This window comes from Marinomonas rhodophyticola, from assembly GCF_026113935.1.
GTDB lineage: Bacteria > Pseudomonadota > Gammaproteobacteria > Pseudomonadales > Marinomonadaceae > Marinomonas > Marinomonas rhodophyticola.
In genome coordinates, this window is sequence record NZ_JAPEUL010000006.1 from 57672 (window position 1) to 172632 (window position 114961).

116 protein-coding genes, 9 tRNA genes and 8 pseudogenes (1 of these 133 running past the window's edge) are annotated in these 114961 nt (G+C 43.7%); 54 read left to right on the forward strand and 79 right to left on the reverse strand.

Features of this window, described 5'->3' with window-relative positions; genetic code table 11:
- Positions 1–150: 150 nt before the first annotated feature.
- From ONZ52_RS06105 to ffh, 6 genes are all read right to left on the reverse strand, one after another.
- Entirely contained in the window at positions 151–870 is a 720-nt protein-coding gene (locus ONZ52_RS06105) for a thioredoxin fold domain-containing protein (RefSeq protein ID WP_265217815.1), read from the reverse strand.
- Between the two features lie 104 nt (positions 871–974).
- Positions 975–1337: a 50S ribosomal protein L19 gene (gene rplS, locus ONZ52_RS06110; protein WP_111608147.1), complete on the reverse strand. Its 363-nt coding sequence runs from the start codon at positions 1335–1337 to the stop codon at positions 975–977.
- Positions 1338–1406: 69 nt separating this feature from the next.
- Positions 1407–2159, reverse strand: coding sequence for a tRNA (guanosine(37)-N1)-methyltransferase TrmD (gene trmD, locus ONZ52_RS06115; protein WP_265217816.1), 753 nt, complete (start codon positions 2157–2159; stop codon positions 1407–1409).
- Between the two features lie 22 nt (positions 2160–2181).
- Positions 2182–2727 (reverse strand): ribosome maturation factor RimM, encoded by a 546-nt coding sequence (gene rimM / locus ONZ52_RS06120; RefSeq protein WP_265217817.1) that lies wholly within the window; start codon positions 2725–2727, stop codon positions 2182–2184.
- Positions 2728–2742: 15 nt separating this feature from the next.
- Positions 2743–2991, reverse strand: coding sequence for a 30S ribosomal protein S16 (gene rpsP / locus ONZ52_RS06125; RefSeq protein WP_111608144.1), 249 nt, complete (start codon positions 2989–2991; stop codon positions 2743–2745).
- Between the two features lie 182 nt (positions 2992–3173).
- Positions 3174–4550: a signal recognition particle protein gene (gene ffh / locus ONZ52_RS06130; protein WP_265217818.1), complete on the reverse strand. Its 1377-nt coding sequence runs from the start codon at positions 4548–4550 to the stop codon at positions 3174–3176.
- A 130-nt stretch (positions 4551–4680) separates the two neighbouring features.
- Here ffh and ONZ52_RS06135 point away from each other — a divergent pair, with 130 nt between their 5' ends.
- From ONZ52_RS06135 to ONZ52_RS06145, 3 genes are all read left to right on the forward strand, one after another.
- Positions 4681–5448, forward strand: a complete 768-nt coding sequence (locus tag ONZ52_RS06135) for a cytochrome C assembly family protein (RefSeq protein WP_265217819.1) — start codon at positions 4681–4683, stop codon at positions 5446–5448.
- An 82-nt stretch (positions 5449–5530) separates the two neighbouring features.
- A complete protein-coding gene (locus tag ONZ52_RS06140; protein WP_265217820.1) occupies positions 5531–6787 on the forward strand; it encodes an HlyC/CorC family transporter in 1257 nt (418 codons plus the stop codon).
- 10 nt (positions 6788–6797) lie between these two features.
- Positions 6798–7343 (forward strand): NUDIX hydrolase, encoded by a 546-nt coding sequence (locus tag ONZ52_RS06145; RefSeq protein WP_265217821.1) that lies wholly within the window; start codon positions 6798–6800, stop codon positions 7341–7343.
- On the opposite strand, the gene ONZ52_RS06150 is transcribed toward ONZ52_RS06145, so the two are convergent.
- From ONZ52_RS06150 to dinB, 10 genes and pseudogenes are all read right to left on the reverse strand, one after another.
- Positions 7324–7632: a YqfO family protein gene (locus tag ONZ52_RS06150; RefSeq protein WP_265217822.1), complete on the reverse strand. Its 309-nt coding sequence runs from the start codon at positions 7630–7632 to the stop codon at positions 7324–7326. The genes ONZ52_RS06145 and ONZ52_RS06150 overlap by 20 nt on opposite strands.
- Positions 7633–7679: 47 nt before the next feature.
- A complete protein-coding gene (locus ONZ52_RS06155; protein WP_265217823.1) occupies positions 7680–8543 on the reverse strand; it encodes a DUF72 domain-containing protein in 864 nt (287 codons plus the stop codon).
- Positions 8540–9047 (reverse strand): annotated as a pseudogene (gene greB, locus ONZ52_RS06160) (transcription elongation factor GreB). The gene ONZ52_RS06155 and the pseudogene greB overlap by 4 nt, the downstream one beginning before the upstream one ends.
- Positions 9048–9158: 111 nt before the next feature.
- Complete coding sequence (locus tag ONZ52_RS06165) at positions 9159–9989, reverse strand: mechanosensitive ion channel family protein (protein ID WP_265217824.1); 831 nt, start codon at positions 9987–9989, stop codon at positions 9159–9161.
- Between the two features lie 68 nt (positions 9990–10057).
- Positions 10058–10429, reverse strand: coding sequence for a hypothetical protein (locus ONZ52_RS06170; protein WP_265217825.1), 372 nt, complete (start codon positions 10427–10429; stop codon positions 10058–10060).
- A complete protein-coding gene (locus ONZ52_RS06175; protein WP_265217826.1) occupies positions 10429–10887 on the reverse strand; it encodes a DUF2489 domain-containing protein in 459 nt (152 codons plus the stop codon). Before ONZ52_RS06175 ends, ONZ52_RS06170 begins: the two co-directional genes overlap by 1 nt.
- 158 nt (positions 10888–11045) lie before the next feature.
- Positions 11046–11858, reverse strand: a complete 813-nt coding sequence (locus ONZ52_RS06180) for an inositol monophosphatase family protein (RefSeq protein WP_265217827.1) — start codon at positions 11856–11858, stop codon at positions 11046–11048.
- Between the two features lie 32 nt (positions 11859–11890).
- Complete coding sequence (locus ONZ52_RS06185; RefSeq protein ID WP_265217828.1) at positions 11891–12559, reverse strand: alpha/beta hydrolase; 669 nt, start codon at positions 12557–12559, stop codon at positions 11891–11893.
- Positions 12560–12661: 102 nt separating this feature from the next.
- Positions 12662–13642: a hypothetical protein gene (locus ONZ52_RS06190; RefSeq protein ID WP_265217829.1), complete on the reverse strand. Its 981-nt coding sequence runs from the start codon at positions 13640–13642 to the stop codon at positions 12662–12664.
- 74 nt (positions 13643–13716) lie between these two features.
- Positions 13717–14778: a DNA polymerase IV gene (dinB, locus tag ONZ52_RS06195; RefSeq protein ID WP_265217830.1), complete on the reverse strand. Its 1062-nt coding sequence runs from the start codon at positions 14776–14778 to the stop codon at positions 13717–13719.
- Between the two features lie 385 nt (positions 14779–15163).
- Here dinB and ONZ52_RS06200 point away from each other — a divergent pair, with 385 nt between their 5' ends.
- The 8 genes from ONZ52_RS06200 (at position 15164) to ONZ52_RS06235 (ending at position 19053) form a co-directional block, all read left to right on the forward strand.
- Entirely contained in the window at positions 15164–15790 is a 627-nt protein-coding gene (locus ONZ52_RS06200) for an LPP20 family lipoprotein (protein WP_265217831.1), read from the forward strand.
- Between the two features lie 3 nt (positions 15791–15793).
- Complete coding sequence (locus ONZ52_RS06205; RefSeq protein ID WP_265217832.1) at positions 15794–16000, forward strand: flagellar assembly protein T N-terminal domain-containing protein; 207 nt, start codon at positions 15794–15796, stop codon at positions 15998–16000.
- A gap of 112 nt (positions 16001–16112) precedes the next feature.
- Positions 16113–16937: a flagella assembly protein FlgT middle domain-containing protein gene (locus ONZ52_RS06210; RefSeq protein ID WP_265217833.1), complete on the forward strand. Its 825-nt coding sequence runs from the start codon at positions 16113–16115 to the stop codon at positions 16935–16937.
- A gap of 109 nt (positions 16938–17046) precedes the next feature.
- Positions 17047–17277 carry a cell division protein ZapB gene (locus ONZ52_RS06215; RefSeq protein ID WP_111608127.1) on the forward strand — a complete coding sequence of 77 codons (231 nt, stop codon included), beginning with the start codon at positions 17047–17049 and terminating at the stop codon, positions 17275–17277.
- Positions 17274–17747: a hypothetical protein gene (locus tag ONZ52_RS06220; protein WP_265217834.1), complete on the forward strand. Its 474-nt coding sequence runs from the start codon at positions 17274–17276 to the stop codon at positions 17745–17747. The genes ONZ52_RS06215 and ONZ52_RS06220 overlap by 4 nt, the downstream gene beginning before the upstream one ends.
- 28 nt (positions 17748–17775) lie before the next feature.
- Positions 17776–17943, forward strand: a complete 168-nt coding sequence (locus ONZ52_RS06225) for a hypothetical protein (RefSeq protein WP_265217835.1) — start codon at positions 17776–17778, stop codon at positions 17941–17943.
- Positions 17944–17956: 13 nt separating this feature from the next.
- On the forward strand, positions 17957–18916 hold the full coding sequence (locus ONZ52_RS06230) for a ProQ/FinO family protein (protein WP_265217836.1): 960 nt from the start codon (positions 17957–17959) through the stop codon (positions 18914–18916).
- 53 nt (positions 18917–18969) lie between these two features.
- A tRNA-Tyr gene (locus ONZ52_RS06235) sits at positions 18970–19053 on the forward strand.
- A gap of 503 nt (positions 19054–19556) precedes the next feature.
- Here ONZ52_RS06235 and ONZ52_RS06240 read toward each other — a convergent pair.
- The 9 genes from ONZ52_RS06240 to ONZ52_RS06280 all read right to left on the reverse strand — a co-directional run bounded on the left by ONZ52_RS06240 (position 19557) and on the right by ONZ52_RS06280 (position 21465).
- Positions 19557–19632: transfer RNA gene (locus ONZ52_RS06240), tRNA-Lys, on the reverse strand.
- 28 nt (positions 19633–19660) lie between these two features.
- A tRNA-Pro gene (locus tag ONZ52_RS06245) sits at positions 19661–19737 on the reverse strand.
- A gap of 1 nt (position 19738) precedes the next feature.
- Positions 19739–19814, reverse strand: a tRNA-Asn gene (locus ONZ52_RS06250).
- A 41-nt stretch (positions 19815–19855) separates the two neighbouring features.
- Positions 19856–19931 (reverse strand) — tRNA-Lys (locus tag ONZ52_RS06255).
- Positions 19932–19944: 13 nt separating this feature from the next.
- Positions 19945–20020 (reverse strand) — tRNA-His (locus ONZ52_RS06260).
- A gap of 27 nt (positions 20021–20047) precedes the next feature.
- Positions 20048–20124 (reverse strand) — tRNA-Pro (locus tag ONZ52_RS06265).
- Between the two features lies 1 nt (position 20125).
- Positions 20126–20201, reverse strand: a tRNA-Asn gene (locus ONZ52_RS06270).
- A 41-nt stretch (positions 20202–20242) separates the two neighbouring features.
- A tRNA-Ser gene (locus ONZ52_RS06275) sits at positions 20243–20333 on the reverse strand.
- Positions 20334–20394: 61 nt separating this feature from the next.
- On the reverse strand, positions 20395–21465 hold the full coding sequence (locus ONZ52_RS06280) for a polysaccharide deacetylase family protein (RefSeq protein WP_265217837.1): 1071 nt from the start codon (positions 21463–21465) through the stop codon (positions 20395–20397).
- 193 nt (positions 21466–21658) lie between these two features.
- On the opposite strand from ONZ52_RS06280, the gene ONZ52_RS06285 reads away from it, so the two are divergent.
- The 4 genes from ONZ52_RS06285 (at position 21659) to glsB (ending at position 25889) form a co-directional block, all read left to right on the forward strand.
- On the forward strand, positions 21659–22870 hold the full coding sequence (locus ONZ52_RS06285; RefSeq protein WP_265217838.1) for a glycine C-acetyltransferase: 1212 nt from the start codon (positions 21659–21661) through the stop codon (positions 22868–22870).
- The gene (tdh, locus tag ONZ52_RS06290; RefSeq protein ID WP_265217839.1) at positions 22867–23892 is read left to right on the forward strand and encodes an L-threonine 3-dehydrogenase; all 1026 of its coding nucleotides are present in this window, start codon (positions 22867–22869) and stop codon (positions 23890–23892) included. The genes ONZ52_RS06285 and tdh overlap by 4 nt, the downstream gene beginning before the upstream one ends.
- Positions 23893–23965: 73 nt before the next feature.
- The gene (gene nudC, locus ONZ52_RS06295; RefSeq protein ID WP_265217840.1) at positions 23966–24772 is read left to right on the forward strand and encodes an NAD(+) diphosphatase; all 807 of its coding nucleotides are present in this window, start codon (positions 23966–23968) and stop codon (positions 24770–24772) included.
- Positions 24773–24977: 205 nt separating this feature from the next.
- Positions 24978–25889, forward strand: coding sequence for a glutaminase B (gene glsB, locus ONZ52_RS06300; protein ID WP_265217841.1), 912 nt, complete (start codon positions 24978–24980; stop codon positions 25887–25889).
- Positions 25890–25968: 79 nt separating this feature from the next.
- Here glsB and ppnN read toward each other — a convergent pair whose 3' ends face one another.
- The 9 genes from ppnN to ONZ52_RS25310 all read right to left on the reverse strand — a co-directional run bounded on the left by ppnN (position 25969) and on the right by ONZ52_RS25310 (position 38094).
- Complete coding sequence (gene ppnN / locus ONZ52_RS06305; protein WP_265217842.1) at positions 25969–27342, reverse strand: nucleotide 5'-monophosphate nucleosidase PpnN; 1374 nt, start codon at positions 27340–27342, stop codon at positions 25969–25971.
- 130 nt (positions 27343–27472) lie between these two features.
- A complete protein-coding gene (gene zapE, locus ONZ52_RS06310; RefSeq protein ID WP_265217843.1) occupies positions 27473–28600 on the reverse strand; it encodes a cell division protein ZapE in 1128 nt (375 codons plus the stop codon).
- A 7-nt stretch (positions 28601–28607) separates the two neighbouring features.
- On the reverse strand, positions 28608–29828 hold the full coding sequence (locus tag ONZ52_RS06315; RefSeq protein WP_265217844.1) for an MFS transporter: 1221 nt from the start codon (positions 29826–29828) through the stop codon (positions 28608–28610).
- Between the two features lie 165 nt (positions 29829–29993).
- Positions 29994–32831, reverse strand: a complete 2838-nt coding sequence (locus tag ONZ52_RS06320) for a M16 family metallopeptidase (RefSeq protein WP_265217845.1) — start codon at positions 32829–32831, stop codon at positions 29994–29996.
- Positions 32832–32928: 97 nt separating this feature from the next.
- Positions 32929–35655: a TonB-dependent receptor gene (locus tag ONZ52_RS06325; RefSeq protein ID WP_265217846.1), complete on the reverse strand. Its 2727-nt coding sequence runs from the start codon at positions 35653–35655 to the stop codon at positions 32929–32931.
- Positions 35656–35769: 114 nt separating this feature from the next.
- Entirely contained in the window at positions 35770–36753 is a 984-nt protein-coding gene (locus tag ONZ52_RS06330) for a DUF4880 domain-containing protein (RefSeq protein WP_265217847.1), read from the reverse strand.
- A gap of 5 nt (positions 36754–36758) precedes the next feature.
- Positions 36759–37277: a sigma-70 family RNA polymerase sigma factor gene (locus ONZ52_RS06335; RefSeq protein WP_265217848.1), complete on the reverse strand. Its 519-nt coding sequence runs from the start codon at positions 37275–37277 to the stop codon at positions 36759–36761.
- A gap of 152 nt (positions 37278–37429) precedes the next feature.
- Positions 37430–37666: a glutathione binding-like protein gene (locus tag ONZ52_RS25305; protein WP_428981163.1), complete on the reverse strand. Its 237-nt coding sequence runs from the start codon at positions 37664–37666 to the stop codon at positions 37430–37432.
- A gap of 47 nt (positions 37667–37713) precedes the next feature.
- On the reverse strand, positions 37714–38094 hold the full coding sequence (locus ONZ52_RS25310) for a glutathione S-transferase N-terminal domain-containing protein (RefSeq protein WP_428981164.1): 381 nt from the start codon (positions 38092–38094) through the stop codon (positions 37714–37716).
- A gap of 169 nt (positions 38095–38263) precedes the next feature.
- Between ONZ52_RS25310 and ONZ52_RS06345 the strand changes: the two genes are divergently transcribed.
- Complete coding sequence (locus tag ONZ52_RS06345; RefSeq protein WP_265217849.1) at positions 38264–38815, forward strand: MSMEG_1061 family FMN-dependent PPOX-type flavoprotein; 552 nt, start codon at positions 38264–38266, stop codon at positions 38813–38815.
- A gap of 35 nt (positions 38816–38850) precedes the next feature.
- On the opposite strand, the gene ONZ52_RS06350 is transcribed toward ONZ52_RS06345, so the two are convergent.
- Complete coding sequence (locus tag ONZ52_RS06350; protein ID WP_265217850.1) at positions 38851–39792, reverse strand: LysR family transcriptional regulator; 942 nt, start codon at positions 39790–39792, stop codon at positions 38851–38853.
- A gap of 157 nt (positions 39793–39949) precedes the next feature.
- Here ONZ52_RS06350 and ONZ52_RS06355 point away from each other — a divergent pair, with 157 nt between their 5' ends.
- Positions 39950–40543, forward strand: coding sequence for an FMN-dependent NADH-azoreductase (locus ONZ52_RS06355; RefSeq protein WP_265217851.1), 594 nt, complete (start codon positions 39950–39952; stop codon positions 40541–40543).
- A gap of 86 nt (positions 40544–40629) precedes the next feature.
- Here the strand turns inward: ONZ52_RS06355 and ONZ52_RS06360 are convergent, their stop codons facing one another.
- Together ONZ52_RS06360 and ONZ52_RS06365 are read right to left on the reverse strand one after the other, a co-directional pair.
- On the reverse strand, positions 40630–42084 hold the full coding sequence (locus ONZ52_RS06360) for a helix-hairpin-helix domain-containing protein (RefSeq protein ID WP_265217852.1): 1455 nt from the start codon (positions 42082–42084) through the stop codon (positions 40630–40632).
- The gene (locus ONZ52_RS06365) at positions 42075–42791 is read right to left on the reverse strand and encodes a Tex-like N-terminal domain-containing protein (RefSeq protein WP_265217853.1); all 717 of its coding nucleotides are present in this window, start codon (positions 42789–42791) and stop codon (positions 42075–42077) included. Before ONZ52_RS06365 ends, ONZ52_RS06360 begins: the two co-directional genes overlap by 10 nt.
- 360 nt (positions 42792–43151) lie before the next feature.
- Between ONZ52_RS06365 and ONZ52_RS06370 the strand changes: the two genes are divergently transcribed.
- Positions 43152–43550 carry an H-NS histone family protein gene (locus ONZ52_RS06370; RefSeq protein WP_265217854.1) on the forward strand — a complete coding sequence of 133 codons (399 nt, stop codon included), beginning with the start codon at positions 43152–43154 and terminating at the stop codon, positions 43548–43550.
- Positions 43551–43632: 82 nt separating this feature from the next.
- On the opposite strand, the gene trmB is transcribed toward ONZ52_RS06370, so the two are convergent.
- The 5 genes from trmB to ONZ52_RS06395 form a co-directional block, all read right to left on the reverse strand.
- Positions 43633–44340 carry a tRNA (guanosine(46)-N7)-methyltransferase TrmB gene (gene trmB, locus ONZ52_RS06375; RefSeq protein ID WP_265217855.1) on the reverse strand — a complete coding sequence of 236 codons (708 nt, stop codon included), beginning with the start codon at positions 44338–44340 and terminating at the stop codon, positions 43633–43635.
- A 154-nt stretch (positions 44341–44494) separates the two neighbouring features.
- A complete protein-coding gene (locus ONZ52_RS06380) occupies positions 44495–44911 on the reverse strand; it encodes a DUF423 domain-containing protein (protein ID WP_265217856.1) in 417 nt (138 codons plus the stop codon).
- A 3-nt stretch (positions 44912–44914) separates the two neighbouring features.
- Entirely contained in the window at positions 44915–45898 is a 984-nt protein-coding gene (locus tag ONZ52_RS06385) for a WD40 repeat domain-containing protein (RefSeq protein ID WP_265217857.1), read from the reverse strand.
- On the reverse strand, positions 45870–46340 hold the full coding sequence (gene rsd, locus ONZ52_RS06390; RefSeq protein WP_111608103.1) for a sigma D regulator: 471 nt from the start codon (positions 46338–46340) through the stop codon (positions 45870–45872). Before rsd ends, ONZ52_RS06385 begins: the two co-directional genes overlap by 29 nt.
- A gap of 105 nt (positions 46341–46445) precedes the next feature.
- Positions 46446–46952 carry a disulfide bond formation protein B gene (locus ONZ52_RS06395; protein WP_265217858.1) on the reverse strand — a complete coding sequence of 169 codons (507 nt, stop codon included), beginning with the start codon at positions 46950–46952 and terminating at the stop codon, positions 46446–46448.
- A 153-nt stretch (positions 46953–47105) separates the two neighbouring features.
- Here ONZ52_RS06395 and ONZ52_RS06400 point away from each other — a divergent pair, with 153 nt between their 5' ends.
- A complete protein-coding gene (locus ONZ52_RS06400; RefSeq protein WP_265217859.1) occupies positions 47106–47528 on the forward strand; it encodes a flagellar basal body-associated FliL family protein in 423 nt (140 codons plus the stop codon).
- A gap of 127 nt (positions 47529–47655) precedes the next feature.
- On the opposite strand, the gene ONZ52_RS06405 is transcribed toward ONZ52_RS06400, so the two are convergent.
- From ONZ52_RS06405 to ONZ52_RS06425, 5 genes and pseudogenes are all read right to left on the reverse strand, one after another.
- Entirely contained in the window at positions 47656–47940 is a 285-nt protein-coding gene (locus ONZ52_RS06405; RefSeq protein ID WP_265217860.1) for an oxidative damage protection protein, read from the reverse strand.
- Between the two features lie 89 nt (positions 47941–48029).
- Positions 48030–48758, reverse strand: coding sequence for a chromate transporter (locus ONZ52_RS06410; RefSeq protein ID WP_265217861.1), 729 nt, complete (start codon positions 48756–48758; stop codon positions 48030–48032).
- An 80-nt stretch (positions 48759–48838) separates the two neighbouring features.
- The gene (locus ONZ52_RS06415) at positions 48839–49207 is read right to left on the reverse strand and encodes a chromate transporter (RefSeq protein ID WP_265217862.1); all 369 of its coding nucleotides are present in this window, start codon (positions 49205–49207) and stop codon (positions 48839–48841) included.
- A 16-nt stretch (positions 49208–49223) separates the two neighbouring features.
- Positions 49224–50273, reverse strand: coding sequence for an A/G-specific adenine glycosylase (gene mutY, locus ONZ52_RS06420; protein WP_265217863.1), 1050 nt, complete (start codon positions 50271–50273; stop codon positions 49224–49226).
- 34 nt (positions 50274–50307) lie between these two features.
- Positions 50308–52622 (reverse strand): annotated as a pseudogene (locus ONZ52_RS06425) (AsmA family protein).
- A 231-nt stretch (positions 52623–52853) separates the two neighbouring features.
- Between ONZ52_RS06425 and hisB the strand changes: the two are divergent.
- Genes hisB through hisF form a run of 3 tightly spaced genes read left to right on the forward strand, consistent with a single transcriptional unit; the run spans position 52854 to position 54954 of the window.
- Positions 52854–53447: an imidazoleglycerol-phosphate dehydratase HisB gene (gene hisB, locus ONZ52_RS06435; protein WP_265217866.1), complete on the forward strand. Its 594-nt coding sequence runs from the start codon at positions 52854–52856 to the stop codon at positions 53445–53447.
- 12 nt (positions 53448–53459) lie between these two features.
- Positions 53460–54122 carry an imidazole glycerol phosphate synthase subunit HisH gene (gene hisH / locus ONZ52_RS06440; protein ID WP_265217867.1) on the forward strand — a complete coding sequence of 221 codons (663 nt, stop codon included), beginning with the start codon at positions 53460–53462 and terminating at the stop codon, positions 54120–54122.
- A 58-nt stretch (positions 54123–54180) separates the two neighbouring features.
- Positions 54181–54954, forward strand: a complete 774-nt coding sequence (gene hisF / locus ONZ52_RS06445) for an imidazole glycerol phosphate synthase subunit HisF (RefSeq protein ID WP_265217868.1) — start codon at positions 54181–54183, stop codon at positions 54952–54954.
- A 69-nt stretch (positions 54955–55023) separates the two neighbouring features.
- Here the strand turns inward: hisF and ONZ52_RS06450 are convergent, their stop codons facing one another.
- The 6 genes and pseudogenes from ONZ52_RS06450 to cbiB form a co-directional block, all read right to left on the reverse strand.
- Positions 55024–55356, reverse strand: coding sequence for a DUF1904 domain-containing protein (locus ONZ52_RS06450; RefSeq protein ID WP_265217869.1), 333 nt, complete (start codon positions 55354–55356; stop codon positions 55024–55026).
- Positions 55357–55406: 50 nt separating this feature from the next.
- On the reverse strand, positions 55407–55814 hold the full coding sequence (locus ONZ52_RS06455) for a DUF2914 domain-containing protein (protein WP_265217870.1): 408 nt from the start codon (positions 55812–55814) through the stop codon (positions 55407–55409).
- 170 nt (positions 55815–55984) lie between these two features.
- Entirely contained in the window at positions 55985–56482 is a 498-nt protein-coding gene (gene gpt, locus ONZ52_RS06460) for a xanthine phosphoribosyltransferase (protein ID WP_111608092.1), read from the reverse strand.
- A gap of 109 nt (positions 56483–56591) precedes the next feature.
- Positions 56592–57103, reverse strand: a pseudogene (gene cobU, locus ONZ52_RS25315) (bifunctional adenosylcobinamide kinase/adenosylcobinamide-phosphate guanylyltransferase).
- Positions 57100–58224, reverse strand: coding sequence for an aminotransferase class I/II-fold pyridoxal phosphate-dependent enzyme (locus ONZ52_RS06475; RefSeq protein ID WP_265217873.1), 1125 nt, complete (start codon positions 58222–58224; stop codon positions 57100–57102). The pseudogene cobU and the gene ONZ52_RS06475 overlap by 4 nt, the downstream one beginning before the upstream one ends.
- Positions 58194–59174, reverse strand: a complete 981-nt coding sequence (gene cbiB, locus ONZ52_RS06480; RefSeq protein WP_265217874.1) for an adenosylcobinamide-phosphate synthase CbiB — start codon at positions 59172–59174, stop codon at positions 58194–58196. Before cbiB ends, ONZ52_RS06475 begins: the two co-directional genes overlap by 31 nt.
- Before the next feature lie 80 nt (positions 59175–59254).
- Here cbiB and ONZ52_RS06485 point away from each other — a divergent pair.
- From ONZ52_RS06485 to ONZ52_RS06495, 3 genes and pseudogenes are all read left to right on the forward strand, one after another.
- A pseudogene (locus tag ONZ52_RS06485) lies at positions 59255–60767 on the forward strand (cobyric acid synthase).
- A gap of 96 nt (positions 60768–60863) precedes the next feature.
- Positions 60864–62459 carry a YobI family P-loop NTPase gene (locus ONZ52_RS06490; protein ID WP_265217875.1) on the forward strand — a complete coding sequence of 532 codons (1596 nt, stop codon included), beginning with the start codon at positions 60864–60866 and terminating at the stop codon, positions 62457–62459.
- Between the two features lie 378 nt (positions 62460–62837).
- On the forward strand, positions 62838–64541 hold the full coding sequence (locus ONZ52_RS06495; protein WP_265217876.1) for a hypothetical protein: 1704 nt from the start codon (positions 62838–62840) through the stop codon (positions 64539–64541).
- A gap of 159 nt (positions 64542–64700) precedes the next feature.
- Here the strand turns inward: ONZ52_RS06495 and ONZ52_RS06500 are convergent, their stop codons facing one another.
- The 7 genes from ONZ52_RS06500 to hutU all read right to left on the reverse strand — a co-directional run bounded on the left by ONZ52_RS06500 (position 64701) and on the right by hutU (position 72443).
- Entirely contained in the window at positions 64701–65909 is a 1209-nt protein-coding gene (locus ONZ52_RS06500; protein ID WP_265217877.1) for a Fic family protein, read from the reverse strand.
- Between the two features lie 202 nt (positions 65910–66111).
- The gene (gene nadS, locus ONZ52_RS06505) at positions 66112–66402 is read right to left on the reverse strand and encodes a NadS family protein (RefSeq protein ID WP_265217878.1); all 291 of its coding nucleotides are present in this window, start codon (positions 66400–66402) and stop codon (positions 66112–66114) included.
- Positions 66399–66716, reverse strand: coding sequence for a type II toxin-antitoxin system RelE/ParE family toxin (locus ONZ52_RS06510; protein WP_265217879.1), 318 nt, complete (start codon positions 66714–66716; stop codon positions 66399–66401). The genes nadS and ONZ52_RS06510 overlap by 4 nt, the downstream gene beginning before the upstream one ends.
- Positions 66717–66964: 248 nt before the next feature.
- Positions 66965–67780 (reverse strand): N-formylglutamate deformylase, encoded by an 816-nt coding sequence (hutG, locus tag ONZ52_RS06515; protein WP_265217880.1) that lies wholly within the window; start codon positions 67778–67780, stop codon positions 66965–66967.
- On the reverse strand, positions 67777–69030 hold the full coding sequence (hutI, locus tag ONZ52_RS06520; RefSeq protein ID WP_265217881.1) for an imidazolonepropionase: 1254 nt from the start codon (positions 69028–69030) through the stop codon (positions 67777–67779). The genes hutG and hutI overlap by 4 nt, the downstream gene beginning before the upstream one ends.
- Before the next feature lie 36 nt (positions 69031–69066).
- Positions 69067–70599 (reverse strand): histidine ammonia-lyase, encoded by a 1533-nt coding sequence (gene hutH / locus ONZ52_RS06525; protein WP_265217882.1) that lies wholly within the window; start codon positions 70597–70599, stop codon positions 69067–69069.
- A gap of 155 nt (positions 70600–70754) precedes the next feature.
- Positions 70755–72443: a urocanate hydratase gene (gene hutU, locus ONZ52_RS06530; protein ID WP_265217883.1), complete on the reverse strand. Its 1689-nt coding sequence runs from the start codon at positions 72441–72443 to the stop codon at positions 70755–70757.
- A 289-nt stretch (positions 72444–72732) separates the two neighbouring features.
- Between hutU and hutF the strand changes: the two genes are divergently transcribed.
- Genes hutF through ONZ52_RS06545 form a run of 3 tightly spaced genes read left to right on the forward strand, consistent with a single transcriptional unit; the run spans position 72733 to position 74706 of the window.
- On the forward strand, positions 72733–73719 hold the full coding sequence (hutF, locus tag ONZ52_RS06535) for a formimidoylglutamate deiminase (protein ID WP_265217884.1): 987 nt from the start codon (positions 72733–72735) through the stop codon (positions 73717–73719).
- 14 nt (positions 73720–73733) lie between these two features.
- Positions 73734–74132, forward strand: a complete 399-nt coding sequence (locus tag ONZ52_RS06540; protein WP_265217885.1) for an amidohydrolase family protein — start codon at positions 73734–73736, stop codon at positions 74130–74132.
- Positions 74125–74706, forward strand: coding sequence for a HutD/Ves family protein (locus ONZ52_RS06545; RefSeq protein ID WP_265217886.1), 582 nt, complete (start codon positions 74125–74127; stop codon positions 74704–74706). The genes ONZ52_RS06540 and ONZ52_RS06545 overlap by 8 nt, the downstream gene beginning before the upstream one ends.
- Here ONZ52_RS06545 and hutC read toward each other — a convergent pair.
- Entirely contained in the window at positions 74693–75454 is a 762-nt protein-coding gene (hutC, locus tag ONZ52_RS06550; protein ID WP_265217887.1) for a histidine utilization transcriptional repressor HutC, read from the reverse strand. The two genes, ONZ52_RS06545 and hutC, sit on opposite strands and share 14 nt — an antisense overlap.
- Before the next feature lie 93 nt (positions 75455–75547).
- The gene (locus ONZ52_RS06555; RefSeq protein ID WP_265217888.1) at positions 75548–76207 is read right to left on the reverse strand and encodes a cytochrome b/b6 domain-containing protein; all 660 of its coding nucleotides are present in this window, start codon (positions 76205–76207) and stop codon (positions 75548–75550) included.
- Between the two features lie 166 nt (positions 76208–76373).
- Here ONZ52_RS06555 and ONZ52_RS06560 point away from each other — a divergent pair, with 166 nt between their 5' ends.
- The 11 genes from ONZ52_RS06560 to ONZ52_RS06610 all read left to right on the forward strand — a co-directional run bounded on the left by ONZ52_RS06560 (position 76374) and on the right by ONZ52_RS06610 (position 85078).
- Positions 76374–76580 carry a hypothetical protein gene (locus ONZ52_RS06560; protein ID WP_265217889.1) on the forward strand — a complete coding sequence of 69 codons (207 nt, stop codon included), beginning with the start codon at positions 76374–76376 and terminating at the stop codon, positions 76578–76580.
- Complete coding sequence (locus ONZ52_RS06565; protein ID WP_265217890.1) at positions 76552–77406, forward strand: GyrI-like domain-containing protein; 855 nt, start codon at positions 76552–76554, stop codon at positions 77404–77406. The genes ONZ52_RS06560 and ONZ52_RS06565 overlap by 29 nt, the downstream gene beginning before the upstream one ends.
- Before the next feature lie 60 nt (positions 77407–77466).
- Positions 77467–77667, forward strand: coding sequence for a hypothetical protein (locus ONZ52_RS06570; RefSeq protein ID WP_111607132.1), 201 nt, complete (start codon positions 77467–77469; stop codon positions 77665–77667).
- Positions 77668–77784: 117 nt separating this feature from the next.
- Complete coding sequence (pepQ, locus tag ONZ52_RS06575; protein ID WP_265217891.1) at positions 77785–79074, forward strand: Xaa-Pro dipeptidase; 1290 nt, start codon at positions 77785–77787, stop codon at positions 79072–79074.
- A gap of 350 nt (positions 79075–79424) precedes the next feature.
- On the forward strand, positions 79425–80417 hold the full coding sequence (locus ONZ52_RS06580; RefSeq protein ID WP_265217892.1) for a tripartite tricarboxylate transporter substrate binding protein: 993 nt from the start codon (positions 79425–79427) through the stop codon (positions 80415–80417).
- 84 nt (positions 80418–80501) lie between these two features.
- Positions 80502–81017: a tripartite tricarboxylate transporter TctB family protein gene (locus ONZ52_RS06585; RefSeq protein WP_265217893.1), complete on the forward strand. Its 516-nt coding sequence runs from the start codon at positions 80502–80504 to the stop codon at positions 81015–81017.
- A 7-nt stretch (positions 81018–81024) separates the two neighbouring features.
- On the forward strand, positions 81025–81393 hold the full coding sequence (locus ONZ52_RS06590; RefSeq protein WP_265217894.1) for a tripartite tricarboxylate transporter permease: 369 nt from the start codon (positions 81025–81027) through the stop codon (positions 81391–81393).
- Positions 81363–81701: a tripartite tricarboxylate transporter permease gene (locus ONZ52_RS06595; RefSeq protein WP_265217895.1), complete on the forward strand. Its 339-nt coding sequence runs from the start codon at positions 81363–81365 to the stop codon at positions 81699–81701. Before ONZ52_RS06590 ends, ONZ52_RS06595 begins: the two co-directional genes overlap by 31 nt.
- Positions 81655–82527 (forward strand): tripartite tricarboxylate transporter permease, encoded by an 873-nt coding sequence (locus ONZ52_RS06600; protein ID WP_265217896.1) that lies wholly within the window; start codon positions 81655–81657, stop codon positions 82525–82527. Before ONZ52_RS06595 ends, ONZ52_RS06600 begins: the two co-directional genes overlap by 47 nt.
- Positions 82528–82943: 416 nt before the next feature.
- A complete protein-coding gene (locus tag ONZ52_RS06605; protein ID WP_265217897.1) occupies positions 82944–83660 on the forward strand; it encodes a PDC sensor domain-containing protein in 717 nt (238 codons plus the stop codon).
- Complete coding sequence (locus ONZ52_RS06610) at positions 83657–85078, forward strand: methyl-accepting chemotaxis protein (RefSeq protein ID WP_265217898.1); 1422 nt, start codon at positions 83657–83659, stop codon at positions 85076–85078. The genes ONZ52_RS06605 and ONZ52_RS06610 overlap by 4 nt, the downstream gene beginning before the upstream one ends.
- A 122-nt stretch (positions 85079–85200) precedes the next feature.
- On the opposite strand, the gene ONZ52_RS06615 is transcribed toward ONZ52_RS06610, so the two are convergent.
- Entirely contained in the window at positions 85201–87054 is a 1854-nt protein-coding gene (locus ONZ52_RS06615) for a bifunctional sugar phosphate isomerase/epimerase/4-hydroxyphenylpyruvate dioxygenase family protein (RefSeq protein ID WP_265217899.1), read from the reverse strand.
- Between the two features lie 331 nt (positions 87055–87385).
- Between ONZ52_RS06615 and pcaQ the strand changes: the two genes are divergently transcribed.
- Together pcaQ and ONZ52_RS06625 are read left to right on the forward strand one after the other, a co-directional pair.
- Positions 87386–88351 carry a pca operon transcription factor PcaQ gene (pcaQ, locus tag ONZ52_RS06620; RefSeq protein ID WP_265217900.1) on the forward strand — a complete coding sequence of 322 codons (966 nt, stop codon included), beginning with the start codon at positions 87386–87388 and terminating at the stop codon, positions 88349–88351.
- A 35-nt stretch (positions 88352–88386) separates the two neighbouring features.
- Positions 88387–89328, forward strand: coding sequence for an AEC family transporter (locus tag ONZ52_RS06625; RefSeq protein ID WP_265217901.1), 942 nt, complete (start codon positions 88387–88389; stop codon positions 89326–89328).
- On the opposite strand, the gene aroQ is transcribed toward ONZ52_RS06625, so the two are convergent.
- From aroQ to ONZ52_RS06655, 6 genes are all read right to left on the reverse strand, one after another.
- Positions 89300–89770, reverse strand: a complete 471-nt coding sequence (gene aroQ / locus ONZ52_RS06630) for a type II 3-dehydroquinate dehydratase (RefSeq protein ID WP_265217902.1) — start codon at positions 89768–89770, stop codon at positions 89300–89302. The genes ONZ52_RS06625 and aroQ overlap by 29 nt on opposite strands.
- A 55-nt stretch (positions 89771–89825) precedes the next feature.
- Positions 89826–90701, reverse strand: a complete 876-nt coding sequence (locus ONZ52_RS06635) for an AEC family transporter (RefSeq protein WP_265217903.1) — start codon at positions 90699–90701, stop codon at positions 89826–89828.
- 132 nt (positions 90702–90833) lie between these two features.
- Entirely contained in the window at positions 90834–91535 is a 702-nt protein-coding gene (locus ONZ52_RS06640) for a GntR family transcriptional regulator (RefSeq protein WP_265217904.1), read from the reverse strand.
- 136 nt (positions 91536–91671) lie between these two features.
- A complete protein-coding gene (locus tag ONZ52_RS06645) occupies positions 91672–92526 on the reverse strand; it encodes a shikimate dehydrogenase family protein (RefSeq protein WP_265217905.1) in 855 nt (284 codons plus the stop codon).
- A 179-nt stretch (positions 92527–92705) separates the two neighbouring features.
- Positions 92706–93554, reverse strand: coding sequence for a class III extradiol dioxygenase family protein (locus tag ONZ52_RS06650; protein WP_265217906.1), 849 nt, complete (start codon positions 93552–93554; stop codon positions 92706–92708).
- Positions 93554–93892 (reverse strand): protocatechuate 4,5-dioxygenase subunit alpha, encoded by a 339-nt coding sequence (locus ONZ52_RS06655; protein WP_265217907.1) that lies wholly within the window; start codon positions 93890–93892, stop codon positions 93554–93556. The genes ONZ52_RS06650 and ONZ52_RS06655 overlap by 1 nt, the downstream gene beginning before the upstream one ends.
- Positions 93893–94140: 248 nt before the next feature.
- Here ONZ52_RS06655 and ONZ52_RS06660 point away from each other — a divergent pair, with 248 nt between their 5' ends.
- The 6 genes from ONZ52_RS06660 (at position 94141) to ONZ52_RS06685 (ending at position 99258) form a co-directional block, all read left to right on the forward strand.
- On the forward strand, positions 94141–95355 hold the full coding sequence (locus tag ONZ52_RS06660) for a LysR family transcriptional regulator (RefSeq protein WP_265217908.1): 1215 nt from the start codon (positions 94141–94143) through the stop codon (positions 95353–95355).
- 125 nt (positions 95356–95480) lie between these two features.
- Positions 95481–96428, forward strand: coding sequence for a Gfo/Idh/MocA family oxidoreductase (locus tag ONZ52_RS06665; RefSeq protein WP_265217909.1), 948 nt, complete (start codon positions 95481–95483; stop codon positions 96426–96428).
- A 75-nt stretch (positions 96429–96503) separates the two neighbouring features.
- Positions 96504–97487, forward strand: coding sequence for an aldo/keto reductase (locus tag ONZ52_RS06670; RefSeq protein ID WP_265217910.1), 984 nt, complete (start codon positions 96504–96506; stop codon positions 97485–97487).
- A 194-nt stretch (positions 97488–97681) separates the two neighbouring features.
- Positions 97682–98077, forward strand: coding sequence for a hypothetical protein (locus ONZ52_RS06675; RefSeq protein WP_265217911.1), 396 nt, complete (start codon positions 97682–97684; stop codon positions 98075–98077).
- Positions 98019–98435 carry a hypothetical protein gene (locus ONZ52_RS06680; protein WP_265217912.1) on the forward strand — a complete coding sequence of 139 codons (417 nt, stop codon included), beginning with the start codon at positions 98019–98021 and terminating at the stop codon, positions 98433–98435. The genes ONZ52_RS06675 and ONZ52_RS06680 overlap by 59 nt, the downstream gene beginning before the upstream one ends.
- A 1-nt stretch (position 98436) precedes the next feature.
- Positions 98437–99258 (forward strand): sugar phosphate isomerase/epimerase family protein, encoded by an 822-nt coding sequence (locus tag ONZ52_RS06685; protein WP_265217913.1) that lies wholly within the window; start codon positions 98437–98439, stop codon positions 99256–99258.
- A 94-nt stretch (positions 99259–99352) separates the two neighbouring features.
- Here the strand turns inward: ONZ52_RS06685 and oadA are convergent, their stop codons facing one another.
- A complete protein-coding gene (gene oadA / locus ONZ52_RS06690) occupies positions 99353–101161 on the reverse strand; it encodes a sodium-extruding oxaloacetate decarboxylase subunit alpha (RefSeq protein ID WP_265217914.1) in 1809 nt (602 codons plus the stop codon).
- 17 nt (positions 101162–101178) lie between these two features.
- A pseudogene (locus ONZ52_RS06695) lies at positions 101179–102595 on the reverse strand (acetyl-CoA carboxylase biotin carboxylase subunit).
- Positions 102596–102778: 183 nt separating this feature from the next.
- Here ONZ52_RS06695 and ONZ52_RS06700 point away from each other — a divergent pair.
- The 4 genes and pseudogenes from ONZ52_RS06700 to ONZ52_RS06715 all read left to right on the forward strand — a co-directional run bounded on the left by ONZ52_RS06700 (position 102779) and on the right by ONZ52_RS06715 (position 106751).
- Positions 102779–103729 carry a LysR family transcriptional regulator gene (locus ONZ52_RS06700; RefSeq protein WP_265217915.1) on the forward strand — a complete coding sequence of 317 codons (951 nt, stop codon included), beginning with the start codon at positions 102779–102781 and terminating at the stop codon, positions 103727–103729.
- 350 nt (positions 103730–104079) lie between these two features.
- A pseudogene (locus ONZ52_RS25320) lies at positions 104080–104766 on the forward strand (PAS domain-containing protein); the annotation flags it as partial.
- 195 nt (positions 104767–104961) lie between these two features.
- Positions 104962–105309, forward strand: a pseudogene (locus ONZ52_RS25325) (methyl-accepting chemotaxis protein); the annotation flags it as partial.
- Between the two features lie 143 nt (positions 105310–105452).
- The gene (locus ONZ52_RS06715) at positions 105453–106751 is read left to right on the forward strand and encodes a methyl-accepting chemotaxis protein (RefSeq protein ID WP_265217916.1); all 1299 of its coding nucleotides are present in this window, start codon (positions 105453–105455) and stop codon (positions 106749–106751) included.
- Between the two features lie 69 nt (positions 106752–106820).
- Here the strand turns inward: ONZ52_RS06715 and ONZ52_RS06720 are convergent.
- The 8 genes and pseudogenes from ONZ52_RS06720 to ONZ52_RS06755 all read right to left on the reverse strand — a co-directional run bounded on the left by ONZ52_RS06720 (position 106821) and on the right by ONZ52_RS06755 (position 111783).
- A pseudogene (locus tag ONZ52_RS06720) lies at positions 106821–107668 on the reverse strand (class III extradiol dioxygenase family protein).
- Positions 107668–108030, reverse strand: coding sequence for a protocatechuate 4,5-dioxygenase subunit alpha (locus ONZ52_RS06725; protein WP_265217917.1), 363 nt, complete (start codon positions 108028–108030; stop codon positions 107668–107670). Before ONZ52_RS06725 ends, ONZ52_RS06720 begins: the two are co-directional and overlap by 1 nt.
- A gap of 41 nt (positions 108031–108071) precedes the next feature.
- On the reverse strand, positions 108072–108944 hold the full coding sequence (locus ONZ52_RS06730) for an amidohydrolase family protein (protein WP_265217918.1): 873 nt from the start codon (positions 108942–108944) through the stop codon (positions 108072–108074).
- A 45-nt stretch (positions 108945–108989) separates the two neighbouring features.
- Positions 108990–109919 carry a 4-oxalomesaconate tautomerase gene (locus tag ONZ52_RS06735; protein ID WP_321160287.1) on the reverse strand — a complete coding sequence of 310 codons (930 nt, stop codon included), beginning with the start codon at positions 109917–109919 and terminating at the stop codon, positions 108990–108992.
- A 7-nt stretch (positions 109920–109926) separates the two neighbouring features.
- Entirely contained in the window at positions 109927–110079 is a 153-nt protein-coding gene (locus ONZ52_RS06740; RefSeq protein ID WP_265217919.1) for a PrpF domain-containing protein, read from the reverse strand.
- Positions 110072–110749, reverse strand: a complete 678-nt coding sequence (locus ONZ52_RS06745) for a 4-carboxy-4-hydroxy-2-oxoadipate aldolase/oxaloacetate decarboxylase (RefSeq protein WP_265217920.1) — start codon at positions 110747–110749, stop codon at positions 110072–110074. Before ONZ52_RS06745 ends, ONZ52_RS06740 begins: the two co-directional genes overlap by 8 nt.
- A 25-nt stretch (positions 110750–110774) precedes the next feature.
- Positions 110775–111161: an amidohydrolase family protein gene (locus tag ONZ52_RS06750; RefSeq protein ID WP_265217921.1), complete on the reverse strand. Its 387-nt coding sequence runs from the start codon at positions 111159–111161 to the stop codon at positions 110775–110777.
- Positions 111145–111783: an amidohydrolase family protein gene (locus ONZ52_RS06755; RefSeq protein WP_265217922.1), complete on the reverse strand. Its 639-nt coding sequence runs from the start codon at positions 111781–111783 to the stop codon at positions 111145–111147. Before ONZ52_RS06755 ends, ONZ52_RS06750 begins: the two co-directional genes overlap by 17 nt.
- A gap of 678 nt (positions 111784–112461) precedes the next feature.
- Between ONZ52_RS06755 and ONZ52_RS06760 the strand changes: the two genes are divergently transcribed.
- From ONZ52_RS06760 to ONZ52_RS06770, 3 genes are all read left to right on the forward strand, one after another.
- Complete coding sequence (locus ONZ52_RS06760) at positions 112462–113475, forward strand: DctP family TRAP transporter solute-binding subunit (protein ID WP_265217923.1); 1014 nt, start codon at positions 112462–112464, stop codon at positions 113473–113475.
- Positions 113476–113553: 78 nt separating this feature from the next.
- Complete coding sequence (locus ONZ52_RS06765) at positions 113554–114030, forward strand: TRAP transporter small permease (protein WP_265217924.1); 477 nt, start codon at positions 113554–113556, stop codon at positions 114028–114030.
- A gap of 2 nt (positions 114031–114032) precedes the next feature.
- Positions 114033–114961, forward strand: the 5' portion of a protein-coding gene (locus tag ONZ52_RS06770) for a TRAP transporter large permease (RefSeq protein ID WP_265217925.1). The gene runs 340 nt beyond the window's last position; the window shows 929 of its 1269 coding nt (coding positions 1–929); it begins with the start codon at positions 114033–114035; the stop codon falls past the right edge of the window.

The following is a 114961-nucleotide window of genomic DNA, read 5'->3' on the forward strand; positions in this document are numbered from 1 at the left end:
AATTTTTATAGGACACTTAGTTGACGCAAAAAAAGGTGTTCGTGCCTGCTTAAGTGACAAACTAGATTTATTATAACGCCTGTAATTTTCAAACCCAACGTAGAAACAGCTGAAGAACACTCATGTTTAGTGAAATATTTCGCGATAAGACTATAAACCAAGCTCTTTTACCAACTCGGCTGCAGGCAAATATCCTGGCAAAAAGGCGCCATTATCTAGCACTATACTTGGCGTACCTCGTACCCCCACTTCATTACCCAGTTTATACTGATCCGCAACAGGGTTAACACACTTGTTTTCAGGAATTTCAGCGCCCTGCTTAACCTTAGTAAGCCACCCTTCAGGGTCTGCTGAACACCAAATACTTACCATCTTACGATACGCCTCAGAACCGACTCCCGCTCTTGGGTAGGCCAAGTAACGAACCGTCACTCCTGCGTCATTTAACTTTGGCACTTCTTTATGCAACATTCGGCAGTAACCACAATCAACATCGGTAAAGACTGTGATATGCGCTTTTTCATTCTTAGCCTTATAAACAATCATTTGAGACTCAGGAAGCGCTTCAATCTTAGTTAACTTTGCTTTTTCTGTCACATTCTCAAGCTTGGTACCATCAATGCGATAAAGATCTCCCGCAACAAAATATTTTCCATCTTGAGTGACATGCAACGTAGGACCATTTTTTAAAACAACCACATACAAACCTGCACCTTGGTGCAGCTCCGTACTTTCAATCTCATATTGAGGTAAAGCTGCCTGTACTGAAGATAAAACCGCTGATTGATCTGCCAATACGGTATTTGATAATGAAAATAAAAATACACTCATTGCAGTAACGAGAAAAGACTTACGAGAAGACTTCGTCATGAAAAACCTCAAAGACATGATAAATAGTCTCTATTAGGCCATACCTAGGTGGGTTAGTTCCATAAAAAAAGGCGACTCTCGTCGCCTTTTTTAAATAAGAAAAATTAACGCTTAGCCAATTTTTCTTTGATACGTGCAGATTTACCAGAACGCTCGCGTAGGTAGTAGATCTTAGCTTGACGCACGTCACCGCGGCGTTTAACTTCGATGCTTTCAACCAAAGGGCTGTACGTTTGGAAAGCACGCTCAACACCAACACCGCTAGAAATTTTACGAACGGTAAATGCTGAGTTAAGACCACGGTTACGCTTAGAGATTACAATGCCTTCATAGGCCTGTAGACGCTCGCGTGAACCTTCTTTAACTTTAACTTGAACAACAATAGTGTCACCAGGACCGAAGGCTGGGACTTCTTTTGTCATTTGTTCAGCTTCTAACTGCTGAATCAGTTTAGTTTTATTACTCATGGATGTGACTCCTAATGATATGGTTTCTTATCAGCATGAAGGTTCTTCTTTCTGATAAGCTCGCAATCCCTACTCTGCCGAGGTTGAATCTTCAGTTTCGCGAATAAACTCTTCTAACAGCAACTGCTGTTCCTTGTCCAACTCAAGGTTCTGCAGAAGGTCTGGCCGGCGCTGAAAAGTTCTTCCGAGCTTTTGCTTTAAACGCCAGCGTCTAATCTCCTCGTGGTTGCCACTAAGCAGCACCGATGGCACAGGTTCACCATTAAGCACTTCTGGGCGAGTATAATGCGGACAGTCCAACAGACCATCAGAGAATGAATCTTCATCCGCAGACGCTTGTTTTCCTAACACTCCTGGTACCATACGAAATACAGCATCCATAAGCGCCATTGCCGGCAACTCACCACCACTTAGGACAAAGTCGCCAATGGACCATTCCTCATCAATCTCAGATTGAATCAAACGCTCATCAACGCCTTCATAACGACCTGCTACCAGAATAAATTCTGCTTGTTTAGCAAGTTGTTGCACGCCTTCTTGCGTTAGCGTACGCCCTTGAGGGGATAGATAAATAACTTTTGCATTGGGTACCGATAATTTGGCACTCGCAATCGCATCTTTGAGAGGCTGAACTTTCATCAGCATCCCTGGACCACCACCATAAGGTCGGTCATCAACAGTCTTATGTTTGTCATATGTAAAGTCACGGGGATTAAAAAAATCCACCTCAACTAACCCTGACTTAATGGCTCTGCCTGTTACTCCATACTGAGTAATGGCCTGAAACATCTCCGGAAAGAGCGATATAACGCTAACCTTCACGTTGTGACCTCAGCTTATCGGTTTAAAATTCTGGATCCCAATCCACCACCATTTCCTGCTGCTCTAAATCGATGTTTAGAACATAAGTGCCTGGGGCATAAGGAATCAGTCGCTCTTCACGATCAAAGCTACCTTCACACGCGCGGACAACGAGAACATCATTCGCACCAGTTTCCATAAGTTGAGAAACCTTCCCTAAGAGGATACCCTCTTTGGTAATAACCCTCAGTCCTTCCAGTTGGCTCCAGTAATAATCACCTTCTTCCAATTCTGGTAGTTCTGTTGCATCTATATAAATGTCCATACCACAGATATCTTTTACTTGATCTCTGTCGTTATAACCTTTTACTGATGCCACCAAGCCCCGTCCTTGCAAACGACCTTGGCTTAATTCTACAGTCTTCCACCCACTAGGAGTTTTCAACCACCAATGCTTGTAATCAAAGATCCCTTGCATTGGATCGGTGTGCGAATATAACTTCACCCACCCTTTAACACCATAAACTGATGTAATGCGTCCAACCACAAGGGCTTGCTCTGGAGCGGCCGCTTGTTTTAATTCAGACATAGCACTACCTCAGTATTAAGCGTTTTTACCAGCTTCTTTAACAAGCTGTGCTGCACGATCAGAAAGTTGAGCGCCTTGGCTAACCCAATGATTTACGCGTTCTAGATCAACACGTAAACGTTCTTCTTGACCACGAGCAACAGGGTTAAAGAAACCCAAACGCTCGATATAACGACCATCACGAGCACGACGGCTATCAGCCACGTTCAAATGATAGAATGGGCGCTTTTTAGAGCCACCACGAGAAAGACGAATAGTTACCATATGATTGGTTCCTTATTGCTTAACGAAACACCCCTTGCCGAGTCGAATTTTTGACTCATACTACAAGAAGGCGGCATATTCTAGTCGATAAACTAGAAAAACAAAAGGGCGATTTACTCGCCCCAACACTTTAATTGAAAGTTTTTTAACAACCTCCAATAAAAACAACGAAATAACATTGATTATTTCGGAAAACCACCGCCACCAGGGAAGCCGCCAGGCATCATTCCACCTAATCCGCGCATCATTTTTTGCATACCGCCCTTGGTACTAAACTTTTTCATCATCTTTTGCATCTGCTTATGCTGCTTCAACAAACGATTCAGGTCTTGTATTTGCAATCCAGCCCCCGTAGAAATACGCTTCTTACGAGAACCATTAATGACATCAGGGTTACGTCGTTCAGCGGGCGTCATAGAGTTAATAAGTGCCTCCATTTGAACAAACATCTTGTCATTCACCTTATCTTGGATATTTCCTAACTGCCCCATACCCGGCAGCTTATCCAACATGGAACTCATGCCACCCATGTTTTTCATCTGCTGAAGCTGCTCTTTGAAATCTTCCAGATCAAAGCCTTTGCCTTTTTTGAGCTTGCCAGCAAGTTTCTCAGCTTTTTCTTTATCAATCTTTTGCTCTGCTTCCTCTATTAAAGAAAGCATATCCCCCATACCAAGAATACGAGAGGCCAAACGGTCTGGGTGGAACGGCTCTAGAGCATCGGTTTTCTCACCTACACCCAAAAACTTAATCGGCTTGCCTGTAATGTGGCGAACAGATAATGCAGCACCGCCACGCGCATCACCGTCAGTCTTGGTTAATATCACCCCAGTCAGTGGTAACACATCACCAAATGCCTTTGCTGTGTTCGCCGCATCTTGACCTGTCATTGCATCGACGACGAATAGGGTTTCTATGGGGTTTACAGCCGCATGCAAGGCCTTAATTTCCGCCATCATCTCATCATCTATCGCGAGACGCCCGGCAGTATCGATGATCAAAACATCTTTATGGGCCTTCTTAGCATAATCGATCGCATTATTAACGATATCAATCGGCTTCTGCGATAAGTCACTGGGAATGAAATCAACACCCACTTCACCAGCCAGTGTTTCAAGTTGCTTAATAGCGGCTGGACGATAAATATCCGCACTCACCACCGAAACCGATTTTTTCTCACGCTCTTTTAAGTATTTTGCTAACTTTGCCGCAGACGTGGTTTTACCCGCCCCTTGCAAACCCGCTAGCAAAATAATAGCAGGGCGCGCCACACGAAGGTTAAGGCCATCGTTGGCCTGACCCATGACACTCTCAAGTTCCTGCTTAACAATTTTCAGAAAGACTTGACCAGGACTCAAGCTTTTTGAGACCTCCGTCCCTATCGCACGCTCTTTGACAGCCGCAATAAAGTCTTTAACTACAGGCAGTGCAACATCCGCTTCAAGTAATGCCATGCGTACTTCGCGCAACACGTCTTGTATGTTGTCTTCGGTTAATTTTGCTCGACCTCGAATACGATCAAGCGAGGAAGTTAAGCGATTCGATAAATTGTCGAACATATTTGCCCTCAAATTTTGGCTCTGAATGGAAAAAACCTACGGTTTCAGTTTATCCAAGGTGAAATTGTCTCTATTATAACGGATAAATGATTATCACCCTATACCTTTACCCTGCGGAACCTTTAGTTTCATGACTCAATTATCGCTTTGGCTTGCTTGTATCGCTTGTTTGATTGCTGGCACAGCGTATTACCTACGTCCAAGAAATCGTGCCACTCAATATATTGGAGCGATTGCAATCGCCCTGCACACCTTATCACTCACACAATTATTGCTTAGTAGAGACGGCTTTAATTTCTTGACCATTGGACTACTGATTGCATTAATCGGAAATAGCTTACTGTGGTTTAGTAATCGTGACAAAGATTTGTCTTTGCTGCTTGGCGCTGCCTTCCCTCTCGGTTCGGTCATTATTGCACTAAATGCCATCGAACCTTGGAACTTAACCCCCTTACACAGTAACTCCTGGGGTACAAGCGCTCACATTCTGATCGCATCCGTGGCTTACAGCTTATTTACGACAGCCTGCGGTGTCGGCATTTTACTTGCCATGCAAGAATATCAACTGAAGCATCACAAATTAAAGCAACTACTTAGAGTACCACCACTGCAAGTACTAGAACGTTTAATGTTTGAATTCATTTGGGCTGCTTTCATTTTATTGACCATTACTATAGCAACAGGTTTTTATTTTATTGAAGACATGTTTGCACAGCATCTTGTTCATAAAACGTTTTTCACTATCGCCTCTTGGTTTGTGTTTGCAGGGCTATTATTAGGAAGATACATAGCTGGCTGGCGTGGTCAACTAGCTGTCAAGCTAACGTTAAGCGGCTTTTTTCTATTGATGCTCGGCTATTTTGGCAGCCAAATAGTGCTGCAAATTTTATTGTCATGATAAACAAAGACACAAAGTCATTTGACACTAAGATCCTAAATACGAATAATCCTTTTATCTACATAACTGAGGCGATCCCTTTTTGAACGATATCCCCTTAAGTGTTCTTGGTGGAACACTTTTTTGTCTAATCATACTGTCCGCTTTCTTTTCGAGTTCCGAAACAGGGATGTTGTCGTTAAACAAATATCGACTGAAACATCTGGTGAAGAGCAAGAACCGTTCCGCAATGAAAGTAAGCACCTTATTAGAGCGCCCTGACAGACTCATTGGTGTTATATTAATTGGTAACAATTTTGTAAATATCCTCTCCTCTGCTATTGCCACTATCATTGCCGTTCGTCTTTGGGGTGATGCTGGTGTTGCCATAGCAACCGGCGCACTCACCATGGTGATTTTGATCTTCGCTGAAGTCACACCAAAAACACTAGCCGCTATACACCCAGAAAAAATCGCTTTCCCCGCATCATGGGTTTTGTCTGTTTTGCTAAAAGCCTTGTATCCACTCGTGTTTATAGTCAACACACTGTCAAATGGACTGTTACGCTTAATTGGCGTTCATGCCTCTCAAACCAATCATGACACTTTAGATTCTGAGGAACTAAGAACTGTTGTCAACGAGGCAAGCGGCTTAATACCTGCAGCCCACCAAGAAATGCTGCTGTCTATATTAGATTTAGAAAAAGTCTCTGTTGAAGACATCATGATTCCTAAAAACGAAGTCATCGGTATTGACCTTGAAGACTCGATAGAAGAAATCATTGAACAGATCTGCCAAAGCAGACACACACGCATGCCTGTCTACAATGGCGAAATAAACAAAATAATCGGTATCCTACACGCACGACATGCAGCCATGTTTTTACGCGACCCAATGCCATCCAAAGCGGCCTTGTTAAAAGCAACGGTTGAACCTTATTTCATTCCAGAAAGCACATCATTAAACACGGTGCTACTCAATTTCCAAAAGGATCACCAACAAATGGGAATCGTAGTGGATGAGTACGGAGACGTGCAAGGCATAGCAGCCTTAGAAGACGTGCTGGAGGAAATCGTTGGTGAATTTACACCACCAACACTAGACGAAGAAGAAGAGATACAAAGTCTCGATGATGGCTCTTTTAGAATAGAAGGATCAACGCACATCCGCGAAATCAATAAAACGCTTAATTGGCACTTGCCGACAAATGGACCAAAAACATTAAATGGCCTCATTATTGAAACACTGGAGTTTATCCCTGAGCACCCTATTAGCCTATGGGTCGGACATTACATGATTGAAATCCAAGAAATTGAAGACAAAGTCGTCAAATACGCAAAACTCCAATTAAAGCGTTAAGGAAAAACTCATGAGATACTGCCCGCAATGTGGTCATTCCGTCAACATGACCATTCCATCTGGTGATAATCGCATCAGAGCGGTGTGCCCAAATTGCGAGCATATCGATTACGACAATCCTAGGCTGATCACAGGAACAATACCCATATTTGACGGCAAAGTCTTATTATGTCGACGCAATATAGAGCCACGCCTTGGCTTCTGGACTTTACCTGCCGGGTTTATGGAAAACCAAGAAACCACCCGCGAAGGTGCTCTGCGTGAAACACTAGAAGAAAGTGGCTCCACGGCAATCTGTAAACAAGCCTTTAGCATGATCAGCATCCCTAGAATCAACCAAGTTCATCTTTTTTATATCGCAGAATTAGAAAAGGACGACTTTCATGCAACAGAAGAGAGCTCCGAAGTTGCACTGTTTGGGCTGGACGAAATACCTTGGGATGAACTGGCGTTCAGTAGTGTTTCTAAAACCATAGAATTTTTCATTGCTGACCACAAAAAAGGCCAGTACGGTTTTCATGAAGACACCATTCACTTTAACACTGTATCTGAATAAAATGGTAGGCCACCTCTTCATAGGGGTGCGCTAACAACAAAGCCGCCAAAACACTCGCCTTAACTTCCTCACTCAACACCATTTCCACCCGATATTCATCAACAAGCTCTAATTCATCGACCTTACCAAGAAAAGGTGCCGCTCCTTTTTTCGGCCTAAACTGCCCCTGCCCTTTTACTTGCCAACAACAAGAATCATAGTTTCCCATTGAACCTGCACCAGCCGAAAACACAGCTTGTTTGACAGATTCTAAATGAGACTCAGGTACATAAAACACTAACGAATACATACTATTTTCCAACAGCTCTACAAAAGCAAAAACTCAACTTATTAAGCTCACCAAAAGCTAGCCTGCTCCTGACTTTGCGGCAGAAGTAAAGCGCTCTGATAATTGGGTGTTAATAAACGGACCTTTTTATCCAATTGTGCCGCTAGAGTGGGCGCCGCGATATTATCCGATGAATGCACAAACACACTTGGCGTGAGTCCTTCAGATAGCCACTGAGACAATTTAGCCGCCCACTGATCTAACCACAATTCATTACGCGGCAAATCCGGATGACCAATAAAACGCACAACTGGATGACTCGCAGTCGCAACGGGATGACAAGGCACTCTCGGCTTTTTCTTCTGAGCATCAACCAGACTTTCACAATAAGCTTCCGTAGAAAAAACTGGCCTAGAATCCATCACCACACGATTTACATGACGATCGGACAAGCCAGCTAAAAAACGCGGCTCGATATGAGCCTTATCAAAATAAGCTAAGTTTCGCACCTCTACAGACAAAGGTGTAGAAAGCGTCCACATATCACACAACGCCAAAATAGCATCTAAAGCCCGCTCATCACATATTGCAGGAAATTGTAGCATAGTTGGGCCAAGCTTATTCTGTAGCGGTTGCAGCGAAAGCATAAAGGCCACCCAATCCTGCTGAACATCAAGCCATGGACGTTCCAATAATCGATGCGTTACTGTTTGCGGTGCTTTAAAGCTAAATTTAAACCCTTCGCCAACTGAGTTATACCAACGCAATAACTGAGTATCATCGACTTTAGTATAAAAAGTACTGCCAACTTCAACCGTTGAAAACACTTGCGAATATCGACCAATTCTATCTCCAGCGGATAAAGAAGCAGCATAGAGCCAATTCACCCAAGCTGGATGTTGCCATTGTGCCATACCGTAATAAATAGTCATGCTGTTACTTGTCGGTACTCAACAGCATCAATAAGGTAGGTTTTCTCTCCACCGGCAAGGCGAATAACCACCTCATCCCCTTCTTGCTTTTTGAGTAAAGCCCGGCCACCGGAGAATCAATACTGATATAATTTGGATTATGGTCCAGTTCATCTGGCCCAACAATTCGATACTCTTTTATGCTTCCCATTTCATCTTCTAGTGTCACCCAAGCACCAAAAACACTCGTTGTTGATCGCTAGGAAAGCGATCAACAACCGTACAAATGTCTAAACGCTTCTCTAAATAACGTACGCGACGGTCAATTTCACGCAGCTGTTTTTTGCCATAAATATACTCGGCATTCTCTGAACGGTCACCTTGTGCAGCAGCCTCCCGAACAGTTTCAGTCACGGCAGGACGCTTCTCTTTCCACAAATATTTTAGCTCTGCCAACAGAGCCTGAGCACCTTCTTGAGTAATATAAGCAGATTTTGGTGGTGAAGGGGGACGATATCGACTCATTAATAGCCACCTTTTCAATGATTAAAAACAACAGTAAAAACAAAAATGCCGCCAATGATTACTTGGCGGCATTATGAGCGTTATAGTGCTAAGAAATTACACCATATAAGCTTAAGATTCTTGCTTGTGCACGTGAACATCCATTTGAGGGTATGGAATACCGACACCACGCTCATCAAAAGCGTATTTAATTTTCTCTAAGAGATCGGCGCGCACAGCCCAATAATCTCCAGAAGCCACCCAAGGTCGCAAGAAGAAATTGACTGAACTGTCAGCCAATTCAGACACGGCAATTAAACAAGAAGGCTCTTTTAGAATACGCTCGTCAGCACTCACAATGTCTTCCATAATCTGTTTTGCCAAACGGATATCTGCGTCATAACTGATACCAATTACAAGGTCGAGACGACGAGTGGCTTCACGCGAAAAGTTCACAATAGAACCGTCCATGATCGACGAATTTGGCATGATAATAACGCGATTATCTGGTGTTTTAAGATATGTATGAAATAGCTCTATACGATTCACTGTGCCCATTTGGCCACCAGCATCAATAAAGTCACCCGACCGAAACGGGCGCAATAAAATAATAAGCACACCCGACGCAAAGTTAGACAAAGAACCTTGCAAAGCCAAACCAACGGCTAGGCCGGCCGCACCAAGAATGGCAATAAAAGAGGTCGTTTCAACACCGATTTGCCCCAGCGCCATTAAAGCCACACCAGCAAACATCAAAGCATATAAAATGCTCGATGCGAAGCCCGCCACCGCTTGATCAACAGACGCTTTGAGTAAGCGTTTTTCACACCAATGAGACACTTTGGCGGCAACAAATTTGCCCACAAAAAAAACAATGAGACCAATCGATAAATTAATCACTGTATCAACTAACCAAGGCATCCACTCAGATCCCTGCTCAAACAACGCCTCTAACTCATTCATAATGTTTAAACCCTATGCTCTTCCATTTTAAAATTTAGACCTTTTTCACGACAACCGTGCCAATGGCCTCAGACCAAATAGTGTAATTTATGCTGCCACTCATCAAGTAACAATTCCAGCTGTGATAACCCTTTTTTGTTAAAAGAGATACAAAACTGACCATTTATTAATTGCGTCCCTTTTATTCCAAACTCATCAATCAGCAAACACCGCTCTCTTAATTCATCCAGTGCATCATCGTCTCTCACCGTCATACCAAGAAAGGCATGCCATTCATATTCAGGCAAAACACCCTGTATCGCCCTTTTAAGCAAAGCAACACACTGCTCTTGTGTTAACCTATAATAAGGTACTTTCGATTGATGACGAATAAAAAACAACACCAACAAAATCAGCAATAAAAATAAGAAAACAATAGAAACCAGCAGTTGAATAAACATTATTTGAAATCATGAGCCATTAGCGATGCTTTCGCCCGCAGCAAATGCTCAGCGTATTCCGTTTCATATCCATCCATTTCTCGTCGAAATTTTATTTTCGCAGATTTTGGCAAACTCCCCCACTGCTCGTGGGTTGGAATGTGCTGTGTTTTTTCAGCCATAATGTAAAAAGCGGAAATATCGTCATGTTCCGACAAATCTTCACTCAACTGATCCAATAAATTTTTGATTCGAATGCTGGCTTCAATCCAATTAACCTCATCAGTCCCAGCCACACTCAACAACACCCTGATACTATCAATCCTTTTTTGACGCTCTTCAAGAAAGCGGTCTTCTCCTGCTTGAACCTTCTCTTCTCGTATTTTATTTAATTTAAGCTGATGCCGAATAAACCAAAGCGAAGCCACGATAACAAGCAATGAACACAGCAACATAATCAAAAAAGCAGTAAAAGACATAATCAATCCAATCAAAATAAATAGTAATCAAGCGAAGACTTAAGTATACCAAGTTGCGATTAATGCAACCCATCACCCACGCTGTTCAGATATAAATGCATATTGTTATGCTTGTTTTTACGGCATATTAATAAACATAAAACCCTCAAAGTCCCAGTCTATTTTTCACAACGTATCAAGACCAGAAGCTCTTTAAACAAGTGAGGCGTCGACACAATTAACCCTTCTCCATTAACCACTTCAGGCCAAATTGAAGTATGGGGTAAATAATATCCCACGACCGCCCCCGACTCTTCCGCAATTAACGCTCCAGCCACCATATCCCAAGGTTTCACACTTTCAAAATAAGCATCTAAACGTCCAGCCGCCACCCAACACAAATCCAGTGCAGCCGAGCCATTGCGACGAATATCCTGACAATGATGCAAAATACGTGATACACGATCTACAATCGGCAATAACGCTGTTTTTTGATAAGGAAACCCCGTTGCTACCAACGCATTCCTTAACTGTTTTGCACCAGAAACAGCCAAAGGTTTGCCATTACAAAAGGCACCTGAACCTTTTAACGCCCAGAAGCATTCCCCTAAAAATGGCGCGTTCACAACCCCTAAAATACGCTCTCTGCCGACATAAAGACCAATTGAAACCGCGACATGGTGATGCCCATGGGCAAAATTCACCGTACCATCAATTGGATCAATCACCCACACAGGCACATTGTCGGCAATAGCACTAAGGTCCATATGAGGAGATGACTCTTCTGATAAAATAGAATGCTTAGGATAATGCTCACGAATACGACCGCAAATAAACTGATCTACCGCAATGTCAGTCGAAGTCACTAACTCATGGTCCATTTTATAATCACGCACGAAACTTGAGTTCTTACGCGCTTCCGCAATCATATCGCCTGCTTTTATAGCAAGGTTTTTCGCAAACTCTAACCACTCGGTATAGTTGTTGGACACAAAGAACTCCTAACGTTTCCTACTTATTAACACTAAGCTAATACAGTATTTAGCCAGTGCGAAATATCTTGCGCCTGCTCAGGGCAAACTGAATGAGGCATATTATAAGTCTGATATGACACAGAATATCCCTTGGATAACAGGCAATCTTTTGCTTGCACCGCTAAAACTGGCGCAACCACTGGATCTTGCAAACCGTGATGAATGAGAATAGGAGTATGACCATTAGGACAAACATCCGCTTCAACCACCTCATTAGCATTAACCAAATAAGTCGATAATGCTAAAACACCTGCCAATACATGCTTAGATTGAAGTGCCGTCTGATAAGCAATAACGCCACCCTGAGAAAAGCCCGCTAATACAATACGATTTGGGGCGATACCTTGATTAATTTGATCCTGTATCAATTGCTCAATCTGACAACTGGATTCTGCAATATTAGCCAAATCCACTTTTCGCTCTAACGTCATTTCGTAAATGTCATACCAAGCTCGCATCATCATACCTCCGTTGACCGTTACAGGACGGCGCGGCGCATGAGGAAACACAAAACGGACCTTTAGCGTAGGCAACAAAGACAAGGCGGGAACCAAAGACTCAAAATCATGACCATCCGACCCAAGACCATGCAACCAAATAATGGCTGCATCAGGTTGATCGCTCGTTTCAACAAGAACAGATGGCAATAATTCAGTCATTTTTAACACTCCAAAAAAATAGGCTATAGCAGTTTGCCATAGCCTATCATATTTGCCATTTATCGCTCGACTGTCATCTGAACTTAATCATGACCGCCAAACCTAATGCTCTATAGGAAATCGCATTTCCACAACACCTTGCTCTCTATTTAATCGGAACAACACATCAGCTCGCTCAGGCATGACCGCTAACATATGTCGAGTCAGCCTTTCGTAATACTGCATAAACTCCTTCAACTCATCCGATGACATCACTTTTAAATCAATGGTATCCAATAAGACACCGTGTATATCATGAAGATGGCTTTCTAGAACTCGCTCTTGTTTGTTTCGCCAGCCATAAACCACATCATAACTAGGCGCTTGCATCCAAACCATGAGATCTATTTTCGCAAACAACTTTTTATAATCGTCTTTTAAAAGCTGATTAACCTTATTGCGCCACAAGCAATCTGCATCCATATCCGCTTCAAGTCCATTGATTGGGTGCTGTATATTGCCTCGCATGGGCGGCGCACCAACACACCACCCCTCAAACAACACAACATCAACAGGACCTTGAACTTCCTGCCATAAATGTACAGGCTTTCGGTCATCGACAGATTTATCAAAGCAAGGAAACTTCATCACTTCGCCATCTTTCAGGTTTTTCAACCTTTCAAAAAGCACTAGTGCCAAGCTCACATCGTGCGTTCCAGGTACACCTCGAACAGAAAACATCGGAGTCGTTTGACTGGCAAATTTAAGTCGTTCATGACGAGTGCTGTATAAGTCATCCAAACTGAGCACTATACAATTTAACTCAAAGCCTTTATTCATTATTCGACTTATCACATTGCAAAAAGTCGTTTTTCCACAGCCTTGAGCACCGCCAAGCCCCACAACCAATGGTCCATGCCCAACACGAGCCTTCTCACTTAGCCAGCTCGCAAAAGGCAAATACAGACGATCTAATTGATCGACCAACGATGGATCAGCATACAAACGCCCCAAAGTTTGTTCTACCTCAAATCGTAGCCGCTGAGATAAAGGCCCCGGCATATTCAAGTTTACTTCGTTAAACTTACGCTCTTGTTTAAACATAACGCCCCCTCCAAACTGTTCTTAACTTAAGTATAGTAAAGCAGTAAACAGTTGATCATAATTTACACAATCAATCAGAAGAAAGGCAAAATCAGTTGCTGAGGCTTTGGGGGAGATAAACGATACCCCACACCAATCAAGCGTACAGGGCGACGAAATCGAGCATAAGCCTGCTCTAAAAGAGTCAAAAAGATAGTATTGGATAATTTATTTTTAATAGGCAGTTCTATTGTAGTTTGCTTAAAGTTATCAAATTTTATCTTCAAATAATATTTACTTAACTGAGTTTCAAAATGTCGTCCTGCCATACGCCTTTCTAACTCCATCAAAAGCTTAGGGATAACAGCTTGGCATGCGGCTAAATCAAGCAGATCGGCCGAAAATGTATGCTCTACAGAGATACTCTTCCTTTCTCTTGATGTCATAACAGGTCGATTATCAATCCCTAAGGCGAATTGAGACAGTCGAAATGCCATGCTGCCAAAATGCTTTTGCAATACAACAAAATCCAGTTTCTGTAGATCAGCGCATGTAAACACATCTAATGACGCCAACTTATCTTGAGCAACACGGCCTATTCCAGAAATAAACTTAACCGGAATAGAGGAAACAAATTCGAACTGCTTTTCTGGCGTTACAATGGTTAAGCCGTCTGGCTTATCCCAATCACTGGCTACCTTTGCAATGAACTTATTTGTTGCCACCCCAGCAGACACAGTAATGCCTATCTCTTTTAATACTCTGCTGCGTATTTTCTCCGCTATTCGTGTTGCACTTCCTTGAAAGCATTCGGAATCGGTCACATCAAGATAGGCCTCATCTAACGACAACGGCTCAATAATAGAAGTAAACTCTCGAAAAATAGCCTGCATTTGAGAAGATGCTTCGCGATATTTATTCATATCACCAGGGAGAACCAGTAACGAAGGACACAATCGCGTAGCCACCGACGTTGGCATAGCAGAACGCACCCCATAACCACGGGCAATGTAATTCGCCGTTGACAATACACCGCGACCACTAGCCGCACCTCCTATCGCAATAGGAATATCACGCAACTTTGGGTTGTCCCGCATCTCTATTGCGGCGTAAAAACAATCGGCATCAATATGAATAATCTTGCGATTCGATGACATAACACTAATTTTTACTGTACAAAAAAACAGTATATTCTATCTTGGCTCATCATTCATCCATCAAATAAACATGTAAAGATTCTTCTCGAAAAAACATCCTCAACGTAAAATCCTTGATATGATCGAATCTGACACAAGAAAAAAACAAATTCGCCATTTAAAATCAATAAAAAACACTTTTTAGGCAAGCAAACATGGACGCTAGAGCGTAAAATGGTTTACATTTTGTTGATCAAACTAACAATATTGAAAAGCTGAAAAACCCTCTAGCACACTATTACTTGTGATAAGGCATTACCCAATAAGAGCTAGGCAATGAACTCTCAGCTTTTCAACAAAAGATAAAAGCCTCGTAAGGCTTACACTTAAAGGCAAAGGGCACACCATGATACGACCATTTAACATTATTTTAATCGCCATAGGTGCAGTAACGCTTGCGGGTTGTCAAAGTCTTAACCAACAGAGCGCCACAGGACAGCCTTGTACCACCGTTGCACCTTGTAATGGAAACGTTGTTGGAAGCCCATCTACCCCATACACGCAAAACAGCGCGCTTAACACCAACAATACGGTCGTCATTGTGAAACAAGAACCTATTATTGTGACCGCTACGGGTTATGCCGCCACGATGACAAGTAAGCGTCTAACACAATCCCAAGCTCGTATCATGACGATGCGTAGCTCAATGTTGGATGCCTACCGAAACCTATCGGAACGGGTTTATGGACTAAAAATCGATGGTTCAAGCTCTCTAAGCAATATGGTCATGCAAAATGACGAGCTAAGAACCTATGTGGATGCTTATTTAGTGGGGGCAAAGGTCGTTTCACAAAGAGAGCACGAAGACGGCACATTTGAAACCGTGGTAGAAATGGCACTGCAAGAAAACTTTCGTCAATGTGTAACCTCTAACAATGTGCAAGCAGACCCCAATTGCAAAGTCCAACCAGGCTATCGCGCCATTAATGTTCAAAACGCCACCCCAACAACTAATTTTTACAGCATTGAATAACCGATGGTTACTTTAAAACGCGCATTCATTACTGCCCTATTCCTCACCTTGCCAATTGCCACTTTTGCCAACAGCATTGATGCTGTTGGTGAAGCCATTATCTATAATAATGATATCGCCGATGCTCGTTACAGAGCCACTCAACAAGCCATCAAACAAGCCGTTTTGGAATCTGGTTCGAGAGTGAACGTTAAAGACGAGCCTCAATAATGGTGAAGTAGAATCAAACTTAGAAATACGTAGTTCTGGTTATGTTCAAAAAGCGCGTATCCTCTCAGAAGAACAAAACGGTGACTTTCTTAGAGTAATTGCCCGTGTTGACGTGACCGCCGACTCCCAATGCAGTACAGGACCAACGCGGTATTACAAAAAAACCGTGGGAGTCACTGGATTTGAGTTGCAAGTTCCACAACAAGCGGCATTGGGTGAGCTTAGCAACATCTCAAGAGAGCTGCCCAAAAACTTAGCCGATGAAATAAACAGACAAGGCTACTTAAAAGCCCTCACGGCTACTAACATTGCTATTTACCCCGATGTTATTAACGCCCCCTCTTCAACTAACGCTGATGGATCACTAACTAATCTCACCAGAATCAGTGAGCAGCTTGGTGTTCAATACATCATTAGTGGTGTCATTAGAGACATTAGCGAAGTTTACCTTAGACACCCTAATGACAAAAATGCAAAAGACGATTCTGAAGAAATCGATAAAGAAAGAAACTTCGTGGTCGATATATACATTTATGATGGTTTTAGTGGCGCGCTTTTGTTTGAACACAGATACAATGAAATCGGCAACTGGGACATATCTGACCACGCAAGAATTGGCTTTGGTAGTGCAAAATTTTGGTCAGTACATTATGGCAAAGTAGTCCAACAAGCGCTAAAAGAAAGCGCATTAGATGCAAGTGAACAGCTTAGATGCCAGCCTTTTATTGCTAATATTTTCCGCACAGAAGGCAACAGAATACACATATCTGCAGGGTCAATAGCGGGTATAAAACAAGGAGATAAATTCAATATTTATCGACGATACGAGGTATTTAATCAGTTACAGTCTACCCAAACACAGCTGAATAATGCCAATATCAGTGTTACAATCAAACAAGTCCAACCTAACTTCTCTGTTGGGGAGGCTCGTTGTTGACTCTCACATACTTAACGTGCAACAACGAGATGTCGTGATTGCTTGGTAATTTTCACAACTATACGCCTTTACACAAAATGGCGGTTTTTTTATTTTTAGGACAGATACAATGAACAACGAACTACTACACCATCTAGAACAACGCATCAACGAAGCCGTTGAAGAAATTGGTTCATTACGCAAACGTATTTCAGAATTAGAAATGCAGAACTATGAACTTAGCGAAGAAAAAAGTGAGATTCAAAACTCTCTAAACCAAACAAAAGAACAGCAATCGAACTGGGAGTCTTCTCTTTCTCAAATGCTGAATCGCCTCAACCAAATGGATAACAAACAATGAGACCACTTTTACTTGCAGCTTTAGTTCTTGTCAGTGCAAACGCATCAGCAGAAGGTCAAATTGCGAGTTTAATAAATTTTGAATCTGCCGCCGCGCGCCCAACCACACCGGATGGAGAAACAAACGTTACCTCCATCATTGGGGCCAATATGGAATACACTCTGCCAGAGAATATTTCTTTTTATGGCGGACTGTCCTTTGTCATTGGGGAAAAATTCGAAAACGCTCTCACAATAGGCTCTCGATACTACAGCGCAACACCAGCATTACAGATCTTACCTGGTATTCCTATGTGGTCGTTTATCGGTGGCGGTGTCTCATTCTTAGATGAAACGGTCTATTATCCAGAAGCAGGCTTTCGTATCGGCATATCAGATGTATCTCGACTAGACGTATTTGTAAAAGTACTTAACAGTAGCAGCGATACTTATGACAAGCACGTGATGATCGGTGCAGGCTTAACCTTTTAATTAAGTAAAAATAAGACCCAAAACAAAGATGAAGCTAACACCCATTTTCGTCGCAAGCTTTGTGATCGCAACAACTTACACTTGGTGGCAAAATGACAAAACTATTACCGTTACGCTACCAAGTGACGATCAGCGAAAAGAGATGATTGGCACAAGCAATACCCCCAGTATTCCGCTGACTCCAATACAAAACTGAGCCTTGTGTCTTTATGGAACAACTTATTGCCAAACTCGAAGCGAAAATTAACTGGCTGACAAAACAGCTAGAAAATGCAAACGAGGAAATAAAAAAACTAAAGGAAAAGAACGACCTTCCCATTGAGTACAGCGCCTCAATGGATTTATTGCAACATATGGCCGATCGCTCACCCGAAGATCAACTACAGCTCTATATAGAAGACTCTCTTGATCTCTTGGGTGCCCTATCGACCCCTGAGCAAGTAATAAAAACAAAGCCAGTTGAACAGCAACTTAACTTTGATTTATTGCACGAGCATGCTGACAACAGCAGCATCACAACCACGACAATAGAACAGATTGATTACATGACCACACAACAAACTGAGCTTAACGGCTTGCAAGACGACGACAAACTAGTCGATAGCGACACTAGCGTACAACAAGCAAGTGACAGCACTACAGAGACAGCAACTTTGACGTCTGAACAAAAAAAACGTCAAAAAAATCAAAAGAATAATCGCCGTCTAATAAAAATGCTTGAAGACCGTTATCCTAAAGCGTTCGACTGGAATCAACCTAAGCCACTAAAAGTTGGTATAGACAAAGACATGACATTGGACGACGACTTCAATGCCAGCAAACAAAAACGTGCTCTAGCCGCTTATACACGCTCTGATCGCTATAAGAAGTGTCTCCTATCAGGACAGCCTCGTGTTGATCTTGAAGGCATCGCTGTAAATGATGAAGCCGCTCTTCCTGAGTCCATGATACCCAAGAAAGAGAAAAAACCATTCAACCGCCCTAAAACAACCGATCGACCTAAAGTGGACCGCCCTGCCCACAATAAAAAACCTCAAAGCACCCCATCCCCAAAAGGCAAGCCGTCACAAAAATCACAGCCAATAAAAAGCCGTGAAGATGAAGCCTATGATAATTTATCGCCAGAAGAGCGCATGAAAGCAAAACTGGAAAAATTATTAAAAAAATAGAAAAAAGTGTTTACAGATAGAAGCGCGGCATATATTATTTGCCGCGCTGCTGTGGAGGGGTTCCCGAGTGGCCAAAGGGAGCAGATTGTAAATCTGCCACGAAAGTTTCGGTGGTTCGAATCCACCTCCCTCCACCATTAATTCTTTTCTTTATAGATCAATCTTTTATCTATAAAATCATACTGCAATAAAAATCCTCAAGACATCAAATTTTAAACACATCCAGACAGAACATAAACACCACATCAAAAATCAACACGCAAGCAAAAGACGACAAACAACTCCCACAAAACAAGACACCAACATACCATCTAAGCAAAACCACGCCTATAGCCCCCCCAAGAAGAATCCCGCCAAAGACAACAAGTTAATGATCCAACAAAGCCAACCACAATAGCGATCAAACGCTGCAGCAAACCACCTGAGCACGCTAGAAGCTACTAACAGCAGACTTACCTACTCTACAATCAGGGCAACACAAGAAGCCAGAGACGAGCTAGCACCCAACTCAAAACCACAAATACAAAGTTTGATATTTTAACGAGACACGACAAAAGCCGTAACAAAGAACAGCAAGGCAAGTTTCAAAATACAGAGAAAACGAGAAATGTAAAAGATGAAGAGAATAGACAAAATAGAATGGTGGGTCGTACTGGATTCGAACCAGTGACCAATTGATTAAAAGTCAACTGCTCTACCAACTGAGCTAACGACCCGCTCTATGAAGAATTCTTTATTAATTGATGGTCGGAGTAGAGGGATTCGAACCCCCGACATCCTGCTCCCAAAGCAGGCGCGCTACCAGACTGCGCTATACTCCGATGGCTCCTCGAACTGGACTCGAACCAGTGACCCAATGATTAACAGTCATTTGCTCTACCAACTGAGCTATCGAGGAATTAATCAGGCTAGTACAGAATAAAAGCTTTAAGAGATAGTTGGTGGGTCGTACTGGATTCGAACCAGTGACCAATTGATTAAAAGTCAACTGCTCTACCAACTGAGCTAACGACCCAACTATCAAGTAATGGGGTGGACGATGGGGCTCGAACCCACGACCGATGGAATCACAATCCATAGCTCTACCAACTGAGCTACGCCCACCATTACTAACGGTGATGATAAAATTAATGGTCGGAGTAGAGGGATTCGAACCCCCGACATCCTGCTCCCAAAGCAGGCGCGCTACCAGACTGCGCTATACTCCGATGGCTCCTCGAACTGGACTCGAACCAGTGACCCAATGATTAACAGTCATTTGCTCTACCAACTGAGCTATCGAGGAACTAATTTTATCTTTGCTGCAACACACTTACCTAAGTAAGATGGCGGAGGAGGAGAGATTCGAACTCTCGGTAGGCTACTAACCTACGCCGGTTTTCAAGACCGGTGCATTAAACCGCTCTGCCACCCCTCCGTTGCGAGCGAGGTGTATAATACTGATTTGAAATTTCAGTGCAACATTTTTTTAAAAAAGTTTAACTTTTTTCACTTACGTAGCCTTGTTCAGGGGAAGAACGTATCCAAACATTAGAATACCAGTAGTAATGCTGCCCTGATTCGTCCGGCATAGTGCAATTAATACGGCCTCGGCCCACGCCGAACGGCTTATCTGCAGTGGCAACCACTTCAAAATCCGAAACCCAATCTAATTTAGCTTTACCCTGTCCAGACACGTAACAGATTAAATCCTTAAAACGATATTTCCCTTCCTTGAAAGTTAACTGAATGGTAACAGGCTGATTGGTTGCATAATCCCCTCCCGTCTTCTCGGACAATAAAGGCATCGGCTTTGCGCCCAACTTCGTTTTTAACGTCGATAAATTAGCGTAGACACCTGACGCCGGAAAACGCGGCAAATTCTCAAAATCTGAATCGCTACTAACTACACCAGATTGCTGCCCAAAAGCGATAATGTCTTTTGCCTTCATCATGGCACGAATTTGACGATCTGATTCGCCATAAGGATAAGCCAACATTTTAGGGGAATGACCTAAATGCTTCGTCAATAGAGCTTCCACTGTATCGACCTCCTTTTCCATGCGCGCTAGCCAATCACGGTCGCTTTCACCGCTTTCCTTTCTCAACATATAAGGATGGTTAACAGTATGATTAGCAAACACTCCACCATAGGCTTGCATCTCTTTCATTTGCTCCCAGGTCAAAAAGCTTGAACTGTTACGCTCTACTGGCTCGGTATTGATAAAAACCGTAAAAGGGAAGTTTCTTTCTTTTAATATTGGAAAACCCGCTTGATAAATACTTTGATATGCATCATCAAAGGAAATAGCAACGGCTTTGTCCGGCAACGGCTTATTCGCCTTTAAATCATCCAATGCGGAGCGTAGATCAACAACCTGAAATCCTGAGCTTTTAAGATAATCCATATGTTCCGTAAACTGCTCGGGCGTCACTGACGTTGAAGCAGGCGAACTCACGCTAACATGATGGTATTGCAGAATGGGCAAATAATCTTGCGCCTGAACCGTTATACTGGCGCTGAGCGCCGTCCCTAACACAAGACCACTAAAGCGAACCGTTGATAACATATCTTTTCCTTTTTGTTTAATCTTTGCCCTCATTCTACGGACGAAGCAGCGACATGACCAGCATGCCACAACCCACAACTGTTATGCCCATTTCTCTATGTCACTGCATCTACTCACAATCCGTCTGTCCACCTACACTCATAAGATAAGGACTTCATAATAAAAAGGACACATCTCCACAAGAGGACAAAATATGAGCAAATCAGCTTTTTATCAAAACTTGGAAAATCAACTCCAATCCCTTAAACAAGAAGGTCTTTACAAAATAGAGCGCCCTCTTATCACACCACAAGCAAGTCAAATCAAAACCGCGGACAACGCCCCTTTAATCAACTTATGCGCCAATAATTACCTTGGGCTTGCTAATGACCATGATGTCACACAAGCCGCCCACAAGGCGCTAGACGAATATGGTTATGGCATGGCCTCTGTGCGCTTTATTTGTGGCACTCAAGACATACATACTGAGTTAGAAAAAAGTTTGAGTGACTTTTTACAAATGGAAGACACCATTTTGTATTCGTCTTGCTTTGATGCGAACGGAGGGTTGTTTGAAACCTTGTTAGGAGAAGAGGATGCTGTTATTAGTGATGCACTCAATCACGCCAGCATCATTGATGGTATTCGACTCTGCAAGGCTAAACGTTATCGCTATGCCAATAATGACATGACCGAATTGGAAGCCATGCTTCAACAAGCCGATCAAGACGGAGCAAAAACCAAACTCATCGTTACCGATGGGGTGTTCTCTATGGACGGCATTATCGCCGATTTAACATCCATCTGCGACCTTGCCGATCAATATGACGCCTTAGTTATGGTAGACGATTCCCATGCGGTGGGCTTTTTGGGCGACAATGGTCGTGGCAGCCACGAGTACTGCGATGTGCTAGGTCGAGTAGATATTCTCACCGGAACCTTAGGCAAAGCCCTTGGTGGTGCATCAGGAGGCTATACCAGCGCTTCCAAAAGCATTGTCGACTGGTTACGCCAGCGCTCTCGTCCTTACCTGTTTTCCAACTCGCTTGCACCTGTTATCACCGCCACCAGTTTAAGCATCATTAAATCACTGGAAAACAGCACAACCGCACGCCAACAATTAAAAGCAAACAGTCAATATTTTCGCACTCAAATGAGTGCCCTAGGCTTTCATCTTGTCGCTGGCGATCACCCTATCATTCCTGTTATTTTAGGCGACGCAAAGATCGCACAAGAAATGGCAAATGCGTTGTACCAAGAAGGCATTTTCGTAACAGGATTCGCGTACCCCGTTGTACCAATGGGAAAAGCAAGAATACGCACGCAAATGTCCGCATCATTGACCACGGAACAGCTCGATCGCGCCATTACTGCCTTTGCAAAAATCGGCCGCGAAATGGGCATTATTGAGGGAAATAAAGAATGAAAACACTTGCAAAACTTCATGCCGAAAAAGGCATTTGGATGACTGACGTTGCTCACCCAGAATGTGGTCATAACGATGTGGTTATCAAGGTACGCAAAACGGCTATTTGCGGAACCGACATGCATATTTATCACTGGGATGATTGGGCACAGAATACCATTCCAGTGCCAATGACGGTAGGACACGAATTTGTTGGCGAAATCGTAGAAATTGGCCCAGAAGTAACAGGCTTTAAAATCGGTGATCGCGTTTCAGGTGAAGGCCACATCACCTGCGGACATTGTCGAAATTGTCGTGCAGGACGACGCCACCTCTGCAGAAAAACCCTTGGGGTAGGAGTCAACCGCAACGGTGCATTTGCAGAATACTTGGTTATCCCCGCAAGCAATGCCTTCAAGATCCCTAACAATATCAGCGACGACATAGCGGCAATTTTAGACCCTTTCGGCAATGCGACACATACGGCTTTATCGTTTGATTTGATTGGTGAAGATGTGCTCATCACCGGTGCTGGCCCAATAGGCGCCATGGCCGCAGCGATTGCAAAGCATGTTGGCGCGCGTAATGTTGTTATAACGGATGTCAATGATTTCCGCTTGGACTTGGCGAAGAAAATGGGAGCCACGCGAACGGTCAACGTCAGTCGAGAATCGCTAAAAGACGTGATGAGTGAAATAGGCATGTCTGAAGGCTTTGATGTGGGTCTGGAAATGTCTGGCAACGATACCGCCTTTCGTGCCATGCTCGAATGCATGAATCATGGTGGAAAAATCGCTATGCTCGGCATCCCCAGCAAAGATACCTTGATTGACTGGAACCAAGTCATCTTTAAAGGCCTAATCATTAAAGGTATTTACGGACGAGAAATGTTCGAAACCTGGTACAAGATGATCGCTATGTTGCAATCTGGCTTAGACATCAGCACAATTATTACCCATCGTTTTAAAGTTGATGAGTTTCAGCAAGGATTCGACACCATGGGATCAGGAAAATCAGGCAAAGTGATCTTGGATTGGAATTAAATCCATCTTAGTTATTGCGTCTAAAGAGTGATCGCGTTAGCGTCATTCTTTTAGACGCAAACAGAGCAACAACATGTTAGAGATAGGCACTCAAGCTCATCCCCGCCCCCATCAAGACGCGCTTTATATTTTGCTATACCGCAATCAAGTTCTGACGGAAGAGGGAAACCAATTTCTTATTCCTTTTACCCATTTTCAGCCCAACGCCAATATGAGCGCAGTGTATTGTGGAAAATGGCATGGTCAGGATATCTTTGTTTGTCGCTTTGAGTCCATACCCAAAGGGTTTCGCGAAACTGGACTAAGAGAGCTGCTTTTTTTGCAAGATCAGGATCACTACATTTTATTAAGCCGTGCCCACCAGCTCGCGACTTGGGATAGAGACCATCAGTTCTGTGGTCGCTGTGGGACCGCAATGGAAGAAAAACACGCTGCAGAGCACACAAAAATCTGCCCATCTTGCAATTTACGCCATTATCCAAGAATTTCACCCTGTGTTATTGTATCGATCAGAAAAGAAGAGCAAATTTTATTAGCTCGCGGCCCCCTTGCCCCAAAAGACAGATACAGTAATATCGCAGGCTTTGTTGAAGCAGGTGAAACCCTAGAACAAGCCGTCGCTCGCGAGGTAAAAGAAGAAGTCGGCTTAGAAATAACCAATATACGTTATGTCGACAGCCAACCTTGGTCTTTTCCTCATCAGCTGATGGTCGGATTTTTTGCTGACTATAAGAGTGGTGATATCGCTCCAGCCCCAGGTGAAATTGAAGAGGCCAATTGGTATTCCATTGATGCCCTACCCAATATCCCGAACAATGCGACCATATCGGGACAACTGATCAACGCGCATGTGGCGAACATTAAAGCCCAACGCTCTTAATACCAGTGATGAAAGGACTGTAGGTAAACACTTACTGTCCTTTGTTTACGGTATTTCACCCAAAAAATAACCGTTTATTACGACACTGCCAGCCCCCTCTTTTGGGGGCTTTTTTATGATCGACAGCAAACCAAATTCCACTGGGGTTTCCTAACGACTTTCTCTATACTAGGCGCCCCCTTTAACCCTGTTTAATGAGAATGATGTGGAAGATTTACTGCATTCAATAGAACAAAAAGTAAAACCATTAATCGGTTTAGGCAAGGTCGCAAACTACATTCCCGCGTTAGCCAATGTCGATCCCAATCAATTTGGTATCGCCATCTACAGCAATAATGGTGAGCTTTACCATGCAGGCCAAGCGTATACAGACTTCTCTATACAAAGTATCTCTAAAGTCTTTAGCTTGACCCTTGCCATCAAACATTATGGTGAAGACATGTGGAAGCGCGTTGGTCGTGAGCCGTCGGGCAACCCTTTTAACTCCTTAGTGCAATTAGAATACGAAGCAGGCGTGCCCCGTAACCCCTTCATTAACGCAGGGGCGCTGGTGATCAGCGACATGAATCAGTCACGTTTTGCCTCTCCCCATTATGCGATGCGAGAATTTATACGTCGCCTAGCCGATAACCCAGAATTACGCTCAGATAAAATAGTATCCGATTCAGAGTACGAATTTCGCGCCCGTAATGCCTCAATGGCCTATCTTATGAAGGCATTCGGCAACTTTCATAATGATGTCGAGGCGGTGTTACACAGCTACTTTGATAATTGTGCTATGCGCATGAATTGTGTCGATCTGGCGAAAGCCTTTAGTTTCTTAGCAAATAAAGGCTACTGTCGGCATTCTGGTGAGCAAATGCTTAGCCCTAGAGAGACCACGCAGGTAAATGGATTACTTGCCACGAGTGGACTATATGACGAAGCAGGAAATTTTGCTTATCGTGTCGGCCTACCCGGTAAAAGCGGTGTTGGTGGCGGTATAATTGCTATTGTCCCTAATCGCTTTTCCGTTTGTGTATGGTCGCCTGAACTGAATAAATCTGGCAATTCGCTTGCCGGCATGGCCGCTCTCGAAGCCTTGTCCGAAAGTATTGGTTGGTCGGTTTTTGGGTGATTTACCTGCATATTTCTAGACATAAAAAAGGGCCAATCAAGGCCCTTTTACCAATATCAGTCAAACCCCTAATATTAAATTAATCTGTCACCACTTTATAACAAGGCACATACGCACTGCCGGGCAGCTTCATCCGTTGTTGACGAACAAAGGCTTGTAACAAAGCGTCTAATTTCGCCAACAAAGCTTTATCACCATGAATCTCAAATGGCCCAAACTCTTTGATATACGCCACGCCTTGGGCTTTTACGTTACCTGCGACGATAGATGAGAAGGCACGACGCAAATCCGCCGCCAACAAATGCGTTTCTTGATTGAAGTGCAGGTTTAAACCACGCACATTGTCATGAGTTGGCTCAAACGGGTGTTGAAACTCTTCTGGAATATGCAATTTCCAGTTGTAGTAAAACGCATCTTGATGGGCTTTACGATATTGACGCACATCTTCCATTCCTTGCTTAATAGTGCGCGCCACTTCCACTTCATCTTCAATGATAATGCGGTATTTATTTTGCGCTTCTACGCCCAATACATCACCAATAAAAGCGTGAATTTGCTCAAAGTAATCTGCGCTTTCTTTTGGACCTGTAAACACCAAAGGAAAAGGAACATCGGCATTTTTAGGGTGCAACAGGATACCTAAAATATACAAAATTTCTTCGGCCGTACCCGCACCGCCTGGAAACACCACAATACCATGGCCAGCACGAACAAAAGCCTCAAGCCGCTTCTCGATATCTGGCATAATGACCAGCTGATTGACAATCGGATTCGGTGACTCTGCAGCAATAATGCCAGGCTCTGTTAAACCCAAATACACACCATTTTTAATACGTTGCTTAGCGTGAGCAATGGCCGCACCTTTCATTGGCCCCTTCATGGCCTCCAGTCCACAACCCGTACAAATATTGAGTTCACGCAAGCCTAACTCATGACCTACACGCTTGGTATAATCGTATTCGTGACGTGCAATAGAGTGGCCGCCCCAACATACAATCATGTCGGGATTCTGAATTCGGCGGAAGACATTCGCATTGCGCAACAGTTCAAAGACGACATTGGTCAATTTCTCTGAGCTGGCATTCTCTAAGCCACGGGCAAGCAGGTACTCATGCTGAGTAAAAATAATGTCGCGTAATACGCTAAACAGCATTTCCCGCACACTGCTGATCATCTTGCCATCAACAAACGCACTGCTTGGCGCATTCTTAAGCTGCAACTTCACGCCACGTTCTTGCTGTACAATGCGAATTTCAAAGTCTTTAAACTCTTCCATGGCCGCTTGCGGATCATCGGAATCACTACCACAGTTCAAAATAGCCAAAGCACAACGATGGAATAAATCATGAAGTGGGCCTGACTCTTCTGACAGACGAGAGATTTCATTTTGAGATAACATCTCTAACGCACCCTTTGGTGCGACTAACGCATCAACGCGATCTTCATACTGCATGATCGCCCTCCTTACTTCTGGGTTGTTGTCTTTAAGATACATAAACTTTCATACAAACATAGTGGTCGCGCATTGGTTTTTTATCAAGTCTTAACAAACAAGTTATTAAAAATAGTCAGAACAAAATCAATTATTTAACACGTAGTTGCTGATAATAAAGAGACTTCATTTCAATTAAACGACTGTAAGTCCGACGAAACTCAAATAATAAAGAACCGTTTAAATACAAATCTTCAAGTGGCACATCTGCATTCAACAAAAGCACCACTTGATGATCGTAGCACTCATCCACCAAACTGATAAAACGTCGCACAGCATCGTCATTGATACCCAAAGACACAGCACGATCACCCGTTTTTCCTGAGCCAACGGCACCGTCTTCTGTGCCCCGCGCTTTGATATGCTCAAAAGGTTCACTGCTTAATTCGGGAATCGCCGTCAGCATGATGAATGGATAGCTTTTCGCTAATTCAATGTAGTCCAACGACGATCTTGGGCCATTGCACAGTTCGTGAAAATCAAACCAGGCGATATTCTCTGCTGACTCAATCACAGCAATCGCACGACGACAAATGAGCAGCGGTTGCTGATTCACAGTGCCTTTTGCTAACTGCCTAAACAAAACGGCCATCTCTTGCTCATGTTTGACGAAAAAGATCGGCGAACAACCGGTATGACGTAATCGATGGTCCTCTTCGCCACCAAGATGAAGACTCTTCACATTTTGCTGTAACAAGGCAATGGCCGGCGCGAAGCGTTCTTTTTGTAACTGATTTTGAAAAAGATTTTCCACAGCAATATTCGACGTTGCTACCAGCACAACCCCTTCGTCAAACAAGGCCTCGATTAATCCGCCTAGCAGCATAGCGTCGCCAATATCTGTGACAAAAAATTCATCAAAACACAGCACACGACACTCTGACGCTAACCGCTTGGCAATGCCTTTTAACGGATTTTTTTGACCAAAGGCAAGATTCAATTCTCGATGCAAACGTGCCATAAAATGGTGAAAGTGCAGCCTCAACCCAATACCATCTGGCAAACAGCCATAAAACAAATCCATCAGAAACGTCTTACCACGGCCCACATCCCCCCAGAGATAAACTCCTTGGATTGACTCAACCCCATCTGCGTTTGATAGATTCGACATTAGTAACTGATAAACACGTTCTAATTCATATAGCGCGGGCTGCTGATGAACATCAAACAACACATCCTGTCGCTCGAGCTTGTCTTGGTAATACGACAAAGGTGACATCAAAATCTTACACCCTTGCCGCACGCAAACGTGCTACTGGACGCTCATCAATTAGGATATGAATCAACGCCGTAATCAAGGCAATGATACAAGCGGCCCACCAAACAACATCGTAGGAGCCTGTTTTATCATACAAATAACCACCTAACCAAACCCCACTAAACGAGCCTAATTGATGGCCTAAAAATACGATGCCATATAACAATCCCATGTAACGCAAACCAAACATTTGTGCGACCAAACCAGACGTTGGCGGCACTGTCGCTAACCAAAGCAGCCCAGTAACAATAGAAAACACGTAGACAGACATATCCGTCATCGGCAAGGTCATAAACAAGGCAATGGCTAACGCTCTTAGCGCGTAAATAATAGTCAATAGTTTTTTCTTCGAGTATTTGCCTGCCCAACTGCCTGACAACAAACAACCAAAAATATTAAACAGACCAATAAGCGCCAAACTGGCGACAGCAATATCAGACGAGAACCCTTGGTCAGATAAAAACGCTGGCATGTGCACTGTAATAAACGCTAACTGAAAACCACAAACAAAAAAGCCCACAACTAAAAGCCAATAATGCGAGTAAGCACTCGCTTCATGTAGAGCTTCTTTCATAGTTTGTGTTACTTCTGTGACGGCAGTGTTCGCACTCATGCTCACTTTTTCTTGGCGGAAAGGACTCGATAACAACACCATCATCAAAGCGCACAATGCCATCAACAGTAGCGCATTACTCCAACCGTAAGCCGCGATAAAATCTTGCGCTATTGGCACAACAAGTAACTGACCTGTAGACCCAGCAGCACTGCCCAGACCTAGAGCAAAGGAGCGTTTCTCAGGCGACACCATACGCGCCATAGCAGGCAACACCACGCCAAAACCCGTCGCCGCGATGCCCATTCCCATCAATACACCAGCGCCAATATTCAGCCCTATAACACCATCTGCTCCAGCCGTTACATATAAACCAAGAGCATACAAAGCCGCACCAATAAACAAGGTTTTTAAGGTGCCGTAACGATCAGCAAAAGCACCAGCAACAGGCTGAAATAAGCCCCAGCATAGGTTTTGCAACGCCAATGCAAAAGCAAAAACCTCACGTCCATAGCCAAACTCTTGTGAGATAGGCGACATAAAAAAGCCCATTGATGATCGCAAACCAAAGTTCAACGCCAATAAGAGGCAAATCAAAACAATAGAAACACTCAGTAATTTTACTGGACGAGACATCCACTTGCCCTTTTTATAGTAGCCCAACGATAAAATGATCGATTTATCATATTCATAGCATGACCATAAGTCGAGCTTGAGCCTGCACCAAGTTAACCAGTTCTAAATACGCAAAAAAAATGCCCAACCGCGTTGCGGCTAGGCATTATCAACACACCAGCAAGACTAAGGCGTCAAAGGACGATAAAAACCCGTCACCCTGTCATTAAAGGTCAACGTCTCTACCAAGGCTTTCAACTTAGCTTGCGTTAATCCTGTGCTCAGCTGGTCCATATCATTAAGATAACGCGCATCACCGTATAAGGTTTCACTTAATTCCAGTCGGTGTGCTAACGTGCCATCGAAATCCTTTTCTAGACGGCTTTCCTCTACATCAGCAAAAGCGTCTTGTATTTCATCTACCCACGCCGCTGTGACCATCTCAGGTAATTCAGATAACGCTTTGTTAGTCATTGCCGCCAAATCGTTTAATCGCTCTGGCGCACTGGAATATTGAATGCTCAACTCCGCACGGTGGGTGTCTTTGTTCAGTTCCAAGCCGACTCTTACACTGTAAACCCCTTGAGCTTCACTGCGCAGCCGCTGTTTTAACTTTGCCTCTAAACGCTCACCCAAATAGGTCAATTGCAGGGCAGCAATCGGTGACCAAGGCATAGACTGGTAGGCATACATGCGATATTCCGCCTTTGGCTCAATATTCAATGCCATGTCAACGACTGACTCGCCAGACAACTGCAACACCGGTAGTGTTTCGTAGTCAGAAGTACGATAAGCAGACGTATCACGAGGAATCGAGGCAAGGTATTTTGCAGCCAGTTCTGTCATATCCGTTTCTGGCAAACGCGACACAATGAAATAATGTACGGGCAAAGCGACTTGTTTCATTCGTGTCTGCTCTAACGTCTCTAACGACAATGACGTTAAATCCGTAAGGCTTGGTGACATCTCTTTTTGCCCAAAACGGGCTTGTGCCATACGCTTTGTAAACACTTCAATCGGACGAACAACCTCAATATTCAGGCTTCTTTTCAAGCTTGCCATCACACTATCGTAGACAGCCTCATCTATTTTGGGTGTAACTTGATTAACACGATAAACAGCCAATAGTTTGTCAAAGGCCTCATCGTCTGTCGCGCCTCGGTAAGTCAGACTTTGTGCTTTTTGCTTCGTCGATAAAAACACTTGGTGGTGTCGACGCCATTGCGCATACTCTTCGTCGCTCCAACCATAAATCCCCGTTGCATCCGACAGTTGCACCGCAATTTGTTCTGCCCATGTCGAACCTTGTGTGACGTTATAGCCAGCGGCTGAAAACGCCGTAAAATAACTTTTATTGTCATCCTCTGACACTTCAATTTGATAACGCCCCGCCAATACACTTGGATCTAACAAGGTTAATTTATCCCCGTTAGATAAAGACCAATTGGATACCCCTAATTCCGCCTCTCTTGATATCAAAGACAACGAGCCGGATTGAGTGACAACAGGCAGCATTTTTTCGGCCACCACTTTTTCCTCTTCCAACGGCGCAAGATCTTGTTTATTGATGGTGTCAAACATCGCCTCAACCGATTCCACAGAGCCTATATCAACACGTTTTCCACCAACGGCTTGCGTATACAGAATACGATCCGGAGCCGACAACCACTGACGCAAACGCGCATTGACATCGTCAAGAGAAATATTTCTCACTAGGCGCAATACTCGATCATTGCTTAGTACTGGATCCTGTAATTTTTTGCCTGACGTCACCGCATCCACCATTTTGACAGCCCAAATAGTGCCACGATTTTTTGCCGCTTCTTTATTGGCTTCTGCGGTATCAATGACTTTTTTATAAACTTTATCAAAGTCTTGCTGATAAAACCCATGCGCTTTAATCCGCTCTAGTTCCTGAATTAACGTTTCTAAACCTAGCGAGTGGTAACCTTCATCAACATTCACCGAAAAACCCAAAATTGCCACGTTGGGTGACACAGTTCCTTTGGTACTGGATAAAGCACGAACATGCTCTGGTAAGACATCTCTTTGGCGCCGTATTTGTTCAGTGAGCAAGTTACGCGTCATATAATCAATCAATCCGTCACGTCGGCCCTCGTCCGTATCAAAAGACTCGCTACCAAATCGATATAAAAAAGCAACCTGATTGATTTTGCTGCCGGCGTCGCGCAACTGACCCATTTTAAGAAGATCATCTAATATAGGGTCTTTTGAGTGCCGTTCTGGTAGCATCCGCCTAGGCTCAGCACTAAAAACGTTTTTAATTTGTGTCTCTAAACCGTGACTATCAACGGGAGCATAAATGACTAACGCCATATTATTTGGCGCGTACCAGTCTCGATAAAAAGCCTGCAGTTGCTCAGCGGGGGTGTTTTTAATCGTGTCCTGCGTGCCAATAACAGGGCGCTCTGGATACAATGAGCCAACCCGTAACAAGGCTTTTTTCTCATCATTCACTCGCGCTCGATGACTCAATTTTCCACGCCACTCTTCTTGAATAATCAAGCGCTCTTTATCTAACGACGTCACTCTAATATCAGCGTGAAAAACCATTTGCTGATACACGTCCAACACCCTGTAGAGCCGCTCCGGTGTAGTGTTACGCAGATTCACCATATAACGCGTATTTTCACTGTTGGTCATGGCATTAAAATCACGCCCCTGCTTAAACCCCATATCGAACAAGGCTTGCCGAGTACCATTCGGTAATCCTGCGCTTTCATGGAACACCATATGCTCCACCATATGCGCCACACCGAGCTGATTTGCTTTTTCATCGATCGCACCAGAAAGCACCACTAAATTCGCCAAAGTCAGACCTTCTGGCGCGTCTTTTTCCTGTCTTGAATCAAATAAATAATACTGAAAACCATTGTCTAATGTGCCGTGAACAACACGCTTATCCCAAGGTAATCCTTCATCGTCATTTGCAAACGCCTGAAGCGTAAACATCACCGCACACGTTAATCCAACCACACGTAAAATATTCTGAAGAAAAAGCATAAAACCGCTCATAGAGAAATCATTCATATAAAGACATAAACAAATGCTCAATGGAGCATTTGTTTATAAAAAGAAAGGAGATAGAAAGAACATCAGCTTAGAAACGCATGCCGACTTCCATAGAAATTTTTCGACCCGAGGTGTAAGATTGAGTCGCTGTAGAAGACGTGGAAGTTGTTGTCGATACAACATCATCGAATAAGTTAGTGACTTTCAATTGAACATACCCTTCACTTTTGGCAAATAAAGGGGGTGTCCACTGTATTTGAGTATCAACAGTGATTAGATCATCAAAGTCTTTGTCTTCATAAATAGCATATTTTACACCATTAGCATCAGTATAATCTTCTCCGCTATCTTGAGCGACAGTTCCACCGCTTTTCACATTCACGAAGTTACTCCACATAATATGCCATGTAGGGATATGGGTAGCGGAGCTTAGTTTAATCGTAAATGGAATCGCGTAATCCCACGCAGGTAAGTTCTCAAAGGCCGTAACTTGCCCATCATAATAAACAGGATCCTCTTCCGTTGTTTCATCATAAGCATCAGAGCCTTGCGAGTTAGATGTGCTTTCTTGCCAGCCAATTGAGAAAGCTAATTTGGTTTGAGTACCTAATAAATTGAAAGGGTCATGCTGTTCAAACTCTAGTGACACGTCATTTGTTGAGCTTCGGCCAGTATTATCATAAAAATATTTACCACTTTCATCTCGATCACGATGAACACCATCACGACTTTCCCTATTAACCAGTTTCAACGCAGCATCAAATGGTCCCATTCGTTGCATCCAGCCAAGCATTAACTCATCAGAATAGGGTGTCTTTAAATCAAAATCTTTTAACGATGTATCATCGTATTCTAATACCTGATTCACCGAACCATTCGTACTGTAAGTCGTACGAGTTTTCCAAGAAGCAAGTGTTTGATTAATATCATATTTCAAAAAATTCCGACCATAATAACGACTTGCACCAGCAACTAAACGAGTGTTATCGTCCCCAAATACATCCCATTCCACTTTCGCCCGAGGTGCAACATTAGTATTACCCAGTAAAGTTTCTTTGTCTGCGCGAACACCAATCGTTGTCGTCCAATCACCTACTGCAACCTCATCCTGTAAATAAAGAGCGTAGTTTTCATAGTCTTTTTCGAACTTCCCAGCTTTAGTCTCAGTCACTCTCCAAAGATAATCTCTACTAGCATCTCCTCGGCAATTTGTCGGATTACAGCGATAAATATTATTCGTAATATCACCATCCACACTATAAAAAGAGTTTGTATACTTTAGTTCTGTTCCGAAAGTCACTAAGTGTCTGGTTGAACCAATAGAAAAAGCATCATGAACCCATTTTGAACCTAAAGTATACCTATCCTGTTGCTGGGTAATATCACCATACCCCCCTGAATAAGCTTTGGTACGAGGATCGTAAGTATATACACTTGATTCGCTATCTAACGCATCGATAGAGCGATCAAATCCACCTGTTATAGTTAATAAACTGCTATCAAAGTGGTAATTGGCCTCCGTAGAAGCACCATACGCTTCATGAGAACGCTCAAATGGTGCTGTATAGGATGTAGAAGTTATACCTGTATAATAACGATTTGAGTATTTAAAATTGGCTCCTAAGTCAAGACGATCAGATACTTTGGCATCAATACGTCCCATAATGTTATCTACGGTATCATCATAATAAACGTCTCTCTCCTCTCTTGTACTCAAGTCTATATAATTTTGCTTAAATTTAGAGGTTCTACGGGAGAAAGTAACAGAGCTTCCAATATTATCCGTCAGTGACTTTAGAGCCGTAATTGAATAATTCTGTTTCTTATAATCCGGTGTATAAGAGCCATCTGAAACACCACTTTCGGCATAATCCTCCACGAGAGATTCGTCGACATGAAATTTTTCCCAAGAATCCTGAGTAAGACCGTATTTTATAAACAGCTCATCTTCGCCAGCGTATTTTTTTAACTTTGCATCCACAACACCACCAGTAAAACCACCGTATTCCACAGGGACATTACTGTCATAAACTTTTACTTCGCCTAGGGCGTCAGCATCAACATAATAACTTTGTGGAGAACCACCTGACAATGTCGATAAACTTGCGGGATTAATAGGGTTTGTATACGTATCGCCACTGCCACTCGAACCTGGATCAAAATCACTAGATGTATCCACACCATCGATCATAAAAGCATTTTGATAATAATCTTGACCATGAATGGATATTTCATCAGGGCGAAGACTCGCACTGCTTGCTGAACTACTACTAGAGCGACTGTAGTTAACCGCTGTATTGGTACGAAGCAGATCGGTTAAATTTCCCCCTTCGGTCGGCATGGCTTCAATATCTTCCGAGCCAATTACCTGAACACCCACCTCTTTCTGGTTCTTCATTTCTCTCACCATCAAAGGCGACAAACTAACGCCGTCTTCCGTCTGTGTTACTGAGTTTTCATCAACTAACACGACGCTGTTTCCATCCCCTCTTTGATAAGATAGCCCTGTTCCTACTAGCAATAGCTCTAATGCCTGTTCCGTCGAGTATTCGCCTTCAAAACCTACCGTTTGCTTACCACTCAGAAGTTGCGCGCTGCCACCCAAAAACAGACCGGAGGTTGCAGCAAAAGCATTAACCGCTTTAGACAAAGATCCAGCGCCAATCTTGTAATAACGCATATCTGCAGACACAGATTCGGCATACACAATAGACGCAGGCAATATAGAAAAACTACTCACTAACGCAATCTGCAACGCCAGTAGCCTTGGGGTTGCACGACGCTTAAAAGACGGTATTGCAGGACGAGATGACATATAAACTCCGTAATAGTAATGCTAATTACTACTATTACCGAACAGAGGGAGAAAAAGGGGACATGAAAAAGCCTGCTTTTCAATAAATATTTAATACAGTCGCTTTATGGTGAATTAAACAGGAGAAATACTGATCCACCAAGGCAGCGTTTCTTTAACGCGAAGAGGAAAACTGCTCTCTAGCATGCTAAATATCACATCAGTATTTTGCACAGGATACGTTCCAACCACACGCCAGTCTGCAATAGTTGGGTCAACGTTAATAAAACCGTGGCGGTAGCGGCTCAGCTCGTTGACAAAGTCAGACAAAGGCATGTTTTCTACGACCAACAAGCCTTTTACCCAAGATTCATATAAGGCCAACGCTGGCCTGACCTCATCAAAGGATTGTGGAGTAAAAATAACGGATTCCCCAGCATGAATTTCTTTGGTGACTGTCGATTCGTTCAAGGCAATAGACAAAGTACCATGATACACAGAGAGGATGGCTTGCTGGTCAGGTAAATGTCGTAGACAAAACCGCGCCTTGTTAGTCATTGGGCGCACAGTAGCTTTACCACAAGACAAGGCAAAAGGCCGACTATCTTGGTTTGCTAGCTCCACAAAAGCCTCGCCCGACAACAAGGATAAGTGTCGAATAGCGGCGGTATAATAAGGTGTCATTGCACTGTTGGTGTTTAACCACACATGGGAACCGTCATCTAAAGAGAAGGAAGACTGCTCGCCCACCGAGGTATGAAAATCGGCGTGCCACGCCGCCACCATTGAAGGCAATGCAGTTTTTTGCCAACTCACCCACCCCAACGAGGCAATACCGGCCAAGCCAAGCACCCCTTTCATAAACTGACGCCGACCAACTGTGTGCGTTCTGTCTAATACATAACTCGCGGATTGTTGAGACTCAGGGTTTTGAAAAGAAGAAAACATAACACTGACTGACTCCACTTGTTGCCACGCTTTACGGTGCATATCGTCTTCATTCAGCCATCGCTGCCACGCTGCCTGATCAACCTCCGAGACAGGTGTATCAGATAAAACAGCAAACCACTCAGAAGCGGCCTCAAGATGGGCATAGGTGACAGATTGAGATGAAGTCATAATAGTTACAAAGACAAGTCAGATTTAAGCAAAACACAGTGTAGCATGGCCTGCGCCATGTAGCGTTTTACCATTCTTTCGGAGACAGACAAACGCTGCGCAATGTCTGAATACGTTAAACCATGTATTTGAGATAAAATAAAAGCGTTGGCTACTTTTTTGGGCATTTTGGCAATCATCGCATCCAACTCACAAAGCAATTCTATCATAGACGCAGAATGCTCTGCGGAAGGATAAAATACTTCCTCATTGTGTGCGAGCGACTCTAACCAAGCCTGCTCTATTTGCTTGCGACGCCATTGATCAATATATAATCCCTTAGCGACTGTGCTTAAAAATGCTCTAACCTCACCAATATTGGCGAAATATTTTGGCTTTTTGAGTAATCGAACAAAGGTATCTTGGGCAATGTCTGCTGCCAATTCCTGACAGCCTAACCGTTTACGGATCCATCCTGTTAACCACGAACTGTGTTCCACATAAAGCTCACCAACATTTTGGGGAGCTTGGTGCTCAGGTGCCATTGATCCGTTGAACCTCTTTTAAATAAAAAACTAAGAGGTGAAAAATACACTTAATGAGAACGAATATCAATAAACAGTGCAAAAATTAAACACCAAACTGATGTTTTTAATAAAGAAAACACCAGTTTGGTGCATAAATTGTCAACGAACGACTATAGTGTTGTAAACGCACCACCTTTTTCTATCGCTTTTTGATACATTGGAACGGCTTCGACTTGCTTAATAAAACGAGCAATATTAGGAAATTTAGCCAAATCCATGCGCGTACTTGAAGCTTGCAAGGGAAAACTCATCTGAATATCAGCAGCCGTTAATGTGTTACCAACCAACCAAGTATGCTCACTTAAGGTTTTTTCAATAAAAAGCAGTTGCGGCTGAATCCGTGGCATAATAAATTTTTCTTGGATTTTATCCGTTAATGCTTTTGCGATTGGTTTTACAAAAAGGGCATTGGACTTTGCGGGACCTTCATCATCACCAACTTCATCACCAATAGAGGCATTAACGAACCTTCCGCAAAGTGTAGCCAATAACGATAATCTAACAAAGCCTGACCATCAGTTGGCCTTAGACGTTTCTCTACATCATATTTATCTAATAAATATTCTATTATGGCGCCCGATTCCGCTATCGTTAACCCATCATCGGTAATAACCGGTGACTTACCAAGAGGATGTACTTTTTTTAACGATTCTGGCGCTGACGCTGTGTCTGGGTCGCGCTTATATTCCACAATCTCGTACGCTAAACCAAGCTCTTCGAGCAACCATAAGATACGCTGAGACCTTGAGTTTTCTAAATGATGTACTGTAATCATATCGCCTCCTTTGCTATAAAAAGTAAATGTAACTTATTCAAAAACCACTTCAGACTCTCTTACTACGCAGAAAAATGCTAATTAGATGACCTCCTCATGATGGCAGTAGTGTTATAGAATGAACTCTACGGTAAAATCAAACATCGACCATACTGACGAAAGGACTGGCATGAGCCAAATAACATCACTAGAGCAACTAGAAACTCTCTACGATCAGCCTCATCCACTGGCTGTAAGTAAAGAAATCACCGAGCTTGAACAGCACGCCATTACCTTTATAAAAAATAGTCCTTTTATTCTTATTTCTACCACCGATAAAAATGGCTTCGCGGACATATCACCCCGCGGTGGAGAAGCAGGATTTGTGAAAGTATTGGATGCAAAAACGTTAGCTTTTGCAGACTCTGCAGGCAATAACCGTTTAGATAGTCTAAAAAACATATTGGCAAAACCAGAAATTGGTTTGTTGTTTATGATTCCCGGTATTGGCGAGGTTGTTCGTGTAAAAGGCATTGCCAGTTTACATCGAGATAAAGATCTTCTATCACTCTTTAGCGATCCTAAAACACCCAAACTCGTCGTTAAGGTCCATATAGAGACAACATTTTTCCACTGCCCCAAAGCCATTGCTATAGCAAAATTATGGAGCATGGAAAATCACGTAGATCGTGCGTTTCTTCCATCGTTGCTCCGCATCATTCAAGATCAAACTAACGAATAGCCGTATTAAACACTCTGTATAGATAACACTTTTTATCATTTTAAAAACGAAGTGTTATCTGCTGTGGCTGTGATGGCGGAACGTTTTGGACAATTGTTGCATTCAGCTTGAAGTAGTTCCACAAGCAGCCGTGTCGCAGGGCCAGTACGTTCGCCTTTACCAAAAATGGCATAAAGGTGAAAGTTACGCTCACTGCCAGAGACCAAATTCAATTTTTGTAGCCTACCACTTTCCAATTCGTCATGTATGTCAGCTTTAGGTAGCCAAGCGAACCCTATACCACTAACTACAATTTCTAATGCTGATTGCACACTAGATACAGTCCAACGTCGATCAGTACCCAACCAGCCTGCGTCCATAGACGTCTCCACAGCAGAGTCTCGAATCACCAACTGCAATTCTCGACTTAGTCGCTCGTTATCTATCAACCCCTCCTCCTGAAACAAAAGATGCTGTGGAGAAGCAACCGCAAGCAATTCAACCTCAACGATAGGATCCGCAAGATACCCTTTTGGCACGATCGCGCTTAATACAAGATCTGGCCGACCTTGCTTTAACGCTTCTAAACCACCACTCAACACTACTTCCTTAAGCTGAACTTGTGTTCCCTTACTTTGTGGCTCGAATAACTTTAATGCTCGTAATAAAGCCGGTGTTGGAAATGTCTGATCAACAACCAACTCTAATTCTGGCTCCCAACCTTGTCCCAAGGTATGTGCAAGCTCTTCTAAATCAATCGCTTCTTTTAAAAGGTGCCGTGAACGACGCAATAATACTTCACCGCGCTCAGTCAGCTTGGCTTTACGACCTTCTATAATCAATAAAGGATAACCTAACTGTTCTTGCAGTTTGGCAACCGTATAGCTCACAGAAGATTGGCTTTTATGTAGGGCCTCGGCGGCTTGGGCAAAACCGCCTTTATCAACAACAGATTGCAGCACACGCCATTGCTCTAGGGTGACTCTTGGGGCTTTCAAGATAATTCTCTTAGATTTAATTAGGTGGACAATAAATTTATCGCATTTTTCGATCTATATCTCCAAAAAATGTCACTTTTTAATCAAATAATTTGGTTATAAGATGCCGTCATTATCAATTAACACACCATATTGGTTTAACAACGGAGATTTTTATATGACTACATTACTACGTATCGACTCTAGTGCTTCTGGCGAAAACTCAAAATCTCGTCAATTGGCGAATGAATTTGTTACAAAATGGTTGGCAAAAAACCCTGACGGTAAAGTCGTTGCTCGCGATGTCACTGCGAACCCTCTACCACACTTTACTGGCGAGACGCTAGGTGCACTTTTTACGCCTGAAGAAAGCCGTTCTGCAGAGCAAAAAGCCATTGTCGCTATTGGTGATGAACTGATTGCCGAATTAGAAGCCGCAGATGTGGTTATCGTTTCTGCTCCTATGTATAACTTTGGCATTCCTTCTACTTTAAAGTCTTATTTTGACTATATTGCGCGCGCTGGCCGTACTTTTAAATACACAGAAACGGGACCAGTTGGCCTTGTAAACAAAGATGCCTACATCTTTAGTGCAAGCGGTAGCTTCTCAGCAGGTGAACCATTTGATCACCAAGTGCCACACATCCAAACATTTCTAGGCTTCATTGGCCTAAATGTAAAAGAAACTTTTATCGCTGGCGGTCAAGCAATGGGCGCACCTGGCGAAGAAGCTTTCAATGAAGCAAAAGCACAAATCGCAGTAGCAGTTTAAGATTCTTTGTTATCCCTTTTATATTAATGTTATACGCTACTCTAAAACCGATTAGAGCCCTCTAATCGGTTTTTTTGAAGATTTAGTCAAAGCCCATTGGCTTTTAGAGCAATACGCTTACGCTGTACATCAATCTCTAACACTGTCACATTAACGACCTGACCTACTCGAACAAAATCCCGTGGATCTTTCACAAAACGGTCTGCCAGCTGAGAAATATGAATCAACCCATCCTGATGCACACCCAAATCCACAAATGCACCAAAGGCTGCCACATTGGTCACAACGCCTTCTAGAACCATTCCTTGTTGAAGGTCTTCTAACGTTTGCACACTTTGATCAAATGACGCATAGCGAAATTCAGGCCGAGGATCTCGACCTGGTTTAGCAAGCTCATTAAGAATATCCGAATACGTAAAATTTCCCGCTTGGGACAAACTTGGCGCTAATTGTTTTAACTGCTGTAAAGCGCCGCTATTATTCAGCAAATCATGCGCTTTTAACTTTAATTGCGCCGCCATTTTTTGTACTAAAGGATAGGACTCAGGATGAACACCTGACTGATCCAATGCTTCCTTACCGTTTAGTATTCTTAAAAAACCCGCACACTGTTCAAAACATTTATCGCCAATACCTTTAATTTTTAATAACTCGGCACGGGATTCTATACGACCTTTTTGTTGACGATAATCGATAATATTCTGTGCCAAACGATGTGTTAAACCTGACACATAAGACAGTAAAGAGACAGAAGCGAGGTTAATATCGACGCCCACTCGGTTCACACAATCTTCCACAACATTAGCAAGTGATTTGGACAGTTGAGAAACTTTAACGTCGTGTTGATACTGACCAACGCCAATCGCTTGTGGATCAATTTTTACTAATTCAGCAAGCGGATCTTGAAAACGACGGGCAATAGAAATAGCACCTCGGATAGTGACGTCGAGGTCAGGAAATTCTTCTATTGCTATTGGTGAAGCAGAATACACAGACGCCCCCGCTTCACTAACGACAACAGCACGGCACTCTAAGTTAGAATCTTTTATCAGCGCCTTGATTAACGCTTCAGTCTCTCTTGAAGCCGTACCGTTCCCAATTGCCACCCAACCAATGCGATGCTGATGTATGAGCTTAGACAGAATGGCATTCGCTTCTTGTATGCGATTTTGAGGCCCATGAGGGTAAATAACGTCATGATCTAATAAAGAGCCTTGCTCATTAATAACCGCTAACTTAACACCATTGCGAAAGCCTGGATCCATACCTAACACTCGGTGAGCACCAGCTGGAGCGGCCATCAATAAATCCTGAAGATTATTAGCAAAAACCTGTATAGCCCCCTCCTCAGCACGCTCTTTCAATTGCGAAAGCACATCGGCTTCTAATTTCGGCAATAATTTATTCTCCCACGCCGTATTTAAATAGCGCCACTGCAAGGGAGTCATTCGTTGAGACTCAGGTGCTTTATCATCAAGTAACTGATTAAGGTGAGGAAAAATGAGTCTATTGGGATAACCCACTGTCTCTTTTAAAGACACACTGAGTTTAAGAATGGCTTCTTTTTGGCTCGAAAAAGAGCCAACAATCGATGAGGAGGCACTTTATTGATCGCTTCTTGATAATCAAAGTAATCTCTAAACTTTTCACCTTGCTCTTTTTTTCCACGTAAAACACGGCTGGTTAAAATGCCGTCTTTCAGTAGTTCTTCACGCCCCTTTTTCAGAACGTCACTGTCATTTGCAATGGCTTCATTCAATATTTCTGTCACGCCCTCTAATGCAGACTCAGCAGACATACTAATCGCATTCTGCTGACACCAAGCTGAAACCGCAGAAAGAGTGTCTGCCTGACGCCCCGTCCAAATCAGTGTAGCCAGAGGCAGAAGACCCTGCTCTTTCGCTTCATCTGCTTTCGTTTTACGTGTTTTCTTGTAAGGAGAGTAAAGATCTTCTAATTCATTTTTGGACGTTGCCTGACGCAGCTTATTAAGCACCGTAACAGGAACCGCTGAGTCCTGTGATAATATAGCAAGAATGCTCTCTTGACGTTTTTTAAATTCTACAAGATATTGCCATCTATCGTAAAAAGAACGTAAATCTATATCGCTCATACCGCCCGTACTTTCTTTTCGATACCGAGCGACGAAAGGGACCGTTGCCCCCTCTTCAAATAACTGAATAATATTGTCACTGTATTTTTTTAATATAGAAAACTCTGAACTTAAGTTATCTGATATAGAATTCATGTATTATCCTATTGTTTACACTTTTCTAACGATTCCAACGCATTATTTGATTAGCATGTTAGAGTATTTTTTATTAAAATCCACAACTCAAACTTGAAATAGTATAAGATCACACCACAATGTATTAGCAAGCCATTCAAGATTTTACAGGTTTACGTTAATATTGAGTTAGCATTACAAGGTAAAGTTCATTTTCACATCTGATTTAGGTCGATTATCAGACAGAAAATAAAGTTTCTCTGTCTTAAAATTATTAATTTAAACGCGCCACTGGATGTAAAAGACGGATCTCTTTTTCAGTGCAAGACCAACCAGTTATTAAGAGACAACCAGTTCTTAACAGATAAATAGGGGACACTAATGAGTTTATTACTAGAATTAGCAAGCAACAAAGCAAAAGCACGCGCGGCCGCCAAAGAACTAACCGTTGCACAGTTAGAAAACCTAATCGCCGGCTTCAACAATGCACTTGAAAAAGTCAAAGAAGAAGAAGCTGCGCGCGAAGCTGAGCAAGCAATGAAATCTGCTCGTGCAGAAGAAATTGCCACTTTAATCGCAAAAAGCGGCCTAACGATGGAAGAAATCGCTTTATTGACGGCACCAAAAGCAGGCGCGACAAAAGGCAAAACAGTTGAACCAAAATATCGCTTAACTGTCGATGGCGAAGTTCATGAATGGACTGGTCGTGGACGTACACCAAAAGTATTCCAAGAATATTTTGATGCTGGCAATAGTCGTGAGAGCGTTGAGATTAAATAATTTCAACACTTCACCAATAAAAAAGCGACTCAATTGAGTCGCTTTTTTATTATCTGTTGTCCTATCTGGACATGTAGCTTAATTACTTTTTAGTGTAAATCAAATCCCAAACACCGTGACCTAAGCGTTCACCGCGCTGTTCAAACTTAGTAAGCGGTCGCCATTCTGGACGTGGATGATATAAGCCCTTTCCGGCGGCATTTTCATACAAATCCTGCTCTTCCATAACTTCCATCATATGTTCAGCATATGGCTGCCAATCCGTTGCCATATGAAAATGCCCACCATTTTTCAATACATTGGCCACTTGTTCTGCAAATAAAGGCTGAACAATACGACGCTTGTTGTGCTTCTTTTTATGCCAAGGGTCTGGAAAAAACAATTGGAAAGCACTGGCTACGTTCTGTGGCAAGCAGTTCGCCATCACTTCTATAGCATCATCACAATATACACGTAAATTGGTAATGCCCTGCTCTTTTGCTAACATCATCAGTTTTGCCACCCCAGGTGGATGTACTTCAATGCCAATAAAATCTTTTTCTGGGGCGTTTTTTGCCATTTCAGCAAGAGAAGATCCCATGCCAAAACCGACTTCAATAATAACATCGGATTCACGACCAAATACTGTCGCATAATCAATTCGACCATCAGCAAGATTCAAACCGTATACGGCCCAATTTGCTTCATAATTCTTTTGTTGACCTTCCGTCATTCGACCACCGCGTACAACAAAACTGCGGATAGTGCGTTTGTGAAACGGTTCTTGAGCCTCTGTATCGTGTTCTTGCATGGTTTCGTATCGCTTAATTCTACTATGTGACAAGCCAAAATAGGCCATCATCTCAGCCTAAATCGATCATTAATTCGGCACGCATACTACCGGAAAAACCATGCGATGTCCTGCTTTGTTATTCCTTTTCAAAAGCGTTTGCCACATAGATAACCTACTGACCTCTACCTAGACACCATAAGCGATATACCAAAAAACACCACGCCAACATATAACATAGACCACCCAAAGGTGTGATTGCACCTAAAAATCGGTAGCCCGTTAATGCCATCACGTACAAACTGCCTGCAAATAAAATATTACCGATAAAAAATAGACATAAAATATATTTTCTAGAAGACAAAGACAAAAGCACAGTAGAAACAATCAAACCAGACAATGCATGATACATAAGATATTGACTGCCAGTTTGCCACCAACCCAGCGCCTTCACGTCTAGCATACTCTGAAGAGCATGTGCGCCGAACGCCCCTGCCGCAACCGCAATAGCCGCTTGCGCAGCAAATAATGCCGCCCAAATTGAGCGTTCCCTTTGATTAGATAACAAAAGTGGGTCAGAAGATTGAGACATGCATTATTCCAAAACGTTTAAATAACCATTACTTCCGATGGCGTAATAACGATTACTCGGAGCAAAAGACAAGGCCAATACACTCGCCCCTGCAGGACGACCTTTAGGTAAATAAATACGCCATTCTTTCTGTATTGCACCAGTACTGACTTGAATAAGAGAAACTTGACTATTCACACCACCGACAAGAATAAACCGATTATCTTTTGAAAATACGGCTTGGCTAAGCGTCACTTTACGATACTTTAAAGCGCCAGTGTCAATACTCGTCAACTCTTTGCCATCACGCGTGGACCAAATTTTTGCGTTACCAAGCTGGGCTGCACCAAAGGCATATTTCCCGTCACTTGATAATGCAACACTGGAAATATCATTACTTAATGTCCACTGATGTATTTTTTCACCAGTTTGCAAATTCCATAAAATAACATTCGATAAATCATCACCGGTTATTCCAATGGTACCATCCGACATTACGTCCACGGCCCGAACCGTTGCCCCCGTTCTTAAGGTCTGCTTTATACCGCCATTTTTAATGTCAAAAAAACGAGCGGTTTGATCATTCAGACCAATGAGAGCATTGCTGCCATTTTGGGTCAATTTTAACGACTGAATATCACCAGGCGTCGCCCAAAAACCTTCAGACATACCCGTTGTTGTATTCCAAAGAACTAATGTGCGAGCGCCACCTGTTGCCGCATAAAGACCACTAGGATCAATATCAACACCTATAATTGATGAATATTCACCCGCTGCATGGTTCCAATTAAAACGCCGTTCATTAACAGCATTTAACCAATAGCTACCACCATGCTGTACTGAACCAATTAGCGCAGAAGAACCATCATCACTCAATCCAGCAGAATAAAGCCCCTGCTCAGCGTACTTTGCTGTGCGAACAGGCGCTTCAGAAGAGCAAGACAGCAAGGCAACAGAGCTGAATGCAATTAAACCAAGCTCAAGCGCTTTTTTCGCTATGCGCTTCATGTAATTCCTTAATTAACTGATCTTCATATTGGAATCGTTCAGCTATCACAAGAATCAGTGCTTTTAATGAAAACGGCAATGCTTCAAGCTGAGAATTACAATGCTCCTTGGTATCGTATTTATCGTTAAACTCAATCGCGACTTCAGTTGAAGCATCGATTTTGGGTAACAACTTACGTAACAACACCAAAGCGCTATCATCGTGAAACTCTTTGGCCTCTAACGCTAGCTGTTCATAAACAGTGAAATGTCCTACAGACACATAATCTACGAGCATTTCGCAAAGAGATTGAATCTTAGGTGTGTCTGTCGGAGTGAACTCACCACGATCACGTAAATAAATACACAACTCGATAAGCTGACGACGCTGCTCAAGCCAACGGTCGATAATATCGTGAACACCGCCCCATCGCTCTTGGGCTGTTTTACAACCTTCTAACATATACAGACTCCATCACGCGTTTATTATAATTCACCTTTGTTTCAAGCATATTCCGATCTGTAAGCCCCTGCAAGACAATCACCTGTGGGGTTTTGTAACGGTTTACTAGAAAGATGTTTTTTTACCCGCTCGCAACGCAATAACAATATTCACCGTCGCCATCCCAATAAAGGCAAGCAACGTCCAACCCGGGATACTAATGCCAAATAGGGTCCAATGAACCTCGCCACATTCCCCTGTTCCCATTACCATTGCCTGCATAATTTCTTGCCATGGAAACACTTCGAACATATAGCTCAACCCTGGTAAACACGCAGGCAGTTGATCGGTTGGCAGGCTTTGCAAATACAAGTGTCGAATCGCTAAAGCCGCCCCGATCAAAGACAACAACGTCACAATCCAAGCACAGGTTTTGCGAACCTTGACACTCTGTGTCAATGCCGACAACAAAGACATAACACCGACGCAGAAAAAGGCAATTCTTTGCAACATACAAAGAGGGCAAGGTTCTAATCCCATTTGATATTCCATATAAAAAGCCACTGCCAAAAGCGCAAAGGCAACAAAAGCCACAAAACCATGAAAGCGACGAGCGGATAACAAGGCAACCATAGATAACAACCTCTAAGTAAACGAAATAAAATAAACCCAGCTAAAAGTAAACTTGCGAACAATAGAAAAATCAGAAAGTACAAAATTACTACTGACAGCAAGCTTTAATGGCAGTTAGTATACTGCCAATTGGAACGAATACGAGAACCGAACATGTCATTGATGATATCCATGCTTAACAAACACGGTCTACTTACTTTTCTTTTACTTTGCGGACTGACGAGTATGTCCAGTTATGCAGAAAGTGAAGCGCCATCACCATCAGCCTACGTGGAGTTAAAACCAGACTTTGTCGTTAACCATTTAGGTGATGATTCTCGACTAAAATACATCAAAACCAGCATTAGCATTCGAACTGATGTTAACTCAAAAGAGTTAATAGAAAACAATATGCCGTTGATCAGAGATGCACTCGTCATGTTCCTCAGCTCCCGGACAACTGAACAAGTCGTAGGAGCCATAGCTCGAGAAAAAACACGTGAAGAAGCGGCCATTGCGGTCAACGATGCTTTACAAAAAGAAACTAACTTAGCACCCGTTAAAGACATTTTATTTGCCAGCTTTGTCACCCAATAAAAAGCACTGCGTATAATAAACAATAACGTTTACCTACAAAAATGCCCCTTGTTAATCCCATTAACAAGGGGCATTTTTGTTAAAGCTTACGACGATGGTTGAGAAAAATCCAACCCGATATCACCGATTAAAGCTCTTTAATATCATCAGGATCAACATAGCCTGACAATTTATCCGTTGCCTCATTGTTAAAGAACTTGTCCATCTGCTCCATCACGTATTTACGAGACTCTGGTTGCATCAAGTTTAACTGCTTCTCATTAATCATCATGGTTTGTAACTGCTGCCATTCTTGCCAAGCCTGCTTGGAGACATTTTGTAGGATCTCTTGGCCTTTTGCCCCCGGCAATGGAGCACGATCTAAGGCTTCCATTTCTTTCTGAAATTTTTTACAAAAAACCGTGTTCGCCATAAAGCCCTCTCGTTATCATAAAGTTATAGTCTAAATAGTGGCGCCAATACGGCAAAATTCAAGGCGATCATTACTCAACGTCATTAGAATCAATAACTGCGTATTAACCCAATTAAAACAAACACAATAATCAGCACAAAAATCGAAGGCCGTTTGTATTTTAACCAAATAAATCCTAGGGCAACACAAACAATATCCCACACACTAACAAGGCTTGACGTTCCAGTAGGATGGTATAGAGCTGCGATTAATATACCGACTACGGCAGCGTTTAGACTCGCCACAATACCACGGCATCGCGTATTGCTTGATAAATGGTGCCAGATGTTTTGCGCACCGAGCATCAAGAGCAAACCTGATAAAAATACACCTAATGTTGCGATACCCGCCCACAACCAAACATTGGCTCCTTGCGGTGCCGCAGACGCACCAAGAAAGCTTGCCATGGTAAACATAGGACCAGGAACCGCTTGTGCCGCGGCATATCCAATCAGCAAATTCGCCTCAGAGACACGATCGGAAACAAATACCGATAACATAGGTAAAACCACATGACCACCACCGAATACCAGAGCACCAGCTCGATAAAAATCAGCAAACACACCACCTAACCCACTGTCAAAAGCGAAGCTGATTACAAACAGGCCGATCGATAAAAACAACAAAAACCAAGCACAACGCACCTTAGGTAATGGATCATGAGAATTTGAAGACGAAAAAGACAGGAAAAGGCCAATACAAGCAGCAATAGCTAACACCACAAGACTACTAAAACTAAATGGCATCCATATCAGCGCCGCAGCACTCAAAAGAGCCACACACGCCATGTCCTTACGCTGACAGAAGGATCGCCACATACTCACACAGGCATCAGCCACCACCACAACGGCCAATAATTTTAATGCATGGACAGCCGACTCAAAAATTCGTTTCCCTGCCAGTGGTAACCAAATTGAGCCAGAAGCACCATAACAACAAAAGACGGCAACGTAAAAGCCACAAAGGCCGCTATCGCGCCAAGTAAACCCGCGCGATGATAGCCCAAAGCAAAGCCAACCTGACTCGATCCTGGCCCTGGGACTATCTGACTCAGCGCGACCCATTGGGCATATTGAGCCTCACTTGCCCATTGCTTACGCTTAATGAAGGTCTGATTGAAATAACCAAGGTGCGCAGCAGGCCCACCAAAACTGGTAAAACCTAACCATAAAAACGAGACAAATACCTCGCTAACACGCTTGATGTATGAGCATTTTTTGTCTGTCATTATGCAAAAATCCAAATCAGTTAATCTGTTCCAAAATGCTTCTGACTGGTGCTGGCAATCCTTGGGCCAAAGCATCTTGTAGACTAAACCATTGATATTTATTCTCTTCCATCACCAACGTCATGGCGGACAGCTGAATTTGGCTTGGTGCAATATCCAAATGATAATGACTAAAAGTATGTCTAAAAGGTGACAATGGCATGACAGTGTGCACTTGCGTCGCAAAACGCTGTTCAACATGCAAAACAATCGACTCTTCCGACGCCAATTCAGGCAAGCTCCACAACCCTCCCCAGATACCTGTTGATGGACGCTTTTCCAACAACAGTTGTCCTTGTGGATTATTCAATACCAGTAGTTGAACACTCCTCTCAGGTTTGACGGCTTTTTTGGGGTTACGAATCGGAAATTGCGTTGGATCTTGGCTAAGACGCCCTTGGCAGTCACGCTCCAAGGGGCAAAGCAAACACTGAGGTTTAGATCGCGTACAGAGCGTTGCACCTAAATCCATCATGGCTTGCGTGTAATCACCACAACGCGTATTAGGCATATAGTGTTCAGCCAAATCCCACATGGCATTTTCGGTTTTTTTATCACCAGGCCACGTGGGTATGGCATGAAAACGCGCCAACACACGCTTGACATTGCCATCCAGAATCGCGGCTTGAACACCACGAGAAATAGAAAGAATCGCCGCTGCGGTTGAACGCCCAATCCCTGGCAACTCGCAAACACCTTCCACCGTTTGCGGAAATTCACTGTCAAATTCGTCCACCAGCATTTTAGCGGCTTTGTGCATATTACGCGCTCGGGCGTAATAGCCTAAACCACTCCAATGAGCGAGTACGTCGTCTTGCTCAGCATCAGCCAAAGCCTCCACCGTTGGAAACGACGTCATGAATTTCTGGTAATAAGGAATCACTGTCGTCACCTGCGTTTGCTGCAGCATGATCTCAGAAATCCATACACGATATGGGGTTTTATTCTCTTGCCAGGGCAAGCTTTTACGCCCGTGTTCATCAAACCACGCTAAAACACGGGGCGCAAAATTCTCAACTGCTTGCATCTACTTCTCACGTTCACGACATGTTCAACAGAAACTAAAACAAACTCTTTAGCTTCTCTTTTAATTTTTCTTTTGCTCTTTCTTCCTCTGCTTGACGTTTTTCGTCAAACTCGGCTTTTAATCGCGCTTTTTCTTCTTCAACTTTGCTTTTTAAACGCGCTTTTTCGGCTTCGGCTTTTTCTTGCAAACGGGCTTTTTCCTCAGCCGCTTTTTCGGCCAATTCCGCTTTTGCCAAATCCGCAAAAAGCTGACCAAAGCCTTTTATATCCGGACGACATAAACCTGCCGGATCATCGCTAAACTGCCCCTTACACACGATTGGAAACGCTAATTGAGTGACCTTTTCATTGACTTGGCAAGCTTGATCTAAGGTACTACCCGCAATAGCAACGTTCGCTTGATAATCCAATGAAGAGTTAGGCAATGATACAACACCATTACCAGTCACTTGCACACCGGCAGAACTGATTTTTAAGCCTGGCGTCGACACCTGTCCATTCATAATACGCGCCGGAAAACGCATGGTTTCAAATGGTGTATCGGGACCAAACTTTTGCTCATCAATTTTATCCTTACGGATAGTGGCAATGCCCTCACAAACCGTCTTTGTTAAGTTTGTGCCCACTAAGGCGCCATTTTTAATGTCGATTAGTAAATCCCCTTGTAGAGACGACATTAAACTGTCTATACGATTGCCCTTGGCGCTTAGTTCACCAGTCAGATAGGTCGCACCCGCTATTTTATCCATGTCCATGAAATCAACCAATAATGGCTGAATCTGCACACCGTCGATAGAAGGAACAATATTAATAGATGGCACACGTCCTCGCACATCTACATTCATCGTTGATGAGACATTTCCCTTATATAGGGAAGCGTGCAATGGTGACACCTTTATCAAACCATTAGCTTGCGTGGAATCCAGTTCGATCTTGTCTATTTTAAGGTTTTTAACCGTTATGTTTTCAAACACTAAGCCAACATGACCGTTCAAACTACGCAACAACTCAACGGGAATGAGGTCATTGTCGTCTTTCGGACTAACACCCGCAGCTACTTCTGGTGGCTTTTCTTGCCCCGGATCATCAGCTTGCTCGGCTGGCACAGGAAGATAACGGTCTAAATTTAAATTGGCGCCAGCAACACTCACATCCCAACGTAAAGGAGACAAAGCCACCACAGCATTGGCCTCTATTTTGGTATCGTCTAACATAATAGAAATCGGTTGAGCCGTGATAGAATCTAAACTGCCTTCAAATATAATATCGGCACGCGCTTTAGTCAGCGCGGAATCATCGGACATATCTGGCAACGGTAAGTTTAAGCGCGTCATGAGATAACGAGGATTAAACTCGCCGATTGATAGTACGGCAGAAAACTGAGGATCACTCAATACTTGGTAGGCTTGAACCTTAGCGTCAACATTTACCCCTAAGACACTTAATGCCACGCCCTCTGCCAACACATTCTCTTGCGGCAAATCAATATCCAAATTCACAGCGCTCAGCTTCGCACTCATTGGACTCGCCGGTAAGTTGTCACCCTCTACCTCAGCCGTCAAAACTAAAGAATCCAGTATTAGAGATTCACGCTCAGGGAACACAGTAAGGTTGGCGTTTAAGGTTGCCTTTGCTTTAATAGGCGACTGACCTTGCAAGTCACTTTGTGTCACTGCAATGTCCATGACCATAGGCCACGCTTTATCCCACTGCACGTCGTTTAGCTGAACATTCAAAACGGCATTGATAAGCTGTTTCGTTTGTTCATCGCGGTACAACACCTGTGCATTTTCAATGCGTAACTCATCCAATTGCACATCGGGAATCTTGAAAGGTGTGCTACTGCCATCCGTTTGTGTAACAGCATTTGTCGATGCCTGCGTCGCTGAGCGGCTTGATGAATCACTATTCGCCGCACCGACAGCGGCCGACTCTAATTGCCAGTTGCCTTGACCATTGGCATCCTTATTTAAACTGGCCTTTAGATTGACTAAGTTAACTTTATTCACCTGAATTTTTCGCTCAAGCAAAGGCAAAATTGCCACACCGAATTCAGCACGATCAAATTGCACTATCTCTGGATCATCCCCCAAAGCAACGCCGATATTCTCTAACTCAAGCCCAAGCCAAGGGAAAAAGACCAACTTATATCACCATCCAGACGCAAACTAACATTGGCTTTCTCTAAGGCAACACTTTTAAGTTCGTCTTTAAAATCATTCGGATTGACGAACAACATAACGTACGCCAGTAAAAGAGCAATAATGGCTAACAAGCCCACCACTAATAATGAAAGTCGCTTTATCCAAACCATGACAGACTCCTTTAAGATGTATAACCACAAATGCATTTGATCTAATTAGCCGCTTACCTTAATTCATACTCAGCAGCGGATTAATTCGCCTATCATAGCATTCGAAGTTGATGTTTATCGACGCAATAGCGACAACTCATCAAAAAACACTCAGACAAAGCATAGAAGCTAAGGAGTCCCACGTTCTATAATGGGCACCTTATGTCATGCTCTTATTACACAAAAAGTGGCGACTCTTCGTCACAATCACGGTGGAGAAACCAATCAATGTCCGATCGCATTGCCAGTGTCGAGCGTAATACGCTTGAAACTCAGATTAAGGTGTCGATTAACTTAGACGGTACCGGTAAATTCAGCTGCGTCACAGGCGTTCCTTTCCTTGACCACATGCTTGAACAAGTAGCCCGTCATGGATTGATTGACTTAGACATTCATGCCGTAGGTGACCTTCACATTGACGCTCATCACACAGTGGAAGACTTAGGTATCACGTTGGGCCAAGCTTTTGACATCGCGGTAGGCGATAAAAAAGGCATCAAACGTTACGGTCATGCTTACGTTCCATTAGACGAAGCACTCTCACGGGTGGTGATCGATTTTTCAGGTCGCCAGGGACTAGAAATGCACGTGCCTTTCACACGCGCCTCTGTTGGCGGCTTTGATGTAGACTTGTTTTCTGAGTTCTTCCACGGTTTCATCAACCATGCCAAAGTAACGTTACACCTAGACAATCTTCGTGGTAAAAACACCCACCACCAAGCCGAAACCATTTTTAAAGCCTTCGGCCGTGCGTTGCGCATGGCGTTAGAAGTGGATGAGCGTATGGCAGGGCAAATGCCATCTACCAAAGGTTGTTTGTAGGACATTGTCAGCATGAACGATATGAAAAAATCCACTGTTGCAGTCATTGATTATGGCATGGGTAATCTACATTCGGTTGCCAAAGCCCTCGAGCACGTTGCGGATGAAAATACCTCGGTAATTGTCACCAGTGATCCTGCAGTCATTGATGCGGCAGATCGTGTGTTATTACCAGGTGTTGGTGCCATTCGTGATTGCATCGGCGAAATGCACAACGCAGGCTTAGTGCCAAGCATCCGCAAAGCCATGGCAGAAAAACCCTTTCTCGCTATTTGCGTCGGCATCCAATCATTGATGTCACACAGCGAAGAAAACGGCGGTGTCGATTGCTTAAACCATTTTAAAGGCAACGCACTGTTCTTTGGTGAGAACCACAAAGACCATGATGGTAGCAAATTAAAGGTGCCGCACATGGGTTGGAATCAGGTCAAACAAACCACGAATCATCCTCTGTGGGCAGGCATTCCAGACAATGCACGTTTTTATTTCGTACACAGCTTTTACGTTGTACCAGAGAACAAAAACGAAGTAGCCGGTACATGCGATTACGGTTTAACGTTCTGTGTCGCCCTTGCCCGTGACAATGTGTTCGCGGTCCAGTTTCATCCGGAAAAAAGCCATAAAGACGGTCTTCAACTTTATAAAAACTTCCTACATTGGAATGGCAAACCTTAGTAGTAAGTCAGCCTGTTTATTTAGATAGAAGAATATTAGATTTTAGGAGCACCATTTTATGGGCTTAGCAAAACGTATTATTCCTTGCCTTGATGTGGACAATGGCCGCGTTGTAAAAGGCGTTCAGTTCGTCGATATTCGTGATGCGGGTGACCCTGTTGAAGTGGCGAAACGCTATAATGAGCAAGGTGCTGATGAGATTACCTTTCTCGACATCACCGCCAGTTCAGACGATAGGGAAACCACAGTTCACATGGTGGAAGCTATTGCCAGTCAAGTGTTTATCCCTCTGACTGTAGGCGGCGGCATTCGTACCTGTGAAGACATTCGCCGTATGTTAAATGCTGGCGCCGACAAAGTAGGTATTAATACCGCCGCGGTGTTTAACCCAGAGTTTGTCCGCGAAGCGGCGCAGCGTTTTGGTTCCCAGTGTATCGTGGTCGCCATTGATGCCAAAAAAGTCAGTGCCGAAGGCGAACCTGACAAATGGGAAATTTTTACCCATGGCGGTAGAAAACCAACTGGCCTAGATGCGGTTGAATGGGCTAAAAAAATGGTGGAATACGGTGCGGGTGAAATTCTGTTGACTAGCATGGATCGTGACGGCACGAAAAATGGTTTTGACCTTGGCATCACCCGAGCAATAAGCGAAGCAGTCCATGTACCAGTCATCGCTTCTGGCGGTGTTGGCAATTTGGACCACCTAGTCGACGGTGTAATCGAAGGCAAAGCCGATGCCGTATTAGCAGCCAGTATTTTCCACTTTGGCGAATACAGCATTCAGCAAGCCAAGCAACGTATGACAGACGCTGGCATAGAAATGCGTTTGTAATAACTAAGCAAACCTAGAAGCACGACCGATTGCAACGGTCGTGCTTCTTCCAATAAACGAACGCACTCTTTAAAAGTGCTCACCGTTTTCGTAATAATCTTTCCTTTGTAGATCATGAAAGAGCACAGTGATATCTTGCCCACTGTCCACCAATGGTCTGACTAATTCTTCAATAATGAGTGCCACTTTGCGCTTCACCTCGTCACCTCGGTCAAACCAAAACACATCAAAAAACGGATACGCAGGAGAAGCTCCGCCAACCGCTAAAAAAGTCGTCGCTTGATACTCAAGAGTAAAGTGTGAATTAGGCGTGTCCGTAATTTCTGCTAAGTTCTCGACTAAAATATCGGCAATGGATTCTAATTCATCAAACGCCAAGCCACGTACACGTAAATGAGGCATAACCATCCTTACTTCTAAGAAAATAATTTACTAGAAAGGGAAGCGAGTAATTACTCGCTATCCACATAGTCAAAAGAGCGAGTTTCTATGACAGCACCATCTTTCACGACATCCACACTCCACTTGCCATCAAAGCCAGGCATTAAGCGCTTACTTGACCATACTCTCCACCGATCGCCACCAATATCAAACGCGACATCAGCCTGCTCTTCATCATCCAGCTTCCAGCGATGAATCACTTGACTACCTTGCATATCACGCAAATCCGTGAAGAAATACACTCGCTGTATCTCACCATATTCTACTTTTACCACGGGACCAATATCATCAATTGGTTCGCGATCTACCACATCGGTCGAAAATTGCGCACGCGCAACCGTACCTTCCGCCCACACTGGCAATATCGTTGCAAACGATAAAATACCAGCTAAAACCACGCGAGTTAGCGTTTGCCACATATTGAAATCCTATAGTCTTGTTATTTAAATCACTTTTGAGCCATCTATTCTATGAAAACCCAGTGATAAAGTTAGCTCAAAAATACGTAAAAGAAACGAGAGTTTTGTGTCATTTTGCCACACTCTCGTTGCTTTTTTTAAATGACAGCCCATTGATGTCGAAGAGCGGCTTATTTTCCTTGGCGATCGGCCAACGGTGTCGAGAAGGTATATTCCATATCCCAAGGAAAGCGAATCCAAGTATCTTGGCTAACTTCGGTAATAAAAGTATCCACTAATGGCTTACCGGCAGGCTTGGCATAAATGGTCGCGAAATGGGCTTTAGGCAGCATTTCACGCACCTTCGCAGCCGTTCGCCCCGTATCAACAAGATCGTCGACCAGAATAAAACCTTCGCCGTCACCTTCTACACCTTTCAATACATTTAGCTCACCTTGTTTCATGGCAGCATCACCCTTTTCATCGGCACCATAGCTGACAATACAAATGGTATCGATTAAACGAATGTCCATTTCACGGCACAAGATAGCCGCTGGCACCAAACCACCACGGGTAATCGCAATAATACCCTTCCAAGGACCTTGCTCTAGCAACCGCCAAGATAACGCACGAGCATTTCTATGTAATTCTTCCCAAGACACTGGAAAATCTTTTGAATAAGGGGTCATCTTCAAAGCTCCTACGCTTTTATCGTTCGTTCTATCTACTAGTTTTATCTGCTATATAAGGTGACGCACAAGTCACCAAACACGCAGACATTAGGTGGAATAGGCCAGATTAGGATTTTAGCGGTAGAGGCAGCCCTGCCGCAACAAAAGTTACCCGATCGGTCAGTTTAGCCAGTGCTTGGTTCATGGCACCTGCCTCATCGCCAAAACGCCTAGCTAGAGCATTCATCGGCATAATCCCCAAACCCACTTCACTGGAAACCAACACTAAATCGCCCTCAAAGCGTTCAACCGCTTGTAACAGTGCACACTTTTCGCTTTCTAATCGAGCGTCGTCTTCCAAACATAATAAATTCGTCAACCACAAGGTAAAACATTCGACAATGACCGCCTGTTCAGGCGCATTAAGAGAATCCAATACACTGGCAAGCGCCAACGGCTCTTCTATTAACTGCCACTCTTTGGGACGATTGTCTTTATGTTGGCGAACTGGCTCGCCATCTCATCATCCCATACCTGCGACGTCGCCACATAACACACAGGCTTTGCGCAAGCCGCTATCTGCTCTTGCGCAAACGCACTTTTACCGCTTCTCACCCCACCGAGAACAAGATGTTTCATGCAAGTTCCCCCCTTGAATAGCTCTGCGTCTGGTCTCCTGCGGTTTTTAATAGGCGTATCAAGGCACGATTTAACGCGTCCATTTCATCCAACGCAGGCAATGCCACACGAATCCAACCGTCCCCTAAACGCGTATGAACGCCCACCTGATGCAACATGGTAAAAACGTGCTCTGCATATGACTGACTATCAAGAAACCAAGTCGTAAATAAGGCATTCCGTACACTGTCTTGTGAGTCAAAGATGGTATTCAATTTTGGCATAACTCGCTCAACAAACGCCGCTTGTCGTACGGCCAAGTTCTGCAACGCGTAAGATTGCCAAGCAGTATCCGCCAACGCCAAGCTCACCAAATGCAAACTGGGTGTCGCTACAGGCCAAGGTCCCAGCAAATTGTTCAATGCGACTTGCCATTTTGACGCGCAAAAAACAAACCCCACTCTTGCACCCGCCAAACCAAAAAACTTCCCAACAGAACGCATAACAAACAGAGATTCACTCAAATCGGATTCTTGGAGCTTCAATACACTCCATTCAGGCGTCGCATCAATAAAAGCTTCGTCCACCACCAAACTGGCGCCTTGTTGCTCTGCATGAGCGATCAACTGAGACAAGATGCTGGCTGACGCAAGCTCACCCGTCGGATTGTTCGGCTGAATCACCACAGCCACCGCCCAATGCTGCGTCAGTAATTGCTCTAACGCGTCGTAATAAACAATGTCGTAGCCCCATTTCTGCCAAGCAAAAGCATGCTCTTGATAACCAATACGCGGCACAAACACCGTTTGACTGGTTAAACATCCGGACTCCCGCAATAACGGAGGCAAAGATTCAATAATGTGCTGAGATCCAGCCCCTATGGCATTAGGACGACGAGCAAAGTAGCGCTCTGCTTGCTCTAATAACTCAGTTTGATCTGGCAAAGCCATCCATAAAGCCGTAGACACCTCAGGAACCGGCCAAGGTTCTCGGTTACAGGCAGAAGACAAATCCAACCAGTTTAACGCGTCGTTGCCCACTTTACGTTGCCAATAAGCCAAATCACCACCATGTTTGGGGGCGGCAAGCTCAAGATTCACCGGCTTTTTATTCAGATCAAAAGGCATATCACCAATCCCCATAAATACACACTTTTATCCACTAACCAAATGGCTTCTTTTAAATGTTTAGGCCTAGGCATTTCACCCTCTCCTAAAATCGGCCTCGTCTCTATTTTGCCAAAATACGGTGCCTCACCACCCAATTGAACCCCTATCGCACCAGCACCAGCGGCCATAACAGGACCCGCATTGGGGCTTTTCCAACGAGCCGAAGGACGACGAGCACTGCGAATAGCTGCCCGCCAATGGCCACAAGCGGCGTAAGTGTAAACCACTAATCGCGCGGGCAGATAATTCAGCACATCGTCAAATCGTGCGGCAAACCAGCCAAAATGCAACAAAGACTCGGTTTTATAGCCCCACATAGCGTCTAGCGTATTGGCCAAACGATATAACAAAGCTCCTGGTGCTCCCAAGAGTACAAACCAAAAAATCGGCGCAAAAACCGCATCACTGCCATTTTCCAATACCGACTCAATACCGGCCTTCGCGACGGCAGACTCATCCAAATTTTGAGTATCCCGACTGACGATATAACTGACAGCAAGACGTGCTTCATTGAGCTTTTCAGCCGCCTCTTCAGTCGTCATTTCAGACGATAGCGACACAGCCGACAAGGGCTGGTAAATCGCCAACGCGTGCTCCCGCAAACTCTGCCAACCAATCGCAAAATACAATATAAGAATAGACAGAATCACATCCAGCAGATTAGGCAGTAGCCAAAACAATACCGATAAGATCAATAACCAAGGCAATACGGCGATCAGCCAAGCCAGCACACCCACCATACGTTGACGAGCCGAGGAGGCATCTAAAGGCAGCTGAGTATGCTTGCGACACAAATCCACCCAACGGCCAAACCAGATCAGCGGATGCCAACTTTTCGGTTCACCTAGCCAGCGATCTAACACCAATGCCGCCAACACCATAAAGCTGTTCGCCGCTAAAAAGTCAAAAATTGAAGTCATCATGAATATAGGTCGTTTTTCACATAATGGGACAATGAGGTAGAATTCTATCACCTTATTGATTTAAAGCGTGATGACTCTGAATGCCAGCCTTTAGTTTAATGGTCCAAGGGACCACATCCGATGCCGGAAAAAGCACCCTAGTAACGGCTTTATGCCGCTTATTTGCCCGTCGAGGCATTCAAGTCGCCCCCTTTAAACCGCAAAACATGGCATTGAACAGCGCCGTGACCCAAGATGGCAATGAAATAGGTCGTGCCCAAGCCGTACAGGCTTATGCCGCGGGAGCTCGAACCCCACGTCGACATGAACCCCATCTTGCTAAAACCCAATACCGATGTCGGTGCTCAAGTCATCATCCAAGGCAAAGCGGTGGGCAACATGGATGCCGTTGGCTACCACGAATACAAAAGCATCGCTAAAGTGGCTGCGCTGGATTCTTATTACCGTCTTGCCGATCAATATCAGGCGGTGCTTATTGAAGGAGCCGGCAGTCCTGCTGAGATCAACCTACGTGCTCGTGACATTGCCAACATGGGCTTTGCTGAAAGCATCGATTGTCCGGTTATTATTATTGCCGACATCGACAAAGGCGGCGTCTTTGCGCATCTGGTTGGCACCTTGGAACTGCTCAGCCCTAGCGAACAAGATCGCGTTATTGGCTTTGTCATCAATCGCTTCCGAGGCGATATCAGTTTATTGCAGTCTGGATTAGATTGGCTTGAACAACGTACAGGCAAGCCCGTCCTTGGTGTATTGCCTTATTTAAAAGGCTTCCATCTAGAATCCGAAGACGCGGTCGCCCACAGCCCCGTCAAAACGGACGCCAATACCAAACTGAACGTGGTTATTCCCGTCATGCCTCGCACCAGTAATCACACAGACTGGGATGCGCTGCGCCTCCATCCTAATGTGCAAGTCACCCTTGTCAAAGCAAACCAAGCCATACCGCCAGCCGACCTTGTCATCTTGCCAGGCAGCAAAAGTGTACAGAGTGATTTAGCGTTTTTACGTCAGGAAGGTTGGGAAAAGTATTTAAATACACACCTAAGATATGGCGGTAAAGTCATGGGCATTTGCGGGGGCTTTCAGATGCTAGGGGAAAGCTTACTCGACCCCTATGGCTTAGAAAACCAACACGCCAACACCCAAGCCAAAGGCTTTGGTTATATCCCCATGACCACGGTGTTAGAAAAAGAAAAACAACTCAAGCAACGCCAAGGCTATCTGCAAATCGAGACACAACAAGCCCAATTCACGGGCTACGAAATCCACTCCGGCGTATCAAGCTTTTCAACTAACACAAGCATCCGCCACTTTGCTAACTTAGAGAATGGAGAAAATAGCGAAAATGACGAAAAAGAAGGCTACATATCAGAAGATGGTAAGATTATAGGCACCTATTTACACGGTATATTCGACCATCCAGACGCCCTACAAGCTCTACTTCACTGGGCTGGCGTCGACCAAGCCGCCGCATTCGACTACGACCAATACCGCGATGCCGAAATCAACCGCCTCGCCGACAGCGCCGAACAACACATCAACATCGACGCGCTTATCGAACAGTGCAAAGCGTTTCAAAAAGCCACATGAGGGCTATTTAGGAAATTAAAGCAGTTGGTCTTTTGTCGTTAAAACGATACAGTCTAAATAAGAAACAATATTTTTAAATATCCAAAAATCTAGGTCTTGATTAAGTCCTCATACAAGGAAACAGGGAATGGAAGAAAAAGCACAACAGCCAGTACAGGAAGACTTTACTCTTACCCCCTTACTCCTGAGTTTAACGAAGATAATCATGGCTCATATATCAAACGAATCAATTCTGCTTTAAAAGAGGCAAAAATTAGAAATATTGCGTTATCTGGTACCTATGGCGTCGGTAAAAGCAGTATTCTTCAAAAAGTAGCTGAAGAGCATAAAGATGACGTTGTTGGGATTTCTTTATCCACATTAGCACCAGCAGACTCTCACGAAGTTGACGAAAGCATCCCTAAGCAAGCATCTACAACCACAAACAGAATCCAACAAGAAATCGTTAAGCAGTTGCTTTACCGTATCGAGTCACACAACGCGCCGCGCTCTCGCTTTAACCGGATCGAAAGCTTCAACTGCAAACGTGAACATAGTATCGCAGCGCTTTCAGGTATTGTTTTTACACTCCTCTTTCTTCTAATGGAATGGACTGAGAAAATTATTTCAATTCATGAAAGCATTGCTGCATTAGGAGCTTGGATACATGTAATTGTATTCTTTTTATTAGCATCCTGTACTTTCATGGCACGCTACCTTTTTCAAGGTCGAGTCAATATTAGCCAGCTATCGACAGGCAATGCTGCCATTTCATTGGATGAAAAATCGGTATCGTATTTCGACCAATACTTAGATGAGATCGTTTATTTTTTTGAAGTATCAAAGAAAAATATCGTTATTTTTGAAGATATCGATAGATTTGAAGATTCATATATATTTGAGACTCTTCGCTCCCTAAACACACTTCTCAATAACGCCCCACAATTCGAAAGCAAGCCCATTCGTTTCATCTATGCCATCAAAGACAGCATATTCGACCCAAGCGCACAGAACTCACTAAACAAAAAAACAGAAGAAGTAACCATTACCCCTGAAGAAGCTGAAATTCAACGAGCCAACAGAACCAAGTTCTTTGACCTTATTATTCCAGTGGTTCCTTTTATTACTCACAGAAGCGCAAGAGACCTCGTTATACAAGTTTTAGGTAAAACGGATCAGGAAAAAATAGGTGATGAGTTGATCAATCTGGCCGCTCGCTATGTTCCAGATATGCGTTTACTAAAAAATATATACAATGAATTCATTATTTTTCGTGAAAAAATATTCACAGATAACGACAAAAAACTCAATTTAAATGAAAGCGAACTCTTTGCCATGATGCTTTATAAAAGTACTCATCTATCTGATTTCGAATTAATTCGATTAGGAAAAAGTAAGCTAGATGAAATTTATTATTTAAGCAGGGAGTTCGTTAACGAAAATACAAATGAAATTAACAAGGAAATCAGAACAAGCATCCTAAACCTCACTAAGTTAAGTAAACATGGTATAGAAAAACGCTGTGTAGATTTTGGCAAACGACTCATTGCTCATATTGAACGTACCTCTAGAGCAGTTAATTGTCACATTGACAATGGTGTTTTTTCATTTGCCAGCAAACAATATGGATTAATAGAACTCAAAGGCATAGAGTTTTGGAACGAGTTCATATCAAATCCAGACGAACAAAAACTATCATGGAGTCAAAGGTAGCATAGCAATAAACTTACATTCCAACGATCAGATTTAGAAGACGTTTTAGAGGATAGCTTTAACCCTGATAATTGGCAGGAAGTAGACAGTAAGAAACTGAAAACTGATATTAGTCAGAAAAAAACTAAACTAGAGTTTCTTCGAAGCGCAACGATTAAAGACCTAATAAACGAGTCAAAGCTAACGCTTGATTACAATCAATCAAGACAGACATTCGATTCTATTACACGTGAAATACTATCTGATGGGCTTGCCTACCAGCTCATAACATCAGGTTATCTAAACCGTAACTTCACCTTGTATACCTCAACATTTCATGGAAAGGCTATCAGCGCTAACGCTCAGAATTTTATCATCCATAATGTTGGCTCCAACATAATGGATGAACAACTAATACTTGAAGAAAGAGATATAAAATCTATTATCAGTGAATGTGGTGACCAAGCACTTAGCGAACCTTGTCTTTACAACATTTCTATTCTGAATTATCTGTTAGAGTTTGACCATATTAAAGCAGGCATAATGATTCAGTCACTCATACAGTTTGGGGAAGACGAAATACGTTTTTTACAAGCTTATCTAAGTGGTGAAAATAAACACACTGAATTGATCAAAAAAATCACATTGGAGACAGTAGAAGTCCTTGAATTCCTAATCAATCAAGTGGAGCTAAATAATGAACTACGTCTTTCCCTCATTAGTACTGCACTAGAACACTTAAATTCAGAACTAGAATACAGCATAGAAGACTCGGTATCAAAATACCTACAAGAGCATTATTTTGAACTGAATATCTTATTGTCTTCGAAAGAAAGAAATCAGGCAGAAAATATTGCCAAGCTATACTCTAATGCTTCAATTCGCGTAGCGAAATTGAAGCCCCTATCTGAACAAATACGTAACGCATTTATTGCAAAAGACCTGTATGAAATCAATGTTGAAAACCTAAAGATAGTATTAGGTAATGAAACAGATTTAGCGTTAGATGTAGCATTAGAAAAAGACCAAAAAGTCTATTACTATTTATTACGTAATTTAGAAAGATACTTGAATGCTGTGGACAATAATTTCAACACAGTCACATCAAATGAGTATTTAATAAAAATAATCGATGATGTTTCGGAATCAGAAAATCACGAAAAATTAGGGAAAATAATCAGAAATTCATCACCCGATTGCATTATTCAGAGTCTAGATGTCGTTAGAATGGAGGCTTGGATATTCTTAGCCAGCTGTCAACGCTTTACTGCAACATTCAATAATATCAGCAGCTACATATCTATCAATCATGGTATTGATGAGTATCTTGAAAGGATTCTTATACAAAACGATGCCATCGTCGAACATGAATCAGCCACCCAAGAAGAAAAAGAAAAACTGACTATCAACATTCTAAATGCTAATAACCTCTCAGCCGAGCACAAAGTTCAGCTTGTTAACAGTTTGAATTTAGACAACTATATCGAGTCAAGTACTGTTCCTAAAGAAATGCTCCCACTGCTGTTAGAAAGTGATCTTGTCGAGGATTGTGAGGATACTTATGAACATCTTTTAGAAGAAGATTGGTCAACTCGTGAACACTATATTGAAGCCTCAAACAAATTTCATGAATACATCACGCCAGAGCTTTTACAGGGTGATTTAGAAGCATTTCTTGCAAGCACTAAGATCACTATAGAAAAAAAGATGTCTATCGTAGAACAAGCCATAGCATATACAGAAGACTGCGATAAAGGTGGACTTGTCGAATTGGCTCAATTTGCGATTAACCAAGATAAAACACTGCCGATTGATGTCATCGAGAAAATGGCCAGCCATGGTATTGAAGACCAAAGTATTATTAAGCTATTACATCCTCAAATAAAGTTGGTACCAATATCTCAGTTAATCAATATTTTGACATTAATGAAGGCTGATTATCCTAAGTTAACTGCCGCTAATGGAAAAACAGCAAAAGTGCCGAATAACGAAGAAAACAAGGCTTTCCTTCAAATCTTAAAAAATCATGAACTTGTTAGCTCTTTCCCACCAACTTCAGATCCTATTCTTAAGGTATATATGAAAGGAAAGAGTAAAAATTGATTGTAATAAAATAGCTCGAATTAACCATTTAGCGCTTTTAGCGCATACTCTGGATCAGCCTCGACGATTTTAAGTAAAGCTCGTGCTGGTCCAGTTGGATGACGACCTTATTCCCAGTTTTCTAAAGTACGTTTACTGAAACCAAACTAGTTGATAGACCTACCAAATCCCCGGAAATACAGTTTCTACTATGTTGGGAGATAATTTTGGTTCTACTGGCTGTTTTGGATCGGCTTTAAGCAAGCCTTCATCTCGCATTTGATTGATAACAGGTCTTAAGGTTTGCTCGCTCTTCCCAAAATGACTACTAATTTGCGAGCGAAATAGTGGCCCACGGTCGACAAGAAGCTTGTAAATGTCTCTTGCTTCGATTTTAAGTAGGGTTTTTTTGCCATTTATATCGGCTATCGCTCCTTTCGAGCGAAACTCAAAATAGATGTCCATTCTGGTTTTTAATGCTGTTGGCTCAAGCAGGTCATTAAAAAATCTCACCTGATCCAATGCCGTATCGATAAAGTACTTGGTAAAATAAATCAGCCCCCGTTTGGAAAGGATACCCTTTCCGTCAGATTCACCTTGCCTTGGCATATCTGCTTGCGCCAAGGCTTTATAATAAGCGTCGGTGTCTCTTGCAAATCCCCTTGCTAAAGACCAAAGGCCATATCCATCGTATCCTAAACAACGCATATAGGTATCAGTGACCAATCTTGTTGTACGACCGTTACCATCAATAAAAGGATGAACCCAAGCCAACCTATGATGTAATGCTGCAGCGGCACATAAACGATTAGTACCAAAGATTCGAGTTGGATTGTACATTTGTTCAATCCAACGCATATAACGACTGATCTCTTCTGGCATAGGCGGCTCGTGTTTGCCCACTAATACCATTTTATCTCGGTAACTACCTGGAACAATCAGAATAGGCTTGCCCGTTTCATCCTCTGCTGGGGCGCCACGTTGATTCTTGACAATAAGAGCCTCTTCTGGAAAACCAGCATAAAATTCTTGATGGATATTTTTTATAAATTCCTGACAAACCACTTGCTCTGGCGATACATTGCTTCGAGACAGCTTCATTTGAACTTCAAGATGAGATAACAACTCCTGAATATCTTTCGAGTTGTTCATGTTGCTATCAGCATCAACAGACTGAGTTTTCAGTAGATCTTTAGGATGCGTTGGATTGCCTTCAATCTTGTTACTGTAATAACTGTTTACTAGACGTAGAAGCCACTCCAAGGACGACCGAAGGGAGTCAGGAATCGATTGATTCAGCTCTGCATCGGCTTTGATAAGCTCTATTATTTTATCTTGATACTCACCAAGATCATTCGATTCTAAGAAGGGTGTCATTGATATCATCATCGCTTCCTTATTAGGCTACAAGCCACATAATTCATGGCATGAATGAGATAACTATAACATTTTATAGCGTTATAAATATCGCTATTTTAAAGGTCATTTTTCAACCTATCAGCCTTAATTTAAATTTCAAACAATCTTCAAAAAAATAAATGACCTATAAAAAATAATGAAACCTTTACAACATGGAGGTTTTTAACAATGTTCATCCATGCAGCGCTTTCAGCGCATACTCTGGATCCGCATCGACGATTTTAAGCAAAGCGCGAGCTGGTCCCGTTGGATGACGGCGACCTTGTTCCCAGTTTTCTAAAGTACGTTTACTGACACCAAGCAGGTTAGCAAAACGGCTTTGACTTAAACCCGTTTTGGTACGAATTGCCTTCACTTCTGGGTCTGCAAATTCTGTGGTACGTGCCGCTGAGACTTGGCCTTTTATAATGTTGTCAGCTTGCTGTACGCTTTCCAGCAATTCATTGAACATGTCGTCATTCATTGTGACCACCTTTCTACTATTTGTCTTAGCGCCTTGGTTTGCGCATCGCTTAAATTCTCTTGAGTGCTTTTGGAAAAAATATACATCATGTAAAGCTGCTCATTCTCAGTCATCCAGTAATAGATGATTCGTACGCCACCACTTTTCCCACGACCATCCACAGACCAGCGAATCTTCCTTAAACCACCACTGTTTTTAATCAACACACCAAGATCTGGCTTTATAACCAAGGCTTCCTGCAATTCCTTGTATTCATCGTCGCCCATTATTTCATTAATAAGTTTGGTGAAAATGGGTGTTTCAACAATTACCATGACATCTCCAAATTATACGCCAATGGCGTAATTTGTCGATTAATAATTGAGCAGCAATAAATAGAAGCAAAAGACGCTAAAGAATAGTTTTTGAACATATAAGAATTCCTTTTCCTATAAAGTTTGACACCACAACAATGACGCTCCATTGCACTATCGTCAATAAAAAAGAAGCTAGATATCGTATCGAAAAAATCCCCATGCTGTTTTCACAACATAGGGATTCTTGAACCATAAAACAGCTGAGGTTAAAAGCGAACGTATAGACAGGCTTCAATCACGTCTTTCAGTTGTTGTGTAATCAATGGCTGCTTCTGTTCATCCAGTTGATATTCTGACTGTTTTGCCAGTTCGTCATTAATGTAAGTCGCTTGAGAAAGTTCGAGCTGAATAGCATGAATCCCCTCATTTGGTTGGCCGAAATGGCGCGTGATATAGCCGCCTTTAAAACGCCCATTGAGCACTTGCGTATAATTTGGTCGCAGTATTTGGGTGACGACGTTGGCTAAGGCTTCATGACACGCCTTACCTTCGTTGGTACCCCAGTTGAAGTCTGGCAGTGTACCATCAAATAACATAGGCACTTCGGCGGCGATGCTGTGGGCGTCAAACAGAATAGCGTAGCCAAATTTGGCTTTTAAACGCGCCAGTTCTTGCTCAATGGTGCCGTGATAGGGTTTCCAAATGTGTTCTTTGCAAACAGCTTTATGTTCATCTGTTGGCGCTTTACCTTCGACAAAAACTGGGCTGTCTTCGAATAAAATATCAGGGAACAGCCCCGTGGTTTTGGTTACATAAAGCGGTTTATCATCATATGGACGGTTAAGATCGATCACATAGCGAGAATAATTTGCCTTGATACAGCCCACACCCAATGATTCTAAAAACTCATAAAGCTCAGGAATAAACCAATCGGTATCAGGCAATTTTTTAGCTTGATCTGTCAATCCAGCTTGCACATCGGCAGTCAGATTCAGCCCTGAATGCGGCATGCTCACCAATAAAGGCGAATCCCCTTGCACAAAGTCAAAGGCTGGTACGGTTAATGAAGCGTGTGTTGTCATGATACTTGCTCCCCTTGGCTATTTTTACCGTCAGATTGTTTGCCTTCGTAGACTCTGGTTTTCACTAGATCACCGCCTAGCCAGTAGCTCAATTCGCCAGGGCTTTCTATATCCCAACAAACAAAATCCGCGACTTTTCCGACCTCTAAACTACCATGAGAATCCGCCATTCCCAATGCTTTTGCCGCATGAATTGTCGCGCCAGCAAGGGCTTCTTCAGGCGTCAGCGTAAACAAGGTACATGCCATGTTCATCATTAGACGAAGTGATAACGCAGGAGAGGTGCCTGGGTTCGCATCCGTGGCAATCGCCATGGGCACACTATATTGACGTAACAAAGAAATCGGTGGACGCTGTGTCTCTTTTAGGGTGAAAAACGCCCCTGGCAACAACACGGCAACCGTTCCCGATTCGGCCATGGCTTTTACGTCTGATTCTTCAATAAATTCGATATGATCCGCCGACAACGCCTTGAACGACGAGGCCATAGCGGTACCACCTAAGGAAGACAACTGCTCAGCATGGATTTTCACTGGTAAGCCTAATGACTCAGCGGTTTTAAAATAACGCGCCACTTGTTCAGTACTAAAGGCGATGCCTTCACAAAAAGCGTCTACCGCATCAGCCATACCAAGTTGGGCGACTTTCGGCAATACCTTCTCACAGAGGTAATCAATATAAGCGTCTTTGTCCTCGTACTCTGGCGGCATCGCGTGCGCCGCCAAACAAGTTCGTTTAATGGTCACAGGCCATTCATCGCCCAGCTTTCCAGCGACGCGTAACATTTTCAGTTCTGAATCGAGGGACAAACCATAACCCGATTTAATCTCTAACGTAGTCACGCCATCCGCCATTAAGCTTTTTAAACGACGTAATGCACTGGCAACCAACTCAGCCTCACTCGCGTCGCGGGTGGCTCTCACAGACGATGCAATGCCACCACCCTGCTTAGCAATGTCTTGATAGCTCACGCCATTTAAGCGTTGTTCAAACTCCCCAGCTCGATTACCACCAAACACTAGGTGCGTATGGCAATCGATTAAACCGGGCGTAATCCAACCGCCACCCAAATCATACTCCTGTTGCGTCTGGTATGCGGGTAAATCGTGCGCTTTGCCGATCCAAACAATACGTCCACCACGAACACCAATGGCGGCGTTTTCAATGACGCTATATTGGCCACCTTTCATGGTCGCTACATTGGCGCCGCGCCATAAGCTGTCTAACTTCATTGGAGTATCGTTTGTCATCACCTTTCCTTTTCTTAAACCGCTAAACTTAGTTCTTTATAAACTAGGCAATAGCCCTTCAGGCATCGTTTCGTTATGCACCGCTTCTAGCAGCAACTCATTGGCTTTTTCGATATCTGTCGCGAAATAACGGTCTTTATCATAAAACGGCACACGAGCACGCAAAGTGGCACGGGCATTTTCTAATCGTTTACTAGATTTCAATGGTGCACGGAAGTCCAAGCCTTGTACCGCAGACAAAATTTCAACCGCCAAAATACCGCGGGTATTTTCCGCCATATCTTTCAAACGACGCGCTGCGAAGGTCGCCATGGAAACATGATCTTCTTGGTTAGCCGAAGTTGGTAAGCTGTCTACTGATGCTGGATGTGCGTAGGTTTTGTTCTCGCTCGCCAAGGCTGCGGCCGTTACTTGCGCAATCATAAAACCAGAGTTGACACCGCCGTTGTCCACTAAAAAGGGGGGTAATTTACTTAAATTGCTATCGATCAACAAGGCCATACGACGCTCAGACAAACTGCCGATTTCAGCAATCGCTAAGGCTAAATTATCCGCCGCCATAGCCACCGGTTCAGCATGGAAGTTACCGCCGGAAATGATGTCTCCTTCTTCCGCAAACACCAATGGGTTGTCCGATACCGAGTTGGCTTCCACACACAAGACTTTCGCCGTGCTGCGGATTTGCTCAAGACATGCACCCATCACCTGTGGCTGACAACGTAATGAATACGGATCTTGAACTTTTTCACAGCCTTGGTGAGAGTCGCCCAACTCAGACGTTTCGCCTAAAAGATGACGATAAGCCGCTGCCGTATCAATTTGTGTTTGATGACCACGCACTTCATGAATGCGCGCATCAAATGGACTTCGGCTACCAAGCGCCGCTTCTACCGACAAGGAACCACACACAATGGCAGAAGCAAATAAATCCTCCGCTTCAAACAAGCCTTCTAGAGCAAACGCCGTCGATGCTTGCGTACCATTAAGTAGAGCCAAACCTTCTTTTGGTGCCAAGGTAATTGGCTCCAATCCAGCGATAGACAAAGCCGCACGACCAGAAATCACTTCGCCACGGTAACGGGCTTTGCCTTCACCCAGCAACACCGTACTCATGTGTGCCAATGGCGCTAAATCGCCAGATGCGCCAACAGAGCCTTTTTTCGGAATACAGGGATACACTTCTTTGTTGATCAAAGTAAGCAGCGCTTGAATCACTTCCAGACGAATACCCGAGAAACCACGCGCAAGGCTGTTTACCTTCAGCGCCATGATCAGTTTGACGGTTTTGTCTTCCATCAACTGACCAATACCCGCCGCGTGCGACAAGACAATACTACGCTGCAACTCTTCCAAATCTTCTGGCGCAATGCGCGTATTGGCTAATAAACCAAAGCCTGTGTTGATACCATACACAGTACGGTTTTGGGCAATCACATCGTTGACCACTTGGGTGCTGGCGTGAATCGCAGGGAAAGCGCTCTCGTCTAACGTCAATTTAACGTGACGACGACTGATTTGGCGCAATTCATTCAGCGTCAATTGACCGGGCTTTATGGTTAATTCAAACATAGTGCTCTCCAATCTTGATGTCATATTTTGCCATCAAATAATTTTTATAATATTGTTTTACACCCTTGTGAGGCGTCTTCTATAACCAGTACGCAACACTTAAAACAAATCCTATTTAAGTGTTGCGTCATATATTAAGATCTTGTAACTGTCTATTACTTTCCGGTAATCATAGGCAGATTTAATCCCTGCTCTTTCGCGCAATCGATAGCAATCTCATAACCTGCGTCCGCATGACGCATCACGCCAGTCGCTGGATCATTATGAAGAACACGAGCAATACGCGCTGCCGCATCATCACTACCATCACACACAATCACCATGCCGGAATGCTGAGAGAAGCCCATGCCCACGCCACCGCCGTGGTGTAAAGACACCCAAGTCGCGCCAGAAGCTGTGTTCAACAAGGCGTTCAATAATGGCCAATCCGATACTGCATCAGAACCATCTTGCATGCCTTCCGTTTCGCGGTTCGGGCTAGATACCGACCCCGAATCCAAATGATCACGACCAATAACGATTGGCGCCGACAATTCACCGCTACGAACCATTTCATTAAAGGCTAAGCCTAGTTTGGCACGCTGACCAAGACCCACCCAACAAATACGCGCTGGCAAACCTTGGAACTGAATACGTTCACGGGCCATGTCTAACCAACGATGTAGATGCTCATCATCAGGAATCAACTCTTTTACTTTGGCATCGGTTTTATAAATATCATCCGGATCACCAGACAAAGCGGCCCAACGGAAAGGACCGATACCACGGCAGAACAACGGACGAATATAAGCCGGCACAAAACCTGGGAAGTCAAAAGCGTTTTCGACACCTTCTTCCATCGCCATTTGACGAATGTTGTTACCGTAGTCAAACGTAGGAATGCCCATTTTTTGGAAATCCAACATGGCTTGAACATGTTTCGCCATGGATTTTTTCGCAGCAGTTACGATTTCTTTTGGCTGAGTTTGTGCTTTCTCACGATACTCTTCCCAGCTCATGCCTAATGGCAAGTAGCCATTTAATGGATCGTGAGCCGATGTTTGGTCTGTCACCATATCTGGGCGAATACCACGTTTTACCATTTCAGGTAGAATTTCTGCGGCGTTACCACAAAGCGCGATAGAAACGGCCTTGCCTTCTGCGGTGTATTTCTTAATGCGAGCCATGGCATCGTCTAAGTCAGTCGCTTGCTCATCCACATAACGAGTACGCAAACGGAAATCGATGCGGCTTTGCTGACATTCGATATTCAACGAACACGCACCAGCCAAGGTGGCTGCTAGAGGCTGTGCGCCCCCCATGCCACCAAGTCCCGCCGTTAATACCCAACGACCTGCCAAGTTACCATCGTAATGCTGACGACCCGCTTCAACGAAGGTTTCGTAAGTGCCTTGCACAATGCCTTGGCTACCAATATAGATCCAAGAACCCGCTGTCATTTGGCCGTACATCGCCAAGCCTTTGGCATCAAGCTCGTTAAAGTGTTCCCAGTTCGCCCAATGTGGTACTAGGTTTGAGTTAGCGATTAGTACACGCGGTGCATTGCTGTGGGTTTTGAACACGCCCACTGGCTTGCCAGATTGCACCAATAAAGTTTCGTCTTCTTCTAATTCTTTTAGGGATTCAACGATTTTGTCATAACATTCCCAGTCACGCGCTGCACGACCGATACCACCGTAAACCACTAATTCTTCTGGGTTTTCCGCTACATCAGGATCGAGATTATTCATCAGCATACGCATGGGCGCTTCCGTGAACCAAGATTTGGCGGTAAGAGTCGTTCCTGTGGCGGCTTTTACCACACCGGCGCGGTAGCGTTTCTGAGCGAGTGTTTGCTTAGTCATTTTTTCACCTATTAAGAGTGTCTTTTTATTCTGATTTAAAGAAATATCCAATAAACATGTATATACAACTAAATCAAAGATAAAATCTAATTTTTATAGATGCAAGGCATTTTTAAAAAAATTCCAATAAATATTGACTACAAAGACGTAAAGCCCAGATCCAAGCACAAAAAAACCTGTATAAACAAGCACTAGCCTAAAGAGCCTTGCAAAGATAAAAAAACCAACTTGTATATACATTATATTTTCTATTACACTCGAAATACCCATCTTGATTAGGAAATGACTTGTGACTAGCCAATACTCAACTCATTGCGATAGCACTCAATACTATTTTGCACAACGCGCTTTGCTCTCTTCTGGCTGGGCGAAAGATGTGCTTTTCTCTGTTAAAAATGGTCATTTTCACTCTTTTGAAGCAGACAGTTCACCAACAACAGACTGCTATGTATTATCTGGCCCCGTCTTACCAACACTTGCCAACGTGCACTCTCATGCCTTTCAACGAGTGATGGCTGGGGCGGCTGAAGTCAGTTTGAACCCAAATGATAGTTTTTGGAGTTGGCGCGATCTGATGTACAAAATCGTACAAAAACTCACGCCAGACGATGCACACATCATCGCCAAACAACTTTATATCGACATGCTAAAAGCCGGTTACACACAAGTGGGGGAATTTCACTACTTGCATCACGATGTGGGCGGCAAACAGTATGCTCAGCTTGGCGAGATGTCGAATCAGATCATCGCTGCTGCGAACGAGTCTGGACTGGGCTTAACGTTGCTACCTGTGCTGTATTCTCATTCTGGTTTTGGCGGACAGGCACCGAACACCGGACAAGCACGCTTTATCAATAACACAGAGTCGTATTTGGCCTTGCACCAAGCCTGCGATAAGTCGTTAGCCAATCACACTCTGCATAACTTGGGGATTTGTTTTCACTCTCTGCGTGCCGTGACCAAACCACAAATTGAAACCGTGCTGTCGGCGTTGAAACAAGACGTTCCGATACACATCCATATCGCCGAGCAACAAAAGGAAGTACAAGACAGCTTAGCCTTCAGCGGCCAACGCCCTGTGGAATGGCTGCACAATGAAATCGGTTTAAATGAGCGCTGGTGTTTGGTTCACGCCACCCATTTAACAGACGCTGAACGCCACGCAATTGCCTCCAGCCAAGCCGTTGCAGGATTATGCCCCACCACCGAAGCCAATCTTGGCGATGGTATTTTCCAGGCGTTGCCTTCGAACAAGACAACGGCCGCTGGGGCATAGGTTCAGATAGCCATGTGAGCTTATCGATTGTCGAAGAATTACGCACGTATGAATACGGGCAGCGCCTTCGAGATCAGCAACGCAACCGCCTGTACCGTGCAGACCAAACCAGCGTGGGTGACAACCTTTACCAACAAGCCTTATTAGGTGGAAATCAAGCCTGCGGCGTGTCATTGGGATTAAGCCAAGGTAACCGAGCTGATTTTATGGTGCTTGACGAGTCTCATCCTTTCATCGCCGCCAGCGAAGCCAAAGACCTACTCAACCGTTGGCTATTTGCCACCAATGAAAACCTAGTGAAAAACGTTTTTGTCGCAGGTAAACACACCATAAAAGACTTCCACCACCAGCAAGAAGAAAGCAGCCGTTTGGCCTTTACTCAAGTCATTAAAAAGGCCATGTACCATGCCTAACTTCATCATTATCGAGCAATCACAATACCAACGAATGCCGTGGAAAAACGGTCTTGGCGAAACCCTAGAGATTCAACGTCATGACGATGAAAGCGGCCTGCGTTTTCGCATTAGTCAGGCAGCGGTTGTGGAAGATGGCATATTTTCCGACTTCAGCGGCTTACATCGCACTCTAGTCTTGCTGTCTGGTGAAGGCATGACACTTGAACACAAAAGTGAGACAGGTTGTCAAATAAACAAACTGGACAGCCCCTTAGATATCGCAAGATTTTCAGGTGGAGATACAACTTACGCCACATTGAAAAATGGCAAGATTGAAGACCTGAATATTATGGTGCGAGAAAGAGATACCCAAGCCAAGGTTGAAGCATGTGCCGCCCCCTGCTCGCTCCTGCTGTCAAATAGCGATACCTTGTTCAGTGGTTTCTACGCCTGTGAAGAGGCCGTACTGGATATAAATGGTGATGATGCGGTCACCATCAAGACTCACAGCATGGTGATCTTCTCGCAAAACGCCAAGGCAACATTAACCCAAGGCCGTGGCGTTTTGGTGGGTATAACTAAGCTAGACTAACGCCCAAAATGCCCAAAGAGTTGAAAGCGCGAGCCGGGTGAAGTAAACGCGCGGCAGTGACGATGTCATCACCCGCCCAAGTGCGACGTTTGATTTGCAAACACGGCTCTGACGCTTGTATACGCAAACGCTCGCACTCTATCGGATTAGGCAATATCGCTTCTACCAAATGCTCGCCCTCTGTCATGGGGGCGACGCTCATTAAATATTCATAGGAGGTATGCAGAGAAAAATCTTGCTTGTCGTAGTCAGGGGCAAGATTGGCATTCACTATGCGTTCTTCTATTTGAATCGGTAAGCCGTTTTCAAAGTGCAACACCACAGAACGAAAAATTCCATGGTTAGTACGAACCCCCAGTGTCATGGCTTCTTCTACCGTGGCTTTCGCGGACTCTAATACCAATAACTCTGAGCGGTGTTTATGGCCTCGAGCGGCCACTTCTTCTGCAATGTTATGCACCTCAAATAGTGCCGAATGGGCTTTTTCTCCGCCACAAAAGTCCCTAAGCCCTGATGGCGCACCAAAACCTTCTGCGGTGAGTTCGCGCAAAGCACGATTCACCGTCATACGACTGACGCCCAATGCTTTCACCACTTCAGACTCAGACGGTATCCGCTGATTAACTTGCCACTGGCCTGAAGTGATTTTCAATGAAATCGCCTGTTTTAATTTAGCGTAAATGGGCTGTGGGGCATCCGGTAAATCATCAAACAAATTGACTAGGTTAGGGCTGGTTATTTCAGACACTGAGGGTTCCATCTATTTAGGTGTTTAAGGGGTTGATAACAAGCGATAATAACAAATAAACCGCCTGTCTATACATGTAAAAAAGCCATTTGCTTAAATCGGCATAAGCCAAAGCGCAGCTAACCACGTAAGCCCCATCAATAAAGAAAAGACCACACCCCAACGTGGAGTTTTTACAGCAATAGAAGTCGGAGCTGGGTGTTTTTTACGCCCATGAATCATGGCCTCGATCAATCGCTCTTTTAGACACAACTCATGATAAAGCACAGCGAGTACATGGACTGCCACTAAACCCAATAATACATTGGGTAAAAAACGATGAATAGACGCCAACTCACTTGCCCAGTCTTCTGGAATATATGAATAGAAAGGCCCAAACCAAAAAATGTCATCGCTGGTAAACAGCCCCGTTCCCCATTGCACTGAAAGCGCAAAAAGTAAAACGATGACCATTAACGCACCAACCGGGTTGTGTCCTAGGTATTTTTTAGGCCGACCTGATAACAAAGACGCAGCAAAGCGAAAAGCAACTTTTGGCCCTTTAACAAACTGGCGAAAACGTGCGTAATACGATCCATAAAAACCATACAGCACACGAGCAATGATCACCGCAGACAAACCATAGCCCATGTAAAAATGATATTGAACATAGTCTGCGTCAGATTTGCCAGTAATGATCAAACCAGTAAATAAAAACACCATTAACCAGTGGCTAATTCGCACTGGCCAATCCCACACTAGTGTCGATTTCATACTAACCATTCCCACCATGAATATTATTGACTCAAAAAACACTCACTTGCCAAAGAGTGACATTAAACACTATGCTGTGAAAAGCAAGATTCTGGCCATCAAGTTTGCCACAATTGGTTAATAAACACGTTTATGAACACATCATAACTTCAAGAGTGAGACAAATATGGTTGTCATATTGTTGCTAATCACATTTGCAAGCATCCTATTGCTGGCTTATTTCATTTTGTTTAACGGTCGTTTTTTTGGTCGACGCAATGCAGTGATTGATGCGCCGATTGATAGACTTGCAGAAGATTTGAGCGACCTTACTCATTGGCAAAGCTGGCTACCTTGGCTTATCTATGAGTCTCGATGCCCACGTGGATTATGAATATTTAAACTCAGGCATTCATTCGGTTTTTCCCAGTTGTTTAGTGTGGCAGGGGAAACTCATCAAAGACGGACACATGACATTAGAGCCTGCTCGTTCAGGCGCTCATTACTTTCATACTTTATTAGAAGCCCCTGCGTTTTACCCCAATGATGTACACTTTAATATTGACCTTACCAAACAGAAAGAACGCACACTCATAACGATTCAGGTCACGGGCAAATTGCCTTTTTTTCGTCGCTGGAAGCAAAAAAACTACAACCTTCGTGCCAATAAAGACGCGGAGTTAGCGCTGTTAAAAGTATTAACCTACTTGAGCAAATATAACACCACGTCAGATCATGAATACCATGAACCAAGATTTGAGTGGCTTGCTAAAGCAAGGTTGGAGAATGTGGATGCCGTAACACGCCCCTTTGTGGTCAGTAATCAACCCATGTCGCAGAAGATGGATCAGGGGTTTCATGATTTACTGACCCAACTTGGCCCAGAAAACCCACCCGCGGACTCCAGTTTTGCGCTCTATAAAAAAGCCGATATTACCCATCACTATTTTTCTGGGCGCTTAGGCATTCCTGTACAAAATTTAGTGCCTTGTGAACTCTACCCGGAACGTATCGTTCTGCGTGGCTATTATTTGCAACTACGCTATTACGGCAGCTACCAGAATTTATCGTTGGCGTGGCATGTCTTGTTCAATTTTATGCGACTGCACCATTTAACACTCAACCGCCATCGTTATGGCGTCGAAGTCTTTGAAGTTGGTCCGACCCATACAGAAAACGCCAAGGACTACGTCACACTCGTTTGCCTACCCATTAAATAATTGGCTTCATTGCTATTTTATGGGACAGTCTGGCCTCAATTGTAAAAAAGGAACCCCTTCATGCTCGAATCTCCCAAAGTCATGTCGCTTGTTGACAGTCTTGTGCGAATTATTCTAACCATAGTGTACTTCTATACTTTTAAGCATTTTTTCGTCATTGAAAATGATCTGTTGCTGGCTTTTGTGTCTGTACTGTGTGCATTTATCACCTTCAAAGGTGGCATTTTTCTCTTCCATAAATTCATCGCCAACAAGCAATAGCAGTACAAAACATTATGCTTTTTAGCGTATGCTAATGCGCTTCATCCCCCTGAAAAACACAACGCAGACGAAATGGACACAGATCGGCGTTCTAGCCCAATGAACAAGAGTCTTTTTATGACGACACTCTATCAAGCACACCTCGCCATCCTCGTGGATCGTTACGAAAACGCCATGGCACATTTTGGCCTTGATGCCATTGTTTTAGCGTCAGGGGAAAAAAGTTATTACTTTCAGGACGATCACACTCACCCATTTCACGCCTATTCTGGTGCGCAACAGTGGCTACCTTTTAGCTTAGGCGCAGAAACCTATATCATGCTAAAAACAGGTGAAAAACCGACTTTGGTTTGGCCTATTCGTGACGATTTCTGGCACGCACCAAACCCTGTCCCCAGTGGCGATTGGCAGCAAAACTGGAACATTATTACAGCGAAAAAAACAGACCAATGGTTCGTCGATCTACCCAAGAAAACCGCTTGGCTTGGCCCTCAACCTATGGGATTTGTTGTGTCTTGTGAAGGCTTAAAAGCCTATGTAGATTTTGCTAAAGCCGTTAAAACGGACTTCGAAATCAACGCTATGCGTCAGGCAAGCCTACGCGGTGCAGCTGGACACCTCGCGGCAAAAGAAGCGTTTCTTGCCGGAATGAGTGAACTAGACATTCATCTCGCCTTTTTAAAAGCCAGTCAGCAAAGTGCTTTTCAAGAACCTTACCCAGGCATTGTCGGCTTAAATGAACACGCTGCCGTGCTGCATTACGAGCATAAATCCATAGAGCAGTTGGGCAACTCTCGTACACTATTGATTGATGCTGGCGCTAACGAGCATGGTTATGCCAGTGATATTACTCGTACCTTTACGCGCCATAATGATGACTTTAACGCTTTGATCCAAGACCTAGACGCCATGGAACAGACGCTTTGCCACAGTGCCTTGTCTGGTGTTAACTTCCGAGATTTACATCAGCAAACACTGATCGGCATTGCCACTTTACTGCGTGAGCACAAAATATGTGCCTTAAGTGTGGAGGAGCAGTTAAGCAAACGTATTCCACAAGTTTTCTTTCCTCATGGTTTAGGGCACTTACTTGGCTTACAGGTCCACGATGTGGGCGGCCATCAAATAGACAAACTGGGCACATTAAGCATGCCTGATGAACAGGCTCCCTTTTTGCGCCTTACCCGAACCTTAGCAGAAAACATGATCATCACTATTGAGCCTGGATTGTATTTTATTCCAATGCTACTCGAAAAAATGCAAGCAGACATACCACAGCATGGCTGTGATATGGCACGTATAGAGCATTTTTTACCTTACGGCGGCATTCGTATTGAAGACAATGTGGTGGTAAAAAGACACCAGCCTGTTAACTTAACTCGTGAGGCTTTTCTAAGTAAATTGTAATTACCCTTCCCCTCGCTCCATTGATATCAAACGATGAATATGAATGGAGCGACCAAAGATCATTTTTTTCTTTCAATTAGACCAAAAATCGTAATTTTAGCGAGGTTATCTATAACTAAAAGGCCACAAAATGGGTAAAATATGGAATAGATACTATCTTTATAAACGTTAACCTATAGGCTAAGGTTACAGTGGTTCAGCAATACCCGTACACACATTGCACAGGTATTTATAGGGACTTTTGTACAACGTATTAGCAAATGCCGTCGTTGTGTGAAAATCTCTATCACTAATAATAATAAAATTAACCAAGCCAAATCCATTTACAATGGACGCTACAGAGGCCAATAATGAAAAAAACAACGATTGCGTTACTAGCAGCACTTTCCCTTTCTTCAAGCCTAAGTTTTGCGGATTATCCGACGAAAGACATACAAGGCATCATCCAATGGGGCGCGGGCGGTTCAACTGATACCGTAATGCGCTCTATTACACCTCATGTCGAAAAAGAACTTGGAACCAGTATCATCCTGACCAATAAAACAGGTGGTGTTGGTGCCATAGCGACCAAATTCGTTGATGCGAAAAACGCCGACGGTTATACATTGTTAATGGGGGCAGAAAACCCTCAGATGTATAAAATTTTAGGACTATCGGACATCGACTATAGCGATATGATTGCGATCAATGTGTTGGCTCGTGGGACGCCAATTATTGTCGCAAATAACGATGCGCCTTTTAACAACATGCAAGAGCTTATTGATTATACAAAAGCACATCCAGGTGAAGTGAAATTCGGTTCTACAGGCCCTGGCGGATTAACCTCTATTGTGACAGCGATGTTGGACTCTCAAGTCAAACTGGATTACATCAGCATTCCTTATAATGGTGATGGCCCAGCGCTAACAGCGCTTCAGGGTGGTGCGATTGACGTCATGCCAGCTGTACTTGGTGCTACTATCGAACAAATTAAGGCTGGACGAATGAAAGCCATCAGTCTTGTCGATGTAGAATCTAGCAAGCTGCTGCCAGATCTTGCACCTATCACCGACACCTTGCCAGGTATGAAGTCTTACTTGCCATGGGGTCCTTTCTTTGGAGTGTTCGTGAAAAAAGGCACACCAGACGAAGCGGTAGAAAAATTACAAGCGGCTTTTCAAAAAGCCGCTTTCAATAGCGACTTTGTGGATCTTATGCAAAAACGTGGTTTCACCATCATGAATATTTCTGGTGATGAAGCCAATTACTTCCTTGACGCTTATCGTTCAACCTCTTCTTGGTTAGTACACGACGCAGGCTTTAGTAAATTTTCACCAGAAGAGTTTGGTATTCGTAAACCATAAGGTTGGAATACAAATAATCTAACCCCTAGACGCGGTTTACATGGAGTAAACGCGTCTTGTTTCCTTGCTTTATCTGGAGTTACCATGTCCAGCCAGTCCCCCTTTGTAAAAACCCGTAAACCAGGAGAACGCATTTTTTGCCTTCTAATGGTTATAGGTAGTGTTTATCTGTTTTGGCAATCTTATGCCATTTCAGGATTTAGTTCGTTCAGCTCACCAGGTGCATTCCCACTGGCTGCCTCTGCCTCCATGGTATTGGCTTCCTGTGTTACTTTTTTGAATACTCTAAAGCTACCTGCGGCCGAAAACGTTCGTTTCGCGTACCACTGTTTTCCGCCTATTGTTGCCATTATTATGGCGTTAATTTTGATTTACTCCGTCGTTTTGGAAAGTCTAGGCTTTGTGCTTTCCAGCTTTGTCTTTTTGTTCATTTCTATCCAGTTTTTATATCGACGTAGTGTACTAACCACACTGACAATAAGCTTGCTGGCCTTGATTGTCGTATACATCATTTTTCGCTTAATTTTCCAAGTCGTGCTTCCTGAAGGCATCGTCCCAGAACGCGAAATTTTATCCTCAATAAAATCTTTGTGGAGCTAGTCACTTTATGGATGCGTTACATTATTTTGCCATGTCTTGGCTATCACCAGAATTACTAGGCTTAACCGCACTTGGTACGTTTTTAGGGATTTATGTCGGAGCAATCCCTGGCCTGTCCGTTACCATGGCAGTCTCTATTCTGATTTCGTTTACCTTTGCATGGGACGTCAATTACGCACTTTGTTTAATGGTCGGTGTTTATATGGGCGGTGTTTACGGTGGCTCTCGCACCGCCATTTTATTAAATATCCCTGGTGCGCCCTCGGCCATTGCGACGGCATTAGACGGTTATCCTTTAGCTAAAAAAGGGGCTTCGCTGGAGAAGCGATCGGCTTATCGACAGTCATGTCTGTCGTCGGTGGCTTTGTTGGCATAATCGTTTTAGCACTTGCGGCACCCACAGTGAGCGAATTTGCCATCACATTCCAGCCTCGTGATTATATGATGCTGGGGATTTTAGGCATTATGCTGGTAGGCTCTCTATCGGGTGGCAGTCTAGCAAGAGGAATTTTTGCCGGTGCGTTAGGGCTATTAATTGGTACTGTTGGACTCGATCCAATGACAGCAGAAGAGCGTTTTACCTTTGGTGTTGTTGAGGCTCTGGGATGGCATCAATCCCGTCGCTGTCATGATTGGTATGTTTGGTATCTCAGAAGCCTTGCATCAGTTGCACCACATGAATAAGGCCGTCATCAAACAAAAGATCTCGCGCGTTATCCCTAAGTGGTCAGACATTAAAAAATACATGCCTCTTAGCCTGCAAACCTCTTTTATTGGCGTGATCGTGGGTGCGTTACCAGGAACGGGTGGCGACATTGCTGCACTGATGGCCTATGACCATGCAAAACGTGTTACCAAAAATCCAAAAGTCCCCTTTGGTGAAGGCGCTAAAGAAGGTTTAATCGCCCCAGAAGCGGCCAATAACGCGGCTGTTGGTGGTGCTTATATACCAATGCTGACCCTAGGCATTCCCGGAGACGCAGTAACCGCTGTATTTATTGGCGCCTTGTTTATTCATGGTTTAAACCCAGGTCCTTTGTTGCTCATCGAACAACCTCATATGTTTTGGTTTACCGTTGGCAATTTAACCTTAGCTAATATTTTCGTGCTGATCTTTGGTTTAACCGGCATCAAATTGTTCTCGAAAATCGTCGAATGTCCAAAAGGCATCTTAATCCCACTCATTTTCCTTCTGTCGATTGTCGGTGCGTATGCGATTAATAATGCCATTACCGACATTTGGTGGATGCTGGCTTTTGGTGTGTTTGGTTACTTTATGCGCCTCTATGGCTTCCCTGTTGGGCCAGTCATTTTAGGGGTAATTTTAAGCTCACTAACCGATGAAAATTGGCGTCGTGCCATTTTGTCAGAACGAGGCAATATCGGTGACTTGTTTATCAATCTATTCCACAGCCCCCTTTCTACCGTACTCTTTAGTGTGATTGTATTAATTCTATTCACACAGTCTCCAATTTGGACTAAATGGTTAAAGCGAAAACTCTTTCGCTGAATCCATAAATACAAATCACTCAAGCAACAGCTAAACCCTCAACCTGTTATTTAACGCCATAACGGGCTGAGGGTTTAGCTTATTCCTCTTACCGATGCCGCCCTACTTGTTTTTAATCTTATTGGCTTACCCAAAAGCGGCAAAATGTTTCTAAATGTCGACAAAAACGCCCTACCATAAAGCGAAACGGACGAAAAACACCATTTTGGTGCAATGTAAAAAAACAACTCTTTTAATAATTCACTGCTTTTTAAGTCATATCCAGTGAAATGCCAATGCACTTTTATCTGTTCGCAGAATATCAAACTAAAGTTTTATATATAAAAAACTATGGCAAAAAAATTGCTCTTTTTAAGGTCCCCTAAGCATCTGCAACGACGTAGTGCTTAATGCAATGGAGCAGAAAAGAGATGAGTTTGAAAAGCAATCAGATGTTACTTTCAGCAAAAGAGCGCAAATGGCTACCTTGGTTTGGCAACACTGGACGGTTTTCACTTTTTTGGTCATGTTATTTAAATAAAAACACCTACCCAAACATAGAAAAAACCTTCGAAAATATTGCCAGCACTAGAGTAAAGCTACTCAACACTTGGGTGAATACCCAATGGTCTCAGTTAGACGTCTTACTGGAAATTATCTCTACTACCTTTCCAATTATCGAACAAGAAACACTAGAAGAACGTTTAAATATCGTCCCTGATGTCTCTGAATATTTTGTTATCGATGCTCAGGGGCAAGTACTCAAATCCACCTTCCAAAGCCGAATACAAAAAACCGACTTATCGCCAAAAGCCGTCGCGGCTGGCTTGCTTGCGCCATTTATACATGGTCCTTATATCGACCAAAATACTTTAACGATTGGCGCATCCAGCTCAAAATTTCACGATGCGGTCACTCTAATGTTTTATCTCCCCATTAAACAAAATGGTATTAGCGTAGGTGCTGTATGTGCCCGAATTCCCAATGATGTTATCGGTGATCTTATCCAACGCGAAGCGGGGCATATTTATAAGGAATCTGGCGACAACTATTTGTTTATGGTGAAGTCCGAATTCGATCCCTCGATACTCCCGGAACCGCTCTGTCTCGTTCCCGCTTTGAAGACAATACCTTCAGCCATGGTGAAAACTTGAAAAGCGGAATCAATACACAATTTGGTACCGTTAGGGTTCAAAAACATACTGAATTTGAAATTCGTTTTACCGATCCTGCCACCAAAGAGTTGCACCCAGGTGTGCGAGAAACGATTAAGAAGGGTCAAAATCTTTTTGTGACTTACCCAGGCTATTCCGACTACCGACACATTCCTGTTATCGGTAAAGGGGTGACTTTTCAACTGAAAGGCAGCCCAGATACGTGGGGGATGATGTGTGAAGGTGATTTAGAAGAAGTCTATCGCCGCCGCTCCATCAATTTAAAACTGATGAGAAGCTATTTACTAGCCTCCAGTGTGCCGCTTGTCATCAGTAGTTTACTACAGGTTTACACCGATTTATCCATTCTACCAACGAGCTTAATCGCCTTCGCCAGTTTAGGCATAGCGGGAATCCTCTTCCATCGTTTCAGCACTAAAAAAATTAGTCGTAGCATGAGTCAGATGACAGAAGTCATTCAAACCATTGCCGAAGGAGAAGGCAACCTAAAACAGCGCCTTGATGACGATCTAGCCAACGACGAAACCGGTGACATGGGACGCTGGATGAACAGCTTTATTGACAATCTCGACAACACCATGGGACAAGTCATCTCGGCCAGTAATAACGTCAAAAAGTCTAACGAGTTTATGATTCGCACCAATGAGGAAGCCAACCAAGCTTCTCACTATCTTGAGTCCACCGTTGAAAACATGCTGAACGTGTTTCAGCAACAAATAGACGAAGTACAAAGTGCATCTCAGACGGCAAATGATTTGAAGCAAGCCATGGATCAAGTCGCAGCAGAAACACAGTCCCGTCTTAAAGCAGCCAAAGCTGGCACACAAGAAATACGCGATGTCGTTCGCGCCACGGCAGAATCCGTTAAATCATTGGATGCAAAGACAAATGAAGTCGCCGGTATCATTACCACCATTTCTGATATCACTAATCAGACCAACTTGTTGGCACTAAACGCCGCCATAGAAGCCGCCAGAGCCGGTGAACATGGCCGAGGATTTTCTGTCGTGGCCGACGAAGTTCGTAGTTTGGCCTCTAAAACCGCTTTAGCAGCAGAAGAGATACAAACCATGCTAGAAGGTATTCAGGAAGAAACACGCAGCGCGGTGAGCTTTATGGAAAAAGGTGCCGAAAACGTCGATAAAAACCTCATCGCGAATGAACAAAGCAATATCAGCGACAGCGCTTTGTACGACCTAGTCGACACCATGTTTGAAGCCATTTTGTTATTGAATGAAAGCAACAAGACAAACGCAAAAACCGTACATGAAATGGGCGCGGCAACAGAGCAAATGCGTCGCTCAATCGCGGCACTACAAAGACGTTCATCCCGTGTTGGGTTATCCGCCTTGAAGCTAAACTCACTGGTTGGTCAGTTTCAAGTAACCACCAAATAATAAACAGTCTCTAGTGCTGGGTATTTTGACGAAAAAAAACCGGAGGAAGTTTCCTTCCTCCGGCATAATTTCCTCACAAAAGGATACGCCTAAAACAAATCATTCCCCGCAATGACAATGACTTATTTTTTCTCTTGGCGCGCCTGTGAGGCAAGACGAACAAACGCATTCGCTTCGCCGTAGCGACTGTAACCACCCACACGTTGTACCACTTCAAAAAAGACACCATGTACTTCTTCCGTATAGAAATGAAAGAATTCACCTTCGTCATTTTTATCGTACATAATATTATGTGACTGCAATTTCTTAATCAGGTCTGGCGACAAACCAAAGCGCGCTTCGATGTCACGATAATAATTCTGAGGAATAGGCAGCTGTTTCTCACTATCAATGTTTTTTGCAGCTGCAAAAACATCCTCACAAGCAAACGCAATCTGGTGCACCCCTGAGCCTTTAGACTTCTGGATGAAACGCTGTGCCGAAGCGCCACGAGCATTGGTCATATTCAATGGAATACGCACCCGCTTGTCCTTACTAAGAGCGGTTCGGCTCACCACCAAGCCATGAATATCGGGTAAATCTTGGCTGGCATCGATATCAAACCCAAACAAGGATTTATAAAAGAACGTCGCCGATAAAAAGTCAGTATTGGAAACCGTTTGGCCAATATGATCAAAGCGCGTTAAGCCAACCCCCGTTTCACCTTGAATGCCTTGAATCGGTTTGAAATCCACCTCAAAAAAACGTACAGCGGCGTCGGCTGAAACAAGGTACACCAAGCTATCGCCAATCCCACGCAGTGCAGGAATATTCAATTCACCTGGACCGGCCTGATTATCAAAACGCTCAACACGATAACGTTCTGCCAAAGACAAAGTGGCTTTAACATTTTCAGAGGCAAACGCCATCGCACAAACAGACACACCATGCTTCTGAAAATGTTCGTGGGCCTGGCTTTTCGGTTCGCGGTTGAGGATCAGGTTAATATTTCCCTGACGCATCAAGCTAACGTTTTTAGAGCGATGTTTATGGGTTTCATGGAAACCCAACTGAGCCAAGGTATTAGTCAGCGCCTCTCCGCTTTCGCCTTCAATGGCAAATTCAATAAACTCAACATCACTGACTTGTGGCGCTACAATCGGCGCGGTTTTTTCTTCACGCTTACTCACTGTTTGGTCATCGAGCCAAATCAATGAACGCATGCCATCGATGGCTTTTTCTAGTGGTGAAGAAGAACGGAATTCGTCATTGAAAATTTCATGAGACAAATAGTCATCAAAGCCTTTGTCTTTCAAAACTTGAAGAAACTCGACCACTGGCATATCACCTTGGCCAGGGAAACAACGAAAATGTCGGCTGTATTGCAACACGTCCATTTGCAGACTTGGCGCATCGGCCACTTGCACGAGCGCAATCTTGTTTAGCGGAATGTCATCACGCAGAACATCTAAGGTGTTACCACGGGAAAACATGTGGAAAGTATCTAAAATAATCCCCAAGTTCGGGTGATCAACACGTTTCACCAGATCCCATGCTTGATGATAATCGGCAATATGGTAACCCCAAGCTAGAGCTTCATAACCCAGCATAATGCCTTCTTTTTTGGCTATTTCAGCAAGAGCAAATAAGTCCGCCGCGCAAACGTCACGATCCGCAGAAGAATAAGGCTGCACATTACTGCAAAACAACAAACGATTCGTACCCAACTCATGAGCAACATCGATTTTGTGCTGCAACATCTTTGCCTTTTGCGAGCGCATTGGCTCAGGCATACCTTCCATATCGCGGAATGGCTGTAAAGCAATAATTTCCAAGCCTAAATCTTGCGCCATACGACGCACATCTTTTGGCGAACCATCGAACTGAGTTAAGTCATTTTCGAAGATCTCCACGCCTTGGAAACCAGCTTTTGCAGCCGCTTCAAACTTTTCTCTCAGCGTGCCAGATAAGGTAACGGTTGCGAGTGCTGTTTTCATTCTTACGCCCTGACTGTCAACATTTCATAACGAAAACGATATGTGAAAGCAAATATGTTTTCTTCTGCTATAACTAATATGATTGATGCTAGCACAAGATTTTTGTATTGAGAGTCCTATTAAGAATGAAATAAAGTGCCAAAAATATATCGAAAAAGGAATACATACCCTCTTTTCAATAGCACAACATAGGAGTGTAATAGAGGAAAATTATTCCCTTATTAGCGCTTATAATGAGCCTGATTCCTTTGTGTTTCCTTATTAAGTAGCTGACTAACTAATAGCCAATTAGCAGCGGCTGAAACCAGGCGTGTACCATGGGAGACTTTTTATGCTAGAAAACCGTATTAAATACCGCCATCTGCAATGTTTTTTGGAAGTGACACGTCAAGGCAGCGTGGTTCGCGCTGCTGATGTGTTGGCTCTTACCCAGCCAGCTGTCTCAAAAAAACTCAAAGAGCTAGAAGATATTCTAGGTGTCAGACTTTTAGAACGCAGTAAAAAAGGTGTAGAACTCACACCTTTTGGAAAAGTATTTCTAGAGCATGCCAGTACCAGTGTCGCCGCATTACGTGAAGGCACCGAACGAGTGGCTCAGGCACAGCAAAAAGGCATTAGCCGTATCAGTATTGGTGTATTACCAACCGTTGCGACCAGCATTCTACCAGAATCCGTTAAACGTTTTCGCACTGGCGGCCTCGATGTTAGATTGCATTTGGTCTCCGGCCCGAACGCTTTATTAATGAGCCAGTTGCGAGTTGGCGAATTGGACTTAGTTGTTGGGCGCTTAGGCGTTCCAGAAGCCATGTCAGGCTTATCATTTCAACACCTGTACTCAGAACAAGTGGCATTCACGGTTCGCCCAAACCACCCATTACTAACAAAAGACAATTTTCAAATCAGTGATATTGCTGACTATACCGTACTCTATCCACCAAAAGGTTCCATTACCGCGCCCTATGTAGATCGTTTTTTACTATCTCAAGGCGTTAGCACCCTAACGGATCGAATCGACACAGTGTCAGACTCGTTTGGTAAAGAGTTTATTCGTAATAATGATGCCGTGTGGATTATTTCACGCGGTGTTGTGGCTCGAGAAATCGCCGACGGAGAATTGGACGAATTACCCATTGATACCAAAGAAACCTTGGGGGCCGTTGGCTTAACCACACGCGCAGACTCGGTTCCATCACTAGCACTAAAGCTGTTTATGAATGCCATCCGAGATACGGCTAAAACCTTAGACAGCTATTACAAACCCATTGATCATCACCATAAAGACAGCCCTGTCATTTAAGTGGCTAAATTAAGGTACTAAGACAGGAATCCTAGATGCTGACCATTATCGCCATCACAACGCCTATTTTTATCATGATCATATTGGGATACTTGGCGGTTCGCGTTAAGTTGGTTCCTAGTGACACCATTGCTGGCATGGCAAAAATCGTCATGTATTTCACGCTTCCAGCTTTAATTTTCAGTACTTTGGCTCGAATGGAGTTTGATGAGGTTATTGTCCCAGCGTATCTTGCCACTTATGCGATTGGCTCCGTGCTAACCCTGCTAATTGGTCTGGTGATCAGCTTAAAATTCATGAAGCGCTCTTTTATTGAGAGCACAATAAAAGGCGCGGGAATGGCCTGCTCGAACTCCGCATTCTTCGCTTATCCAGTGATGTTACTGGCATTTAGCAACCCTCCCACTGCAGCGTTTGCCATGTCCCTAATTGTCGAGAATATTCTGGTTCTTCCCATAATGTTTGTGATGCTAGAAGTCAGTGCGTCCAGAGGACAAGGCTTAAAACCCTCTCATCTCTTCTATGGCGTACTAAAAAGGCTAATCAAAAATCCGTTAATTTTAGCTGTTACTGGCGGGGTATTAGCGTCGACATTTCACCTAGAGCTGCCCGCGGTGATTGATCGAGTATTGGTCATGTTATCCGGCGCATCCGCCACACTCGCACTGATTGTACTGGGTGGTTCATTAGTCGGTACCAGCCTAACTGGCAATGCCAAAGATATTTGTTTTGTCACCACTGGCAAACTCGTCCTCCATCCGTTGATGATTGCCGTCGTGGCGCTCTTTATGCCAGAAATGGACCGCAACCTTCTGCTTGGTGGCATCTTAATTGCGGCCGTTCCCATGATGAGTATCTATCCGATTATTGGCAGCCAATATGGTTTTCGCTCTCTGTGCGCAAGCACATTACTGATTACCACACTGATGTCATTCATTACACTCGCGGTTATTTTGTCTTTGATGGGGTTGAACTAAACTTATGCACCAATCCCTGAATACCCAATACATAGCCTTGCACGCCCATACCCACGACAATACCTGCTGCTGCAGGTGAAATATAAGAGTGATGACGGAAGGCTTCACGAGCGTGTACGTTGGAGATGTGAACTTCAATCACGGGTACATCAGCGCCTTTTATTGCATCATGAAGCGCAACAGATGTGTGAGTATAAGCACCTGGATTGAATACTACGCCCAATACTTCGCCCGCTTTAATACGGCGGCCCGCTTCATGAATCAAATCAATCAATACACCCTCATGGTTAGATTGATGGCATTCCACATCATGGCCCAATGTCTGTGCGGCCTCACGGCACATCACTTCCACATCCGCTAGGGTCTCATAACCATACGTTGCTGGCTCACGAGTACCCAGTAAGTTTAAGTTTGGGCCGTTCAACACCATGATAGTAGACATAATCATTTCTCCTATAAATCAACATGAATATTCAATCAATCGCATTAGCCTATTTTCAAACAAAGAAGCGCAGCAAGACGCTCAAGGTAAAAAATGACAACACGGTGGTAATCAATAAAGTGCTCGCACAGAAACTCCGTTCACCATACTCGCCACAAACGATCGGATAAGAGCTAAACATAGGCACAGCAGCAAAAATAATAATCGCTATCTTTAAATCGTTTGGCATCGCAGGCGTCAGTAACAAAAGGAAGGCGACGAGCGCTGGAAATAATACCAACTTGCCTGTCGCCACCAGTAAAATGGGTGACCATTGCCCTTTTATGGACACACCAACCAAAGAACCACCAATCACAATCAACGCGACAGATGAAGCCGCAGCGGCCAGCAAATCAAATCCTCGCCCCATAAAACTCGGCAGACGCAACTCAAACAGGGAAAACACTAAGCCAGCAGCTAGAGCAATTAATAAGGGATTCGTTGAGATTCGCTTTAAAACAAAAACAAAGAGACTTCTTTCATTGTTTTGACTTTTACCTAACATGGTTTCAATAAAAATTAAGCAAATCGGTAACAAAATAATATTTTCCACCATCAATGACATGACAAAGGCCTGAGTCAAAGACGAATCAAAAAACTGTAATAAGACAGGAAAACCAATGAAGGCACTGTTTGACATGGTTGCACCAACCCCTCGAACACCCGCGTCAACCAGACCGCTTTTCAGCAATCGCCAGCTCAACAACACAATGATAAAAAAAGTCGCTAAGCCGCTCGCTGCGTACACTGCAAGATAGTCAAAATGCAGAACCTCTGTTATCTCCATGCTGGACAACTTCATAAAAATTAACGCAGGCAAAGCAAGGTACAGCACAAAACGGCTCAAACCAGGTATGGCAGCTTGTGGAAGAAAAGAAAAACGCACACTCACAAAACCCACCAGTATCAGAAAAAAATGGGGGCAATAATATTAATGACAGCTGCCATATAAAAAGCTCCTTATTGAGGTCATCATGATCATCTCATAAATTTCGCGCTGTTTTTTTTGTTTCATAAAACCAGTTCAGGCCGGCACTCTGCTTTTAGATGGCGCACTGCTGAGATCTGGCAGCGTTAAGCCTTTTTGAATATGCGAATCCAGTATCGATAGCGCATTCTCAGTGTCATCTTCTAGAAGGTATTTCAACAATTGATGATGCTCTTCCATTGAAGCCTGTCCCCGAAAGGGTCGACGATGCAAAGCCAACACCTGATAGCGCATATAAAGCTCGATTACCGAAGCATGGTAACGGATAAGCTGTTGAGAGCCGCAATGAGCCACCATGGTAATATGAAAGTCTCGATCAGCTTTTTCCCATGCCTGCACATGCCCCGCCTCGTCTTCCATCATCAGTTTCTCAACACAGTTCAAACGAAAATGCGCGCTGATTAAAGCCGATTTCCATTCCATATGACCCACTTTATTTGCCATGGATTTGCGCACCCCAGATAACTCTAACATCTGCCGCAACTCTAATAGCTCACATAAATCGGCAGTCGAGACAGGCTTTACAGAAAACCCTTTTTGATCGACAAACAGCACAAAACCATCGGACACAAGTCGCATCAGAGTTTCACGTAACGTGTTGACACTAGCGCTATAACGCAAGCGCAAGGCGTTTAATTTAAGCTTTTCACCAGGAGCAAGTTTGCCCGTTACGATATCTGAACGCAGTTGCTCATAGACGGATTGCCCCACTAATTTGCGATCATCGGAGTTAATCATAGAAATTTATAAGGGCCTTTTATTGTTTTGTAAGATCTCTGCACTATATCACGAGCTAAGACATTCTAATGTATAGCGAAACAAAAAGACGCCATGTGGCGCCTTTTTATCATTCATTTAATAGGGGAAATAGCCACTAGATCAACGAACTAACAACATCGTACTTTTCACGGAACTGATCCCAAACAGGCTTAACATCCGTGACTTGTTGTCCAGTAAAAATCTCAAAAGCATCGATACCTTGATAAAAAAACAAATCAAAACCAGACACGATTTGTAGGCCTTTTTTATTCGCTTCCACCAAAAACTCTGTATCCATTGGAGTATAAACGGCATCAAACGCCCATTTTTGATCTTGAATCCATTCCGCAGCCAAAGGCATACCTGGACTTTTCAAATGACCGACAGGCGTACAATTTACCAACCCATCAACCTGAGCTGCGGCCTCGGCAATATCCTCTTTGGCGATAACACGGGCTTTATAGCCTGCGTCATTGATCGCGTCGACCAAAGACTGCGCGCTGCTTTCACTCAAATCGGTGACCCACACTTCTGTGGCGCCCACTTCAAACAAGGCAAAACCGATCGCACGCCCTACACCACCCGCGCCTATCATCAACACTTTACCAGCGGGCAAATCGCCCACTCGACCTTTATAACCGCGAATAAATCCCGTGTAATCAGTATTAAATGCACACACTTTGCCGTCTTTTAATAGCAAGGTATTACTGGCACCCACTTTTTTTACCGCATCGTTCACTTCGTCTGCACTGTCGATAGCAATTTGCTTATAGGGAAACGTCACATTTGTACCAACAAACCCCAAAGCACGAATTTCAGCCAATTTAGCCTTAAAAGACTCAGCGCTATCGTCTTCAGGCACCTGCAATTGGTAATCCACGGGCAACTGCTTTAGTTCACCTAACATCATGTGTAAAGAGGGAGATCGAGAAGCAGCAATCGCCTGACCGATTAGACCTAAATGTAACATTGTAATTGCCTCCAACGTATTCCCAAAAGGAATGTCATCACGTTAATAGTTGAGTCATAAAGGATAAAAAAACGCTTCCTTTATCAAAGATAGAGGAAGCGTATACCAAAACTCATGATTTGTTGTATGACAATTTGACATGTATTTTGATTGGAAAAATTATATCAAAATAGACATCCTTAAACCGCTTCCGTTGTTGCCAATAATTGCAAACCAGCACCTGTGTTGGAAATAGGCAAGTGGTAACTACGATGCAACTCAATTAATTTTCCCTGCAATGCGCCACGCATAGCCAACCACATATTGAGTTCAACGCCTTGAGAACCTGCCTGTTCAACCAAATCAAAGTTAGAAAATTTAATGAGTGCTTCCGGTTCATCCACTATTTTTTCCATGCAATACAGATCGAACGCTTTATTAATAAAGCCTGCTCGCTGACCATCCAACTGATGCGACAATCCCCCAGTCCCAAATACCACAACCTTTTGATTGCCAGAGTAAGAACGAATAGCGTCACCAATCGCCTTGCCAAAATCAAAGCAACGACTGGGTTTGGGCATTGGATGACGTTCGCAATTAATCGCGATCGGGATCACCTTAATATGACCGTATTGATGACCAGGCCACATGAGCGTCAGAGGAACCGTCAAACCGTGATCTACCTTCATTTCTTGGCAAACGGTTACATCAAACTCATGCTCGACCAATTGATTAATGATATGCCAAGACAGCTCTGTCTCACCTGTCACAGGCGGAATTTCAGCAATCCCCCAACCTTCGTCGGCATTGTCATACTGAGCAGCAGCACCAATAGCAAACGTCGGTTTACGATCATGAAAAAACTCTAACCCGTGGTCATTATAAAAAATAACGGCAATGTCAGGTTGTTGCGCGTAGAGCCATTCTCGTACAGGCGGATAGGCGTCAAAGAAATCTTTCCAATAAGGTGTTTGCTCAAGACCTTTATCCATCGCGACACCAATAGCGGGAATATGGGATGTGGCGATGCCGCCAAGTATTTTCGCCATTATTTGTCCCCCTGCTGTATTAAGAACGCTTTAAATTCGTCTGTCGTCATACCCGTTTGTAAACCACCAACATCTTGAACGTTTAACCCTAAAATTCCAGCAAATTTTGCCAGATAATAAATACTGCCACCCGCTTCTAGCATAGCAATCACATCTCGCCCCTTTACCGCCTGTTTTTGCTCCACTGTTAGGCCAAATTTTTCACAATAGCGCTCTTCATCTGACAAAAATTCCGCTCTTGCCGCGGCATGATTGAAGGAATAACACATTTTATTAAGGGGATAGCCTTTTGTCGCCATTGGCCCATCAAACATAATATTGCCTGGAATCTGACTCATTCTGTTACCTCGCTATAAGATTATTTATTCAACGGTATAAAGTCCCATTAGTGGCGAGTATAAGAACAAAAGAGCAGTACAAACCTTGATCTAAATCTAAGTTTTCCTATTTAAAAAATAGAACGTAAAATTTAACTGGATAGCATAATGGTCGCTATATATAGGAAAATTTGGCGTATTAATCCTTCATTTTAATTCCTTTGGTATTCGTTTTTGATATAGTCTATTTAAAATAATAAGGAGGTCTTATGGAGATCGCAATTCCCAACCTACGACATTTGCGAGTCTTTCTCGCGGTAGCAGAATTAAAAAGCATTACCCGTGCTTCTGAAACTATCTTCTTATCGCAGCCAGCTATTACGCAAGCCATAGCCAAATTAGAGGGATTGTTAGGCGCGGCCCTATTTGAGCGCCATTCCGATGGTATGCATCCCACACCGTCTGGCGAGGTATGGCAAAAACGCGTTAGCCGAGCAATCAATCATATCCAAAACGCCACACTCGACATCGTTAAAGACAACACGCCAAAAGAGCGTGTACAAAAAAATCTCGTGGCTTTAATCAGCACGACACAACTAAGAGTCCTGATTGCCGTCTGTGAAGCGCAAAACTTTAGTATTGCCAGCCGCAATTTGGCGGTTTCTCAGTCCTCTATTCATCGCGCTGCACGTGATTTAGAGCGCTTACTTGGGGTGGTATTGTTTGAAAAAAACAGCCTTGGAACGAATGCAACAAAAGCGGCACAAACCTTAGCAAAAGCCACCAAACTTGCTTTTAGCGAGTTACGCCAAGGCATTTACGAGATCAACGCCTTGCAATTCAAAGATGTCAGTACCATCACCATTGGCAGTATGCCTTTGGCGCGCATGACCATTTTACCTAAATCCATTTTGCAATTTAACGAGCGCCATCCTGACGTTAACATCAATGTTACCGAAGGCCCCTATGCCGACTTATTACATCACCTACGCCAAGGTGACATCGATATTATTTTAGGGGCTTTACGCTACCCTTCCCCTGCTGACGATGTGGTCCAAGAAGAACTATGGGCACCTCCTTTGTCGGTTGTTGCTCGCACAGACCATCCCTTAATGAGCAAACACCCAGTTAGTGCCAAAGAGCTAGCGCAGTTTGCTTGGGTGGTTCCTGCCAAAGGTACCCCTACTCGGCAGGCCTTCGAAGATATTTTTCATGATGCAGGCATTCCGTTACCCACTAGGTTGGTTGAATCCAGTTCACAGATATTGATTCGTGAATTATTAATCGAAAGTGACCGCCTGACCCTGATTTCAGCACACCAAGTGGAGCGAGAAATTAATATTGAATTACTGAATGTCATCGATTTTCCACTGGACCATACTCGCCGACCAATTGGGCTTTGTGTACGAAAAAGCTGGCTTCCAACGGTGACCCAGTCCCACTTTCTCAGCTTATTGCGAGAAATATCTGAACACTTTCGCTAACCCTGAGAGAAAACAGATTGCAAAAAATGAATGGCTAATGCGGTTTATGGATTACCCCCATCGGCTCTCGGATGCTAAATTTGTTAGCTGTTATTCTATTCACTAATAAAAACAGGAGCCAACTAATGAGAATTTGTATCGCTGGTGCATCAGGTGCTTTTGGCATGAAACACATGGACGCCATTGCGGCCATAGAAGGCGCAGAGGTTGTTTCTGTGGTTGGCACCAAAATAGACGCCATCAAAGCGTTCGCGCAAGAACGCGGCGTACCTCACTACACCACAGATCTAGCCGAGAGTTTGGCTCGTGACGACGTGGACGCTGTTATTCTAGCGACCCCAACACAAATGCACGCCGCACAAACTATTCAATGCCTTGAAGCGGGCAAACATGTTATGTCTGAAATCCCCATGGCAGATAACATCGAAGATGCTCGCAAAGTGGTCGAAGTACAAAAGAAAACGGGCCTAGTGGCGATGGCAGGCCACACTCGCCGTTTTAATCCATCCCATCAGTGGATTCACAACAAAATCATGGCGGGTGAACTGACTGTTCAGCAAATGGACGTGCAAACCTACTTCTTCCGCCGTTCTAACAAAAATGCCCTTGGTCAAGCGCGTTCTTGGACTGACCATCTATTATGGCACCATGCTTGCCATACAGTGGATTTATTCCAATACCAAACTGGCGAAACAGCCAGTAAGGTTCAAGCACTGCAAGGCCCAATCCATCCTGAACTTGGCATTGCCATGGACATGAGTATTGGTATGAAAGTACCGAATGGCGCGATTTGCACCTTGTCTTTGTCCTTCAATAACGATGGCCCATTTGGTACTTTTTTCCGTTACATTTGCGATAACGGTACCTATATCGCACGTTACGACGATCTATTTGACGGCAGCGAGAACAAGATTGATCTCTCTGGTGTAGCGGTGTCAAATAACGGCATCGAGCTACAAGATCGTGAGTTCATTGCCGCGATTCAGGAAGGCCGTGCGCCAAATGCTTGTGTGACACAGGCAATCGAAGCGATGGAAACCCTACATCGCTTAGAACAATGCCTAGAAGCCTAGGCCACAATACTTTAAAGTGACTCAACAAAACTCAAATGGGGAGCCTAGGCTCCCTATTTTATTAAGGATATTGTTATGTCAAAACACCCTCATTTAACCAATCCAAATATCGGCCTAGGCTGCATGAATTTATCCCATGCCTACGGCTCACCGGTTCCAGAAGAACAAGCAATAAAAGCCCTACATCAAGCCTTTGAGATGGGTTATCGTCATTTTGATACAGCCACATTATATGGCGGTGGCAATAATGAACTTTTAGTCGGTAAAGCACTGAAAGACCGCCGTGATGAGTTTTTCCTTGCCAGCAAATGCGGCATGGCAATGGTCGATGGCAAAAAAGAGATTAATGGTCGACCAGAAAACATTCGCAAACAATGCGAAGACAGCCTAAAGCGCCTGCAAACAGACCATATCGATTTGTATTATTTACATCGCCGCGACTTCAATGTGCCCATCGAAGAAAGCGCGGGTGCTCTGGGTGAGTTAGTAAAAGAAGGCAAAATTGGCGCTGTCGGTTTATCCGAAGTGTCCGCTGAAACGCTAACTCGCGCTCATAACGAATTCCCGATTACCGCGATTCAATCAGAATATTCTTTATGGACACGTAACCCAGAAATTTCCGTGTTAGAAGCCTGTAAAAAACTAGACATTACCTTTGTTGCCTTCAGTCCCTTAGCACGCGGATTCTTAACGGGCACATTAAAAGACGTGGCGGATTTAGAAGCCAAAGATATTCGTAACAATATGCCGCGCTTCAATGCAGAGCATTACCCAAACAATCTTGCCTTATTAAACGATTACTTTGCTCTAGCAAAAGACATCGGTTGCACACCATCACAACTGGCTTTGGCTTGGCTCACTGCAAAAGATAAAAATATTGTCCCTATTCCGGGTACTCGTTCGGTTAATCATATGAAAGACAATTTTGAATCAGCGCAATTAAAGCTGGATGCCAAACAAGTCAGCTTACTAGACGAGATGATTAATCAACATAATGTACATGGCACACGTTATACCGCCGCACAACAAGCGGAAATAGACACTGAAGAGTTCGCATAACCCTCTACAGCTTGCCTATGATCCAATCGAATCTATAATATTTTTGAGATTCGATTGGATCATTTCTTCATAGCTAAATATCACTTTTTATTTGCGTCCCTGCGATCCTACTTATATGTTAAAAGGGTTATACGTTAGCTTGTTCATAAGACAACCTAGCCACTATTAATATATTGACTTCTTTGGGCCGTATTATGGATCAAAACGACATCTCACCTGTATCTACTGCGAATTTACTGGGTATCGAGTTTATCGAGATCGTCGCGCCTTCTTTAGAAAGCGTAACACCTCTTCTGACTGAACTAGGTTTTAGCCTTAGCGCCAAGCATCGACGTAAGGATGTATTCTTATTTCAACAAAATCAGCTAAAAATAATCATTAACTGCTCTCAAGATCCGATACTAGAAGCCTATGTGGGCGAAATGGGTATCGCACTTTTTGCGATCGCCTTCAAATGTGACGATGCTTCTACTGCTCATGCAGAATTCATAAAACGAGGAGCTTGGGATTCTTCCAACCACTCGAGCTTCAATGGAAGTCAATATTCCAGGTATCGAAGGAATTGGCAGCACTCTAATTTATTTAGTTGATCAGGTACGTGATGACTTAAGTGTTTATGACATTGACTTTAAAACCATTCCAAGCACCTCTGAAAAAACACATGGCTCACTATCTCACTTCCATGAATTTACCATTCAAATTGATCCTGACCGAACTCAGACTTGCTTAACCTTCTTCGAACGTCTTTTTGGCTTTCAGGCAAAAGATGAAGCTAGCTTGCAGCTTCCAGGCAAACACGCCGCTAGCTTGCGTTTTGTAGAATCTTCAGCCGAACAACACAATACTGAATTTTTTAGCAAAATCACTTTCAAAGCGAATGAAAACAGCCCACTTCGCCATCAAGCTTTCACCAATGATGATCGCGCCTTTGCTATAGAGGTAATCTAATATGCTGTCCATTGCAGCTAACCTTTTTCATAGTACGTTGGAAGAAAAATTTGCAGCGTTGGCTCAAGCAGGCTTTTTCAAAGTTGACCTAACACACTCGGATTTTGGCGCTGATAAACGAGATATCGAACACATCGCAGAACTCTCCAAACGCAATGGCATTAAAATCAGCAGTGCCTCTAGCTTGCGAGAATTTGGTGGAAATACAAATCATATTCATGAATACGATATGGACTTAGCTCGCAACTACCTAAAAACCCTAGCGCAACTGGATTGTCGTTTACTGGTTGTGATGCCGCCAACCATTAGATCTAAAAATATAGACACAAACCAAATTTTAGCTGACCTTAGAGCATTAGCGAATTTGGCTATTCCTTATCGCATTAAAATTGCTTTAAAAGCGTTGCCTTGGTCGCCTTATATTGGCAGTTATCAAGCCGCCGCCACATTTTGCCGAGATGTGGACAGCCCAAATTTTGGGTTAGTCATTGATACATTTCATTTCCTGAGCGAGTCAGAAGCGATTGATGTTCTTGAAGAAATTCCGACATCAGATATTTTTTTAGTACAATGCTCGGACTTCAATAGCAGTATGACCTATTCACTTGAAGATCAGATCGAAACCTATCATCACAAGCGTTTAATCCCAGGAGATGGCTATTACGAAAGCAGCATTGTCACCTTAATAGAGCACCTGCATAAACAAGGTTATCGTGGTGACTATTCAATTTTTGCCAATAACGCCATTTATAAAAACCTGCAAAACGATGAATTAATCTCTCGTATAAGTGACTTTCAAGAAGCTTGTCAGACGTTTCTTTAATGACAAGGATAAAAGCAAAAAAGGCCGTCTTTCTAAAGTAGCAAAGCGGCCTTTTTAGACTCTATTTCATTAGCGTCTTATGACAAAGTCTGAACTATATAATCTCTATCAACATCTCACCCGGTGTGACTCGATCGCCTTTTTTAACGAAAACGCCTTTTACCGTACCCGTCACGTTGGCATGTACTTCGGTTTCCATCTTCATCGCTTCCGTGACAAGCACCGCTTGACCTGCAGTCACTGTGTCGCCTTCTTTCACCAGGACATCAATGATATTGCCCGGCATCGCTGCGCTAACATGGCCCGGCACTGTCGCACGAGATCGACCAGAACCGCCGTCAGACACGTATTCGTTTAACGATTCGAATACTACCTCTTCTGGCATACCATCCAAAGACAGGTACAACTTGCGTTTACCAACACCAAAGTCACCGACACCCGTGATTTCCACATTGTAAACTTCACCATGCACATCAATCTTGAACTCAGTTGCTAAACCACCTGCCGCGGCGCCTTGACCCGCTTGTTCTGGCGGTAGCAAGACTTCAGGAACCAAGGTGCCATCGGCACGTTGCTGCAAGAATTCACGGCCTAACTCAGGAAACATAGCAAAAGTAAGTACATCTTCTTCTGATTTCGCTAACTCACCGATTTCATTGCGCAACTTATATAGCTCTGGCGACAAGGAATCCGCCGGACGCGCGTCGTTCACCGCTTCATTACCTACCGCTTTCTTCTGCACATCAGGATTCACTGCCGCTGGCGGTTGACCGTAACCCCCCAATAAATAGCGCTTTACTTCGTTGGTGATGGTTTTGTAACGCTGACCAGCCAACACGTTATAAACCGCTTGTGTCCCCACAATTTGCGACGTTGGTGTGACCAAAGGCGGATAACCAAGATCGGCACGAACACGAGGAATTTCGGCAAACACTTCACGAATCTTGTCTAACGCATTTTGCTCTTTCAACTGATTCGCCAAGTTGGACATCATGCCACCCGGTACTTGGTTGATCTGTACAGACACATCTTCACGAGTATATTCACTTTCAAATTGATGATACTTTTTACGAACATCACGGAAGTAATCGGCAATTTCTGACAACAAGGTCAAATCTAAACCCGTGTCGTAATCGGTATCTTTCAAAGCCGCCACTTGAGTCTCAGTGGCTGGATGACTGGTGCCGCTGGCAAAAGATGAAATCGCGGTATCAATACGATCTGCCCCCGCCTCAATGGCTTTAAGCTGACACAAAGGTGCCAAGCCTGACGTCGAGTGACTATGCACTACCAAGGGTAAATTGACCGCTTCTTTGATGGCTTTCACCAGATCATAAGTCGCATAAGGCGTTAGTAACCCCGCCATGTCTTTAATGGCAATAGAGTCTGCGCCCATAGCTTGCATCGCTTTGGCTTGCTCGACGAATAACGCCAGCGTGTGCACAGGACTGGTCGTATAACAAATCGTACCTTGGGCATGTTTACCGGCTTTTTTCACCGCTTTCATCGCGGTTTCAATATTGCGTAAATCGTTTAGTGCATCAAATACACGAAACACATCAATGCCGTTATCGGCCGCTTTTTGCACAAAGGCTTCCACCACATCGTCGGCATAATGGCGATAACCCAATAGGTTTTGACCACGCAATAACATTTGCAAACGGGTATTTGGTAAAGCCGCACGCAATTGGCGTAAACGCTCCCAAGGATCTTCTTTCAAGAAGCGTACGCACGCGTCAAAGGTCGCGCCGCCCCACACTTCTAAAGACCAAAAACCCACTTGATCAAGTTTCTCACAAATAGGTAGCATGTCTTCCGTACGCATACGAGTGGCAATTAGCGATTGGTGAGCATCGCGCAAGGTCACATCTGTCACTTGTATTGTTTGTTTCACTTGACTCATTTTCTTCCTCCTGCGGATTATCGACCAACATGCGCTGCAATAGCGGCTGCCAATACCAAAGCGATATCACTTGGATGGCGTCTCACGGAATAATTTAATAATTCAGGGTGCGCGGGAACGAATCCAGTATTGAATTTCCCTTTGATAAAATCTGGGTGTTTCAGAATTTGCTGATAATAATTGGCGGTGGTTTTAATGCCATGCAAACGCATATCATCAATAGCGCGTCGACCACGCGCCACCATCTCATCCCATGTCAATGCCCACACCACCAGCTTCAAACACATGGAATCAAAGTAAGGTGGAATCTCGTAACCCGTATAAATCGCGGTATCAACACGCACCCCAGGCCCACCCGAGCGCGTAATAATGCGTAATACGACCAAAGCTGGGTAAAAAATCGTTCTTGGGGTCTTCCGCGTTAATGCGGAACTGCATCGCATAACCACGATAGGCAATGTCTTCTTGGCGGAAGTTAAGGGGCAAGCCTGCAGCAATACGAAGCTGCTCACGGACAATATCAACCCCTGTAATTTGCTCGGTAATCGTATGCTCAACCTGTACTCGGGTATTCATTTCCATGAAATAGACTTCGTTGCCAGACAACAAAAACTCTACCGTTCCAGCATTGACGTAATTCACCGCTTTGGCGGCTCGCACCGCGAGATCACAGATATATTGACGCTGTTCTGGGGTAAGTTGTGGACTCGGCGCAATTTCGATCAATTTTTGATTACGACGCTGTATCGAACAATCACGCTCAAACAAATGCACGGCGTTACCTTGAGAGTCGGCTAATACTTGGACCTCAATATGGCAAGGATCAACAATGCACTTTTCTAAAAATACTTCTGCAGAACCAAAAGCTTTGGTCGCTTCTGAAATAACACGAGGATACTGCGAGGCTAATTCTGCTGGTGTATCACAGCGCCGAATACCTCGACCGCCACCACCAGAGGTGGCCTTAATCATCACCGGGTAACCAATTTTTCCTGCCAAACTTAATGCTTCATCAAGGTTCGCTAAATTCCCTTCGGAGCCTGGCGTGATCGGAATCCCTGCCGCACGCATACTATCGCGGGCTTGAGTTTTATCACCCATTTTATGAATAACAGAAGAATGAGGCCCAATAAAAGCAATGCCTTTTTGCTCACATAGCTCGGCAAAGCGCGCGTTCTCAGACAAAAAACCATAACCGGGATGAATCGCATCACAGCCGGTCTCGATGGCTAGGTTAACCAAACGCAAAGGGTCTAAATAACCCGCAAGAGGGTCCTCACCCAACGAATAAGATTCATCCGCCCGTTTGACATGCAAGGCATATCGATCCGGTTCCGTGAAAATCGCCACAGAGCGAATCCCAGCCTCTGCACAAGCGCGAATGATACGAACCGCAATTTCACCTCGGTTAGCAATCAACACTTTTTTTAACATGAGTCACTCCTTTCTTATTTGAAGAGATCACTGTACAACGTCGCCAGCACAACTTTTGTACAAATATCTCTGAATATTCAGACTACTCAAAGATCAACCAAAGTAGAAATTGATATTACGATATTTATGTATAAGCTATTCGTGATACATAGTTAATGGATAACGCAAGAGGAAACAAAAACAATGCCTCAAAGTGTACAAAGTTTAGTCAACCGACTCACTTTTAGACAATTACAAGTTTTTAGGTGTGTTTATGAATTAAATAGCTACAGTCGAGCTGGCGACATGCTCGGCCTGACTCAACCTGCGGTTAGCAATCAAATACGACAGCTTGAACAAGCACTGGAACAACCCTTGTTTGAATACGTCGGCCGCCAGCTTTACAGCACAGCCACAGCCAAACGCTTAGCTCAGTGCATTCATGTTATGTTTGATGAAATCGAGCGATTCCAGCAAGACTTATCCGCTGAAACAGGGCTAATATCAGGTGAATTAACCTTAGTAGCAGTCAGTACGGCACAACATGTAGTACCTTACTTACTTCGGGCGTATACCAGCTTGCATCCAAATGTGACAGTAAACGTAGAAATTATGAATCGTGCCGCCGCGATTGAACGCTTCAATGAAAGTCATGATGAATTAACCATTATGGGATTGGTGCCAAACGATAAACCCATGTTTAGCATACCTTTTTTGAACAATGAGTTAATCGCTGTCGTGCCACGAAACCATCCTCTTCTTGCTCTAGAAGATGTCTCACTAAATACCTTTTTAGAATACAACTTACTACTGCGAGAAGCGGGTTCAGGCAGTCGATTAGCACTCGAACTGCATTGTCAAAAGCAACGCGTTCGCTTGCAAGCAGGTATGGAAATAGGCTCCAATGACGCCATAAAACACGCCGTCATAGCCGGACTAGGTGTCGCGGTTTTACCCAAATTAGGCGTTCTTTCCGAGCTCACACTGGGTTCCCTAATCGAACTGCCGATCAGAGACTTCCCTCTTCGTCGCTCTTGGTGCTTGATCCATCCCCAAGGCCGTCATCCAACGCCGACAATGCGCTCCTTTATTGACTACATCCAACAAAATATTGGTCAGTTTGAAACCATGTTTTCCCGAATGGCTGAGAGGTAGTAGACGCAAGGTCATTACAGTTAGACAAAACCAACACCTTGTGTAGCCAGTTCACTCCTCCATCATTTTTTCCTGCTAAAAAGCAAACAACCAATGACAAAGAGTTACTCAAACTAAGTGAACTATTAACAAACATCACACGTATGTGACACTTATCACACATTAAACCCAAGCATTACAGTGTAAAATTCAATCAGCTTTGTAGATACATACCTGCACGAAACAAGGGGAATGCAGCTGCCTTACAGACACTCCCACCCAAGCGAGGAACCGTCATGTTTTTTACCAAACAAAAGAAAACCATCAATGAAACTCTACCTCAAAGCGAAGGTTCAGCCTTAATTTTGGCTATGAAGAAATTTTGCGCATCCATTAGCTTTTTACCAGATGGTACAGTATTAGATGCCAATGCATTATTCCTTGATACAGTGGGCTACTCACTAGAAGAAATCCAAGGACAGAAACACGCTCTATTTTGCCCAACTGAAGTCATTTCTAGTCTCGATTACAAGAACTTTTGGTCAGATTTAGCCGCAGGCAAAAGCAAACAAGGCACATTTTTACGCAAAAACAAAAGCGGCTCAGATATTTGGCTTGAAGCCACCTACTTTCCAGTTGAGATAAATGGGAAGATCATCAAAGTCATTAAAATTGCTTCCGATGTCACTCGAAACAAAATAATTGCAGATAGCCAAAGTGCGGTCTACAACGCTATAGATAGGTCTTCAGCGACCATCGAGTTTATACCTGACGGTACCATTATCACAGCGAATGATAACTTTATTTCTACAATGGGATATCGCTCTCAAAAAGACATCATTGGTCAACATCATCGTCAATTTTGCACGCCAGAATTTTACCAAGAAAACCCTCATTTCTGGGCAGAGCTGGCCAACGGTGACTTCAAAACCGGACAGTTCAAACGCATCAATAAACAAGGCAAAACCGTTTGGCTAGAAGCAAGCTATAACCCAATTTTTGATCAATTTGGCAAGGTGATTAAAATACTCAAAGTAGCCTCAGATATTACCGAACGAATCAACACGCAACTAGCCGTTCAACACGCGGCAGAAGTGGCACATTCAACCTCTGTTGAGACCGCCAAGGTTTCTGAAAATGGTGCAGATATCTTACGTCGCACTGTTGAGACGTCTGATAAAATCATTGCAGATATTGAAGTATCTACAAACCTTATTGAGCAATTAAATCATCAGTCGCAAAACATAGCTAAGATCGTTAACTCCATTGGATCAATTGCCGATCAAACCAATTTGTTAGCACTAAACGCAGCGATAGAAGCCGCTCGCGCTGGAGAAAACGGTAGAGGCTTTGCTGTTGTCGCAGATGAAGTTCGCACACTTGCCGCCAGAACAAGTGCGTCAACGGTCGAAATTGAAGACATGGTAAAACAAAATAGCAATTTAACCCTCCAAGCAAAAAACAGTATGAGCAAAGTTAGTGAACGCTCAAGTGAAAACGCTCAATTAATCAATGAAGCATCGTGCATCATTGATGAAATATTAAAAGGCGCGAAACACGTATCAAACACAGTAAGCAAATTGTTGCATACAGAAAAGTAATTGCTTCTTCTTATCAAAAGGATAACTAACCGTTACATTTCAGGACACTTTCACTACAGCTATAGATATAAACACCATCTATAGTCTGATTATAAATTCAGCAATGAAATCAAAAAGCATGCAAGGCTAGGGAGAAGAAGCAAATGTTTTTCAATAAGAAGCAGACCGAAAAAAAACCAACTCAATCTGTCGATAGTGCAGCGATAGAAGCAATGAACAAGTTCTGCGCAACCATTAGCTTCTCACCCGATGGCACGGTTCTAGAAGCAAATTCACTGTTTCTTAACGCGATTGGCTATTCTCTTAAAGAAGTACAGGGACAAAAACACGCGTTGTTTTGTCCAAATCAAATAACCTCTAGCACTGAATACAAAAGTTTCTGGCCAGATCTAGCGGCAGGAAAAAGCAAAGAAGGTACGTTTTTGCGTAAACACAAAGACGGTTCGGATATATGGCTTGAAGCCACTTATTTCCCTGTTGAAATAAATGGCATAGTAGTGAAAGTAATAAAAATTGCTTCCGATGTGACCAAAACTAAACTTATGGCAGACAGTCAACTAGCCATTTACAACGCTATTGATCGCTCCTCTGCCACCATTGAATTTACACCAGATGGCATGGTTATTAATGCAAACAACAATTTTTTATTAGCACTAGGTTATAAATCTACAAAAGAGATTATTGGTCAACATCATCATATTTTTTGTACCGAGGCGTTTTATAAAAACAACCCAAAATTTTGGATAGAATTAGCTCATGGCGACTTTAAAACTGGACAGTTTGAACGTATCGGAAAACAAGGCCAAACTGTATGGTTAGAGGCAAGCTATAATCCTATTTTCGACCAATTTGGCAAAGTTATTAAAGTCCTCAAGGTTGCCTCAAACATCACAGAACGAGTGAATAAACAGCTGGCCATTCAACACGCGGCCGAAGTCGCTCACTCAACGTCCGTTGAGACGGCTCAAGTTTCAGAAAATGGCGCTCAGATTCTACGTCGCACTGTCGAAACGTCGGATAAAATTGTGGCTGATGTTGAAGTCTCGACCAGTCTAATAGAGCAGCTAAATCATCAATCTACCAGTATTGCCAAAATAGTAACGACTATTGGATCAATTGCGGATCAAACCAATTTGTTAGCGCTAAACGCGGCGATAGAAGCAGCCCGCGCTGGCGAACATGGCCAGGGGTTCGCGGTGGTTGCTGACGAGGTTCGCACTCTGGCCTCTCGCACGAGCAAATCGACCATTGAAATTGAAGACATGGTGGCACAAAACAGCAACCTAACTCGCCAAGCTAAGACGAGCATGAGTAAAGTAAGCGAACGCTCCAAAGAGAACGCGCAATTGATAGATGAAGCGTCTGGCATCATAGATGAAATATTAAAAGGTGCTGTACACGTATCTAATACTGTTAATAACCTTTTGAATATCGAAAAATAAAAAAATCCGCCGTCTAAACAATTAAAACAACGGATTTTTTATAGTTTATCACGGTACATCAGAACAGAATCATGTTGGCATTTCATGTTCTAACAGCATCAAACCTGAGCCTGTGTTGGAAATAGGAGCATGATAGTTACGGTGTAGTTCCGTGACTTTGCCCAACAAAGTGCCACGCATAGCAATCAGCATATTGAGTTCTACTGCTTGCGCCCCACCTTGTTCAACAAGGTCAATATTCGTATATTTCGTTAAGGCTTCTGGATCAGAGACCAGCTTATCAAGGCAATCAATATCAAATGCACGATTGATAAAGCCCGCACGTTCGCCATCCAGTTGATGAGACATACCGCCTGTGCCAAATACCACGACATTAATATCTTTATCATAGGACGCAACCGCTCGACCAATCGCTTTGCCCAGCTCAAAGGTGCGACGAGGCTGCGGCATTGGATATTGCTCGCAGTTAATACATACTGGAATGACTTTTACATGACCATATTTATGACCTGGCCACATAAGATTCAGCGGAACGGTTAAACCATGATCGACCTTCATTTCTTGGCAGATCGTCATATCAAACCCTTCATCAACAATGCTGTTGGCAATGTGCCAAGACAAATCAGACTCACCTGTCACTGGTGGAATTGTTGGAATCCCCCAGCCTTCATCCGAGTTGTAATACTCGTCCGCAACGCCCATCGCAAAAGTGGGTTTCTTGTCGATAAAAAACTCCAAACCGTGATCATTGTAAAAAGAATAATCACATCCGGCTTTTTCTCATTCAACCAGTCACGCACTGGCGGATAACCGTCAAAAAACGGTTTCCAATAGGGCGTTTCTTCCAACCCGTTGGCCATCGCATTGGCAATCGCCGGAATATGAGACGTCGTTATTGCACCAATAATGTTTGCCATTAGACTTCTCCTCGCCCATTTCTTTCAAGCATTGCTTTAAATTCTTCAGTACTCATGCCGGTTTGTAAGCCACCAATATCTTGCATATTGAGCTTTAGTAAACCGGTAAACTTGGCCAAATAATAGATACTACCGCCTTCGCGCAGAAGCCCGATCACATCTCTATTACGAATGGCTTCCTTTTGCGCTTGTGTGAGTTTGAACTTTTCACAATAGGCTTCTGGATCCGCATTAAATTCATCACGTGCGGCTTGATCGTTAAATGAGTAACACATTTTATTTAAGCCGTAGCCTTTTTTCGCCATCTGGCCGTCAAAAAGGTACGTGCCTTGGAACTGTCGATCTGTGTAGTTACTAGCCATCTTGGTAACCTCTATTTTGATTCTTTACAGCGAAGCTTGGATTATCCCCAATACAGACGCATTGGATTATCCACCAACAACGCTTGTTGTAGCTCTGCTGTTGGGGCGATATGAGGAATCACATCCACAAGGTGGCCATCATTTGGCGCCTCTACTTTCATATTTGGATGTGGCCAATCGGTTCCCCACAACACACGATCAGAGAACTTTTCTACCAAGGTACGAGCAAAAGGATAGACATCAGAATAATCTGGCGCATGTTGTGTCAAACGCTCAGGGCAACTGACCTTACACCATACATTGTCATTGTCCGCCATGAAGTCAACAAAACGTTGGAAGTCTGGATGATCCACGCCATTGGCAACATTTGGTGTGCCCATATGATCGACAACAATCGTTGTATTCAATTCTTTTAGGAAGGGGATCAAATCTTCTAGATCCGCCGCTTCAAAGTAAACAACAATATGCCAACCAAAAGGACGAATTTTATCAGCTATCGAGAAAAACACTTCCTTTGGTGTGCTATCAACAAGACGTTTCACAAAGTTAAAACGCACACCGCGGACACCTACTGCGTGCATTTTTTCGATGTCTTCGTGAGTAATCGAATCATCAACAAAGGCCACGCCACGAGCCAAATCCCCTGCCGTCTCTAGCGCATCAATCAAGGCGGAGTTATCCGTACTGTGACAAGAGGCTTGCACAATCACGTTACGCGAAAAGCCTAGGTGATCACGTAAGGCAAACAACTGCTCTTTGGAGGCGTCGCAAGGCGTGTACTTACGTTTAGGATGGTAGGGAAATTTATCCGCTGGACCAAAAACGTGACAATGCGCATCCACCGCCCCCGCTGGCGCTTTAAAAGTCGGCTTGCTTGGGTTTGGATGAAATGGAATATAATCTTTGTCCATCATGTTCAAATACCTTTAAAAAATTCGTTATGCTAAAAAATCGGCGAATTAAAGACCATTGCTATGAGCAAATACCTGTCCATCAAACAACTTTCTCGCGGTGCGTAAAATGGCCGCAGAACCAACATCGCCGTTTTCATCTTGATCTAAAATCACGGTCATCGACCCAATCGGATGTTCAACATCCAAGGTCATGCGAGTGCTAGGCTCATAATTCGCCACTTCATTCGCTGGCGAGCCTTTCAGAACAGCCGCTGTCGCCACACTTACCGCCCCCAAAACACCAATAGAAGCATGGCAACGATGGGGAATAAACGTACGAGTCGAGATGGCACCACCGTTTGTAGCCGCGCTCACCATGGTCATTTTAGGCACAGATTTTTCTTTCACGTCACCCAAATTCATCATAGGACCAACTTGTAAACGAATCGATTCAAGCTTGGCCCGCAACGCGTCATTGGCTTCAAGCTCTTCACGAGATTCTGTCCCCGTAATTCCCATATCCACAGCACGGATGATCACCACAGGCATGCCATTATCGATACAGGTTACCTCAATGCCATCAATCACATCGACCACATTGCCTGTTGGCAACAAGGCACCACAGCTTGACCCAGCCGTATCTTGGAACACGATCGGCACCGCGGCAGAAAAACCCGGCACACCATCAATTCGAGCATCGCCTTCGTACTGTACTTCGCCGTCTTTTACCGCGACACGCGCTACTGCGATTTGTCCTGTGTTTTCCATAAATATACGCACGGACGTTTCACCTTCTTGAACTGCTACTAAGCCGCGCTCAATCGCAAAGGGCGCAATACCCGCTAAGATATTACCGCAGTTTTGCGCATCAGTAACAATCGCCTGATCAACAAACACTTGCAGAAATAAGTAATCCACATCAGCATCACCACGATCCGATTTTTTTACCACAGCGACTTTCGAGGCTAACGGATCCGCACCACCAATACCGTCAATTTGACGCTCATCTGGTGAATCCCATCACGCGCAATAAAAACGCGGCGCGAGCATCCACATCTGTGGGCAAATCTTCGGCTAAAAAATACGCACCTTTAGACGTGCCACCACGCATCCACATACAAGGCGCACTTTTTATAACGCCAGCCTGTTTAGACATATTTCAAGCCTTTCTCTTTTAAACGAGGACGCATTTCATAAATGTCTAAGCCCAGCTCGCCATTCGCCATGCGCACGCGTTTGGCTTCTTCATTGGCCATACGCTTACGCGCTAAATCCAATACTTCGGCCGCATTTTCACGACGAACAACCACCACACCATCATCGTCAGCCACAATCACATCACCTGGGTTTACCAAGGCATCCGCACAAACAATAGGCACGTTTACAGAGCCAACGGTTTCCTTGATCGTGCCTTCAGCAAATACCGCTTTCGACCATACGGGGAAATTCATTTGACGCAAATCGCGCGTATCCCGCACGCCGCCATCAATCACCAAGCCAACCACGCCACGAGATTGAGCCGACGTCGCCAACAAGTCACCGAAAAAACCATGGTTTGAAGGAGATGTTGGCGCAAACACCATCACATCACCGGCTTTACACTGTTCAATCGCCACGTGCATCATCCAATTATCACCAGCGGCACCTGAAATCGTAATCGCGGATCCAGCAATGGTTTTGTCCATTTGAATGGGGCGCATGTAATGAGCCAATAAACCAACACGGCCTTGAGATTCATGAATCGTCGCGACACCACACTCAGCTAAACCATCGATGACAGCTTGGTCGGCACGTTCAATATTTTGTACTACTACATTATTTCGCATGATGCTTTCCTTAAAATCGATAGACTTAGGCTTTTAATCTTGAAAAGACGCGACGCGCATTACCTTCAAAGATCGCTTGTTTTTGCTCGGCGGATAACACGGTGTTGTTGTCGATATAACGTTTCGTATCATCAAAATAGTGGCCCGTTTCTGGATCGACACCGCGGACCGCACCGATCATTTCAGAGGCAAACAAGATGTTCTTAGTAGGAATAATATCCAATAGCAAATCAATACCACGTTGATGATAGACACAGGTATCGAAATAGATGTTATTCAAAACACGCTCAGCAAGATCAAAACCTTGATCTAGTGCCATGCCACGGAAACGACCCCAGTGATAAGGCACGGCGCCGCCGCCATGAGGTATGATGATTTTTAGATCAGGGAAATCTTTAAAGACGTCCGACATCATTAACTGCTGGAAACCAGTAGTATCCGCACCTAAGTAGTGTGATTCTCGTCGTATGGAAACAGTCATTACAAGCGGCGCTCACATGGATCATCGCAGGAATATCGTATTCGCACATTTTTTCATAGATAGGATAAAAAGAACGATCTGCCAAAGACTTATCTTGCCAATAACCACCACTTGGATCCAGGTTCAAGTTGATACCAATAAAGCCCATTTCCTCCACAGTACGAACAATCTCAGCAACAGATTTGCCTGGATCAACACCTGGCGATTGCGGCAATTGTGCAACAGGCGCAAAGTTCTCGGGAAATAAGTCACAAACGCGGCGAATCAAATCGTTTTGATGCTCCGTCCAATATTGGCTGGTGTATTCATTACCAATATGATGTCCCATCCAGCTAGCACGAGGAGAGAAAATTGTTAAGTCTGTACCACGCTCTTGTTGTAAACGTAGCTGGTTATTGATGATGCTGTCACGAATTTCATCGTCTGAAACAATAACTTTACCCTTTTCACCAACAAAAGCGGGATCTTTAGCGACCTGTGCTTTTTGCTTATCGCGGTATTCGCCTACACCAGGTGGCGTGGTCGTATAGTGTCCATGGCAATCTATAATCATGTTACATCTCTCTATTCTTATTTAAAGCGCTGTTTTTATTGGAGTTAACGCTGTAAAAAGAAGATTAAACGCCAGCTTTACGCACGCCTATCTTCCTTATCTGTACAGCCAGTCAATGATAATTATTTTAGAGTATTCTTTATCTTCGGATAATTTGGCTATTTCAATTTAACCGAAAGGGTATTGCATTTTGAGATAGCCTATTTTTAGTACAGACCAGATACAGGCTCATTTAAGAAATTTATCTTCAATAGTCTTCTTGTAAAACTCGTGTTAAGCAATGATAAATCCATATTACGGTATTGATATATATGGTTTTTTTGATAAACACCTGCTTCGAAAAAATTTCATATACTCTTTTTGATATATAAGAGGTATTAAAAATTCATTTCTAAAAATATAAAAACTACGACATTTTGATTACCTTGCTTGGCAAAGTGGATCTCAAACACCCGCAATAAGCAAAATATGAAAGCCTGTACTCTAACCAGAGCAACATCGTTGTTATTGTGCATCTAAATGAAAAAATATAGGGTATTTTGAAAATGATCCTATATTATTTAGACGCTTAACCCTGTTAAATCACGAATGCCGAACAGCCTACCGGCTCGAAAAGTTAGGTAGAAAATACAAAAATAATACGATCAGGACACAGTCCCTGAGCTTGGAGACGTAAAAATGAATCTAACAAAAAAAATCACCCTTGGTTTACTTGCCGCTGGCGCAGTCAGCAGCGTTAGTGCAGCAGATCTCACGCTAACCATAGGCCACGTTGACCCTCAAGAATGGACAACGTCTAAAAAAGGCGCCGCGACGGAAGTATTTAAAAACTTAGTGGAAGCCGAATCTGGTGGTCGTATTGCTGTGAACGTTTATCCTTCAGGCCAACTAGGCGGCGAAACCGATCTTGTACAATCCGCTCAGGAAGGCACATTAAGCATGGCGATGGTCTCTGGCGCCTTTGCTAAAGTCTGTAAAGAAGCGGCCGTGCTCGAAATCCCTTATCTTTTTCCATCAGCGCCTGTCGCTTGGGAAGTGTTAGACGGTGAGTTTGGTAAAGCACTGTCAGAGCATTGTTTAAAAGCCAGCGGACTGCGCACACTCGCTTATGGCGAAACGGGCTTCCGTAACTTCACTAACTCTAAACGTCCCGTGGCGGAGCCAAAAGACTTAAGTGGTTTGAAGATTCGCGTTCAAACTTTGCCGCTGTACGTAGAAATGGTAAAAGCCATGGGGGCAGAGCCTACACCAATCGCGTGGCCTGAAGTGCCTTCTGCACTCACCACTGGCGTCGTTGATGGTCAGGAAAACCCTGTTAGTGTTATCGAAGCGAATAAATTCTATGAGTTCCAAAAATACCTAACCCTAGATGGTCACGTTTACGGCACAGACTTCCTATTAATCAACGAAGATGTGTATCAATCTTTGAGTGATGAAGATCGTGCCATCATTGACCGTGCGGCCAAGGTGGCTGGCGTGTTAGGACGTGCAGTACAGCAATTCAATTCCGCAAAAGGTTTAAAATCGCTTGCGGCAAATGGCATGCAAATCACCACGCCAACACCAGAACAAATGGCTAAATTTCGTGAGGTCGCACAACCTGCTGTTATCAACTGGTTGAAAGGTGAAGTGCAACCAGAATGGATTGAACGTGTTCAAATGTCGGTAAAAGTCGTCAGTAACTCACAATAAATTTAGTACTTGCAATCAGGTAACCGAAAGCCAAGGCTTTTGGTTACCTCTCATTTGTCATCACTCGGAAAGCTCACCATGAAGCGCCTCTATAAAAATTTTCTCGCTATTTTAACTGGCTCCTCTCTATTGATTATCTTTGGCGTTATTTTAGTCAGTAGTCTGAGTCGTTACCTGTTTAATTCGCCCATTCAATGGAGTGAGGAAGTGGCAAAATACGCCATGATCTATGGCACTATGTTTGGCATGGCATTGTGCTATTTAGAAGGCATTCATATTCGCTTTACCTTTCTAGAAGACATGGTGTCTGCCAAAATCCGTTATGTCCTACATTTTATCTCTGACCTTGTCGCCTTAATCAGTGGCGGTGTCCTAACGTATTCAGGCTACCTATTCATGATGAAGCGAGGCGCGATAGAAGCGCCAGGCACAGGCATTCAAATGTACTATTTTCAAGTCGCCATGGTGATTGGCGGCGCGTGTCTTATCATTGCGGCTGCTATTCGACTTGCTGACTATTATTCTCAATTTAAGCCATTACAAAAAGGACAATAATCATGTTAGGTCTTGGAATTCTTATTGCTCTTTTGGTGATCGGTAGCCCCATTGCATTTGCAATTTTGTTAGGCGTTGTTGGTCATGTTTATACCTTGCCCTTTAATGTCAGCCTCGTTGCCCAACGTATTTTTAGCGGACTGGACTCGTTTTCTATTTTGGCGATCCCACTGTTTGTTCTGGCAGGCGAATTGATGAACGAAAGCGGCATTACCAGCCGTATTATTAACTTTGCTAATGCATTAGTAGGCCATTTAAAAGCCGGACTTGCCCATGTCAATATCTGGGCTTCGGTTATCTTTGCGGGACTCTCTGGCTCCGCAGTAGCGGATACATCCGCCCTGGGCCGTGTATTTATTCCCACCATGGAAAAAGAAGGCTATCCGCGCTCTTTTGCGGCCGCATTAACGGCTGCGTCTTCTGTTATTGGTCCGATGATTCCCCCCAGCATTCCAGTAATCATTTACGCCTTAATTACCACAGGCGTATCAGTCCCAGCGCTGTTTCTTGCAGGAGTAACCCCTGGACTCTTTCTAGCTGTTGGCTTATCTATTTATGTTTATTTTTTTGCGGGACATTACGCGCCACTCAAAGCCAAACTGTCCATGGGAGAACGCTGGAAAGCCTTTGTTGATGCTTGGATTCCGCTTTTCATGCCAGTCTTCATCGTTGGCTCCATTCTAACGGGCATAGTGACACCAACAGAGGCTGCGGCTTTTGCCGCCGCGTACGCTTTACTCGCCGGTATGTTTATTCTAAAAAGTCTCAAGGTGTCTGATCTTCCGCGTATTTTCATTCGAGCCATGCGTGACTCTTCTGTGATACTAATCGTGATTGCCGTCGTGGCCGCTGCCAATTGGTTACTCACCTTCTCAAGGGTGCCGCAGACGGTCAGTCAAATGGTACTTGAACATGTTTCAAGCCCTTGGAT

Excerpts from the sequence above, each read along its gene's own strand:
- ONZ52_RS06545 (WP_265217886.1), top strand. The coding sequence starts at position 74,125 with ATGCCTAACTTCATCATTATCGAGCAATCACAATACCAACGAATGCCG.
- ONZ52_RS06395 (WP_265217858.1), bottom strand. The coding sequence starts at position 46,952 with ATGGTTGCCTTGTTATCCGCTCGTCGCTTTCATGGTTTTGTGGCTTTT.
- ONZ52_RS06750 (WP_265217921.1), bottom strand. The coding sequence starts at position 111,161 with ATGTCGGACGTCTTTAAAGATTTCCCTGATCTAAAAATCATCATACCT.
- trmB (WP_265217855.1), bottom strand. The coding sequence starts at position 44,340 with ATGCAAGAACACGATACAGAGGCTCAAGAACCGTTTCACAAACGCACT.
- ONZ52_RS06745 (WP_265217920.1), bottom strand. The coding sequence starts at position 110,749 with ATGCGAAATAATGTAGTAGTACAAAATATTGAACGTGCCGACCAAGCT.
- ONZ52_RS06755 (WP_265217922.1), bottom strand. The coding sequence starts at position 111,783 with ATGATTATAGATTGCCATGGACACTATACGACCACGCCACCTGGTGTA.
- ONZ52_RS06455 (WP_265217870.1), bottom strand. The coding sequence starts at position 55,814 with ATGTGGCAAACGCTAACTCGCGTGGTTTTAGCTGGTATTTTATCGTTT.
- ONZ52_RS06570 (WP_111607132.1), top strand. The coding sequence starts at position 77,467 with ATGCTCGAATCTCCCAAAGTCATGTCGCTTGTTGACAGTCTTGTGCGA.
- ONZ52_RS06555 (WP_265217888.1), bottom strand. The coding sequence starts at position 76,207 with ATGAAATCGACACTAGTGTGGGATTGGCCAGTGCGAATTAGCCACTGG.
- ONZ52_RS06370 (WP_265217854.1), top strand. The coding sequence starts at position 43,152 with ATGAGTTTATTACTAGAATTAGCAAGCAACAAAGCAAAAGCACGCGCG.
- ONZ52_RS06685 (WP_265217913.1), top strand. The coding sequence starts at position 98,437 with ATGCTGTCCATTGCAGCTAACCTTTTTCATAGTACGTTGGAAGAAAAA.
- ONZ52_RS06385 (WP_265217857.1), bottom strand. The coding sequence starts at position 45,898 with ATGAAGCGCATAGCGAAAAAAGCGCTTGAGCTTGGTTTAATTGCATTC.
- ONZ52_RS06730 (WP_265217918.1), bottom strand. The coding sequence starts at position 108,944 with ATGATGGACAAAGATTATATTCCATTTCATCCAAACCCAAGCAAGCCG.
- ONZ52_RS06450 (WP_265217869.1), bottom strand. The coding sequence starts at position 55,356 with ATGCCTCATTTACGTGTACGTGGCTTGGCGTTTGATGAATTAGAATCC.
- ONZ52_RS06615 (WP_265217899.1), bottom strand. The coding sequence starts at position 87,054 with ATGAAAACAGCACTCGCAACCGTTACCTTATCTGGCACGCTGAGAGAA.
- ONZ52_RS06655 (WP_265217907.1), bottom strand. The coding sequence starts at position 93,892 with ATGAGTCAGATTCCAGGCAATATTATGTTTGATGGGCCAATGGCGACA.
- ONZ52_RS06580 (WP_265217892.1), top strand. The coding sequence starts at position 79,425 with ATGAAAAAAACAACGATTGCGTTACTAGCAGCACTTTCCCTTTCTTCA.
- hisF (WP_265217868.1), top strand. The coding sequence starts at position 54,181 with ATGGGCTTAGCAAAACGTATTATTCCTTGCCTTGATGTGGACAATGGC.
- pcaQ (WP_265217900.1), top strand. The coding sequence starts at position 87,386 with ATGCTAGAAAACCGTATTAAATACCGCCATCTGCAATGTTTTTTGGAA.
- ONZ52_RS06500 (WP_265217877.1), bottom strand. The coding sequence starts at position 65,909 with ATGATGATATCAATGACACCCTTCTTAGAATCGAATGATCTTGGTGAG.
- hisB (WP_265217866.1), top strand. The coding sequence starts at position 52,854 with ATGTCCGATCGCATTGCCAGTGTCGAGCGTAATACGCTTGAAACTCAG.
- rplS (WP_111608147.1), bottom strand. The coding sequence starts at position 1,337 with ATGAGTAATAAAACTAAACTGATTCAGCAGTTAGAAGCTGAACAAATG.
- nudC (WP_265217840.1), top strand. The coding sequence starts at position 23,966 with ATGTTAGAGATAGGCACTCAAGCTCATCCCCGCCCCCATCAAGACGCG.
- oadA (WP_265217914.1), bottom strand. The coding sequence starts at position 101,161 with ATGAGTCAAGTGAAACAAACAATACAAGTGACAGATGTGACCTTGCGC.
- ONZ52_RS06135 (WP_265217819.1), top strand. The coding sequence starts at position 4,681 with ATGACTCAATTATCGCTTTGGCTTGCTTGTATCGCTTGTTTGATTGCT.
- dinB (WP_265217830.1), bottom strand. The coding sequence starts at position 14,778 with ATGTCATCGAATCGCAAGATTATTCATATTGATGCCGATTGTTTTTAC.
- ONZ52_RS06175 (WP_265217826.1), bottom strand. The coding sequence starts at position 10,887 with ATGTCTTTTACTGCTTTTTTGATTATGTTGCTGTGTTCATTGCTTGTT.
- ONZ52_RS06600 (WP_265217896.1), top strand. The coding sequence starts at position 81,655 with ATGTTTGGTATCTCAGAAGCCTTGCATCAGTTGCACCACATGAATAAG.
- ONZ52_RS06165 (WP_265217824.1), bottom strand. The coding sequence starts at position 9,989 with ATGAATGAGTTAGAGGCGTTGTTTGAGCAGGGATCTGAGTGGATGCCT.
- ONZ52_RS06325 (WP_265217846.1), bottom strand. The coding sequence starts at position 35,655 with ATGTCATCTCGTCCTGCAATACCGTCTTTTAAGCGTCGTGCAACCCCA.
- ONZ52_RS06680 (WP_265217912.1), top strand. The coding sequence starts at position 98,019 with ATGGAAGTCAATATTCCAGGTATCGAAGGAATTGGCAGCACTCTAATT.
- ONZ52_RS06320 (WP_265217845.1), bottom strand. The coding sequence starts at position 32,831 with ATGCTTTTTCTTCAGAATATTTTACGTGTGGTTGGATTAACGTGTGCG.
- ppnN (WP_265217842.1), bottom strand. The coding sequence starts at position 27,342 with ATGCAGTATGAAGATCGCGTTGATGCGTTAGTCGCACCAAAGGGTGCG.
- ONZ52_RS06740 (WP_265217919.1), bottom strand. The coding sequence starts at position 110,079 with ATGTCTAAACAGGCTGGCGTTATAAAAAGTGCGCCTTGTATGTGGATG.
- ONZ52_RS06215 (WP_111608127.1), top strand. The coding sequence starts at position 17,047 with ATGAACAACGAACTACTACACCATCTAGAACAACGCATCAACGAAGCC.
- ONZ52_RS06155 (WP_265217823.1), bottom strand. The coding sequence starts at position 8,543 with ATGACTATTTATTACGGTATGGCACAATGGCAACATCCAGCTTGGGTG.
- ONZ52_RS06170 (WP_265217825.1), bottom strand. The coding sequence starts at position 10,429 with ATGTTTATTCAACTGCTGGTTTCTATTGTTTTCTTATTTTTATTGCTG.
- ONZ52_RS06660 (WP_265217908.1), top strand. The coding sequence starts at position 94,141 with ATGGAGATCGCAATTCCCAACCTACGACATTTGCGAGTCTTTCTCGCG.
- ONZ52_RS06285 (WP_265217838.1), top strand. The coding sequence starts at position 21,659 with ATGAGCAAATCAGCTTTTTATCAAAACTTGGAAAATCAACTCCAATCC.
- ONZ52_RS06495 (WP_265217876.1), top strand. The coding sequence starts at position 62,838 with ATGGATGAACAACTAATACTTGAAGAAAGAGATATAAAATCTATTATC.
- ONZ52_RS06185 (WP_265217828.1), bottom strand. The coding sequence starts at position 12,559 with ATGACTGAATTATTGCCATCTGTTCTTGTTGAAACGAGCGATCAACCT.
- hutU (WP_265217883.1), bottom strand. The coding sequence starts at position 72,443 with ATGACTAAGCAAACACTCGCTCAGAAACGCTACCGCGCCGGTGTGGTA.
- ONZ52_RS06230 (WP_265217836.1), top strand. The coding sequence starts at position 17,957 with ATGGAACAACTTATTGCCAAACTCGAAGCGAAAATTAACTGGCTGACA.
- hisH (WP_265217867.1), top strand. The coding sequence starts at position 53,460 with ATGAACGATATGAAAAAATCCACTGTTGCAGTCATTGATTATGGCATG.
- ONZ52_RS06355 (WP_265217851.1), top strand. The coding sequence starts at position 39,950 with ATGACTACATTACTACGTATCGACTCTAGTGCTTCTGGCGAAAACTCA.
- ONZ52_RS06225 (WP_265217835.1), top strand. The coding sequence starts at position 17,776 with ATGAAGCTAACACCCATTTTCGTCGCAAGCTTTGTGATCGCAACAACT.
- gpt (WP_111608092.1), bottom strand. The coding sequence starts at position 56,482 with ATGACCCCTTATTCAAAAGATTTTCCAGTGTCTTGGGAAGAATTACAT.
- ONZ52_RS06190 (WP_265217829.1), bottom strand. The coding sequence starts at position 13,642 with ATGTTTAAACAAGAGCGTAAGTTTAACGAAGTAAACTTGAATATGCCG.
- cbiB (WP_265217874.1), bottom strand. The coding sequence starts at position 59,174 with ATGATGACTTCAATTTTTGACTTTTTAGCGGCGAACAGCTTTATGGTG.
- ONZ52_RS06700 (WP_265217915.1), top strand. The coding sequence starts at position 102,779 with ATGCCTCAAAGTGTACAAAGTTTAGTCAACCGACTCACTTTTAGACAA.
- ONZ52_RS06760 (WP_265217923.1), top strand. The coding sequence starts at position 112,462 with ATGAATCTAACAAAAAAAATCACCCTTGGTTTACTTGCCGCTGGCGCA.
- ONZ52_RS06380 (WP_265217856.1), bottom strand. The coding sequence starts at position 44,911 with ATGTCTCAATCTTCTGACCCACTTTTGTTATCTAATCAAAGGGAACGC.
- ONZ52_RS06510 (WP_265217879.1), bottom strand. The coding sequence starts at position 66,716 with ATGGTAATTGTTGAAACACCCATTTTCACCAAACTTATTAATGAAATA.
- ONZ52_RS06560 (WP_265217889.1), top strand. The coding sequence starts at position 76,374 with ATGGTTGTCATATTGTTGCTAATCACATTTGCAAGCATCCTATTGCTG.
- rimM (WP_265217817.1), bottom strand. The coding sequence starts at position 2,727 with ATGTCTGAATTAAAACAAGCGGCCGCTCCAGAGCAAGCCCTTGTGGTT.
- ONZ52_RS06715 (WP_265217916.1), top strand. The coding sequence starts at position 105,453 with ATGTTTTTCAATAAGAAGCAGACCGAAAAAAAACCAACTCAATCTGTC.
- ONZ52_RS06595 (WP_265217895.1), top strand. The coding sequence starts at position 81,363 with ATGTCTGTCGTCGGTGGCTTTGTTGGCATAATCGTTTTAGCACTTGCG.
- ONZ52_RS06315 (WP_265217844.1), bottom strand. The coding sequence starts at position 29,828 with ATGTCTCGTCCAGTAAAATTACTGAGTGTTTCTATTGTTTTGATTTGC.
- ONZ52_RS06415 (WP_265217862.1), bottom strand. The coding sequence starts at position 49,207 with ATGACAGACAAAAAATGCTCATACATCAAGCGTGTTAGCGAGGTATTT.
- ONZ52_RS06145 (WP_265217821.1), top strand. The coding sequence starts at position 6,798 with ATGAGATACTGCCCGCAATGTGGTCATTCCGTCAACATGACCATTCCA.
- zapE (WP_265217843.1), bottom strand. The coding sequence starts at position 28,600 with ATGTCACCTTTGTCGTATTACCAAGACAAGCTCGAGCGACAGGATGTG.
- ONZ52_RS06220 (WP_265217834.1), top strand. The coding sequence starts at position 17,274 with ATGAGACCACTTTTACTTGCAGCTTTAGTTCTTGTCAGTGCAAACGCA.
- aroQ (WP_265217902.1), bottom strand. The coding sequence starts at position 89,770 with ATGTCTACTATCATGGTGTTGAACGGCCCAAACTTAAACTTACTGGGT.
- ONZ52_RS06625 (WP_265217901.1), top strand. The coding sequence starts at position 88,387 with ATGCTGACCATTATCGCCATCACAACGCCTATTTTTATCATGATCATA.
- ONZ52_RS06405 (WP_265217860.1), bottom strand. The coding sequence starts at position 47,940 with ATGGCGAACACGGTTTTTTGTAAAAAATTTCAGAAAGAAATGGAAGCC.
- ONZ52_RS06765 (WP_265217924.1), top strand. The coding sequence starts at position 113,554 with ATGAAGCGCCTCTATAAAAATTTTCTCGCTATTTTAACTGGCTCCTCT.
- rsd (WP_111608103.1), bottom strand. The coding sequence starts at position 46,340 with ATGTTAGAAGGTTGTAAAACAGCCCAAGAGCGATGGGGCGGTGTTCAC.
- ONZ52_RS06345 (WP_265217849.1), top strand. The coding sequence starts at position 38,264 with ATGAGCCAAATAACATCACTAGAGCAACTAGAAACTCTCTACGATCAG.
- rpsP (WP_111608144.1), bottom strand. The coding sequence starts at position 2,991 with ATGGTAACTATTCGTCTTTCTCGTGGTGGCTCTAAAAAGCGCCCATTC.
- ONZ52_RS06725 (WP_265217917.1), bottom strand. The coding sequence starts at position 108,030 with ATGGCTAGTAACTACACAGATCGACAGTTCCAAGGCACGTACCTTTTT.
- ONZ52_RS06280 (WP_265217837.1), bottom strand. The coding sequence starts at position 21,465 with ATGTTATCAACGGTTCGCTTTAGTGGTCTTGTGTTAGGGACGGCGCTC.
- hutH (WP_265217882.1), bottom strand. The coding sequence starts at position 70,599 with ATGTTTGAATTAACCATAAAGCCCGGTCAATTGACGCTGAATGAATTG.
- ffh (WP_265217818.1), bottom strand. The coding sequence starts at position 4,550 with ATGTTCGACAATTTATCGAATCGCTTAACTTCCTCGCTTGATCGTATT.
- ONZ52_RS06565 (WP_265217890.1), top strand. The coding sequence starts at position 76,552 with ATGAGTCTCGATGCCCACGTGGATTATGAATATTTAAACTCAGGCATT.
- hutI (WP_265217881.1), bottom strand. The coding sequence starts at position 69,030 with ATGACAAACGATACTCCAATGAAGTTAGACAGCTTATGGCGCGGCGCC.
- ONZ52_RS06105 (WP_265217815.1), bottom strand. The coding sequence starts at position 870 with ATGACGAAGTCTTCTCGTAAGTCTTTTCTCGTTACTGCAATGAGTGTA.
- mutY (WP_265217863.1), bottom strand. The coding sequence starts at position 50,273 with ATGCAAGCAGTTGAGAATTTTGCGCCCCGTGTTTTAGCGTGGTTTGAT.
- pepQ (WP_265217891.1), top strand. The coding sequence starts at position 77,785 with ATGACGACACTCTATCAAGCACACCTCGCCATCCTCGTGGATCGTTAC.
- ONZ52_RS06670 (WP_265217910.1), top strand. The coding sequence starts at position 96,504 with ATGTCAAAACACCCTCATTTAACCAATCCAAATATCGGCCTAGGCTGC.
- ONZ52_RS06650 (WP_265217906.1), bottom strand. The coding sequence starts at position 93,554 with ATGGCGAAAATACTTGGCGGCATCGCCACATCCCATATTCCCGCTATT.
- ONZ52_RS06585 (WP_265217893.1), top strand. The coding sequence starts at position 80,502 with ATGTCCAGCCAGTCCCCCTTTGTAAAAACCCGTAAACCAGGAGAACGC.
- ONZ52_RS06205 (WP_265217832.1), top strand. The coding sequence starts at position 15,794 with ATGGTTACTTTAAAACGCGCATTCATTACTGCCCTATTCCTCACCTTG.
- ONZ52_RS06640 (WP_265217904.1), bottom strand. The coding sequence starts at position 91,535 with ATGATTAACTCCGATGATCGCAAATTAGTGGGGCAATCCGTCTATGAG.
- ONZ52_RS25310 (WP_428981164.1), bottom strand. The coding sequence starts at position 38,094 with ATGATTACAGTACATCATTTAGAAAACTCAAGGTCTCAGCGTATCTTA.
- ONZ52_RS25305 (WP_428981163.1), bottom strand. The coding sequence starts at position 37,666 with ATGCCACGGATTCAGCCGCAACTGCTTTTTATTGAAAAAACCTTAAGT.
- ONZ52_RS06665 (WP_265217909.1), top strand. The coding sequence starts at position 95,481 with ATGAGAATTTGTATCGCTGGTGCATCAGGTGCTTTTGGCATGAAACAC.
- ONZ52_RS06150 (WP_265217822.1), bottom strand. The coding sequence starts at position 7,632 with ATGTATTCGTTAGTGTTTTATGTACCTGAGTCTCATTTAGAATCTGTC.
- ONZ52_RS06330 (WP_265217847.1), bottom strand. The coding sequence starts at position 36,753 with ATGACTTCATCTCAATCTGTCACCTATGCCCATCTTGAGGCCGCTTCT.
- ONZ52_RS06335 (WP_265217848.1), bottom strand. The coding sequence starts at position 37,277 with ATGGCACCTGAGCACCAAGCTCCCCAAAATGTTGGTGAGCTTTATGTG.
- ONZ52_RS06475 (WP_265217873.1), bottom strand. The coding sequence starts at position 58,224 with ATGGGGATTGGTGATATGCCTTTTGATCTGAATAAAAAGCCGGTGAAT.
- ONZ52_RS06590 (WP_265217894.1), top strand. The coding sequence starts at position 81,025 with ATGGATGCGTTACATTATTTTGCCATGTCTTGGCTATCACCAGAATTA.
- ONZ52_RS06400 (WP_265217859.1), top strand. The coding sequence starts at position 47,106 with ATGTCATTGATGATATCCATGCTTAACAAACACGGTCTACTTACTTTT.
- nadS (WP_265217878.1), bottom strand. The coding sequence starts at position 66,402 with ATGAATGACGACATGTTCAATGAATTGCTGGAAAGCGTACAGCAAGCT.
- tdh (WP_265217839.1), top strand. The coding sequence starts at position 22,867 with ATGAAAACACTTGCAAAACTTCATGCCGAAAAAGGCATTTGGATGACT.
- ONZ52_RS06675 (WP_265217911.1), top strand. The coding sequence starts at position 97,682 with ATGGATCAAAACGACATCTCACCTGTATCTACTGCGAATTTACTGGGT.
- hutG (WP_265217880.1), bottom strand. The coding sequence starts at position 67,780 with ATGACAACACACGCTTCATTAACCGTACCAGCCTTTGACTTTGTGCAA.
- ONZ52_RS06200 (WP_265217831.1), top strand. The coding sequence starts at position 15,164 with ATGATACGACCATTTAACATTATTTTAATCGCCATAGGTGCAGTAACG.
- ONZ52_RS06365 (WP_265217853.1), bottom strand. The coding sequence starts at position 42,791 with ATGAATTCTATATCAGATAACTTAAGTTCAGAGTTTTCTATATTAAAA.
- ONZ52_RS06645 (WP_265217905.1), bottom strand. The coding sequence starts at position 92,526 with ATGTTACATTTAGGTCTAATCGGTCAGGCGATTGCTGCTTCTCGATCT.